Origin of the sequence: Streptomyces sp. NPDC048106 (genome assembly GCF_040706415.1) — a bacterium.
Taxonomy (GTDB): Bacteria; Actinomycetota; Actinomycetes; order Streptomycetales; family Streptomycetaceae; genus Streptomyces.
On record NZ_JBEZND010000002.1, the window covers coordinates 112318 to 227660 of the forward strand.

Sequence of the window (115343 nt, forward strand, 5' to 3'; positions counted from 1 at the left end):
CAGGCCTACACCTACGGCATCCGGCAGCTCTGGATCGTCAACTCCGGTGACCTGAAGAGCAACGAGCTGTCCACCCAGTTCTTCCTCGACTACGCGTGGAGCCCCGAGCGCTGGACGGCCGAGGACGTCCCCGCGTGGCTGGAGGGCTATGCCCGGCAGAACTTCGGCCCGGGGCACGCCACCGACATCGCCGGGATCCTGGACACGTACGGGTTCCTCCAGGCCCGGCGCAAGCCCGAGTTGCTCAACCGCAAGATCACCGTGAACCCGGCCAAGGACCTGGCCACGGACTCCTCCGCCGTCGTCTACGACGACCAGGCGACGCCGTTCAGCATCACCAACTACCGGGAGATGGAACGCGTCACGCAGGAGTGGAAGGAGCTGTCCGCCACGGCCGAGCGCGTCGGCGGCGCCCTGCCGGCGAACAAGCGGGACGCCTACTACGAACTCGTGCTGTATCCGGTGAAGGCGACCGCCAACCTCTACGCCCTGCGCCAGGCCCAGTTCACCAACCTCCTGTACGCCGGCCAGGGCAGGGCCGTCGCCAACTCCCTGGCCACGGCGACGGAGTCGTACTTCGCGAAGGACAAGTCCCTCGCCGACCACTTCAACAACTCGGTGGCGGACGGGAAATGGAAGGGGTTCCAGACCCAGCCGCACATCGACTACGGCGACGTCGCCCGGTACGGCCCGGACGCCCCCTGGCAGCAGCCGCAGATCAACAACGCGGCCATCCCCGACGTCATCTTCCCGGCCGTCAAGCGGATCACCCCGGACGCGTCGTCCCAGATGGGCGTCGCCGTCGACGGCAGCGACCAGGTGTGGCCCGGCTCCACGGCCGACTGCGTGCTGCCCGAGCTGAGCCCGTACGCCAGCGGTCCGGCCCCGTACATCGAGATCTTCAATCGCGGTACGGCGCCCTTCGACTACCAGATCCGCACCGGGGTCCCGTGGCTGTCCGTCGACGCGACGAGGGGGCGCGTCGACGGACAGACACGCGTCACCGTCCACGCGGACTGGTCCCGCGCGCCCAAGGGCAGGACCACGGTGCCCATCACCGTCACCGGTCCCGGCGGCCGGCAGGTGACGGTCAAGGCCCCGGTGGTCAACCCGGACGTGTCCTCGCGGGGGCCGAAGGGGTTCGTCGAGGCGGGCGGCTACGTCTCCATCGAGGCCGACCACTTCACCAGGGCCCAGGGCGGGGGTGGCGTCTCGTGGCGGCGCCTCCCCGGGATCGGCAGGACCGGCGCGGGCATGGAGCCCTTCCCGGTCACCGCGCCCCGGCAGACCCCGGGCGGCGACAGCCCCCGGCTGGAGTACACCGTCACGCTCTTCACGACCGGCCCGGTCACCGTGTCGGCGTACCTGTCGCCCCGTAACGACGTCCTGGCAGGCGGCGGTCTCACCTACGCCGTCTCCTTCGACGACGACGAGCCGCAGTCGGTGAACATCACCAAGTCCACCGGCTCCGACGACGGCACGATGAACGCGCAGTGGCAGCGGAACACCTCCGACAACGTCAACGTCACCACGACCACGCACCGGATCACCGAGGCAGGGGTCCACGTGCTGAAGTTCTGGATGGTCGATCCCACCGTCGTGCTGCAGAACCTCGTCGTGGACACCGGTGGCCTCAAGCCCAGCTACCTCGGCCCGCCCGAGAGCCTCCGGCTCCACTGAGCCCCGCGGCCGGCGGCGGCCGGCCCGGGCAGGACCGTCATCACATCACTCGGGAGGGAACGCAGTTCATGGGCCGAAAATCCGCACTCGTGGTGAGCCTGGCCGCCGCGGCCGTGCTCGCAGCCACCGGTTTCGCCACCTCCTCCGCCGCCGGCGGGGAGAACGGCGCGAGCACGGCCCAGGTGGCCGACGCCCGGCCGGCGGCCGGGCACTGGGTGAACACCTGGACCTCGATGCCGCAGCTGACCGAGCCGGGCAACATGCCACCGGCGCCGTTCACCCAGCCGGGCAAGGTCTTCGCCGACAGCACGGTGCGCCAGACCGTGCACGTCTCGGTCGGGGGGACGCACCTGCGGCTGCGCTTCTCCAACGCGTTCGGCGGCGCGGACCTGCCCATCACGGGCGTCTCGGTGGCGCTCCCGGCCGACGGCCGTGCCGGGGTCGGCGCGGTCCAGGCGGGCACCACCCGCGAGGTGACCTTCGACGGCCGCTCCGCCACCGTGGTCCCGGTCGGCGCGGAGGCCGTCTCCGACCCGCTGGACTTCGACCTGCGGCCGGGCTCGAACCTCACGGTGACGCTCTACCTGGCCGACGGCCAGGCGTCGAACGACATCACGTCGCATCCGGGCTCGCGGACCACGTCGTACATGGTGAGCGGCAACCACCTGGACGACGCCGACCTCGGCGGGGCGGCCACCACCCAGCACTGGTACTTCCTCAGCGGGGTCGAGGTCTACTCGAAGAGCACCACCGCGGCGGCCGTCGTGGTGGGCGACTCGCTGACCGACGGCCGGGGCTCCACGACCGACGCCAACGACCGGTGGCCGGACCAGTTGCTCAGCCGGCTGCGGTCGCGGCCCGAGACCTCCGGTGTGGCGGTCCTCAACCAGGCGGCCGGCGGCAACCGCGTGCTGAACGACGGCCTCGGCCCCAACGCGCTGGCCCGCTTCGACCGTGACGTGCTGGCGCAGAGCGGGGTCAAGTGGCTGATCCTGTTCGAGGGCGTCAACGACATCGGCACCGCCGACGCCACCGAGGCCGCGCAGAAGAAGGTCGCGGCGGATCTGATCGCGGCCTACGACCAGATGATCGTGCGGGCCCACGCACAGGGCATCCCGGTGTACGGGGCCACGCTGACGCCCTTCGGGGGGAACACGGGTTACGACGACCCGAACGGCTACCGCGAGGCGGCCCGGCAGACGGTCAACCGGTGGATCCGCACCAGCGGCCGGTTCGACGCCGTCCTCGACTTCGACCGGGCGGCCCGTGACCCGCAGCAACCCCGGCAGCTCCAGGGGTCGTTGGACGTCGGCGACCATCTGCACCTGAACCCCGCCGGTTACAAGGTGCTGGCCGACGTGGTGCCGGCCAAGCTGTTCCGGCAGCAGCCCGCACCGGACTTCGGCCTGCGCTGACGGGGCCGCCGACCCGCTCGCCGACCGGAGCACGCCGACCCGGAGCCGCCTGGCGCGGCCCGGGTCGGCGTGTTTCGGCGGCGAGGACGCGCCGGGTTACCGGGGCGGGGTGGTGTCGAAGGCCACGAAGCGCAGTTCGGAGGTGTAGCGGTGGCCCCGGTCGTCGGTGAGCCAGCTCTGTTCGGGGGTCGGCAGCATCTCGGTGAGGGTGACGGTGGCTGACGGGTCCTTGCGCGCCAGGCGGCGCAGCGCCTTGGCGAGGATCGTCACGTAGACGGGGCTGTCGAAGTCGACGTAGAACGGGCGGGATTCGGCCGGGGAGACGACGAAGGCGTAGCGGGGCAGGCCCAGTCGGGCGCGCCAGTGGCGGGCGCGGACGAAGCGGCGTGCCTCGTCCTTCTCGTCGGCGAACGCCGCCTGCGCGGCGGGCAGGCGCCAGGTCTCACGGGCGACCACCAGGCGGTCGAAGGTGACGCGGGGGGTGTGGTCGGCCTCGGGCAGGAGCTGGAAGAGGTCCATCGACAGGGTGGTCAGGACGTGGGAGAAGACGTCCAGCGCGGGGAAGGCGGAGCCGTCGGGGAGGCGGACGACGAGGTCGCCGGCCCGGTTCTCCACGGTGGCGTCGGCGCTGCGGACGGTACGCGCGGGGTCGGCGGTGAAGTCGGCGAGGGCCACCTGGTGGTCCTGGGGGCGTACGAGGGTGTGGCGGACGCGGGCCGAGAGGCGGGCGCGGTGTTCCTTGGGGATCAGGGGCATCAGGCGGGGCGTCGGGTGGTCGCGGTCGGTCAGCTCGAAGAGTTCGGCGATGTCCGGGTGCTGGCAGGTGAAGAGGGAGGCGCCCAACGTGTTGGACGCCAGGTGGAGTTCGCCGAGGACCAGGGTGAAGTCGCCGCGCTCGATCGACTCGGCGCCCTCGGCGGCGATCAGGAGGTCGGGGCTCAGGTAGCGGGCCGTCGTCCAGCCGTCGGCGCCGGACGCGAACTGCCCTCGTACCGCCGCCTCGATGTCGGCCGTCGCCAGGGTCACCCGGCGGGCGCCCGCCGGAACGGCGAGGACGTGCTGCCAGCGGGTGGCGAACTCGCGTTGCAGTTCGGTGGCCTTGGCGCGGGCGGCGCCGTGCAGCACCGGCAGGCACGCGAACCAGAAGGAGGCGAGGTCGACCGGGCCCTCGGCGGCCAGGCGGTCGTGGACGCGGCGGATCTCCTCCCTGACGGTGGCGGCGAGTTCGGCGGTGAGCCAGGCGGCGCTGTCCATCAGCAGCCGCAGCGGGCGCAGCGCGTCGAGCATGGCGGGGCCGAGGCGGGCGGTGGCGGAACGGCGGGTGTCGGAGTACACCAGCGAGCGGCAGGGGGCGGTCGACGCGGACTTCTCCCGCACGGCGGCCGTGGCGGTCAGCTCGGTGAAGTCGTGTTCGAGCGCGGTCAGGGCCTGGACCAGGGTGTCCACGTCGGTGGCGGCCGCCACGTCGGCGCGGCCGCGTTCCAGCCGGTCCAGCGCCGCCAGGCCGCGGCGGCGGGGTCCGGGCGCGCCGACGGTCTCCAGCCAGGCGCGCAGGGCGCGGTCGGGGTGGGTGTCGGCGGGGATCTCCAGGCGCCAGACGACCCAGCGGCGGGCGGCCAGGTCGGCGAGGACGGCGGGGACATCGGTGTCCGGGAGTTCGGCGGCGATCGAGCGGGCCGGGCGGACGCCGTCACAGCGGGCGAGGACGGCCGCCGTCTCCTCGGGCACGGTGACCGGGCGCCGGCCGGGGACGCGGACGCGGTCGCCGTCCAGCACGAGGAAGGGCACGCGCCGGGGGGCGATCCACTCGCGCAGGGCGGGGTCGGCGTCCAGGGTCTTCGCGAGGGCGTCGATGCCCCAACTGGCCCAGTAGACGGAGGACTTCGCGATCAGGCCGGTTCCGGGGTCGACGGCGACGGCCGGGGCCGCGGGGTCCCAGCGGCCCCAGCCGACCGGGCCGAAGAAGCCGATGGTGTCGTTCTTCACGCAGAACCGCTGCCAGTAGTGCGCGACCAGTTCCTCGCGCTGGCGGGGCATGCTGCTGCGGCCCTCCGCGGTGGGAGTCCAGCGCAGGAACGGGGCGATCCCGGAGGCGAGCACCGGCCGGTTCTGCCAGGCCACCGCCTCCCGGAAGGCCGGCGTACGGGCGATGTCCTGGAGGGCGTGCGCCGTCTGAACGGCGGCGTCCGTGAAGAGGCGGGCGAAGCCGGTCCACTCGGGGCCGTCGAGTGGCTCGCCGGCCCCGAACTTGTCGGCCGCCTCGGCCAGTCCGGGCGGGGCGAGGCGCAGCACGCCGTCGGCGGGGAAACCCGCCCCGCGCAGGGCGAACTGCTCCCACAGCCGCCAGCGGCCGAGGTACGGCACGAGATCTTCGGTCATGGCACGGCTCTCCTTGGCGAGCGCGGGTGGACGGGGCGCGACGGGTGAACGGGTCAGGCGGCGCCGTAGTCGGCCTCGACGACCTCGGCCAGCTCCAGGGGCGTCGGGTAGGCGAAGACCAGGGAGACCGGGACGTCGGCGCCGAGGACCTCCTGGAGGCGGCCGGTGATCTGGAAGGCGGTGAGCGAGTCGCCGCCGGCCTCGTAGAAGTCGGTCTCCGCGGTGAGGTCGGGCAGGCGCAGCACGTCCCGGAAGATGCCGACGAGCAGGTCGACGGTGACGACGGGGGTGGCGGCGGTGGCGGTGTTCGGGGTCATGGCGTGGGCTCCTTCGTGTCCGTACGGGTGAGGGTGCGCGGGTGCGCGGGGTGTGCGGTGTGCAGCCGGGCGGGGGTGTTGCCGCCCGAGACGATGGCCACGGCGCGTTCGCGGCGGCCGGCGCGCAGGGCGCCGGCCAGGGCGACGGCTCCGCTGGGTTCGGCGTCGACGCCGAGGCGGTGCAGCAGGGCGGTGGCGGCGAGGATCTCCGCGTCGCCGACGGCGATCAGGTCGTCGACGCGGTCCCGGATGATGGGGTAGGGCACGGCTCCGGGGCACTGGCCGCGCAGTCCGTCCGCGACGGTGGCGCAGGCCGGGAGGCGGACCGGGTGGCCGGCGGCCAGGGAGCGGGCGTAGCGCGGGGTGAGGGCGGGTTCGACGCCGACCACGCGGGCCGGGTGGCCGGCGGCGGCGAGGCACAGGCCGGCGAGGAGTCCGCCGCCGCCGGTGGGGACGTAGACCGTGTCCGTGTCGGGCGCGGCGGCCAGCAGTTCGAGGCCGACCGTGCCCTGTCCGGCGACGACCAGGGGGTGGTCGGAGGACGGTACGAGCACGGCGTCCTGCTCGGCCGCGAGGGCGCGGGCGCGTTCCTCCCGCTCCGCCACTCCCCCGCCCACCCGGACGGTCTCGGCGCCGAGCGCCCGGATGGCGGCGGCCTTCGCCGGCATGGCGCCCGCCGCGAGGACGACGGTCAGCCGGATGCCGAGTGCGCGGGCGATCCTGGCGAGGGCGATGCCGTGGTTGCCGGAGGAGCCGGTGACGACCCGGTCGGCGCCCAGCGCGAGGACGGCGTTGGCGGCCCCGCGCATCTTGAACGAGCCGCCGAGCTGGAGGTGTTCGGCCTTCAGCAGCAGCCGCGTCCCGTGCGCCTGGGTCACCGGACCGGCCAGGAGGGGGGTGCGGACGGTGTACGGCGCGATGCGGGAGGCGGCGGCCAGGAGATCGGCCCTGCCCAGCCCGCCGGCGACCGCCGGCCGCGCCCTGCCCGTACCCGGCGCCTTGGTGCGTGTACCGGCCCCCAGGCCCGTCGTGCTCATGCCGTCCCCCCGCCCGCCAGCACCCGCCGGTCGGCCTTTCCCCCGCGCGTGGTCGGCAGCGCCTGAAGACGCACGAAGCGGCGCGGCATCAGGTGCGGGGGCAGGGTGCGGGCCAGGTGCCGGCGCAGGGTGGCGTCCGTGGTGTCCGCCAGGGCGCCGGTGACGTGGGCGAGCAGGTGGAGGCGGCCCAGGTCGTCGGTGTGCGGGGTGACCACCGCACCGGTGACGCCCGGGTGGGAGAGCAGGGCGCCCTCGATCTCGGCGGGGTCGACGCGGTAGCCGCGGATCTTGAGCTGGCGGTCGGTGCGGCCGGTGTAGTGGAGGCCGCCGGGGCCCCACCGGCCGAGGTCACCGGTGCGGTAGAGCCGGGTGCCGGGCGGGCCGAGGGGATCGGGGACGAAGCAGGCGGCGGTGCGGGCCGGCCGGCCGCCGTAGCCGCGGCTCACGCCGGTTCCGCCGATGTAGACCTCGCCCACCGTGCCGTCGGGGACCGGGGCGAGGGACGCGTCCAGGATCCGGACGACGGCGCCCGCGCGGGGGGTGCCGACGAGGTCGGTGGTGGGGTCGGCGGTGGCGGGCACGCTGTGCCGGGTGGTGGTCATGGTGCACTCGGTGGGGCCGTACTGGTTGACCAGCCGTCCGGGTACGAGGCCGCGGCCGCCCGCGGCGAGGAAGGGCCGCAGCGACTCGCCGCTGGAGGCGACCAGGGTGACTCCGGCGAGGGGTTCGCCGAGGCCGGTCTGTCCGCCCAGGTGGGTGAGGAAGGAGGGGGTGACGCTGAGCAGGGCGGTCACCCCGTGCTCGCGGACGGTGGCGGCGAACTCCGCGGGACGCAGCAGCCGGGCCCGGTCCGTGATCACCAGCCGGGCTCCCGCGAGCAGCGGTACGAAGGTGTCCCGGATGGAGGCGTCGTAACCGAGCGGTGCCGTCTGGAGGGCGACGGCGTCCGGGCCGAGGCCGAACGCCCGCGCGGTGTCGCGGAGATACGCGTCGAGGCTGCCGTGTTCGACCAGTACGGCGCTGGGTTCCCCGGTGCTGCCGGAGGTGTGGCTGACGTAGGCGAGGGCCTGGGGGTCGGCCACCGCGCTGGGGAGCGGGCCGGCCGCGTGTTCCTGGTCCAGCAGGACGGTGGGTATGCCTGGTTCGAGTGCCGGGGCGAGGGCGGAGTGGGTCAGCAGCAGCCGCGCGCCGGCGTTGCGGGCGAAGGCCGTCAGCCGTTCGCGGGGCTGGCCGACGTCCAGGGTGAGGAAGGCGGCGCCGCAGCGCAGCACGGCGGCCATGGCGGCGACCGCGTCCCTGCCGTGCTCGACGGCCACGGCGCAGACGGTCTCGGGGCGCACGCCGCGGGCGTGCAGCAGACGGGCGATCTCCTCGATACGGGTGGCCAGTTGGGCGTACGACACCTGGGCTGCCGGGGTGCTGAGGGCGATGCGGCCGGGGTGGCGCAGGGCGTGGGCGGCGATGTCGTCGGCGACCGTGCGCATCACTGCTCCCCCGCGTCGGTGACGGTCATGTCGACGGCGACGAACCGGAGTTCGGAGGTGTAGCGGCTGCCCTCGTGGTCGGTGAGCCAGGCCTGCTCGGGGGTGGGCAGCATCTCGCTGACCTTGAGCCGGGCGCCGGGGTCCTTGCGGGCGAGCCGGCGGGCCGCCTTGGCGAGGATGGTGATGTACACGGGGCTGTCGAAGTCGACGTAGAACGGCCGGGGTTCGGTGGGCGAGACCACGAACACGAAGCGGGGGAGCTCGTGCCGGCGCTGCCAGTGCCGGGCCTTCACGAAGCGGGCGGCCTCCGTCTTCTCGTCGGCGAAGTCCACCTCGGCGACGGGCAGTTGCCAGGTCTCGCGGGCCACGGTCATCCGGCCGAGGGTGATGCGCGGGGTGTGCTCGCCCTCGGGGCGCAGGGTGAAGCGGTCCATGACGCGCTGGGTGAGGGTGTTGGCGTAGGCGTCGAGCACGTCGTACGTGGTGCCGTCGGGCAGCACCGCGGTGAGCCGGCCGGCCCGGTCCTCGACCCGGACGTCGGCGCTGAGCACGGTGCGCGGGCGGTGCGGGTCGCCGGTCTGGTCGACCAGGGCGACGTAGTGGTCCTGGGGCCGGTCCAGAGAGGGCCGGCTGCGGGTGGACCACTTCAGGGGCAGCTCCTTGGGCAGCATCGGCAGCAGGCGCGGGCCGGGGAAGTCGCGGGTGGTCTCGGCGAGCAGCTCGTCGCGGTCGGGGTGCTGGTACACGAACAGGGAGGCGCCCATGGTGTTCAGCGCGCAGTGCATCTCACCGAGGACGAGGTCCACGTCGCCGCGGGCGAGGGCGGCCTCGTCGTCGGCGACGACCAGCACGTCGGGGCTGATGTAGCGGGCCAGCGACCAGCCGTCGCCGGGCTCGTCGAACTCGCGGCGCACCCGCTCGGCCAGCTCGGCCGTGGCCAGCCGGACCCGGCGGGCGCCCTCGGGCAGGTCGAGGATCCGGGCCCATCTGGCCCGGAGTTCGGCCTGGATCCCGTCGATCAGATCGCCCGCCTCGGGGTGCGGGGAGGGCAGGGTGTGCAGCCACAGGGTGCCCAGGTCGACCGGCTCGCCGCCGGCGCTCAGCCGGTCGTACACGGTGTGCAGGCGGGTGCGGACGGCCTCCGCGAAGCGGTTCGTCATCCAGCGGGCGGCCGTCAGGCAGAGCTGGAGCGGTTCGAGGTGGTCCAGCAGCCCGGCGCCGGTGGTGGCGGTGGCGGCGCGGCGGGCGTCGGAGTACACCAGCCCCCGGCAGGGCGCGGTGCGCTCGCCCTTGGCGCGCTGGGCCTCGCTGTCGGTCAGCTCGGCGAAGTCGGCCTCCAGCGCGGTGATCGCTGCGGTCAGCGCGGTGGCGTCGGTGCCGGCGGCGCGCACGGCGTCCCGGCCGCGTTCCAGCACGGCGAGGCGTGCCAGCGCGCCCTCCCGTGCCGCCTGGTCGGGGACGCGTTCCAGGATGTCGCGCAGGGCGCGGTCGGGGTGGGTGGCGGCGGGGACCTCCAGTCGCCACTGCACCCAGCGGCGGGAGATCAAGTCCCCCACGATGCGGGTCACTTCGTCCTCGGGCAGGCCCAGTTCGGCGGCGATGGCGGGTACGTGCCGGGTGCCGTCGCAGCGTTCCAGTACGGCGCGCTCGGCTGCGGAGGCCTGCCGGGCCGGGCGGCCCGGGACCTGGACCGTGCCGTCCGCGCAGCGCACGAACGAGACGCGGCGCGGCGGGATCCAGCGCATCAGCGCGCTGTCCGCGGCCAGCACCTTGGCGAGGGCGTCGATCGCCCAGCCGGAGAAGTACACCTCCCGGCCGGCGAGGAAGCCGTCGCCGGGGGTCACGGCGACGCCGCCCCGGTCGGCCAGGTCCCAGTGGCCCCAGCCGACCGGGCCGAAGAAGCCGATGGTGTCGTTCTTCACGCAGAACCGCTGCCAGTAGTGCGCGACCAGCTCCTCGCGCTGGCGGGGCATGCTGCTGCGGCCCTCCGCGCTCGGGGTCCAGCGCAGGAAGGGGGCGATGCCGGTGCGCAGGACGGCGGGGTTCTGCCAGGCGAGCGCGGCCTGGAAGCGGGGCTGGGCGGCGATCCGCTGGAGGTAACGGGCGGTGTCGACGGCGGCCGTCGCGAGGTCCTCGGTGAAGGCCGTCCACTCGGGTCCGGACAGCTCGCTGCCGGGGCCGAACTTGTCGGCGGCCTCGGCGAGTCCGGGCGGCGCGAGGCGCAGCACGCCGTCGGCGGGGAAGCCGGGGCCGCGGAGCGCGAACTGCTCCCACAGCCGCCAGCCTCCGCCCGGCAGCAGGACAGGTGCGTGCTCGTCCGACATCGCGTGCTCCTTCCACAATGGGGTGCGCGGGAAATCGCGTGGCCCGGGGTTTCCGGGGTGCCGGGCGGCCCGCGACCGAAAGCACGGTCCCGCGTCAGGGCCGTAGGTCACCAGGGAAGATCCGGCAGCAACGGGTGCCACCGGTTCGGCGCGTTCGTCCCTGACCCGGCGGGGCGGCGGCCGGGCACGCTTTCGTCGCCGGACCCGGATCCGCGGCCGGCCCATCACCTGCGGGAGGTTCACCGTGACGCAATCCCACTCCGCGAACGGCACCGGCGGCGACGAGACCCGCCCCGGCGCCGAGGACGTGTATCTCGTGGTGCGCAACGACGAGGAGCAGTACTCGATCTGGCGGGCGGACCGCGAGCTGCCGGCCGGCTGGTACCGGGAGGGCCGCAGCGGCAGCCGGCAGGAGTGCCTGGACCACATCGACGTGATCTGGACGGACATGCGCCCGCTGAGCCTGCGCCGCCGGCTTGCCGGGGCCGATGTCTGAGGTCCGGCCGGCCCTGGTGCCGGCCAGGCCGGCCAACGCACCGCCCACCGCGGCACCGCCCTTACTGCCGACGGCCCGCCCGGTCGGTACGCCTCCCCCGGCGCCGCTCCCCGGCCCCCTGTGCCCCGCCCTCCTGGACCTGCCCGGCCTGGGGTACCCCCCGTACGCCATCGGTCCCCGGCCGCTGCGCGGCCCGCTGGAGCTGTACCTGACCGAGGTCGGCGCCCAGGACGACCGGTCGCTGCTGCGCGCACAGGAGTTGCTGGACGCCGAGGAGCGGGCGCGGGCCCGGGCGTTCCGGCGGGCCCGGGACCGCGACGCCTACGTGATCGCGCACGCGACGCTGCGCACCCTGCTCAGCCCGCTGCTGGGCGTCCCGGCGGACGAGCTGCCGCTGATGCGGGAGCCGTGCGCGGGGTGCGGCGGTCCGCACGGGCGGCCGGCGCTGCGCACCTCGGGGGTGCACTTCTCCCTGTCGCACAGCGGGGACCTGGTGCTGGTGGCGCTCGCCGGCGCGCCGGTCGGGGTCGATGTGGAGGGGGTGGCCACCGTGGAGGCGGTGCGCAGCGCCCAGTGCGCGCTGCACGCGGCGGAGGTGGCGGAGCTGGCCCGGCTCCCGGCGCACGAGCGGCAGGCCGCCTTCACCCGGACCTGGGTCCGCAAGGAGGCGTACCTGAAGGGGCTGGGGACGGGACTGGTGCGTGATCCGGCCCTGGACCACGTCGGCACCGGACCACGGCCGGTGCCGCCCTCGCCGAAGTGGCTCCTGCGGGACGTCCTCGTCCCGGCGGGGTACGCGGCGGCCGTGGCGCTGCGGCGGGAGTGACAGCACCAGGAGAGCGGCGCACACGAAGACGGCGGGGACCGGTCCGACGACCGGTCCCCGCCGCGTTGTCCGCCCCCGCTCCCGCCTTCACGACTCCCCCACGTACGGAACACGTCCCCCGCGCTACGATCACCGCGTGACCGCCCCGGAACCCACCATCGTCGCCACCTCCGGAGGACACCGGGCCGCCGCGCGCACCAGGGTGCTCTTCGACTCCCTGGTCCACCACGCGGTCGACCTCTCCGGCGTGCACGGCAGGCGCCCGCGCATCCTGTACGTCGGCACCGCGATCGGGGACGCCGAGCACGTCGCGGCACGGATGGCGGAGGCGGCCCGGGTGGCGGGCTTCGACCTGACGCCCCTGCACCTGTTCCCCATGCCGAACGTCGAGGACGTCGAGGGCACGGTGCTGGACCACGACGTGGTCTGGGTGATGGGCGGTTCGGTGGCCAACCTGCTCGCCGTGTGGCGGGTGCACTCCCTCGACGCGGTGCTGCGGCGCGCCTGGCGGGCGGGCGTGGTGCTCGCCGGGGTGAGCGCGGGTTCCATCTGCTGGTTCGAGGGCGGTGCGACGGACTCCTTCGGGCCCGAACTGCGGCCGGTGACCAACGGGTTGGGGCTGCTGCCGTACGGCAACGGGGTGCACTACGACTCCGACCCGGGCCGGCGACCGCTGATCCACCGGCTGGTCGCCGACGGCACCCTGCCCGCGGCGCACTGCACCGACGACGGGGTGGGCCTGGTCTACCGGGGCACCGAACTGGTCGAGGCCGTGGCGGAGTTGCCGGACAAGGGAGCGTACGTGGTGCGCCGCGAGGACGGGCGGGCCGTGGAGGAGCGGCTCACCCCACGGCTGCTGCCGGCCCCCGGCCGCTGACGTCCGGGGCGACGGCCGCCGCATCTCAGATCAGCGCGTGGCGCACCGCGCGCGCCACCGCGTGGGCTCGGTTGCGGGCGCCGAGCCGGGCCATGATCTCGTAGACCACGTTCTTCACGGTGTGCTCGGAGCAGTGCAGCAACTGTGCGATGCCCGCGTTGCCGTGGCCCTCCGCCATGAGCCGCAGCACGGACATCTGACGACTGGTCAGGGCCGGTGGCCGGTCCTCGTGCGGGGCGGGCGCGGGGCCGGGCCCGGTGGTCAGCAGGTGGGACAGCTCCGGGTAGGGGATGCTCGGGTGCGGCGCCCCGGCGCGGCGCACGGCCGCCGCGAGGCTCTCCTCGGTGAGGTCCGCCCGGCGCAGCACGACGGCCCCGGCGCGCAGGGCCTCCAGCAGCCCGGCGCGGCCCACCGTGTCGCACACGAGCAGCAGCGGGCCGGTCAACCGCGTGGCGCGCAGGGCCCGTTCGGCGTCGTCGGCGACGACGACGGTGACGGTTCCGGGCTGCCCGTGGCCGGGCGCGCAGTCCAGTCCGGCGCGGCGGGCGAGTTCGCGCACCCGGTCCGCGTGCCGGGCCGGCAGGATGCGCAGGGTCGTGGTCACACCGCCCGGTGCGGCGGTCAGGGTGGCGGTCACAGCAGGCCCGCCCGGAGCGCGTAGGCGACCGCGTGGGCACGGTTGCGCAGCCGGAACCGCTGGGTGATGTCGTGGACGACGGTGGTCACGGTGCGGGGCGAGTAGGCGAGGCGCTGGGCGATCTCCGCCGTCTCGTGGCCGTCGGCGACCAGCCGCAGCACGGAGCGTTCGCGGTCGGAGAGCGAGCCGCCGGCCCAGCCGCGCTCGGCCCCCTCGGAGTGGTCGAGGACCTGTTCGAGCAGGTCGGTGGGGACGGTGCAGTCGTCCTGGGCGGCGGCCAGCACCGCGTGGGCCAGCCGGGACGCGTCGGCCTCGCGGCGCAGCAGCAGCCCCCGGGTGCCGGCGGCCAGGGCGTGCAGGGCGTCTCCGGAGGCGAGCGCGCCGGCCACCAGGACGACGGCGGGGCGCTGCCGGTGGGCGCGGGTGGTGCGCACCATGTCGAGTTCGGCCGGGCCGAGCCGGTCCACGGTGAGCACGGCGACCCGGGCGTCGCCGGGCTCGCACACGGTGAGTTCCGGGCAGGCGAGCAGGGTACTGCGGGTGCCGGCCTCCAGGACCGGGTCGAGGGCGACCACACCTACGGGGACGGGAACTCCCATCTTCTGCTCCTTGCAAGGTCGTTCGCCCTGTGGTGAGCACCGCGGGCGGCCTGTGGGGTACGACGCTCACCCTGCCGCCGCCGCCGGGGCGCGGGCATCGGTAGTCGGTCCCCACCTTTCCGGTCCGGGCCCGCCGCCGGGAGGGGGGTCCGGGCCCCGGCGGGCCGGGTGGGAGGCGTCGCCGGGCCGTCGCCGCGCACGTGGGGGCGTGGACGGCGGCCGTGGGGGCGCCCGCCGGGTGCCGGGTGCGGGGGACGGTCGTAGGGGCCCTTGGGGAGCGGTCGTACCCGGGTGGTGGGGATGTCGCGGGTGGTCCTGGGTAGTACGGCACCGACCTGCGGTTTCCCCATGTGCCGGGGTGCCCTTCCCCACCCGTGGGGGAGGGCCGGGAAGAATATGGGGGTCACTTCCCCATGTGGGGGTCGCCCCGGTCTGCGACCTTCGTTGACGTGACTGAGACCGCCAGCCTCCCGACGCCCCGGAGCGCCGGCCTGCCGCTCGCCTGGTGGGCCCCGGCGCTGTCCCTCGCGGAGCGCCTCGCCGCCCCCGGCCGCCCGGCCGCGCCCGCCGACCCCGACGCCGCCCGGCGTGCCCCCTGGGCCGCCGGGGACGCGGAGGGCTTCGCGCTGCGGCTGGCTCACCTGGGGGTGGACGGTGCCACGGCGGCGGCCCTCGCGGCGGAGCCCGCCGAAGCGCTGGCCGCCCGCGCCGACCGGCCCCGCTGGGCGCGGTACGTGGAAGCGGCACTGGACGCCGCCCCCGAGCAGCGCGAGGAGCCGGCTGCGGACGGCACGGGCGCCGAGGTCTTCGCCCATGTCGTACACCCCCTCGTCGCCCCGGCCGCCGGGCGCCTCGCCGGTCTGCTGCCGGGCGTGCCCGCCGCCGAACGGACCGTCTGGCAGGGCGAGTTCGGCGACTGGCTGACGGCCCAGCTGGTGCGGCTCGCGGCCCGTACCCTCGTGCGGGAACTCGCCGGGGCGCGGCGCGCCGGGCGTCTGGCGGGGGCGACGCCGCGCGAGCGGTTCGCGTCCTTCGTCGCCGGTGCGGGCACCCGGCGGGGGCTCGGCGAACTGCTCGCCGCCTACCCGGTGCTGGCCCGGATGCTCGGGCAGACCGCGCTGGACGCGCTGGACGCGGCGGCCGAACTGGTGGCCCGCTTCCAGGCCGACCGGGCCGAGTTGGTCGCCACTCTCCTCGACGGGCGCGACCCGGGTCTGCTCGCCCGCGTGGAACTCGGGCTCGGCGACGCGCACCAGGGCAACCGGTCGGTGGCGGTCCTGCGCTTCGCGGACGGCGCGCGCGTCGTGTACAAGCCGCGGCCGCTCGGCCAGCACGCCCTGCTGGACGAGCTGGCGGCCTGGCTGGACGCCAAGGTGCCGAACCTCGCGCTGCGCACCGCGCGCACGGTGCGCCGGGAGGGTTACGGCTGGCTGGAGTTCGTGGCGCACCGCTGGTGCCGGTCGGTGACCGAGACGGACGCCTTCTACCGCCGCCAGGGCGTGCTGCTCGCGCTGCTGTACGCGGTGGACGGCGCCGACATGCACTACGAGAACGTCATCGCCTGCGGCGACCAGCCGGTCCTGGTGGACGCCGAGACCCTGCTGCACACCGGGCTCGGGCAGCCCATGACGGCCGGCGCCGACCCGGCCGCGGACGCCCTGCACACCTCCGTGCACCGCACCTGCCTCCTGCCCCATCTGCTGATCGGCGAGGACGGCGCGCTGGACATCTCGGCGCTGGGCCGCTCCACCGACGGCACCTTCCCCGGCGAGGGGCTGCACTGGGCGGACAGCGGCCTGGACACCATGCGCGCCGTGCGGGGGCCGCTGCTCAGCCCCGCCGGGCAGAACCAGCCGCTGCCCGGCGGCCGCCCCCTGGACGGCGCCGACCACCGGGCGGCCCTGCTCGACGGTTTCCGCACGGCGTACGCGGCCATCGCGGCGCACGGCGGCGAACTGACCGGCGAGGAAGGCCCGTTGGCGGCAGGGGCGGACAGTCCGGCGCGGCTGATCGCCCGGGCCACCCGGCTGTACGCGACCCTGCTGGAGGAGTCCACGCATCCGGCGCTGCTCGGTGACGCGCTCGCCCGGGACGGTGTGTTCGCCGTGCTGTGGACCGAGTCCGAGCACGACGAGGCGCGCCGGCGGCTCGTCGAGCACGAGACGGCGGACCTGTGGCGCGGGGACATCCCGCTGTTCACCCACCGGCCGTCCGGCACCGCGGTCCGGGCGGCCGACGGGACCTGGCTGGCGGACGTGCTGCCGGAGGCGAGCCTGGCCGCGGTACGCAAGAAGATCGCGCGGATGGACGAGGTCGACTGCCGCGACCAGGAGTGGATCGTCTCGGCGACCCTGGCCGCGCGGGGCGCCTGCGCCCCGGCGGACCGGCCGAGGTCCGCGCTCGCCGTGGCGCCCGTGCCGGCCGTCGTGCCCGACGCCTCACGGCTGCTGGCCGCCGTGTGCGGGATCGCCGACGACATCGCCGCCCGCGCGGTACGGGACGGCGGCCGAGCCAACTGGCTTGGACTGGAGCGGGTTTCGGGGCCGCACTGGGCGGTGCTGCCGATGGGCGCCGGGCTCGCGCAGGGTTACTGCGGGGTCGCGCTCTTCCTGGCCCAGACGGGCGCGCTGACCGGGGCCGACCGGTACACCGCGCTGGCCCGGGAGGCGGTACGGCCGCTGCCCGCCCTGCTCGCGGCCCTGGCCGCCGACCCCGAGCTGGGCGCGGCGGCGGGCCCCGGTGCCTACGACGGTCTCGGCGGGGTCTGTTACGCCCTGGTCCGGCTGTCGGCGTTGCTGGGCGAGGAGTTGGCGGACAGTCTGCCGCACGCGCTCACCGCGCTGGGCCACGCCGCGGCCGGCTGCCCGGACCCGGGGCTGGCCGGCGGCACGGCCGGGGCGCTGGCCGCCGCCGTCGCCGTGCACGAGGCGACCGGGACGCCGGGGGCGCTGGAGCTGGCGGACGCCCTGGCGGACCGACTGTGCCAGGTCGGGCCCGTCGACGACGCCGGCTTCGCGGACGGTGCCGCCGGGATCGGCTGGGCGCTGCTGCGGTACGCCGCCGTACGGCCCGGACGGTCCGCGGCGCACGCGGCCGGGCGGGCCCTGCTCGACGGCGCGGTCCGGCGGGCGCGGGCCACGGACACGGATCCCTCGTGGGCGCGCGGGCTCGCCGGAGTGGCGGCCGCCGCCTCGGCACTCCCCGCGGCGCCCGTCCCGGGTCTCCCCGAACGTCCTTCCCGAGCCGCCGAGTTCTCGCTCCGGCTGCGGGACGCCGAGGTCGGGCCCGATCTCAGCCTCGGCCAGGGCGCCCTCGGGACGCTGGAAGCCCTCGCCGTCCTGGCCGCGCGGGGCGACCTCCCGGCCGCCGAGGCCCTGTCCCTGCGCACCGGCCAGGCCCTCGCGTTCGTCGAGGCGCAGGACCACCGATGCGCCACCCCCGACCACGTGCCCTCCCCCGGGCTGCTGACCGGTCTCTCCGGCATCGGCTACGGACTGCTCCGCCTGGCCCACCCGGGCACCGTGCCCTCCGTCCTGCTCCTCGGACACCCCGCCCGGCTGGGCGACTGACCACCTCGCACCTCCTCCGCCTCCACCCCCGTGCCCACCCGCACGGGACCACTCGAAGGGGACCACCGTCATGGACAAGAACCTCGCCACCACCGCCGCCGTCACCGCCGCCACCGCCGCCGAGGGCGTCACCGAGGTCGCGGCCGAGGAGCAGGACGCCGCGGGCGGCATCACCCTCAAGGGCCGCAACCGCGCCTGCGCCCGTGCCCGGGTGCTGGCCGGGATGGTCCTCACCAGCGGCATCGTCATCACGCTCAGCACCATCGACACCTCGGTCTCCGCCCCCCGGTAGACGGCCGCCGGCTGCGACAGGCGTGATGGCGCGGACCCGCCGGGCGGGTCCGCGCCGCCGTGTGCGCGAGCGGAGGAACACGGTCCGGTCCGGGCGACCTGCCACAGGTCGCGATATTCCGATTATCATCTACGTTCATGCGTTCCCATGCGCCTTCCCTGGTCGGGCGGGGTCCCCAACTCCACCAGCTCGAACGTGCGCTGACCGGCGCTCAGCAGGGACGCGGTGGTGTGGTCTTCCTGGTCGGCGAGGCCGGCGTCGGCAAGTCGCGCCTCGCGGCCGAGGTCGTGGGCGGCGCGCTCGACGCCGGCATGCGGGTGCTGCGCGGCCGCAGCAGCACCACGGGCCCGGCGGTGCCGTTCCGGCCGCTGACCGAGGCGCTGATGTCCCTCTTCCGCGGCGGCGAGTCCATGGACGACCTGGCCCTCGGCCCGTACCGGCCGGTGCTCGGGCGGCTGATTCCCGACTGGGACACCGGTGAGCGCGAGAGCAGCTCCATGGTCATCCTGGGCGAGGCGGTGCTGCGGCTGCTCATCGCGGCCGGGCGCGGACAGGGCCAGCTCCTGCTCCTGGAGGACCTGCACGACGCCGACCCCGAGACGCTCGGCGTTCTCGAATACCTCGTGGACAACCTGGAGTACACGCCCGTCCTGCTGCTCGCCACCATACGCACGGACTTCAGCGACGCCCTGGACCTGGCCCAGTCCGCCCGCCGGCGCGGTGCCGCCGCCCTGCTGGAGATCCCGCCGCTGACCCGGGCGCAGGCGCACGAGATGATCGCGGCCCAACTGGGCGTGGCGGAGCCGCGGGAGGTGCCCGCGCCGGTGCTCCAGCGGCTGTGGGAGGACAGCTCCGGCAGCCCGTACCTGGTCGAGGAACTGCTCCAGACCATGATCGGGTCGGGCACCCTGGTGCAGGGTCCGGACGGCTGGCGGGCGATCGGGGACCTGCGCAGCGACGTCTCCTCGACGCTGGCGCGGGACATCCTGCGCCGCATCGACCGGCTCGGCGCGCAGGGCCTGACCCTGCTGTCGGCGGCCGCCGTGCTCGGCCGGCGCTTCCCGCTGACGGTGCTCCAGCGGATGAGCGGCGTGGACGACCGCGCGCTGCTCAGCCATCTGCACGCGGGCGTGGCGGCGCGGTTGGTGATCCCCGACGAACCGGCCCCCGACTGGTACTCCTTCCGGCACTCCCTGACCGTGGAGGCCCTGTTCACGCAGATGACGCCCGGCCAGCGGGCCGATCTCGCGCGCAAGGGCGCCGAGGCGGTCGAGGAACTACATCCCGAGCTGGGCGGTGACTGGTGCGCGCTGGCGGCGGGACTGCGCAGCGAGGCCGGGGACCTCGGCGCGGCCGGGCTGCTGTTCGCGGACGCGGGCGGCCGGGCCCTCGCGGCCGGTGCGCTCGGCTCGGCGGTGACGCTGCTCGGCCGCGCCGAGAACCTGCTGGCCGAGGCCGGCGACGCGCAGGGGCGGGCCGCGGTCCTGGAGAACCTGCTGCCGGCGCTCGCCGAGGCCGGCGACTTCGCGCGCGCCTTCGAACTGGCCGAGGACCTGCACGTGCTGGGCGGCTCGGGGCTCAGTCCGGTCCGGCTCGCCACGCTGCACGCCCGGCTCGCCAAGGTCGCCCACACGGCGGGGCGGTGGAGCGACGGCAACCGGCAGGTGGCCCGCGCCCGGGAGGTGCTGGCGGCCGCGCCGGACGAGGTGACCGCCGCCACCGTCGACGTGACCGCCGCCTACCTGGCCCTCGACACCCCCGGCCCGGACCGCACCCAGCACGCGGAGAAACTGGCCCGCTCGGCCGCCGACACCGCCGAACGCCACGGGCTGCCCGTGGTCGCCTGCCAGGCACAGGAGTTGCTCGCCACCGTGGCCCGCGAACGGGACCCGGAGGAGTCCGAGGCGATGCTCGGCCAGGCCCTCGCCACGGCCGAACGCCACCGGCTGCCGTTGCAGCGGATGTACGCGGCCACCCGGCTCGGCGGCAACGCCTGGCTCGCCGAGGGCGAGACCGCCGGCCTGCTGGCGGCGCGCGAGGAGGCGCTGCGGCTCGGCTCGGTCAACATCGTGCACACCGTCGACGGCATCCTCGTACTCGACGCGGTGCTGCGCGGGCAGTACGACACCGCCCGCACGACCGCCGACGAGTGCCTGGCCGTCGTACGACGGCTGCGGCTCGCGCCCGCCGTGCGCTACGTCCTGATGGCGCAGGCCGTCCTGGAGGCGCACCGCGCCGACCGTGCCGGGATGGAGGCGGCGCTGGCCGCGTTCGCGGAGTGGGACGGGGCCGGTTCGCAGGAGGAACCGCTGAGTCACGGGCTGGCCCGCGCCTTCTGCGCGCTCCTGGAGGAGGACCGGGAGCTGGCCCGCGCCGACCTGGGCACGGTGCTGGCGCTGGAGGCGGACAACCCCTCGACCTACCACCTCAGCGGCACCCACGGCATGGTGCTGCTGCTGGACGTGCTCGCCGGGCGCGCGGACCGGACCCGGCACGCGGAGATCACCGCCACCGCGATGGCCCGGATGCGCTGGAACCGGCACTTCGTGCTGCTCACCGAGGCCGTGCTGCTGGGCCGGGAGGGTGCGGGGGCGCGGGCGGCGCGGGCGGTCGAGGCGGCGCAGGCGGTGGCGGAGCCGTATCCGCTGGCCCGGCACCTCGGGCTGCGGCTGATCGCGGACGCGGCGCACCAGGACGGCTGGGGCGACCCGGTCGCCTGGCTGCGGCAGGCGGAGCACTACTTCCACGAGCGGGACGTACCGGCCGTCGCGGGCGCCTGCCGGGCGGGCCTGCGCCGGCTGGGCGCCCCCGTGCGCCAGCACCGCACCGGCAGCAGCGGCATCCCGGACCAGCTTCGCGCCCAGGGCGTCACGGTGCGGGAGTTCGAGGTGTTCCGGCTGCTCGCGGAGCGGCTGTCCAACAAGGACATCGCCGACCGGCTGTTCATCTCGCCCCGTACGGCGGAGAAGCACATCGCCAGTCTGATCACGAAGACGGGGGCGGCCAACCGCGCCGATCTGTGCGCGCGTTCGGCCGCCCTGCGTGATTCCTAGGGCCTGTCTGCCAGGGAGGTCCTAGCGCATCTCACGCACCGCCCGCGAGCCGAGTACCGCGAGGCCCGTGAGGGCGAGCACCCCGGCGACCACTCCGAACAGGGCGAGCGTGCTGGTCCGGGCCAGCGCGCCGCACACGATGAGCGACAGCGGGGCGGCGGCGTAGCCGAGGACCATGTCGACCGAGATGACCCGGCTGAGCACCTCCTGGGGGATGTTGCGCTGGATCCAGCTCAGTCCGAACACGCCCTGGAAGCCGATGGCGAAGCCCATGGCCAGCACGGTCGCCACGACCGCCGGGGTGCTGTGCACCAGGCCGAGGACCGCCATCCCCGCGCCCAGCCAGCCGGCCAGTCCGGCGACCAGCAGCCCCACCCGGGGCCTGCCGCCCATCGCGCCGCCCGCCAGGGTGCCGAGCATCGCGCCGCCGGCGAGCGAGCCGTTGAGCACGCCCAGGGTGGCCGAGCCGCCGCGCAGCACCTGGTCGGCGAGCGTGGCGAAACCGACCGTGAAGGGCCCGGCGTAACAGAAGTTGACGGCGGTGTCGAGGACGACGACGGTCCGCAGGCGGGGATCGCGCAGGGTGAAGACGACGCCTTCGCGGATGCGGGCGCCGAGGGACGGGGGGCGCTCAACTCCCCTGTTGTTCTCGGTCTTCGGCGCCTCCTTCCGCACGGCTCCGGTGCGCGGCCGGGTGGCGATACGGGACACGCACCAGCCGCACAGCGCGAAGCACACCGCGTCGACCACGAACGCGACCGGCGCCCGGGTCAGCGCGATGACCACGCCGCCGACCGCCGGGCCGACGACGGCCGCGGTGCGCGAGCCGGCACCCAGCAGCGCGTTGGCCGGGGTGAGCAGGTTCTCGTCCACCACGGAGGGCAGGATCGACACGCGGGCGGGCTGGAAGAAGGCGTCGACCGCGCCGAACGCGGCGGCCGCCGCGCACAGCATCCAGATCGTCAGGTGTCCGGTGAGCCCGGCCAGTCCGACCCCGGCCATCAGGGCGGCGCGGGTCAAGCTGGAGGCGATCATCAGGGTGCGGGTGGACCAGGAGTCGCTGAGGGTGCCGCCGACCAGGGTGAGCAGGGCGCGGGGCACGGCCTGGAAGGCGAGGACGTAGCCGAGGGTGAGGGTGGAGCCGGTCAGGCCGAGGGTGATCCAGGAGAAGGCGACGACGCTGAAGCCGTCGCCGAGCAGGGACAACGACTGTCCCAGCCACAGGAGTCGGAAGGGCCGCTGCCGGGCGGGGGCCCACAGCCGGGGGCCGGCGCCGGCGAGGGTGGTGGCCATGATGTGCCTTTCGGAGTGCGGACGCGCGCGGCGGTCCGGTCAGTAGCGGACGGGCAGCGCGGTGAGGCTGCGGTTGAGGAGGGACGGCTGCCAGGTGAGCGCGTCGGGGCCGGTCAGGGTCAGGCCCGGGTGGTCGCGGACCAGCGTCTCCACGGCGGCGACGGCCACCAGCCGGGCCAGCGCGGCACCGATGCAGAAGTGGGCGCCGAAGCCGAAGCCGAGGTGGGTGGCGCCGGTGCGGCGGACGTCGAACCGGCCGGGGTCGGGGAAGCGGGCCGGGTCGCGGTTGGCGGCGGCGGTCACCAGGAAGATCCGGTCGCCCGCCCGCAGGGTGTGCCCGTCCAGGTCGAGGTCGCGGACGGTGGTGCGGATCGACATCTTGGAGGGGCCGTCCAGCCGCAGCGTCTCCTCCACGGCCCCCTGCGCCAGCCCCGGATCCTCGCGTACGGCGGCGAGTTGGCCGGGCCGGGTGTGCAGGGCGAGGACGGTGTTGGCGATGAGGTTGCTGGTGGTCTCCCCGCCGGCGAACGCCATCTGGGTGAGCATCCCGACGAACTCCTCCTCGGTGACCGACTCCCCCACCCGGCCCTCCCGCAGCACCTGGCTGATCAGGTCGTCTGCGGGTTCGGCACGCCGCCGGGCGACCAGGCCGGCGAGGTAGTCCTCCAGGCTCACCAGCGCCTGGAGGGAGGCCCGGTACTCGCTCTCCTCCTGGGCGGTGCCGAGCACGAGGTCGGCGACGCGGGCGTTCCAGTACCAGAAGGCGGCGGCGTCGGTGCGGGGGATGCCGAGCCAGCGGGCGAACACCAGCGCGGGCAGCGGCTTGGCCACGTCGGCCATGAGGTCGCCGGTGCGGCCCGGGAGGGCCTTGCGGGCGAGGACGGCCCGGGTCGCCTTCTCGGTGAAGGCGCGGTAGCGGGCCACCGCCCGCGCGGCGAACGCCTCCTGGAAGACCTGGCGCAGTCTGCGGTGCTGCGGCGGGTCGTTGAACACCATCCAGCGGGACAGGATCCCGAAGGCCCGCTCGGCGTCCTCGCGGGCGCCCTGCGGCACGGCGTCCATCAGGGGCCGTACCCGGTCGGCCGAGACGGCCGGGTCGCGCAGGCAGCGCATCACCTGGTCGTAGCCGGTGACCAGCCAGGCGTGGTGCATCGGGCTCCAGAAGACCGGGGCGTGCGCGCGCAGGGCGTCCAGGTGGCCGTAGGGGCCGGCGATCATGTCCGGGGACAGGAGGTAGCGCTCGGTGAAGGAGGCTACGGGGGCGGTACGGGTCAGCGGGGTCGCCGTGGTCACCGGTTCTCCCCCTCCTGGATCGCGGCGAGGATCCCGGCGATGCCGGTCACCCTCGGCTCGGCCATCATCGACATGTGGTCGCCCTCGCTGATGTGCACGGTGAGCCCGCCGCCGGCCAGTTCGCGCCAGCGGGCGAGGTAGGTGTCGTAGTCCACGTCCAGGCCCGGCATGGTGCGTCCGCGCGGCAGGCCCGCGGCCTCGCTGCCGACCACGAGGTGGATGTGGCCGGGGTAGGGGCGGACCTCGTAGCCGGCGAGGGCGGCGAGCAGCGAGTGCCACACCTCGATGGGCGCGTTCTCCACGAGGGCCGCCTCCGCGGGGCTCATGCCGGCGCCCAGCAGGGTGGCGGTGAGTTCGGCGGTGGCCCGGTCGCGCTCCGGGGAGGACGGCAGCCGCCGGATCAGGTCGCGCTGGCGCCAGGCGGTGCGCAGGTCGTCGGTGACGCCGTTCAGCCGGGCGCGGGCGGCGGGGTTGGGCAGGTACGGCTCGATCAGGACCAGCGGGGCCACGGGGTGGCCGGCCCGGTGGAGCTGGGTGGCCATCTCCAGGGCGATGTTGGCGCCCATGGACCAGCCGAGCAGGGCGTGCGGTCCGGGGGCGGCCGCCTCGCCCCGGTCGGTGATCTCGGCGACGTAGTTGGCCGCGATCCCGGTGACGGTGCTCGGGTCCACCCCGCCGAGCAGCCCCCGCGCCTGGAAGGCGTGCACGGGGCGGCCGGGCGGCAGGGCGCGGGCGAGCGGCACGAACCAGGCGGCGCTGCCGCCCGTGGGGTGCACGCACCACAGCGGCTCCCCGGTGCCCTCGCGCAGCCGTACCTCGGAGGTGACGGCCGTGGGCAGACCGTCGCCCGCCGCGCGGGTGGCGTGCTCGGCGAGCTGGGCGATGGTCGGGTGCTCGATCAGGTCGCCGACGGAGACCGCGAGGCCGCGTCCGGCGGACATCAGGGAGACGCGCACGGTGGACAGGGAGCTGCCGCCGATGCGGAAGAAGTCGTCGTGGACGCCGATGCGGGCGAGGCCGAGGACCTCGCGCCAGATCTCGGCGAGGATCTTCTCCGCCGCGGTGGCCGGGGCGACGTACTCGGTGTCGGGCTGGTCGAGTTCGGCGGGCGGCAGCGGCAGCGCCCGCTTGTCGATCTTGCCGCTGCGGTTGACGGGCAGTTCGCCGAGGATCACGAACCGGGCGGGGATCATGTAGGCGGACAGCGAGGCGCGCAGGGCGCGGCGCAGCTCCTCGGGCGTGGGCCGCGCGGAGCCGCTCGCGACGAGGTAGGCGACGAGGGCCGGTTCACCGCCGGGCAGGTCGGTGCGGTGCAGGACCACGGCCTGGCTGACCTCGGGCAGCTTGCGCAACGCGTGCTCTATTTCGCCGAGTTCGATGCGGAAGCCACGCAGCTTGACCTGGGAGTCGCGGCGGCCGAGCCACTCCACCGAGCCGTCGGGCCGGTGGGTGCCGAGGTCGCCGGTGCGGCACAGCCGCTCGCCGGGCAGGCCGTAGGGGTCGGGGACGTAGGTGGCGGCGGTGAGCCCGGGGCGGCCGAGGTAGCCGCGCCCCACGGCCTGTCCGCCGAGGCAGATCTCGCCGGGGACGCCGGCCGGGACGGGCTGGAGGTCGTCGTCCAGGACGTGGACGCGGGTGTTGCGGATCGGGTTGCCGATGGGCGGTCGGCCCTGGCCCGGGCTCACTTCGGCGGCGACGGACCACACGGAGGTCTCGGTGAGGCCGTAGACGTTCTGGAAGCGCCGGCCGCGTGACCAGACGTCGGCGAGTTCGGCTGGGCATGCCTCGCCGGCGACCTGGAGCACCCGCAGCTCCGGGAAGTCGTCCTCGCCGAGCACGGCGAGGGCGCTGGGCGGCAGCATGGCGCAGGTGACGTGGGCCGTGCGCAGGGTGCGGGCGAGGTCGGGGCCGGGGCGCAGGTCCTCCTTGGGCGCGGTGACCAGCCGGCCGCCGTTGGCGAGGGACCAGGTGATCTCCAGGATCGAGGCGTCGAACCCGAAGGACGCGAACTGGAGTACCCGGTCCCCGGGGGTGGGGCGCACCAGGTCGCGCTGGCCTTCGAGCATGTTGGACAGGCCGCGGTGCGGGAGGGCCACACCCTTGGGGGTGCCGGTGGAGCCGGAGGTGTAGATGATGTAGGCGAGGGTGTCGGCGTCGGGCTCCCGGCCGGGGACGGGCTCCACGGGTGCGGCGGGGGCGTCGAGATGGAGCACGGGGCCGTCGAAGGGCACCGTGCCGTCCAGCGGGCGCTGGGTCAGCAGCACCTTCATGCCGCTGTCCGCCGCCATGAACGCCAGCCGCTCGGTGGGGTGTTGCGGGTCGAGCGGCAGGAAGGCGCCGCCGGAGCGCAGGACGCCGAGGGCGGCGCGCACCAGGTCGGGGCCGCGTTCGGCGCAGATGCCCACCACGGTCTCCGGACCGACGCCCAGCAGGCGCAGCCGCCGGGCCAGCTGCTCGGCCTGCGCGTGGAGTTCGCCGTACGACAGCGGCTGTCCGCGGTGTTCCACGGCGACGGCGTCCGGGGTGCGGGCCGCGTGGGCGGCGATGTGCTCGTGGAGCATCAGCGGCGAGGACGGGATCTCGGGTCCGCGCGCCCAGACGTCGAGGGCGGTGGCACGGGCCACGCCGGTGAGCGCGGGCGGGGTGACCCGGGCGTCCGGGCCGGCGACCATGGCCTCCAGCTGGGCGCAGTACACGTCGGCCAGTTGTTCGGCCGTGGCGGGGGCGACGAACTCCGGGTCCACGTCGAGGGTGAAGGCGTTGACGCTCGCGTTGACCAGCAGCGGGAACATGGTCCGGGCGATCTCCAGGGAGTCGTCCCAGGAGTCGTGCGACAGCCGGTGGAAGTTGACGTAGTTGAAGACGGTGTCCGTCAGGTTCGGTTCGGTGGGCCGCAGTTGGGCGATGCGGACGAGGGGGACCCTGCGGTGCGGCAGCATGTCCTGCTCGGCCTGGAACACGTCCCGCAGGTAGCCGCGCCAGCTACCGCGCGGCCGGGCGACGCCGAACGGCACGGTGTTCAGGAACAGTCCGCGCATCCGGTCCGCGCCGGGCACCTCGGGCCGGCCGTTGGTGACCAGGCCGATGCTGTGTCCGAGGACGCTCTCGTCGCGGTCGGCGAACAGGCTCATGGTGTGGTGGAAGGCGGTGAGCAGCACGGTGCGCCGGGGCACCCCCGCGTCCTTGGCCAGCTTGCCTATGCGCGCGGCGAGATGGGCGTAGGAGCGCCGTACCTCGTGCACCGGCGGCCGGTCCGCGTCCGTGCCGCCCCGCACCCGCCGCCGGAGGGTCACGGGGCGCAGGTCGGCGAGGCTCTCCCGCCAGTAGGTCAGCGACTCCTCGTTGTCGAGGGCGGCCCGCTCCAGGGCCACGTACTCGGCGAACGCGGGGGCCTGCGGGGGCCGGGGCGCGGCGGAGTGGGCGACGGCCTCCCGGTGCAGGGCGAGCAGGTCGGCGACGAGCGAGGTCAGGCTCCAGCCGTCCAGGACGACATGGCAGTCGGTGAGCACCAGCCGCAGGTCGTGGTCGGTGATGTGGTGCAGATGGATGCGGACCAGGGGCGCGGCGGCCAGGTCGAAGCGCCGCTCGAACTCCTCCTCCACGAACTGCCGTAGCCGCGCCCGCTGTTCGTCGCGGGGCAGGCCGCGCAGATCGCTGTAGCCGACCCGGAGCCGGGCGGCGCGGTGGACCAGTTGGAGGGGCTCGCGGTAGGTGACGAGGTCGACGGAGCTGCGCAGGATGGGGTGTCCGGCGACCACCGCGTCCACGGCCGCCTGGAACGCGCCGAGGTCGAAGCCCTCGGGCACGCTGATCTTCAGGTCGGTGACGTTGTGGTAGGCGCCGCGCCGGGAGTCGGCGAGCATCTCGTGCAGCATGCCGGCCTGGAGCATGGTCAGCGGGTAGGCGTCTTCGAGGCCGTCGGGCAGCCGGCTCGCGTCGGCGGGGTCGAGCTGGGAGAACGGGGCGACGGGGGCCGGTGCGTCGACGGCGTCGGTGACGAGGGCGGCGAGGTCGGCGAGGGTGCGGGTGCGGAAGACGTCGGCGACGGAGAAGCCGAGCCCGGCGAGCCGGCCGAGACCGACCAGGCGCAGCGCCAGGATGGAGTCGCCGCCGAGGTCGAAGAAGTTGTCACCGCGGCCGACGTGTTCGACGCCGAGCACCTGGCTCCACACCCCGGCCAGCGCCTGTTCCACGGGGCCGTCGGGCGGCACGTGGGTGCCGGGTCCGGCGGCGGGGGCGACGGCGGTCAGCGCGGCGCGGTCCACCTTGCCGTTGGCGGTCAGCGGCAGCCGTTCGTGCCGCACGAACAGCGCGGGGACCATGTAGTCGGGCAGGGTCAGCCGCAGCCCCTCGCGCAGCGCGGGCGGATCGAGCGGGCGGGCCTCCGGGGTGACGACGTGGGCGACCAGGCGGGCCGTGTCCCCGTCGCGGCGGGCCACCACCGCGACGTCGGCGACGCCGGGCAGGGCGCGCAGCGCGGTCTCGATCTCACCGGGCTCGATGCGGTAGCCGCGGATCTTCACCTGGTGGTCGGCGCGGCCGACGTAGGCCAACTCGCCGTCGGGCAGCACCCGTACGAGGTCGCCGGTGCGGTACATCCGGGCGCCGGGCGCGCCGAAGGGGTCGTCCAGGAAGCGCTCGGCGGTCAGCTCGGGCCGGTTGCGGTAGCCGCGGGCCACGCCGCCGCCGGAGACGTACAGTTCGCCGACGCTGCCGGGCGGCACGAGCCGGCCCCAGGAGTCGAGGACGTACCCGTGCTGCCCGGTGAGCGGGCGGCCGATGGGGGAACGGACGCAGCCCGTCACGTCCCGCGCGGTGATGGTGCGGAAGGTGACGTGCACCGTGGTCTCGGTGATGCCGTACATGTTCACCAGGGCGGGCCGGTCGCCGGGGGCGGCGAACCAGTCGGCGTAGTCGCGGACGTCGAAGGCGTCGCCGCCGAACACCACGGTGCGCAGCGGGAGTTCGTGGAAGTCGTCGCCGGTGTCCGCCAGGTGGGCGCGCAGACCCTTGAAGGCGGCCGGGGTCTGGTTGAGGACGGTGACGCCCTCCTCGCGCAGCACCCGGTGCACCGCGGCCGGGTCGCGCACCTCGTCCGCGCCGAGCACGACCACGCGTCCGCCGCTCGTCAGCGGCGCCCACAGCTCCCAGACGGAGAAGTCGAACGCGGGCGAGTGCATCAGCGTCCACACGTCGTCCGGGCCGAAGTCGAAGTGCCGGTCGGCGGCGGCCAGCAGCCAGGCCAGGTTGGCGTGGGTGATCTCGACGCCCTTGGGGCGGCCGGTGGAGCCGGAGGTGTAGATGACGTAGGCCAGGTCGCCGGGTGCCGGGCGGACGTCCTCGGCCGCCGCGGGCTCCCGCTGGTCGTCCTCCTCCAGCAGCAGGAGCCGGGCGGGCAGTTGGGCGACGGCGTCGCGGGTGGCGCCGGAGGTGACGATCCACTCGATGCCGGAGTCGGTGACGGTGAACTCGCGGCGCGCCTTCGGGTGGGAGGGATCGAGCGGGAGGTAGGCGGCGCCGGCGCGCCAGACGGCCAGCAGGGCCACGGCCAGGTCGGGGGTGCGGTCGAGGCAGACGCCGACCAGGGAGCCGGGGGTGACCCCGGCCGCGCGCAGCCGTCGGGCCAGGTGCGAGGCACGGGCGTCGAGCTGGGCGTAGGTCAGGCTGTGGGTCCCGCGCACCGCGATCGCGTCCGGGGCGCGGCGGATGTGCTCGACGAGGCGGTCGGGGGCGGTGCGCGGGGTGGTCCGGGGCTCGTCGCCGGCGTTCGCGGGGCCGTCGGGGCCGAGCAGGTGGGCGCGTTCGGCGGGGGTGAGCGGGTCGATGGCGCTGAGCGGAGTGTCGGGGGTGGCGCAGAACGCCTCCAGCAGGTTCACGGTGTGCCGGGCGAGGGCCTCGACGGTCGCGCGGTCGAACAGGTCGGGCCGGTGGATGAACGCCAGCTGGGTGCGGCCGTCGCCGTCGCGCAGGTCGAGGGTGAGGTCGAACTTGGCGGTGGTGAGGTCGATGCGGTACGGCGTCCCGGCGGTGCCGTCGAGGTCGAACCCGGCGGCGGTGGTGTCGGTGTGCGTGTACAGGACCTGCACGAGCGGGTTGCGGGCCAGGTCGCGCTCGGGGCTCAGCGCGTCCACGACCTGCTCGAACGGCAGCGACTGGTACGAGAACGCCTCCAGGACCCGCTCCCGGGTGCGGGCGAGCAGCGCGGCCGGTGTCGGGTCGTCGGAGAAGTCGCCGCGCAGCACGAGGGTGTTGACGAAGAACCCGACGAGCTGCTCGGTCTCGGCCCGCTCCCGGTTGGCCACGACGGTGCCGACGGCGATGTCCCGCTGCCCGCTGTGGAAGGCCAGCGCGGCCTGGAAGGCGGCCAGCACGGTCATGTACGGCGTCGTACCCGCGCGTCGGCCGATCCCGGCGAGCGCGTCGGTCAGCGCGGGCGGCAGGGTGACGGTGTGGGCCTCGCCGCGGCTGCCGGGGGTCTCGGGGCGGGGGTGGTCGGTGGGCAGCTCCAGCGGGGTGAGGCCGGCCAGCCGGGTGCGCCAGTGGGCGAGGGCGGCGGCCTGGTCGCTGCCCCGCTGCCAGAGGGCGTAGTCCGTGTACTCCAGGGGGAGTTCGGGCAGCCGGGCGGCGTGGCCGCGGGTCCTGGCCCGGTACAGCTCGGTCAGGTCGCGGACGATCAGGCCGAGGGACCAGCCGTCGGAGACGATGTGGTGCATGCCGAGGACCAGCACGTGGTCGTCGGCGCCCGCGCGGACCAGGGTGGCGCGGAAGGCGGGTTCCCCGGCGAGGTCGAAGGGGCGCAGCGCGGCCGCGTGCACGGTGGCGGACAGCCCTGCCTCCTGGTCCGCGCCGGGCGGGGCGGAGGCGTCCACCAGTTCCAGGCAGCCGGGGTCGGGCGGCAGGATCCGCTGGTACGGGATGCCCTCGTGCTCGGGGAAGACGGCCCGCAACTGCTCGTGCCGGGCCGTGAGGTCGGCCACGGCGGCGCGCAGGGCGGCCAGGTCCAGCGGTCCGGTGAACCGCCAGGCGGCGGGCAGCAGATAGGTGGGGGCGCCGGGGTCGAGGCGGTCGAGGAAGTACAGGCGCTGCTGGGCGGGCGACAGCGGGATCCGGTCCGGGCGCTCGCCGGCGCGGACCGGGCCGTCCTCGCGTGCGGCGGTCCGGCCGCGCAGCCGTTGCTCCAGCAGGCGCCGGGCGGCCGGGGACAGGCCGCCGGCGGGGGACTCGGCCGGAGCGGCGGGGCCGGGACGCACGTCGGATGTGGTCATGAGGGCACTCCGATCTGAACTCTGTGGGAAGAAGCCGGTGTCGGGGCGGGGCGCCCTCAGAAGTCGGCGGTGAGGGAGAGGTCGATCTCGTCGTCGCTCATCTGCGAGATCAGTTCCAGCAGCCGGCGCTCCACCTCGGCGGCGAGGCGTTCCACCGTGGGGTGCTCGAACAGGTCCCGGACCTGGAGCGGGCAGTCGAACGCGGTGCGCAGCCGGGAGGCGACCGCGACGGCGCGCAGGGAGTGGCCGCCGAGGGCGAAGAAGTCGTCGTGGACGCCGACCCGGGGCAGGTCGAGCACCTCGCACCAGATCTGCGCGACGACCGTCTCGGCCGGGCCGCGCGGTGCTACGAAGGCGCCCGGCTCCGCCGCCTCGGGTTCGGGCAGGGCGGCGGTGTCCAGCTTGCCCTGCACGGTCAGCGGCAGCGCGTCGAGCAGGACGAACGCCGACGGCACCAGGTAGTGCGGCAGTTGGGCCCGGCAGTGGGTGCGCAAAAGTTCCTGCGACAGCCCGTCGCCGACGACGTAGCCCACCAGGGCGGCCTCGCCGCGCAGGGTGCGCACGACGACGGCCGCGCCCCGCACCCCGGGGTGCCCGCGCAACACCGCCTCGGCCTCCCCGGGTTCGACGCGGAACCCGCGGATCTTCACCTGGTCGTCGTTGCGGCCGAGGAACTCCAGTTCGCCCGAGGGCAGTCGGCGTACGACGTCCCCGGTGCGGTAGAGCCGGCCGCCGAGCGTCCCGAAGGGGTCGGGCTCGAACCGCTCGGCGGTCAGCCCCGGACGGCCCAGGTATCCGCGCGCCAGCTCCCGGCCGCCGACGAGGAGTTCGCCGGGCACGCCTTCGGGGACGAGTTCGCCCAGGGTGTCGACCACGTAGGTGTGACGACCGCCCAGGGGCCGGCCGATGGGCACCCGTCCGGTCCTGGCACCGTCGACGGTGTGCGCGGTGGCCGAGATCACCGACTCGGTGGGCCCGTAGGTGTTGAGCACGGGCACCTGGGGCAGGTGGGCGAACCAGCGCTCCAGCGGATCGGCGGGCAGGGCCTCTCCCCCGGTCACCAGCAGCCGCAGCGAGGCGAGCCGAGGGGCCAGCCGGTCCAGCCGGGACACCAGTTCCGCCCAGTAGGAGGGGGTGAGTTCCATGACGGTGACCCCTTCGGCCGCGACCCGGGTGGCCAGCTCCTGGGGCGCCCAGATCTCGTCCGGGCGCACGATCACCGTGGCGCCGGTGCTCAGCGCGGGCAGGATCTGCTCCAGCGAGGCGTCGAACGACGTGGACGCGAAGGTGAGCACCCGGTCGTCGGCAGTGAGCCCGAACCGCTCGCGGGCGGCGGCCACATGGGCGTCCAGGGCATGGTGCGCCACCCCGACGGCCTTGGGGCGGCCGGTGGATCCCGAGGTGAAGATGACGTACGCCAGCTCGTCCGGGTCGGCCGTGTGCCGGGGCCCGTCGGGCAGCGGCCGTACGTCCTCGACGGCGACGGCACTCGCCCCGAGCGCGGTGGCCTTCCGGGCGGTGTGCGCGTCGGCCACGACGTGCCGTACCCCCGCCTCCTGGAGCATGTAGCGGAGCCGGTCCTCGGGCAGCAGGGCGTCGAGCGGGACGTAGACACCGCCCGCCCGCCACACGGCGAGCATCGCGGCCACGGACCACACGCCCCGCCCGACGCACACCCCGACGGGGTCGCCGGGGGCGACTCCCCGGTCGGCGAGGACGGCCGCCAATCCCCCGGTCAGCGCGTCGAGTCGGGCGTAGTCCAGGCTCGTCCCCTCGCACACGACGGCGGTGGCGCCGGGCGGTCCGGCGACCTGGAACCGCGGCGCGGCCGGCATCTCCCGGCCCGCCGTCGCCAGCAGGAGGTCGCGTTCCCGCGCGGACAGCAGCGGTGCCGCGTCGACGCGGGCGGCGGGGTCGGTGAGGAAGGCCTCCAGCAGCCGGCCGACGTGGCGGGCGAAGCGGGTGGCGGTGGCCGGCTCGAACAGGTCGGCGGCGTACTCGACGTTGAGGGCGAACCCTTCGGGCCGCACCACGAAGGTGGCCGTGAGGTCGAACTTGGCGGACTCCCAGGGAAGCGGGAAGTCGCGGGTGTCGAGTCCCGGCAGTCCGGAGCCGCCGGTGGACGCGTCCTGGACGTCCACCATCACCTGGAACAGGGGGTTGCGGGACAGGTCGCGGGCGGGGCGCAGCCGCTCCACGACCCGTTCGAAGGGCACCTCCTGGTGGTCGAAGGCGCCCAGCACGACGTCGCGTACCCGGTCCACCAGTGCGGTGAAGGCGGGCCGCCCGGACAGGTCCGTGCGCAGCACCACGGTGTTGACGAAGAAGCCGACCAGCGGCTCCAGTTCGAGCCGGCCGCGCCCGGCGACGGGCGTGCCCACCGCGATGTCGGTCTGCCCTGACCAGCGGGCCAGCACGGCCTGGGCGGCGGCCAGCAGCACCATGAACCGGGTCGCGCCGCGCTCCCGGGCGAAGGCGTCCACGCGGTGCACCAGCCCGGCGGGCAGGTCGATCTCGACGGCGCCGCCCCGCCCGGTGAACGCGGCCGGCCGGGGCCGGTCGGTGGGCAGCTCCAGGGCGGGCGTGTCCGCCAGCACGGTCTCCCAGTAGGCGAGTTGGGGCTCCAGGGCGCCGCTGTCGGCGCGTTCGCGCTGCCATACGGCGAAGTCGCCGTACTGGACGGGCAGCGCCGGGAGCCGGCCTTCCCGGCCCGCCCGCCGGGCCGCGTAGTGGTGGGCCAGCTCGTCCAGCAGGACGCCCTTGGACCAGCCGTCGGTGACGGCGTGGTGCAGGGCGAGCAGGACCACGTGGTCGTCGTCGGCCAGTTCCCACACCCCGGCCCGCAGCAGCGGCGGCCGGGCGAGGTCGAAGCGGCGCGTGGCGAGGGCCACGGCCCGGCGCCGCACGGCGGCCAGGCGGGCCTCCTCGTCCGGGCCCGCGGGCGCCGCCTCCCAGTGCAGCGGCACGCCCACCGGGTCGCACACCTGCTGCACGGGCCGGCCGTCGGACTCGATCAGCGCCGTGCGCAGCACCTCGTGCCGGGTGACCAGATCGTCCAACGCCTGCTGCCAGGCCGCCCGTTCGAGTCCGCCGCGCACCCGCCAGCAGTACCACAGCAGATAGGAGTCGCCGCGGTCGGACGTACGGTCCAGGAACCAGAGCCGCTCCTGCGCGAAGGACAGCGGCAGCGGCCGGGTGCGGTCGACGGGTTCCACCTCGGTGGTGCCGGAGGCGCGGGCGCCGGCCACGCGGGGGGCGAAGCCGCGCACGGTCGGGTGCTCGAAGACGGTGCGCAGCTCGATGTCCCGGCCCAGCCGCCCGGCGATCCTGGAGACCGCCATGGTGGCGAGCAGGGAGTGCCCGCCCAGGTCGAAGAAGCTGTCGTCGATGCCGATCCGGTCCAGGCCGAGGACGTCGGCCCACACCTCGGCGACGATCCGCTCGGTCTCGTCGCGGGGCGCGGTCCAGGCGGCGAGGTCGGCCGGGCGGCCGCGGTCGGGATCGGGCAGGGCGTTGCGGTCGAGCTTGCCGGAGACGCCGACCGGCAGGGCGTCCAGGAGCACGAAGTCGGAGGGGACGGCGTAGTGCGGCAGGAAGCGGGCGCACCAGGCCCGCAGCTCCGCCCGGTCGGGCACCGAGGTCGCGTCCGGGGCGGGTACGACGTATCCGACGAGGGCGCGGCCGGTGGCGCGGTCGGGCCGGGCGGCGGCCGCGCCGACCAGCGGGCAGGCCCGCAACACGGCCTCCACCTCGCCGAGTTCGACGCGGAAGCCCCGGATCTTGACCTGGTCGTCACGGCGGCCGGCGAACTCCAGGTCTCCCCCGGGCGTCCAGCGCACGAGGTCGCCGGTGCGGTACAGGCGCCCGCCGGGAGGGCCGTACGGGTCGGGCACGAAGCGTTCGGCGGTCAGCGCCGGACGGTTGAGGTAGCCGCGGGCCAACTCGGTTCCGCCGATGAGGAGTTCGCCCGACACCCCGACCGGCACCTGCTTGTCGTCCGCGTCCACCACGTAGACCCGCCGGTCGCCGAGCGGACGGCCGATGGGCACGCTGTCGGCGGCCGGTTCCCCGGCGTCGTAGGTGGTGGCGGTGACGGTGGTCTCGGTGGGGCCGTAGGCGTTGCAGACCCGCACCCAGGGCACGGCGGCCCGCCACACGGCCAGGGTGTCGGCCGGGACCGCCTCGCCGCCGAGCACCAGCAGCCGCAGCGGGGCGAGGGCGGCGGCCAGCCGCCGGTCGAGGGAGAGGGCCAGCTCGGACCAGTAGGTGGGCGGCACGTTGACCACGGTCAGCTCGTGCCGCTGGACGATCTCCGGCACCTGGGTCGGCAGCCAGGGCTCCTCGGGGCGCATGACGACGGTGGCGCCCGAGGTGAGCGCGGGCAGCACCTGGTCGAGGGAGGCGTCGAAGGAGAAGGAGGCGAAGGCCAGCACCCGGTCGGCGGCGGTGATGCCGAGGCGCCGGCGGGCGGCGGTCACGTGCGAGGCGAGCGCGGCGTGTTCGACGCCGACCGCCTTGGGGCGTCCCGTGGACCCGGAGGTGAAGATGACGTGGGCGAGCTGGCGGGGGTCGGGCCGGTGGCGGGGCCCGTCCGCGTCCGGGGCGACGGTCGTGACGTCGACGGCGACGGGTGCGAGCGGACCGGCGGTGGCGGCCGTCGCCGGTGCGGTGACGACACAGGCGAGGCCGGCCTCCCGCGCCATGAACTCAAGCCGCTCGGCGGGCAGTTCGGGGTCGAGTGGCACGTATACCCCACCGGCCCGCCAGATCCCCTCGATGGCGGCGACCGACCACAGGCCGCGGCGCAGCACGACGCCCACCGGGCTGCTCGTGGTGACTCCGGCGGCCCGCAGCGCGGCGGCGAGTCCGCCGGACATGGCGTCGAGTTCCGCGTAGGTGGCGCTGTCGTCGCCGCACCGCAGCGCGGTCGCCCCGGGCCGCCCGGAGAACGCGACCGGGTCCGCGGGTGCCGCGGGCCGGTCGGGGGCGTGGTGCCAGGCGGCCCTGGGCCGGGCGGGCGCGCCGGGCCCGGTGGGCAGGGCACGCGCCAACTCGTGGACGGGGGTGCCCGGTTCGGCGAGAACGGCGCGCAGCAGCGCGACGTACGCCTGGGCGAACGCGCTCATGGTGGCGGTGTCGAACAGCGCGGTGGCGTACTGGAGGACGGCGGCGATGCTGCCGTCCGTGCGCAGTGTCAGGTCGAGGAAGACGTCCAGCGGTGTCTCGGTCAGCGGCGGTTCGACGAGCGTCACCTCCAGGTCCGCCATCCGCACCGGCCGGATCGGGGAGTTGAGCAGGGTGAACGAGGCCTGGGCGAGGGGGTGCCGGGACAGGTCGCGGGAGCCGCCGAGCGCGCCGACGACCAGGTCGAAGGGCGCCTCGGCGTGCGAGAGATCGGCCGGGACCCGGTCGCGCACCCGGGCGAGCAGCGTGTCGAAGCCGGGCCGCCCGGACAGGTCCGTCCGCAGCACGACGGTGTTCACCAGCGGGCCGATCAGCGCGGCGGCGCCCCGCTGGGCCCGGTCGGCGAGCGTGCTGCACACGGCGACGTCGGTGCGGCCCGCCCAGTGGCCGAGCAGCGCCTGGTAGGCGGCCAGCAGCACCATGTACCGGGTGGCGCGCCGGGTGCGGGCCAGGCCGTCCACGGCGGTGACGAGGTCGGCCGGCAGGTCGAAGCGGACGACGTCACCGGAGCCGTCCCAGACCCGGGGCCGCGGCCGGTCGGTGGGCAGGTCCAGCGGGGTCAGCCCGGTCAGGCGCTCCCGCCAGTGTCCGAGCAGCCGCTCCAGCCGCTCCCCGGAGAGCCGTCCGGCCTGCGCGCGGGCGAGTTCGGAGTACGGCACGGCGGGCGCGGCCACGCTCTCGCCGCGGTAGCCGGCGGCCAGTTCCTCCAGCAGTACGCCCCAGGACCATCCGTCCACGGCGATGTGGTGGACCTCGACCAGCAGCAGGTGCTCGTCGGCGGCGACGCGGGCCAGCGTGGCGCGGACCGGGTGCTCGGCGGCGAGGTCGACGGGACGGCCCAGGCAGCGGGCGTACAGGTCGGCCGGCCCGTCCGCCGTGATCCGGCTCAGGGTGAATCCGGCGGGGGCGTCCACGACCGGCACCGGCTCCCCGTCGACGGCGGTGAACCGTGTCCGCAGCACCTCGTGCCGGGCCACGATCCCGCCCAGCGACCGCTCCAGTCGGTCGGCGTCGAGCCGACCGCGCAGCCGCAGCACCAGCGGGAGCATCGATCCCGTGGAGGAGCCCGCGAGCTGGTCCAGGAACCACAGCCGGCGCTGTGCGAAGGATGCCGTGCGGGTGTCCACGTCGTTCGGTGCCCCCGCGGGGGCCGGGCCTGTTGTCACTGTCGCCTCCCAGCCGTCTTTTCCCAGCAGCCTGCCGCCGGGCGCCTGCGCTCCCCAGGGAAGAAGAAGCAGCGCTGCGAGCAGAGTCGGCTGCGGTTCTGGCGGGTGGGGGTCAGTCCTGCGGCCGCCGCTCTCCCGAGGAAGCTCCGGAGGAGGCTCCCGAGGAGGCCGGGACCTCGCCGTACGACAGCGGCACCGGGTGCCGCCGGTAGTCGCCGGGAGACACTCCGAGGACCCGCTTGAAGGCGACGCTGAGGGCGCTTTCGGAGCCGTATCCCACCTCGCGGGCGATGGCGGCGAGTGTTCCGCCTCCGCCCCGCAGTCGCCGGGCGGCCGGTTCGATGCGCCGGCGCGTTCGGCGTGATGGACGGCGACGGGAACGTGAAGCCGCCGCCGACGGCGTCACCGGCCGCTACTTCGAGGACAACCAGGAGGCCCGGGTCGTCCGGGGCGACGAGGACCGGCCGGGAGGCGTGGCCGCCCACGCCCTCAGCCCGGAGTCCGCCGACCGGCTCTGGGAGTACGCGAGCGCGGCCCTCGCCAAAGGCTCGCCGCGCCCTTGAGTCCGCACCTTCATCCGCCCCTTCATCCGCCCCTTCATCCGTACCTGGCGATGATCTGACCGACGACGGAGAGGCGCCGCTCGCATTCCGGGCAGGTCGCCTCGCCGAAGGCATAGGTCAGGGAACGCGCGACGTCCTCGTGGCCGTCGGCGAGGGCAAGGTCGTGGAGGCGCCGGCCGAGACCGTCCAGGGCGCGGGGATCGGCCGGGTGCAGCGGGAAGGTCCCGGCGTCGTCGGTGAGGGCGTGGTCCTCCGCCGCGCTGAAGAAGCCGCGCTCTCCGAGAACCACCCACAGCGACGCGCACCCGTCGGGATCGGGACACTCCAGCTCGTACTCCTCGTCGAGGATGCCGTGGAACAGGTCCTCCGCCCAGTGGACATCGCCTTCCAGGTTCAGGACCGCCTCGATCAGCCAGCAGTAGTCGCTCCGGTCGGCAAAGACCCGCCGCCACCGGTTCGCGGCGTCCAGCAGGCGTGCGACCTCCGGCGCGTACCGGTGCCGCAGGTCCCGTGTCTCGTACCGCTGGTCGGCCTGCACGAGGAGGGCGCCGGCGAGGTGGAGTGCCGAGGCCGCCGTCTCCGCTTCGCCGGACTGCGCCAGGTCGGCCAGCGTGCGCAGGACCAGGGGGTGGGCGGCGTCCAGGGTGCCGTTGTGGTACAGCTCCGTCCACAGGTCGCTCCACGCCTGGCCGTCCCGGCCCGTGGCGGCACGTGCCAGCAGGCCACCGAGGCGGCCGGAACCGGCGTCGTCCGCACGCGGGGCGGGGGAACTCGTCGTCATCCGCGGTATTCAAGCAGACGCCGCGTGACGGACCCGCCCGGCCTCAGGACGCCCTACGGCCCAGGCTCCGCACGAAGAGCGGCACCGACAGCAGGAGCAGGACTCCTTCGACCGCCAGGCTGGCCAATCCGAGCGGTTCCGTCCAGTTGCCGATGTCGTCGCTGTAGCCGGGCAGGCCCGGGCCTCTCGAAAGGACGTAGCCGAGCAGGGGTCCCACGGCGACCACGGCGGCCAGCAGCCATCCGGGGCGGACGAGGCCGGCGAGGAGCAGCACGGCGGCGACCACGGCCGCGATCTCCAGGACGTGGTAGGCGACGCCGACATAGCGGGGGTCCCTCGTCGTCGTGATACCGCCCTGGTCCACGACGTGGATGGCGGCCACCGCCAGGCACAGCAGGGCTCCCACGCCTCTGACCGCCCAGGCGGCCCCCGGCGTCCTCGCGGTGCGGTGTGACATGCGCAGACCCCTTCTCCCGCGGCCGGTCGCGCGGGTCCGCCGCGCCTCTGTCAGGCCCCAGCCTCGGTGGACGGCCGCTCGCCGTCGCCCTCGGCGGGGCAGACGAGTGACGCGGGGCTACCGGAGTCCGGCGCCCGAGCCCGGCGTGGCGAGGAATTCACGGGCTCCGCGCACTCTGGTGCGCAGGCCGCGCCGGGTGCGGTCGCTGTCCAGCCGGACGTCCAGCGCCCCGGGAATCCCCGTCCCGGCCCGCCGGCCCGCGGGCAGCGTGGCGGGATCGAGGCCGTCCCGGCGGGCGATCAGAAGGCCGAGTTCGTACCGGCTGACGGCGTCGGTCCCGGCGACGTGGCGGACACCGGCGTGGTCCGAGAAGGCGAGCTCCAGCAGGGCGGACGCGAGGTCCGCGACATGGACGGGACACCGGACGTCGTCGGTGAACAGCGTCCCGGCACGGCGGCCGGCGGACAGCTCGTGGACGAAGGCCTCGTGCGCCGAGCCGCCGTCGCCGATGATCAGCGACGTGCGCGCGATGACGGCCGCGGGGACCAGCACGCGGATCGCGGCCTCGGCGGCGGCCTTCGCGGCGCCGTAGGGGGTGATCGGGTCGGGGGCGGCGGATTCGTCGTAGTGGACCCGGGCGCCGGAGAACACCGCGTCGCTCGACACGTGGACGAGACGCGCCCCCTGCCGGTCCGCGGCCACCGCGACCCGGACGGCACCCTCGGCCGTCGTCGCCCAGTCGGACGTCCGAGCGGCCGTGTTGATCACCACGGTGGGCCGCAACCGGCCGATGACGGACGCGACTTCGTCGGGGCGCCGGACGTCCAGCGGCAGCCATTCGACGCCCTGGAGCGTGCCGGGACGGGTGCCGAAGGAGGCCGCCACGGCATGCCCCGCCGCTGTCGCCCGCCGGACCAGTTCCCCGCCGAGGAATCCGCTGCCGCCGATGATGAGAAGGCCCATGGTGCGACAGGCTATGCCTCGCCGACGTCCGAAAGCCCGGCAGCCGGGCAGCCGGGCAGCCCGAGCACCCGACAGTCCGAGAGGCAGGCCGATGACCACCATGCCGCACGGCGAGCACGAGGAGACGGCCCCGGAGACGGCCCCGGAGACGGCCCCGGCGGCGGGCCCGGCGGCGGAGCCGGTGATCCGGCTGCACCGCTGGGACGCCATGTGGCCGGATGACGATCCGGACGCCAACTTCAAGTCGGACGTGGTCCTTTACGGCAGGCTCGATCCACTCGTCACCCTGCGGGGCATGTCGGAGAACCTGGGCATCCCGGTGGGTGCCCTCGCCCGCTATGTGCTGGCGCGGTGGGCGACCGGTGGCAGTGGCGGGCTGCTGGAGGTGGGTCCGGTGATGGTGCACCGGTTGTGGGAGCCGATCGCCGAGGCGGAGCGGCAGGACAGCGACGGTGAACGGCTGCGGGCGTACCACCAGTTGCGGGAGATGATCGCCTGGCTGAAGCTGCCGCTGGACGACCCGTCCGTCTATCCGGCCGGGTCCGGGGAGGTCCCGGACGACGCGGCCGAGTGAGCCCGGCGCGGGCCACCGGCACAATTGGACCGCCATGACCATGGTGACGGCCTCCCGGTTCCGGTCGGCCGCACCTTCCGCACCCGGCCCTCCAGGAGCCCCCGTGTCCGCACCGGACGTCCCCGTCATCACCAGCCGCAACCGCTCGGCCAGGCCGCCCGTCCCCCACGCCGCCATCGGCGTGGGCGCGATCATCCTGGGTGAGCAGGGCATCCTCCTCGGCCGCCACCACCGGGGCACCCTCGAACTGCCGGGCGGCACCGTGGAGGCCGGGGAGTCCCTGGAGCGGACCGTGGTGCGGGAGGTCGCCGAGGAGACCGGGCTGAGCGTACGGACCGAGGACGTCAGGCTCCTGGGCACGCTGGTCGACCACGTCGAGGACGTCGTACGCGTCACCGTCGGCGCCCTCGTCACCACCTGGCAGGGCCGGCCGGCCACCCAGCCGGACGAGCGCGTCGGCGACTGGGCCTGGTACCCCCTGGACCGGCTGCCCGACGGCCTGTTCGTGTGCAGCGCGCAGATCCTCACCGCGTGGCGCCCCGAACTGCCCATCGATCACACGCCGGCACACTTCACCCCGTACGCCTAGAGGGAACTCGCCCTGGGCCACGAAGCGGTGCTGGTCGCGGCCGTCGGCGAACGGCCGCGACCAGCACCCTCGAAACGCCCTCGGCCGTACGTGCCGTTACAGCGCCCGCTCCAGACGCTCCGCCATCAGCTTCACGAAGCGGGCCGGTTCCTTCGGCTGGCCGCCCTCCGCGAGGATGGCGAGGCCGTGCAGCAGCTCGGCGGTCTCGGCGAGCGCGGTGCCGTCGCCGCGCTCGGTGTAGGCCTGGTTGAGGCCCTTGACCAGGGCGTGATCGGGGTTGAGTTCGAGGATGCGCTTGGCGCGGGGGACCTCCTGGCCCATGGCGCGGTACATGTTCTCCAGGGCCGGGGTGAGGTCGTGCGCGTCGGAGACGACACAGGCCGGCGAGACGGTGAGCCGGGAGGACAGCCGTACCTCCTTGATGTCGTCCTCCAACTGCTTGCCCATCCACTCCAGCAGGCCGGCGTACGCCTCGTTCCGCTTCTCCCGCTCGTCTTCGGCGGCGGCGTCCTCGCCCTGCGCGTCGAGGTCGAACTCGCCCTTGGCGACGGAGCGCAGCTTCTTGCCCTCGTACTCGCCGACCGCGTCGACCCACACCTCGTCCACGGCGTCGGTGAGCAGCAGCACCTCGATGCCCCGGTCGCGGAACGCCTCCATGTGCGGGGAGTTCTCGATGGCCTGGCGGGAGTCGCCGGTCAGGTAGTAGATATCGTCCTGGCCGTCCTTCATCCGCTCGATGTACTGCTTCAGCGTGGTCGGCTCGCTGTCGTGGTGCGTGCTCGCGAACGACGAGACGGCGAGGAGGGCGTCGCGGTTCTCCGCGTCGGTGACCAGGCCCTCCTTGAGGACGGTGCCGAACTCCCGCCAGAACGTGGCGTACCGGTCCGACTCCTCGCCCATCAGGTCCTTGACCGTGGACAGGACCTTCTTCGTGAGCCGGCGCCGCATCATCTCGATGTGGCGGTCCTGCTGGAGGATCTCGCGGGAGACGTTGAGCGAGAGGTCCGCCGCGTCGACCACGCCCTTGACGAAGCGCAGGTACGGCGGCAGCAGCGCCTCGCAGTCGTCCATGATGAACACGCGCTTGACGTAGAGCTGCACGCCCCGCCGGAAGTCCCGGGTGAACAGGTCGTGGGGCGCGTGCGCGGGCAGGAAGAGCAGCGCCTGGTACTCGAAGGTGCCCTCCGCCTGGAGCCGGATGGTCTCCAGCGGGTCGCGCCAGTCGTGGCCGATGTGCTTGTACAGCTCGTGGTACTCGTCGTCGGACACCTGGTCGCGCGGCCGCGCCCACAGCGCCTTCATGGAGTTGAGGGTCTCCGGCGCCGGCTCGCCGCCGTCGGCCGCGCCCTCGGACGTCATCCTGATCGGCCAGGTGATGAAGTCCGAGTACCGCTTGACGATCTCCCTGATCTTCCAGGGGGAGGCGTAGTCGTGGAGCTGGTTCTCCGGGTCGGCCGGCTTGAGGTGGAGGGTGACGGAGGTGCCCTGCGGCGCGTCGTCGACCGCCGTGAGGGTGTACGTCCCCTCGCCGCGCGAGGTCCAGCGGGTGCCCTGGCTCTCGCCGGCCCGCCGGGTCACCAGGGTGACCTCGTCGGCCACCATGAAGCCGGAGTAGAAGCCGACGCCGAACTGGCCGATGAGGCCCTCCTCGCCGGCCTCGTCCTTGGACTCGCGCAGCTCGCGCAGGAATTCGGCGGTGCCGGAGTTGGCGATGGTGCCGATGAGCTGCCCGACCTCGTCGTAGGACATCCCGATGCCGTTGTCCCGCACGGTGAGGGTGCGGGCGTCGGCGTCGACCTCCAACTCGATGTGCAGGTCGGACACATCTGCGTCGAGCGCGTCGTCCCGCAGCTTCTCCAGGCGCAGCTTGTCCAGCGCGTCGGACGCGTTGGAGACGAGCTCGCGCAGAAAGACATCCTTGTTCGAGTACACGGAGTGGATCATCAGCTGGAGCAGCTGACGGGCCTCCACCTGAAACTCAAACGTCTGCGTCGACATGTTCGCGGATACCTCACAGGTCCTGTCGTCGAAACTGGCGGCAGCCACTGTAAAACACCATGTCGGAGCGGGGGGTCACATCAGGCCCAGAGGGACTGGGCGAGCGCGGCGCCCATGAAGGCGGCGCCGAGACCGGCGACGACGCTCGCGACCACGTTGGCGGCGGCGAAGAAGCGCGCGCCGTCCTCGGCGAGCCGCAGCGTCTCGTAGGAGAACGTGGAGTACGTGGTCAGCGCCCCGCACAGCCCGGTGCCGATCAGCAGCTGGAGGTCGGAGGACATCCCGCCGGCGACGACCGCCCCGGTGACCAGGCCGAGGACGAGGCTGCCCAGTACGTTGACGGTGAGGGTGCCCCAGGGGAAGACGGTGTCGTGCCTGGACTGCACGGTGCGGTCGGTCAGATAACGCAGCGGTGCGCCGACGGCGGCTCCGGCGATGACCAGCAGCCAGTTCACGAACTCTCCATCTCCTCGGTGCGGTGTCCCATGTCGTTCTCTCCGGCGCGTTCCGTGAGCCGGGTGCCGGGCACGGCCGGTGGCCTCATGACGTCCTCCACCCGATGACGCGCCGGGTGAGGTGTGCGGTGGTCCAGACGGCCGCCAGGGCGCCGAGCGCGGTGACGACGAGGTCCAGCAGGCCGGTGGTGGGCCGGCCGGTGCCGGTCAGGCGCTCGATGTCCACGGTGTAGGCGGAGAAGGTGGTGAACCCGCCGAGCACCCCGGTGCCGAAGAAGGGCCGGACCAGCCGGTGTCCGGTCCGGACCTCGGTGGTGACGACCATGAGGACGCCGATGACGGCGCAGCCGGCGACGTTCACCCAGAACGTGGTCCACGGGAAGGCACCGGACGCGGTCGGCCACAGCAGCGCGGCGGCGTAGCGGGCGCAGGCCCCGAGGGCGCCGCCTGCGGCCACGGCCGCGAGGACCGGCCACTGGGCGCGCCGGCGCGCGTGCCGGTGGTCCGGCGGTCGCCGCTCGATGCCGGGCCCGGTGGATTCGTTCAGCGCGGCCGGCTTTGCCACATGGGCCTCCTGATGCGGGGCGCCCAGGGCATGCCGGGGCGCGCTTCGTCGTAAGGAGGGACCATTGGCGGCGACATTGCCGCGGTTGGGTACGGCGGGACCCACCGCCGTGCGGGGACCGGGGTCGCGCCGCGGCCTCCAGGATAGCGCGTGGCGGGTACGGCCTGGTGACGGGCCCGCGTTCCGGGACGACCGCCCCGCCGGGCGGCCCGGCCCGCGGCCGGTGGCGATTGCCGGGAAGCGGTGGGCTGATCATCATGTCCGGATGCGCTTCTCCGTGAACGTACCCAACTTCGGTGACTTCGCCGACCCCCGTGCCGTCGCGACGGTGGCCGTCGCCGCCGAACAGGCGGGCTGGGACGGACTGTTCGTCTGGGACCACGTGCTGCACCGGCGGCACCAGGGGCGTCCCTTCGGCGATCCCTGGATGCTGCTGACGGCGGCCGCGCTGGCGACCTCCCGTATCCGCCTGGGCACGCTGCTGACGCCGGTGCCCCGGTACCGTCCGCAGCAACTGGCCCGGCAGGTCGCCACGTTGGACCGGTCGAGCGGCGGCCGGGTGGTCTTCGCGGCGGGCCTGGGCGGTCCGGTCGAGGACGAGTACGAGAGCTTCGGGGACACCGCCGGGCCGCGCGAGCTGGCCGGGCGGCTGGACGAGGGCCTGGAGCTGCTGGCCCGCTTCTGGTCCGGCGAGCCGGTGGACCACCAGGGTCTCCACTACACGGCCCGGGACGTGACCCTGCTGCCGGCCACCGCGCAGCGGCCCCGCCCGCCCGTCTGGATCGGCGGGTTCTGGCCGCGCCGCGCGCCCATGCGCCGCGCGGCGCGCTGGGACGGCGCCGTGCCGCTCTTCGAGACCGCCCGCCACGGGCAGATCCCGGACGTGGCCCAGGTGCGCGAACTGATCGGCTATGTGCGCGGGCAGCGTACGGCCGACGGCGACCGCCCCTTCGAGTTCGTCCTCGGCGGCGCCACCCCGGCGGACCCGGCCCGGGCCAGAGACCTGATCGGTCCGCTGCGCGACGCCGGTGCCACCTGGTGGGACGAGCGGCAGCTCCAGGGCGGGCCCGATCTGGACCGGCTGGAGCCGGTGCTGCGACGCGTGGAGGCGGGACCGCCGACGCTCTGACGGGACCGGCACGGGACAGCACGGGACCGGCACGGGACCGACCGCAGGACCGACCGCAGGACCGGCGAATTCGACATCTCGGCATGTATTGGGACATACCGAATAGCAGAATTGCGAAACTTCGCAATTGCTTAGATGCTATGTTCATTGAGTCCGCGGTGAGGAAAGTCGAGGGAACGTGCCGGTTCCGCTGTGCCAGGCGAAGGACGAGGTCTCCGTCCGATGAACGCCGTCCTCGGCCGGGGTGTACGGACCGTACGCACCCGGATCACCGCCCTGCTGCCCGGCCGCCCCGATCTCGCCGCGGTGCGGCGCGATCCGCGCCGGGACCTCCTCTCAGGACTCACCGTCGCGATCGTCGCGCTGCCCCTCGCCCTCGGTTTCGGAGTTTCCTCCGGGCTCGGTGCCAAGGCGGGCCTGGCCACCGCGGTGATCGCGGGCGCGGTCGCGGCGGTGTTCGGCGGCTCGAACCTCCAGGTCTCGGGGCCGACCGGCGCCATGACCGTCGTACTCGTGCCGATCGTGGGCCGGTACGGGCCCACCGGTGTGCTCACCGTCGGGCTGCTGGCCGGTGTCCTGCTGATCGGGCTGGCCGCGCTGCGGGCCGGGAAGTACATGCGGTACGTGCCCGCCCCGGTGGTGGAGGGCTTCACCCTCGGCATCGCCTGTGTGATCGGGCTCCAGCAGGTGCCGAACGCGCTCGGCGTGCCCACGCCCGAGGGCGACAAGGTGCTGGTCGTGGCCTGGCGGGCCGTCGAGGAGTTCGCGAAGGCGCCGAACCGGACCGCCGTGGGACTCGCGCTCGCCGTGGCCGCGGTGATGCTGCTCGGCGCCCGGTGGCGGCCCGAGGTCCCCTTCTCCATCCTCGCCGTGATCGCCGCGACCGTCGTCGCCCAGCTCGCCGGTCTCGACGCGGCCAGGCCGATCGGCGACCTGCCGTCCGGACTGCCCGCGCCCTCCCTCTCCTTCCTCCACCTCGGCGACCTGGGCTCCCTGGCGGCGCCCGCCGTGGCCGTGGCGGCGCTGGCCGCCCTGGAGTCCCTGCTGTCGGCGTCGGTCGCGGACGGCATGACCGTCGGACAGCGGCACGACCCGGACCGCGAGCTGTTCGGCCAGGGCCTGGCCAACATCGCCGCCCCGCTGTTCGGCGGCGTGCCGGCCACCGGGGCGATCGCGCGCACGGCGGTCAACGTCCGGACCGGGGCCGGTTCCCGGACCGCCGCGTTCACCCACGCCGTGGTCCTCGCGGTGATCGTCTTCGCCGCCGCGCCCCTGGTCTCCAAGATCCCGCTGGCCGCGCTCGCGGGTGTGCTGCTGGCCACCGCGGTCCGCATGGTCGAGGTGGGCTCGCTGAAGGCCATGGCCAGGGCCACCCGGTCTGATGCCGCGATCCTCGTCCTGACCGCGGTCTGCACCCTCGCCCTGGACCTCGTCCACGCCGTCATCATCGGTCTGGCCGTGGCCGGCGCCCTCGCCCTGCGCGCCGTGGCCCGGCAGGCCCGCCTGGACCGGGTGCCGCTGAACCGGGGCGACCACAGCGCGGAGGAGCACGCGCTGCTCGCCGAGCACATCGTGGCCTACCGGCTCGACGGACCGCTGTTCTTCGCCGGCGCGCACCGCTTCCTGCTGGAGCTGACCGAGGTCGCCGACGTCCGGGTGGTGATCCTGCGCATGTCGCGGGTGTCGACCATCGACGCCACCGGCGCCCTGGTGCTGAAGGACGCGGTGGAGAAGCTGCGCCGGCGCGGCATCGTCGTCCTGGCCTCGGGCATCCGGCCCGGTCAGCGACGCGTCCTCGACTCGGTCGGCGCGCTGGAACCGCTGCGGCCCGACGGCCGGGACTACGCCACCACCCCGGAGGCGATCCAGGCGGCGCGCGGCCACCTCGTGGGCGTCGTGCCCATCCCGGCCGCGCGGCGAAACGCTTCGGCGCCCAGCGAGGAAGCCGTCCGATGAGCGAGCCGGCCATGACGGGCGTCCGTACCGGCCCGGCGGGGCGATGATGCCCCAGTCCCTCCCCCACCGCCATGTGCTCACCCTGCCCACCGTCCCCACGGCGGTGCGCGTCGCCCGGGAGACCGCCGAGCAGACCCTCGTGGAGTGGGGCATCGGGCTGCGCCACCGTGTCGCGGACCCGGCGCTGCTGATCCTCAGCGAGCTGGTCACCAACAGCGTCCGGCACGCCGCCGACGTCTCCCCGCAGGTCACCGTCATCTACGCGGCCGCCCGCGACTGCTTCGCCTTCGCCGTGCACGACCGCCACCCCTACCAGCCGCTCCTGCGCACCGCGCTCACCGGACCGGGGGGCCTGGCCACCGTGATGGAGCTGGTCCTCGGCCTGGGCGGCACCGCGGTGGTCCGCGCGGACGCCGACGGCGAGGGCAAGAGCATCTGGATCACCCTGCCCCTGTAGAACCGCCGGGCCCCTCCCCTCGTCCCTCCCCAAGGAAGCCGCCCCCGTATGACCATCGACTGGCGCTACACCATCGAGCAGGACCTCGGCGTTCTCTCCGTCGCCGGCTACCTCGGCCCGGACGCCGTACGCCGCTTCAACGGCGCCATCGGCTGGGTCGTGGCGCGCGGCACCGGGCCCGTCGTCCTCGACCTGACCGAACTGCGCAACTGGTCCGCGGAGGGCCAGGTGGCCATCACCGAGGCCGCCCGGGTGCTCGCCGCCGCCGGCCGCGCGCTGGAGCTGGCCGCCATACCCGCCGACGGCTCGCTGGTGCCGGCCGGCGACTGCCCGAACATCCCGGTCCACTGCGACCTGGCCGCCGCCCTCGCCGCCCACGGCCGGGACGGGGCCGCGCCGGACGACGGCCGCCAGGAGTGGCGGACCGACGGCTGGCCCACCTCCTGACCCTCGTACGACCCCTCTCCACGACAGCCGGAAAGAGTTCCATGAGCGACAACCTCCCCGCCTGCCCCGCCTGTTCGGGCACGTACCCCTACGAGATGGGCGCGCTGCTCGTCTGCCCCGAGTGCGGCCACGAGTGGCCGGCGTCCCCGGACGCGGCCGCCGAGGAGGGCCGGGTGATCCGGGACTCGGTCGGCAACGTACTCGCCGACGGCGACACCGTGACCGTGGTCAAGTCGCTCAAGGTCAAGGGCGGCCCGTCCGGTATCAAGGCGGGCACCAAGGTGCGCGGCATCCGGCTCGTGGACGGGGTGGACGGCCATGACATCGACTGCCGGATCGACGGGTTCGGTGCCATGCGGCTGAAGTCCGGCGTGGTCAAGAAGGCCTGAACCGGCGGGCGCGGCGGGCGTGAGGACGGGCGCGTGTTCTCGACCAGTACGAAGGGGTGAGCGCGGTGAGTGCGCCGCTGTACCAGCTGAAGGCCGAGTTCTTCAAGACGCTCGGGCATCCGGCGCGCATCCGCGTCCTGGAGCTGCTCAGCGAACGTGAGCACGCGGTCGCCGAGCTGCTGCCCGAGGTGGGCATCGAACCCGCCCATCTGTCCCAGCAGTTGGCGGTGCTGCGCCGCGCCAACCTGGTCCGGAGCCGCAAGGAGGGTTCGACCGTCCACTACTCCCTGACCAGCCCGCACGTGAGCGAGCTGCTGCGGGTGGCACGCACGATCCTGTCCGGCGTGCTGGCGGGACAGGCGGTCCTGCTCGCCGACCTGCAAGCGGCACAGCAGGGGGCCGGGCCCGCCTAGCCGACCCCTCCGGCTACTCGGCGCCGGTGGCGGCGCAGGCCAGGGCCGCCTCGGCCCACGTCCATGCCACCGCCCATGCGTGGGCACGGCGTGCCGCCTCGGCCGCTTCCAGGGAAAAGTCCATGCCGGCCTTCCTGAACCCGGTTCCGCCGTCCCGCGGGACACCGGCCCGCACATCACGCGTCCAACGCCCCCGAGTGCGGCTGGAGTTGATGCCGGGGGCAGCCTGCGTGCTCAGCGGAGGGAAGACCGTGGCCGGCGGTGCGGTGGGCCGGCGCGGTGTTCGGCGCCGCGTGGCCACAGGACCTCGACGTCGACGCCGTGGCTGCGGGCGTAGGCGACCAGGTGGGCGGTCGCGTCGCGGCCGTTGAAGGGTGAGCCGTCCCAGATGGCCAGCACCCGGGCGCAGGAGCGGACCAGGGCCTCGTCGGCGCCGATGCAGGAGGCGCGCTCGCCGGGGTCGTACTCGACCAGGCGCACCATCTGGGACAGCAGCAGCTCGCCGGCCGCCTTGCGGTCCGGCTCGGCGACGGAGCCGGGCACGCCCCTGCGGGACGGCAGTACCGTCACCAGCGCCAGCCCCGCCTTGCGCGCGGCCCGCCCGAACACCACGGGCAGGCCCTTGCCCGCCCGGACCAGTCCGGCGCGTCCGGTGCGGGCGCGGTCGGCCAGCCGGGGGCGCAGCTCCTCCTCCAGGAGGGCCAGCGTGGGCACGGTGAGATCCGGATGTCCGACGACGGCGATCACTCCTGGATCTCCCTTCTCCCCATGCGTTGATCATCGCCATGCGCGGACGGCGGGCACAGGGCCTGTCGGCCGGGATTTCGGAGCCGGACGGCCCCTGGACAGGTGAGGACTTAAGCTGCGGTTGACACGCGGCACCCGGCACGTCGCCGAAGGAGGCACACGGATGCGGGACATCGCGGAGGGCCTCTCCTCCTGGAGTACGTCGGGCAAGCGGTTCGCGGTGGCGACGGTCGTGCGGACCTGGAAGTCGGCGCCGCGCCAGGCGGGCTCCTCGCTGGCGGTCGCCGAGGACGGCGAGGTGATCGGGAGCGTCTCGGGCGGCTGTGTCGAGGGCGCGGTGTACGAGCTGGCGACCGAGGTCCTGGAGAGCGGCGAGCCCGCCCTCGTGACGTACGGGGTCAGCGACGACGACGCGCTGGCGGTGGGCCTGACCTGCGGCGGGATCATCGAGATCCTGGTCCGGCCGGCGGGCGCGGGCCGCTTCCCCGGACTGCCGGGGGTACTGGAGGCGATCGGCGCGGGGCGGCCGGTGGCGGTGGTGTCGCCGCTGCCGGCCGAGGGCGGCGGCACGGAACCGGAGCCCGCGGCCGCGCCCACCGGGCAGCTCATCGTGAGCCCGTCCGGAGCGGAGGGCACGCTCGGTGACGCCCGTCTCGACGCCGTCGTCACCGAGCGGGCGCAGGGGCTGCTGGCGGGGGGCAGTACCGATGTGGTGCGGGTCGGACGCGCGGGCGAGGAGCGGCGGGACGACGTCGCCGTGTTCGTGGAGTCGTTCGCGCCGCCGCCGCGGCTGCTGGTGTTCGGCGCCATCGACTTCGCGTCCGCCGTGGCCCGGATCGGGAAGTTCCTCGGCTACCACGTCACCGTCTGCGACGCCCGCCCGGTCTTCGCCACCCGCCGCCGCTTCCCGGACGCGGACGAGCTGGTGGTCGACTGGCCGCACCGGTATCTGGACTCCGCCGAGGTGGACGAGAACACGGTGATCTGTGTCCTCACCCACGACCCGAAGTTCGATGTGCCGCTGCTCCGGCGGGCGCTGCGCACCCCCGCCCGCTACATCGGGGCGATGGGCAGCCGTCGTACCCATGAGGACCGGCTGCGGCGGCTGCGCGAGGAGGGCGTGAGCGAGGCGGAGCTGTCCCGGCTGTCCTCGCCGATCGGGCTCGACCTCGGGGCCCGTACGCCGGAGGAGACGGCGGTGGCCGTCATGGCGGAGGTCATCGCGTTGAGGTGGGGCGGGACGGGGCGGCGGCTGGTGGAGACCACGCCGCTGCCGATCCATCGCTGACGCCTGTTCCCCGCGGGGGCCTCCGGAGCCCGGGCGGGCCCCGGAGGACGCGTGCGGCTCAGGCGGGGAAGGCCATCTCGTCCCGCTCGTCGCGTCCGAGGCCCGCGAAGACGCCAGAGACGCGGCGGGCGATGTCCGCGGCCGTGAGGCCGACGCGGGCGAGCACCCGGCCGCGTTCGGCGTGGTCGAGGAACTCGACGGGGATGCCGAAGTCCCGTACGGGGATGTCCACTTCGGCGTCGCGCAGGGCCTGGGCGACGGCGGCGCCGACACCGCCGGCCCGCACTCCGTCCTCGACGGTGACGACGAGCCGGTGCCGGGCGGCGATACCGGGCAGGGCCGCGTTCACCGGCTTGATCCAGCGCGGGTCGAGGACGGTGGCGCCGATGCCCTGTTCGGCGAGGCGGTCGGCGACCTCCAGACACATCGGGGCGAGCGCGCCGACCGAGACCACGAGGACGTCGGCGCCCTCCTCGGCGGAGCCGCGGAGCACGTCCATGCCGGCGACGCTGCCGACGGCGGGGACCTCGCACCCCACGGTGCCCTTGGAGTAGCGCACCACCGTGGGCCCGTCCGCCACCTCGACGGCCTCGCGCATCTGGGCGCGCAACTGGCCGGCGTCGCGCGGTGCGGCGATGCGCAGGCCCGGGACGACCTGGAGGACGGCCATGTCCCACATGCCGTTGTGCGCGGCGCCGTCGTCGCCGGTGATGCCCGCGCGGTCGAGCATGAAGGTCACGGGGCAGTGGTGCAGGGCCACGTCCATCAGGAGCTGGTCGAAGCAGCGGTTCAGGAAGGTGGCGTAGACGGCGACGACCGGGTGCAGTCCGGCGGTGGCCAGGCCGGCCGCGGAGGTGGCCGCGTGCTGTTCGGCGATGCCGACGTCGAAGAAGCGGTCGGGGAAGCGGGCGGCGAAGGGCGCGAGGCCGGTGGAGCTCTGCATCGCCGCGGTGATCGCCACGATGTCGTCGCGCTCGCCGCCGAGCCGGACCAGTTCCTCGCCGAAGACGGTGGTCCAGTCCTTGCCGGCGACGGAGACCGGCTTGCCGGTGTCCGGGTCGATCACCTTGACCTGGTGGAAGCGCTCGTCGGACTCCTCGGCGAAGCTGTAGCCGCGGCCCTTCTCGGTGATGCAGTGCACGATGACCGGGCCGCCGAAGCGCTTGGCGCGGGTCAGCGCCGACTCCAGGGCCTCGGTGTCGTGGCCGTCGACCGGGCCTACGTACTTCAGGCCCAGGTCCTCGAACATGCCCTGGGGGGCGATGAAGTCCTTGAGGCCCTTCTTCGCGCCGTGCAGGGCGTCGTAGACCGAGCGCCCCACGATCGGGGTGCGGTCGAGGACGGCCTTGGTGCGCTGGAGGAACTGCTCGTAGCCGTCCGTCGTGCGCAGGGCGGCCAGGTGGGTGGCGAGGCCGCCGATGGTGGGGTTGTACGAGTGGCCGTTGTCGTTGACCACGATGACCAGCGGGAGGGTCTTGTCGGCGGCGATGTTGTTCAGCGCCTCCCAGGTCATGCCGCCGGTGAGCGCGCCGTCCCCGACCACCGCGACGACCGACCGGTCGCGCCGGCCGGCCAGGCGGTCGGCCTTGGCGATGCCGTCGGCCCAGCTCAGGGCGGCGGAGGCGTGCTGGTTCTCGACGATGTCGTGCGGCGACTCGGCGCGGCTGGGGTATCCCGACAGGCCGCCCTCCTTGCGGAGCCCGGAGAAGTCCTGGCGGCCGGTCAGCAGCTTGTGGACGTAGGTCTGGTGGCCGACGTCGAAGACGATCCGGTCCTTGGGGGACTCGAAGACCCGGTGCAGCGCGATGGTCAGCTCGACGACGCCCAGGTTCGGTCCCAGGTGCCCGCCCGTGCGGGAGACGGCGCTGACGAGAAAGGCGCGGATCTCCCCGGCCAGCGTCCCCAGGTCATCGGCGTCGAGCTTCTTCAGGTCCTGCGGGCCGTGGATCGTCTCCAGAATGCCCATGCGTCATTCTCCTTCGGCGCTGCTGACAGGGAATGCGAAGGTGACAGGCTATCAATTCCTCCGGATTTGGGGGCCTGACGGCGAAGGGAAGGCGGGTGCCGCCGTCCGGTCGGCCGAACGCCCGGCGGCGCCGCCCGGGCAGCGCCCCGCGCGGGCCGGGCCCCCGGAAACCGTTAGTGGAATATTGAACTAACCGGGGCGGTTGTGCCCGGCGAAGGAGGTCACAAGTGGACATCACGTACTACGACCACGGCACCCCCGCCGAGCGCTGGGAGCGCGCGCAGGCGTTCTTCGCGGCCAAGGACTACGCGGGGGCGGCGCGCGTGCTGACCGGGCTGGTGGCGGAGGTGCCGGAGCAGACCGGGCCCCGGCTGCTGCTGGCCCGTGCCTACTACCACTCCGCGCAGCTGCGGCGTGCGGAGGACGAGCTCCGGGTGATCGTCGAGCGTGACCCGGTGGAGCACTACGCCCGCCTGATGCTGGGGCGCACGCTCGAACGGCAGTCGCGGCACGAGGAGGCGGAGCGGCATCTGCGGATCGCCTCCGCGCTCGCGGGCGACTTCCCGCAGCTCTGAGCGGTCGGTCTCGTGCCAGGAGTGCCCCCGTGGCATCCTGGCGCGATGGCACCCGACCGTGATCACGCGCCCCTCGCCGAACGCGTCGAGGAACTCCTCGCCGCCGGCGGCCCGCTGCCCCTCGTCGCCGCCGGCCGGCCGGTACTGCGCCGCCCCACCCAGCCGTACGACGGCCAGCTCGGCCCCGCCCTGCTGGCCCGCTTCGTCGAGGCCCTGCGCCTGACCATGCACGCCGCCCCCGGAGTGGGCCTCGCCGCGCCGCAGGTCGGCATCGGGCTGCGGATCGCGGTCCTGGAGGACCCCGCGCCCGTGCCGGAGGAGATCGCCGTCGCCCGGGGCCGCCGCCCGCAGCCCTTCCGGGTGCTGGTCAACCCCTCGTACGAGCCCGTCGGCACCGCGCGCGCCGCGTTCTTCGAGGGCTGCCTCAGCGTGCCCGGCTGGCAGGCCGTGGTGGCCCGGCACGCCGAGGTGCGGCTGCGCGCCGAGGACGAGCGGGGCCGCCCGGTGGACGAGGTGTTCACCGGGTGGCCCGCCCGCATCGTGCAGCACGAGACGGACCACCTCGACGGCACGCTCTACATCGACCGCGCCGAGCCGCGCTCGCTGTCCACCGACCAGGCGGTCGCGGCCCTGTGGTCCCAGCCGACCCCGGCCACCGCGGCCGACGCGCTCGGCTTCGAACTGCCCTGACACTTCCGCCCGTCAGCGGTCCGGGGCCTCGCGCGTCGCCCGTGACGGGCCCGCGCGGGCCCCTCAGTTGTCGCGGTACGCCTCCAGCAGCCGCAGCCACACCTCGCTCAGCGTCGGGTACGACGGGACGACGTGCCACAGGCGGCTGACCGGGACGCGGCCCGCGACGGCGACCGTGGCCGAGTGGATGAGTTCGCCGACGCCTGGGCCGACGAAGGTGACGCCCCGGAGGATCTCCTCCTCCAGGTCCACGACCATGCGGGCGCGGCCCTTGTAGCCGTCGCCGTACAGGGCCGCCCCGGCGACGGAGGAGAACTCGACGTCGACCGCGCGGACGCGGTGGCCGGCCTGTTCCGCCTCGGCGAGGGAGAGGCCGACCGCGGCGGCCTCGGGGTCGGTGAACACCACCTGGGGTACGGCCTCGTGGTCGGCGGTGGCCGCGTGGGCGCCCCACGGGCCGTCCAGCAGCGGGGTGCCTGCCGCGCGGGCACCGATGGCGGCGCCCGCGATGCGGGCCTGGTACTTGCCCTGGTGGGTGAGGAGCGCACGGTGGTTGACGTCGCCTGCGGCGTACAGCCAGTCGGTCCCGGTGACCCGCAGGGTGTCGTCGACCTCCAGCCAGGTGCCGGGCTCCAGGCCGACGCTGTCGAGGCCGATGTCGTCGGTCTGCGGGACGCGGCCGGTGGCGAAGAGGATCTCGTCGGCCTCGAACCGCTCCCCCGTGCGGGTGAGGGCCACGACGGAGCCGTTCTCCCGGGCGACGGACGTGACGGAGGCGCCGGTGCGCACGTCCACGCCGGCCTCGGCGAGCGCCTCGGCGACCAGTTCACCGGCGAACGGCTCCATCCGGCTGAGCAGGCCCTTGCCGCGCACCAGCAGGGTGACCCGGGAGCCGAGCGCCGCCCAGGCGGTGGCCATCTCGGTGGCGACGACGCCGCCGCCCACGACGAGCAGCCGGCCCGGGGCCGCCTCCGCGCTGGTGGCCTCGCGGCTGGTCCACGGCCGTACCTCGGCGAGGCCGGGCAGATCGGGCAGCAGGGCGCGGGTGCCGGTGCAGACGGCGACGGCGTGCCGGGCGGTCAGGGTGGTGACGCTGCCGTCGGACACGGTGACGGTGACCGTGCGGGGGCCCGCGAGGCGGCCGTGGCCGCGGTAGAGGTCGGCGCCGATGCCCTCCACCCAGTCCACCTGGCCGTCGTCCTGCCAGTGCGAGGTGAAGTTGTCGCGGCGCTCCAGCACGGCCGGGGTGTCGAGGGGGCCCTGGACCGCCGCGGCGAGGCCGGGCAGCCGGCGGGCGTCGGCCTGGGCGATGACCGGCCTGAGCAGCGCCTTGCTGGGCATGCACGCCCAGTAGGAGCACTCTCCGCCGACCAGTTCGCTCTCCACGATCGCGGTGGTGAGACCGGCCGCGCGGGTGCGGTCGGCGACGTTCTCCCCCACGGGCCCGGCCCCGAGCACCACGACGTCGTACGCGATGGTTTCCGATTCCGTCGTATCCGTCATGGGGTCAGTCTGGTGGGTGGTGTGCGCGGCGGCCACATGGGTACGAGCGCGGGCGTGGGTGTCCGGGTGCGCGAGAGGCGTCCGGACACCCGTGAGAGTGCCCGGAATAGGCGGGCCACCGGCCGTGTTTCCGCCGTCGGTACATCCCCGGACCAGGAAGAGGGAACCAGGCCATGAGCGGCACCGTGGAGCTGACCAAGGACAACTTCGACCAGACGGTCACGGACAACGAGTTCGTGCTCATCGACTTCTGGGCATCCTGGTGCGGACCGTGCCGGCAGTTCGCGCCGGTGTACGAGAAGGCCGCCGAGGACAATCCGGACCTGGTGTTCGGCAAGGTGGACACCGAGGCCCAGCCGGAGCTGGCGCAGGCCTTCGGCATCCAGTCGATCCCGACCCTGATGATCGTGCGGGACCGGGTGGCCGTGTTCGCCCAGCCGGGCGCGCTGCCCGAGGCGGCCCTCACGGACGTCATCGGCCAGGCCCGCAAGCTGGACATGGACGAGGTGCGCAAGAGCATCGCCGCCCAGCAGGGCCAGGAGCAGTAACCCGGGGGTGGCGGGCCGGGTTCAGGTGGACTCGCGTCGTACGACCGAGGCGCCCAGGACCCGGTGCACCTCCGGCTCGCCGCCCGGGTCGCGTACCACGCGGTCGACCAGGGCGGCGAGGTCGCGGCCCGAGGGCAGTTCGATGCGGACGCTGCTCAGCCGGGGCCGCAGCAGCCGTCCGAGCATGAGGTCGTCGGCGCCGATCACCGCCACGTCCTCGGGGATGCGCAGTCCCTCGTCCTGCAAGGCGCGCATCAGCAGCATGGCGTACTCGTCGTTGTAGGCGAACACCGCGTCCAGCCCCGGCCAGTCGGCCGCCACGCGCGCGGCGGCCCGCTCCGTGTAGGCGAGCGGCACCGCGGTGACGCTCGCGCCGGTGCCGTGCAGCGCCTGCCGGACACCGGCGAGCCGGGGCCCCGAATAGACCTCCAGACCGGGTTCCTCGGGTACGACGACCCCGATCCGACGCCTGCCGCGCTCGTACAGGTGGGCGGCCGCGCACCGGCCCACGGCGTCGTGGTCCATCAGCAGGGCGTGCGCGCCCTCGACGCGCTCGGGACCGAGGGTGACGACCGCGCGGGCGCCGGAGCGCTTGAGGATCGCCACGCCCCGCGGTCCCGTCCCGGTGCCGGGCACCAGGACGGCCACGGGCCTCAACTCGGCCCAGGCGCGGGCGGCTTCGTCGCCCTCCAGGCCGACGGAGCCGTACTGCACGACGGTGTAGTCGAGCCGGCCCAGGGCCCCCTGCACCTCGTTGAGGAACGTGCCGTAGAGCGGCCCGACCGGGATCGAGGGGGCGGGCATGAGGACCGTACGGCTGTGTCCGGCGCGCAGGCTGCGGGCGGCCGCGTGCGGGACGTACCCCAGTTCCCGCGCGGCCTCGTGGACGCGCCGCCGCGTGGGTTCGCTGATCCGCACGGCGTTGGTGTTGTTGAGGACGTAGGACACGGTCGCGCGCGAGACGCCGGCCAGCCGGGCCACATCGGCACTCGTGGGAGTGTTCGGTATCTGCACCATGACAGACCGCATCTTGGCAGAGCGTTCCGGCGGCGCGGCGGGCAGGGGAGAGTGGTTCGCTTTTGGACGAACTCCCGTGTGCCGCAAGGCCGTTCGGAGACCGGCGCAGGGCCGTTGGGCCCCTGGTCAGGCGGGTGGCTGAGTGCGCGTCACCCGCGCGACCAGGTCCAGCCAGGCCGCCTCCAGACGCGCCATGGGCATCCCGCGCTGCCGGGTCAGATGGTGGATCAGCGCCGGGTCGAGCGAGGCCAGCAGGGTCTGGGTCAGCAGCTCGCAGTCCCCGTCCGGCACGATCTGGCGCAGCAGCATGGCGACGTGGGTGCGCAGCGCCTGGACCGCGGGATGGGAGAAGCGGCGGCAGGCCTCGGGCTGGGCGGCGAGTTGCAGCTCCAGGTGCTCGGCCGAGCGGTAGAGCACCGCGATGCCGAACGCCCGCAGCCGCTCCAGGGGCGGCGCCCCGGGGCCGAGCGGCGGGGGTCCGCCGAGGAAATCGGCCTGGAGCTGCCGGCCGGAGTGGTCGAGCAGGGCCATCAGCAGCCCCGTACGGTCGCCGAAGCGGCGGAAGACCGTACCCTTGCCCACTTGTGCGGCCGCGGCGACGGCCTCCATGGTGACTCCGGCCACGCCGTGCTCCGCGATGAGGCGGGCGGCGGCCTCCAGCAGCCGGGCCCGGTTGCGGGCCGCGTCGGCGCGCAGACAGGGCTCCTCGGAGGCCGTGCCGAGCTCCAGGAAGGTGGGCGCGTCGGAGGGCTCCTGCGGCATCGGGAAGGGCTGCGGCGCGCTGGACATGAAGACAGCGTAAAGCACGGGGAACAGAACTGGACCCCGGTCCGGTTTGAGTGGTAGAAATTTAAACGGACCTTGGTCCGGATCGTTTCTACGATGTTTCAGCCCCCTGGAGTTTCCCCATGTCTGTTCGTATCCTCGCGCTCGTCGGCAGCCTGCGTGCCGGTTCGCACAACCGTCAGCTGGCCGAGGCGGCCGCCAAGCTCGCCCCCGAGGGCGCCGAGGTCGTGCTCTTCGAGGGCCTGGCCGACGTGCCCTTCTACAACGAGGACGTCGACGTCGAGGGCAGCGTCCCGGCCGCCGCCGCGGCCCTGCGCGAGGCCGCCCAGGGCGCCGACGCGTTCCTGCTGTTCTCGCCCGAGTACAACGGCACCATGCCGGCCGTCCTCAAGAACGCCATCGACTGGCTGTCCCGCCCCTTCGGCGCCGGCGCCTTCGGCGGCAAGCCCGTCGCCGTGATCGGCACCGCGTTCGGCCAGTACGGCGGCGTGTGGGCGCAGGACGACACCCGCAAGTCGGTCGGCATCGCCGGCGGCAAGGTGATCGAGGACATCAAGCTGTCGATCCCCGGCTCCATGACCCGCTTCGCCGAGACGCACCCGGTCGACGACGCCGAGGTCGCCGCCCAGCTCTCCGAGGTCGTCGCGCGCCTGCACGGCACCACGGCCGCCTGAGCCTCACCCCGTACCGCCCGTGGGGGCCGGAGCCGAACGCGCTCCGGCCCCCACGGGTTTTCCGGCATCCGGGGCAGGGCCGCGCGCCGTGCCCGACTTCCGGGGCCGGTCGGGGGTATGCGGACGATGGCCGTACGGCCGTGCCCCGTGAGCCCCGAGGAGGAAGCAGTGCCCCTGGTCCCGCCCCCGTTCGACCCCGAGCTGGCCGCGTGCCTGGAGTCGCTCGGGGACGCGGCCGCGCCCGGCTTCCGCCTGACGGACCTCGCCGCGGTCCGGCGGGGCACCTGCGCGGGATCGCCGGACCTCACCCTGGACGGCGCCTTCGAGGTGAGCGAGCACGCGGTGCCGGGGCCGCCGGGCGCCCCCGGGGTCCCGCTGCTGGTCTGCCGCCCGGCGGATACGGCGGTCCCACTGCCGGTGCTCTACCACGTGCACGGCGGCGGCATGATGGCCGGCACAGACCGGGCCGGGGTGGAGGTGCCGCTGGACTGGGCGAGGGAGCTGGGCGCGGTGGTGGTGTCGGTCGACTACCGGCTCGCCCCCGAACACCCGCACCCGGCGCCGGTCGAGGACGTGTACGCGGGCCTCGTCTGGACCGCCGGGCACGCGCCGGATATCGGCGGCGTCCCGGAGCGGATCGTGGTCGTGGGCGCCAGCGCGGGCGGCGGGCTCGCGGCGGCCGCCGCCCTGCTCGCCCGGGACCGGCGAGGACCGCGCCCGCTCGGGCAGTTGCTGATGAGCCCGATGCTGGACGACCGCAACGACACCGTCTCCAGCCGTCAGATGGCCGGCACCGGACTGTGGGACCGCACCGCCAACGAGACCGCGTGGACGGCCCTGCTGGGTGCGCGCCGGGGCGGCCCGGACGTCTCCCCCTACGCGGCCCCGGCCCGCGCCGCCGACCTGTCGGGCCTGCCGCCGGCCTACCTCGACACCGGCTCGGCGGAGACCTTCCGGGACGAGACGGTCGCCTACGCGTCCCGCCTCTGGGCAGCCGGTGGCGCGGCCGAACTCCACGTCTGGCCGGGCGCGTTCCACGGTTTCGACGCGCTGGCCCCCGAGGCGGCCCTGTCCCGCGCGGCACGGGCGGCCCGGCTCGGCTGGCTGCGGCGGCTGTTGACCCGGTGAGACGCGGGCCCGCCGGGCCGGCCGGGTGACGGGTCAGACCGTGAGCAGGCCGATGCCCAGGACGAGCAGGGCGGCCACCTTGAGGAGCTCCAGGGCCACGTACCAGAGGTGGCTGCGGGAGCGGGGCAGGTCCTCTCCCGCGAGGACACGGTCGGAGCGGCGGTTCAGGTAGGGGCGGACGGCGGCCAGCTGGGCCAGGAGGAGTACCGCCGCGGCCACCGTCGGGCCGATGATCCGGGCGGGGGCGCCGTGCACCGCGACGGCGACGATCACCACGACCGCGAACACCGCCTCGACGGTGTTCAGCGCCCGGAACACCAGCCGGCCGATGCCGAGCCCGACGGGGATGGTCACCCCCGGGGCGCGGAACTTCAGCGGCGCCTCCAGGAAGGAGATCGCCAGCACCATCCCGAGCCAGACGAAGGTGATGGCGGTGGCGACGGCCGCGGACGCGGTGTTCATCGGTGAGTTCCCTTTCTCGTGTCCCGTGGTGCGGGGCCCGCAGCGCTCAAGTGGGCGTGGCAGGAGTCGGGTTCGGCGAACGGCTCCAGACGGGTGGCCGTCAGCGGCGCGTCGAGCCGGTCCAGGGCGCCCTGGATCAGGCCGAGATGGAGGGGGCAGATCAACTCGCCGTGTTCTTCGGCGAGTTCGAGGAAGGGGCAGTGCCGCAGCCGGATCCGTTCCGGGATGTCCGGCTCTTCCCTCCCCGGTGCGGGCTCCGGCTCGAAGCCCAGGTCGGCGAGGAGCGTGAGGAGCCGGGCGACCGACCGCTCGGCCGTCGCCCGCTCGAACGGGGGCGGCGGCTCCACCAGGAAGCGGCCCCATTCACGGCCCGTCTCCATGGCCTCCCCGCGCGCCTCGGCCGGATCCGCGGACGCCCAGCGGCTGAGCAGCATCCGCGCCAGCAGCAGGTACCCGCGCGCACCGCCGCGGTCCATGCCGGGGCGGGGGGTGTAGACGGTGCGCGGCCGGCCAGGGCCCGCGGGCGCCTCGGCCCGGCGCTCGACCAGGCCGTCGGCCACCAGGGCGTCCAGGTGGAAGCGGACCGTGTTGGGGTGCACGCCGAGCCGCTCGGCCGTCTCGGTCACCCCGAGCGGTGTGGGCGCGGCCCGCAGCGCGTCCAGCACGGCACGCCGGCGCGGGCTCTCCCGCGGGGTCGTCCGCGCCGGGTCGGTCCCGTCCGCCGTCACTCGGGCACCCCTCTCACCTGCGCGTATTTTTCACGAATCCTACGTGTGGAAATTGTACGCTGGAGCCCGGAAACCACGACTGCGAGGGGTGCAGATGACGTCAGAGTCCGCGGCCGACAGTGGATCGGCGAAGCAGGCGGAGCCGGTTCCGCGGCTCCTGTGCGATGCGCGGGAGCTGGCCGCGGAGCCGCCGGTGCCATCCGGCGTGCTGTGGAAACTCGCCGAGAGCGGGCGCCAGCTGGACGCCAACGTCGTGCGGATCGCGCCGGGCGGGCGGATCGCGGCGCACGCGGAGGCGCGACTCGATGTGCTGCTGCTGGTCGTGGCGGGGGACGGGGTGCTCGGCGCGGGCGCTCAGGAGGAGGCGCGGCCGGTCGCCGAGGGTGCCCTGGTGTGGCTGCCGCGCGGATCCACCCGCAGCATCAGCGCCGGGGAGCGGGGCCTGACCTATCTCACCGTGCACGGCCGACGGCCCGGCCTGGGCATCACCGCCCGGCCCGCCGACGGACCGGCCTGACCCGCATCCCGCCGACGGACCAGCCTGACCCGCATCCCGCCGACGGACCGGCCTGACGCACATCCCGCCGACGGCCGGCCCCGGCCATATGCGGACCGATCCGGACATGAGCCAACCCCGGTCCGGCAGGCGCCCGTTGCACCCTCAGGAGGGGCCACTAGGGTGCCCCCGTGAGCACGTTTACCGACACCGATGAGAACACCCCCGGCCGCCATGGCCCGCACGCCACCACCGAGGCCGACCCGCGCGAGGTCGGCCGGGTGCGCACCGAGTACTCCCCGGCCCACGACGGCGACCCGGACCCCGGGGAGATCGTCTGGACCTGGGTGCCGTTCGAGGAGAACGACGGCCGGGGCAAGGACCGTCCGGTGCTGGTCGTCGCCCGCGAGGCGGCGGGCACCCTGCTGGCCGTGCAGCTTTCCAGCAAGCGGCACGACGGCGACCGGGAGTGGGTGGCCATCGGCAGCGGCCCCTGGGACCGCTCGGGCCGGGACTCCTGGGTGGACGTGGACCGGGTGCTGCGGCTGTTCGAGGACGGCATGCGCCGGGAGGCGTGCGCGCTGGACCGGATGCGGTTCAACCTGGTCCGGCAGCGGCTGCACGAACGCTACGGCTGGACCTGACGGACGGCGCCGCGGGACTCAGACGCCGGCCCGCGCGAACGCTCGCAGGAACGCCTCCCGCACCGTCGCCCCCGGCGTCCGGTCCAGTACGCCGAACACCACCTGCTCGAAAGTACGCTCGAACCGGCCCCCGGGACCGAGCAGGCCCCGGAACGCCCCCGCGACCCGCGCCGGTTCGTTCTGGAAGACACCGCAGCCCCAGGCGCCCAGCACCAGCCGCCCATACCCATGGGCCACGGCCGTCTCCAGGACCCGCTCGGCCCGGCTCGCGAGGGCGGCCGGGACCTCGGCGGCGCGCTCCGGCGCCGTACGCCGCAGCACGCCCGCGTTCGGGGCGGCGGCGGTGAGGAAGCCCGCGCGGTAGGGCTCGGTGAGCAGCCGCCCGCGGTCGTCACGGAAGACGGGGACGCCCGGGGCGTGGATCACCCGGTCGGAGTAGAGCGGGTCCCGGTCGGCGCGGTGGTGGTCGTAGAACTCCCGGGCCCGCAGCAGGCACGTGTACAGCGCGGAGGCGCGGCACAGGGCCTCTTCCTGGGCCTGCGCGCCGTTCAGATAGCCGCCGCCGGGGTTTCTGGCCGAGGCGAAGTTCAGGACGGCGACCGGGGCGCCGGCCAGCCGGCGGGCCGCTTCCAGGCTGCTCTCGCCGGTCACCTCGACGACCGTGTCCACGCCGGGCGCCGGTGGCACCGGGACCGGCCCGGGTCCGTACATCCGGGTGCCGGCCCGGGCTGCGGCCGTCGCGTCCGCGAGGGACACCTCCCGGCCGTCCGGGGCCCGGTAGCGGCCCGCGGCCACGATCCGTTCCGTCTCGGCGGCGATCCCGCGCAGGCGTGCGCTCATGGCGCCACCCCCGTGGGCGCCACGACCGCGGCCCACGCGGTCTCCCCCGTTGTGCTCATACGGTCATCCTGAGTGATGCTGGTGAGGCGGTGCAACGGAGTTTCCCGGCCCCGGAGCCCGCCGGAAAGGCACACGGTCACCCCGACGACCCGTCCGGAACGCCTGAAAGGGCGCTCTTGTGCGATCCGGCACAAGGGTCTTGGGTGGGACGAGTGCCGGCCCGGCTGACCGAACGCCGGACCGGAGACATGGTGGAATCTCAGGAGGATCCCGACATGTCCGATGCGATAAACGGCGGTGGCGACTGTACGGGGCACCGCACAGCCGTCACCGAGGCCGAGGTGGACGCCCTGATCCAGGGCATCTGCTTCAAGACCGGCCCGCCCCGCACCCTCGGTGTGGAGCTGGAGTGGCTGGTGCGGGAGCGGGGCCGGCCGCAGCACCCCGTGCCACCCGAACGACTTCGCGCGGCCTACGCGGCCGTACGCGCCGTACCCCTCGGGTCGGCGCTCACCGTGGAACCCGGCGGCCAGCTGGAGCTGAGCTCGCCGCCCGCCGCCTCCCTGATGGAGTGCGTCGGCACCGTCTCCGCCGACCTCGCGGCCGTACGCGCCGTCCTCGCCGAGGACGGGCTCGCCCTCGTCGGCATCGGCCACGATCCCTTCCACCTGCCGGACAGGTTCCTGCACGAGCCGCGCTACGACGCGATGGAGACCTGTCTGGACCGCACCGGCCCGGCCGGCCGGCACATGATGCGTGCCTCCGCCTCCGTGCAGGTCTGCGTGGACGCGGGCCACGAGGAGCCCGGTCCGCTGGGCCACGGGCGGCGCTGGTGGCTGGCACACCAGTTGGGCGCGGTCCTGGTGGCCGCCTTCGCCAACTCCCCGCTGATCGGGCGGCTGCCCACGGGCTGGCTGTCCACCCGGCAGCTGATGTGGATGGAGATCGGCACCGACCGGGCCGGCGCGCCCCCGCTGCACGAGGAGCCGCGGTCCGCGTGGGCCCGGCACGTCCTGGACTCCCCGGTGATGTGCGTGCGCCGGGACGACGGGCCCTGGGCGGTGCCCGAGCGGCTGACCTTCCGCGAGTGGACGCTGCGGCACCAGCCCCGGCCGCCCACCCGGGCGGACCTCGACTACCACCTGACCACCCTCTTCCCGCCGGTCAGACCGCGCGGCCACCTGGAACTGCGGATGATCGACGCGCAGCCGGGCGAGGACGGGTGGATCGTGCCGCTCGCGGTGACGGCGGCGCTGTTCGACGATCCCCAGGCCGCCGAGACCGCCTACCGGTGCGTGAAACCCCTGGCCGAGCGGACGCTGAACCTGCCGGCCCCGCACAACCCGCTGTGGACCGAAGCGGCCCGGCGCGGGCTCGCCGACCCGGAGCTGCGGGAGGCGGCCGCCGTGTGTTTCGCCGCGGCGCTGGACGCCCTGCCCCGGCTCGGGGCCACCACCGAGGTGACGGACGCCGTCGCGGGGTACCTGGAGCGCTATGTCGCCCGGGGCCGCTGCCCGGCCGACGACCTGCTGGACGCGCTGCCCGGCACCCGCCCCGCCCCGGCCGGGAGCGGCCCCGCCGCCCACGGCAGGAAGGACATCCCCTCATGACCGTCCCCAAGGCCGACACCACGACCACGGAGCCGGACACCGAGGCCCTGCGCGAACGCGCGCTGGCCTCGCTCACCACCGCCCGGGACCGCACCACCTTGCTGACGACATGCGTGGACGAACCCGATCTCACCGCGCAGCACTCGCCGTTGATGTCCCCGCTGGTGTGGGACCTCGCCCACATCGGCAACCAGGAGGAGCTGTGGCTGCTGCGCGCGGTCGGCGGCCGGGAGGCGATGCGCCCGGAGATCGACGGCCTGTACGACGCCTTCGAGCACCCGCGGGCGGAGCGGCCCTCGCTGCCGCTGCTGCCGCCCGCGGAGGCCCGGCACTACGCGGCCGAGGTGCGCGGCCGGGTGATCGACGTCCTGGCGTCCGCCGATTTCCGGGGCACCCGGCTGACCGAGGCCGGATTCGCCTTCGGCATGATCGCGCAGCACGAACAGCAGCACGACGAGACGATGCTGATCACCCATCAGCTCCGCACGGGCCCGCCGGTCCTGACCGCGCCGGACCCGGAGCCGGGAGCGCCGTTCACGGGTCCGGCCGAGGTGCTCGTCCCCGGCGGCCCGTTCACCATGGGCACCTCCGCTGAGCCGTGGGCGCTGGACAACGAACGCCCCGCGCACCCCCGGGAGGTGGCGCCGTTCTGGATCGACACCACCCCGGTGACGAACGCGGCGTACCAGGCGTTCATCGAGGACGGCGGCTACGACACCGAGCGCTGGTGGGCGCCGGAGGGCTGGGCGCACATCCGGCGGCACGGCATCGCCGCGCCGCTGTTCTGGCACCGGGACGGCGACCGCTGGCTGCGCCGCCGCTTCGGCACCACCGAGGCGGTCGCGCCTGACGAGCCGGTGCTGCACGTGTGCTGGTACGAGGCCGACGCCTACGCCCGCTGGGCCGGGCGCCGGCTGCCCACGGAGGCGGAGTGGGAGAAGGCCGCCCGGCACGACCCGGCCACCGGCCGCTCCCGGCGCTACCCCTGGGGCGACGCCGATCCGGCGCCGGAGCACGCCAACCTCGGCCAGCGGCACCTGGGTCCCGCCCCGGCCGGCAGCTACCCGGCGGGTGAATCACCCCTCGGGGTGCGGCAGTTGATCGGCGACGTATGGGAGTGGACGGCGAGCGACTTCCTGCCGTACCCGGGGTTCCAGGCGTTCCCGTACAAGGAGTACTCGCAGGTGTTCTTCGGCTCCGACCACAAGGTGCTGCGCGGCGGTTCGTTCGCCGTGGACCCGGTGGCCTGCCGGGGCACGTTCCGCAACTGGGACTACCCGATCCGGCGGCAGATCTTCTCCGGGTTCCGCACCGCCCGCTCGGAGGACGACTGATGTGTCGTCATCTCGCTTATGTAGGGCCGCAGTTGCCGCTGGGCCGGCTGCTGGTGGAGCCCCCGCACAGCCTGTTCCGGCAGTCGTGGGCGCCGCGGCGCCAGCGGTACGGCACGGTCAACGCCGACGGATTCGGGGTGGGCTGGTACGCGCCCGGCGACCCCGCGCCCGCCCGCTACCGGCGGGCCGGGCCGATCTGGGCGGACCTGTCCTTCGCGGACCTGGCCCGGGTGGTGCGCTCCGGCGCGGTGCTCGCCGCCGTGCGGGACGCGACCCTCGCGGGGGCGGACGCGGAGGCCGCGGCGGCGCCGTTCGCCGCGGGGCGCTGGCTGTTCAGCCACAACGGGGCGGTCGCGGGCTGGCCGGACGCGGCGGCGCCCCTGGTGGCCACGCTGCCCCCGGTCGACCTGCTGTCGCTGCCCGCGCGAAACGACTCGGCATTCGTCTGGGCCCTGGTACTGCACCGGCTGCGCGCCGGGGCCGGCCCGGACCGGGCCCTGGCCGAGACCGTGCGCGAGGTCGCGCGGGCGGCCCCCGCCTCCCGGCTGAACCTGCTGCTGACGGACGGCACCACCATCGCCGCCACCGCCTGGGGCGACAGCCTCTGGTACCGCACGGAGCCCGGCCTGGGCACGGTCGTCGCCTCCGAGCCGTACGACGACGACCCGCTGTGGCGGGAGGTCCCCGACCGGACCGTGCTCACCGCGGACAGCACCGGAGTGCTGCTCGCCCCGGCGGCGGAACCGGCCGTCGCGACACCTAAGGAGCCCTGCACGTGAGCCCTCTGCACGTCACCCGCACCCTCCCCGAGGACGCGACGGATGCCGCGCTGCGCGCCGATGTCGAGCGCGGCCTGACCGACGACCCCAAGTGGCTGCCGCCGAAGTGGTTCTACGACGCCCGGGGCAGCGAACTCTTCGACAGGATCACCGAGTTGCCCGAGTACTACCCGACCCGCGCCGAGCGGGAGATCCTCGCCGCCCGGTCCGGCGAGATCGCCGCCGCGAGCGGCGCCCGGACGCTGGTCGAGCTGGGCTCCGGCTCCTCGGAGAAGACCCGCTATCTGCTCGACGCGCTCACCTCGCTCACGGCGTACGTCCCGGTCGACGTCAGCGAGAGCGCGCTCACCCAGGCCGGGCGGGCGCTCGTCGCGGAGCGTCCGGGCCTCGAAGTGCACGCCCTGATCGCCGACTTCACCGCGCCGCTCGACCTGCCCGCGACCCGGGGCCCCCGGCTGCTGGCCTTCCTCGGCGGCACCATCGGCAATCTGCTGCCCGCCGAGCGTGCCGCGTTCCTCGCCTCGGTGCGCGCCCTGCTCGACCCCGGCGACGGGCTGCTGCTCGGCACCGACCTGGTCAAGGACGAGCGGGTGCTGGTCCGGGCGTACGACGACGCGGCCGGGGTGACGGCCGCGTTCGACAAGAACGTGCTCAACGTCGTCAACCGCGAACTGGGCGCCGACTTCGACCCGGACGCCTTCGAGCACGTGGCGCTGTGGGACGCCCGCCACGAGTGGGTCGAGATGCGGCTGCGCTCGCGCACCGCGCAGACCGTGAAGGTGCCCGCGCTGGACCTCGCGGTCGAGTTCGCGGCGGGCGAGGAGCTGCGCACCGAGGTGTCGGCGAAGTTCCGCCGGGAAGGGGTGAGCCGGGAACTGGCCGCCGCCGGGATGGAGCTGACCCACTGGTGGACGGACGCACAGGACCGGTTCGCGCTGTCGCTGAGCGTGGCGCGGTGAGCCGGGGGCGTCGGAGGTGAGCCGGGGCGTCAGAGGTCCGGGGTGAGTTCCCCGGTGATCCGGCGGGACGCCCGGCGGGCCTCCGTCGCCGGGTCGGCCCCGTTCAGCACCCTGGTCATGTACTGCTTGATCGGGTTGTCGGCCTCGACGTCCGCCCACTGAGGGGTGTTGGGGGTCGCCCGGCCGTGCGCCGCGCCCACGGCCATGGCGGCGACCCCCTCCTCGCCGGAGACGGCGTCGGCCAGCGTGGTCTTGTTGGGCACGTAGTTCATGGTGCGGGCGAGTTCGGTGTCCCACTTGGTGCCGGTGAGCGCCCCGACCACGGCGGTCGCGGCGAACTGGTCCTTGGTGTGATCCGGGATGACGAGGTCGGAGCCGCCGGTGAACACGGCACCGGGCCGGGCCGCGGTCGGTCCGGGCACCGGGAAGAAGCCGAGTTCGTCCTTGAGTTCGGGGTTCTGCCGCACGATCGACTGGGCGAGCCCCGGCACGGCGACGATCTGCGCCACCTTGCCGCCGGCGAACACCCCGGCCTGGGGCGGGTGTTCCTCGTCGGCGTCCTTGGGCCCGTCGCCCAGCGACTGAAGCCGCCGGTAGAAGTCCATGCCGCGCAGCGCGGCCGGGGTGTCCAGGGTGCCCTTCCACTGGTAGTCGTCCACCTTCCGGGCGAGGTCGCCGCCCTCGTCCCAGACGAAGCCGGAAAGGGTGTACCAGTCCTGCCCGGCGAGGTAGATCCCCTGGTTGCCGCCGGAGTCGAGCTTCTCGGTGTCCGCGAGCCATTCGGCGCGGGTGCGCGGCGGGCGGGCGATGCCGGCCTGGGCGAACAGGTCCTTGCGGTAGATGACGACGCGGTTGGCCGCGTACCAGGGGACGCCGTACTGCTGGTTGCCGACCTTGCCGGGCTCGGCGAGGCCCGGCAGCCACTTGTCCTTGTCCCAGTCGCGCATCGACTCCAGCGTCAGATCGGCCAGCCCGCCGCCGTCGGCGTACAGCGGTACCTGGGTGTTGCCGACCTCGATCACGTCGGGCCCGTCGCCCGAGGTGCCCGCGAGCGCCTTGCGGACCTTGGCGACGATGCCGGTCCAGTCCTGGATACGGATGTCCAGGCGCAGGTCGGGGTGGGTGTGCTCGAAGTCCGCGGTGAAGCGGTCGAGGAAGTCCGCCGAGGCGCTGTCCTTCATCAGCCACACGGTGACGGTCTCGCGCTGATGGGTGCCGGGCAGCATCCCGCAGCCGCTGACGAGGCAACCGGTGACACAGCTGAGGGCGAGCAGACGTCGTCTCACGAGGGGTCCTGTTCTGTCTGGCATGGCGGATGCGCACAGGGGTGGGGCCCGACGTGGGGGGACGAGCACACGCGCTCGTACGGGTGTGACTGGATTTTGGTCTGGACCAATGCCGAGGTCAAGGGCTGTCGCGGATCACGTGCGGTGACGACCCCTACGCCGTGCGGAGCGGGCCGGGATGCGGCACGGTGGAGTACGGCGTGTCCCCCGGCCATAGGGTCTTTCGTTTGGATCAGGCCGGATCAGGGCCCGCGAGCCCGGCACGATCCAAACGAGAGGCCCTAGGAGCCTTTGATGACGAACCACACCTACCGGGTCACCGAGATCGTCGGCACCTCGCACGAGGGCCTCGACCAGGCCATCCGCAACGGCATCGCGCGGGCCGGCCAGACGCTGCGCAACCTGGACTGGTTCGAGGTGACGCAGGTCCGCGGCCAGCTCGAGAACGGGCAGATCGAGCACTACCAGGTGGGCCTGAAGGTGGGCTTCCGCATCGAGGACGGCGACTGACCGCCCCGCCGCCGCGCCCCTCTCAGGTGCGGCCCTCCTTCTCCTGGGCCTCCCTCAACGCCTCGGACCCCTCGGCCCAGCGGGCCCGCACCACGGTGAATCCGGCGCGCTCGGCGTCGTCGCACACCAGTGCGTCGTCATCCACGAGGAACCGCACCTGGCGGTCCCGGGCGAGCCGGCGCAGCGTCGCGAGCTTGGTGAACCGGGCCGGCCTGCGGTCCGCGTCGCCCCGCATGTGCAGGTCCCCCGCGGGCAGTTCGTGCGCGGCGAGCCAGTCCAGGGTGTCGCGGCGGTAGCGCTCCGGGCGGCCGGTGAGATAGACGATCTCGCACTCCCGCGCGCTCCGACGGGCCAGCCCGACGCCCTCGGCGAGCGGCGGGTCCGCGGGCGCGGCGGCGAAGAACCCGTCCCAGTCCTTGGGCCGGCCGCGCAGAAAGTGCTGCCGGTGGGCGGTGTCCGCCAGGGTGTTGTCGAGGTCGAACACGGCGATCGGCCGTACGCTGCTGTCGCTCACACCAAAACCCTAGTCACATGCGGGAATCCGCGGACCGCAGGTGCGTTGAACCACGAGTGAGCAGTTCATCGATCGCCCGGATACGGTTCTCCGTCCTCGACCGCTCCCGCGTCCGGCAGGGGCGCCCGCCCGCCGAGGCGCTGCGGGAGACCGTGGCGCTGGCGCGGGAGGCGGAGGCGCTCGGCTACCACCGGTTCTGGGTCTCCGAGCACCACGGCGTGCCGGGGGTGGCCGGGTCCGCGCCGACCGTGCTGGCCGCCGCGGTGGCCGCCGCCACCCGGACGATCCGGGTGGGCACCGGCGGGGTGATGCTGCCCAACCACCGGCCGCTGGTCGTCGCCGAGCAGTTCGGGGTGCTGGAGTCGCTGTTCCCGGGGCGCATCGACATGGGCCTCGGACGTTCGGTGGGCTTCACGGACGGGGTGCGCCGGGCGCTCGGCCGGGGCAAGGCGGACGCGGAGGACTTCGGCGCCCAGCTCGGCGAGCTGCTCGACTGGTTCACCGGCGCCTCCCCGACGGGGGTGCGCGCCCGGCCCGCGGACGGCCTGCGGGTGCCGCCGTTCGTGCTGGCCCTGGGCGAGGGCGCGGCGATCGCGGCGCGGGCCGGGCTGCCCCTGGTCATCGGGGATCTGCGCGACCGCGAGCGGCTGCTGCGCGGCGTCGACCGCTACCGCGCCGCCTTCCGCCCCTCCCCCTGGGCGGCGGAGCCGTACGTGGTGATCTCCGGGGCGGTCGCGGTCGCGGACACCGAGGAGGCGGCGCGGCGGCTGCTGGTCCCGGAGGCCTGGTCGATGGCATACGCGCGCACGCACGGCACCTTCCCGCCGCTCGCCCCGGCCGAGGAGACCGAGGCCCGCGCGATGACCGCGCGCGAGCGGGAGGCGTACGAGGGCCAGCTCGCCGGACAGCTCGCGGGCACGCCCCCGCATGTCGCCCACGAGCTGGAGACGGTGCTCAAGGAGACCGGTGCGGACGAGGTCCTGGTCACGACCAGCAGCTACGACCGCACGGCGCTGCTGGACTCCTACCGGGCGCTGGCCGCCCTCTTCGCGCCCGCGCCCTGACGCCGGGGCGGCGCCCCGAGATGCGAGGCGGGCCCGGGACGGTGACCCTGGGAGGGCAAGGACGCCATCGACGAGGAGGACCGCCATGTCCTTCATGGATAAAATCAAGGGCATGCTCAAGGGCCACGAGGACATCGCCGACAAGGGCATCGGCAAGGGCGGCGACTACGTCGACCAGCGCACCGGCAACAAGTACCAGAAGCAGGTCGACACCGCTCAGGACAAGGCGCGGGACGAGTTCGGCACCCGGCAGGACCGGGGCAACCCGCCGCAGCCCTGACAGGTGGGGGCGGATAAGGTGTGCTTTCCATGCACCCCAGCCCCCATGATCCCTATGTCCGCGTCCGCGGCGCCCGTGAGCACAATCTCAGGGGCGTCGACGTGGACGTCCCGCGTGACGTACTGGCCGTGTTCACCGGGGTGTCCGGCTCGGGGAAGTCGTCCCTGGCGTTCGGCACGATCTACGCCGAGGCCCAGCGACGCTACTTCGAGTCGGTCGCGCCGTACGCACGCCGGCTGATCCACCAGGTCGGCGCGCCGAAGGTCGGGGAGATCACCGGGCTGCCGCCCGCGGTCTCGCTCCAGCAGCGCCGCGCGGCACCCACCTCGCGTTCCTCGGTGGGCACGGTCACCAATCTCTCCAACTCCCTGCGCATGCTGTTCTCGCGCGCCGGGGAGTACCCGCCGGGCGCGGAGCGCCTGGACTCGGACGCGTTCTCGCCGAACACGGCGGCGGGCGCGTGTCCGCGCTGCCACGGTCTGGGGCAGGTGCACGACACCAGCGAGGAGCTGCTGGTGCCCGACCCGTCGCTGTCCGTGCGCGAGGGGGCGATCGCCGCGTGGCCGGGCGCCTGGCAGGGCAAGAACCTGCGGGACATCCTGGACGCGCTGGGCTACGACGTGGACCGGCCCTGGCGGGAACTGCCCGCCGACCAGCGGCGCTGGATCCTGTTCACGGACGAGCAGCCGGTCGTCACCGTGCACCCGGTGCGGGACGCGGACCGTATCCAACGCCCCTACCAGGGCACGTACACGAGCGCCCGCCGGTATGTGCTCAAGACGTTCTCCGACACCAAGTCGCCGACCCTGCGCACCAAGGCGGAGCGCTTCCTGACCAGCACGCCCTGCGCGGGGTGCGGGGGCAGCCGGCTGCGGCCCGAGGCGCTGGCGGTGACCTTCGGCGGCCGCACCATCGCCGAGCTGGCCGCGCTGCCGCTGACCGGTCTCGCGGAACTGCTCGACGGCGGCGGCGAGACGGCCCGCGTCCTCACCGAGGATCTGAAGTCCCGGATCGCGCCGGTGGTCGAACTCGGCCTCGGCTACCTGAGTCTGGACCGCTCCACGCCCACCCTCTCGGCGGGCGAGCTGCAACGGCTGCGTCTGGCCACGCAGTTGCGGTCCGGGCTCTTCGGTGTGGTGTACGTGCTGGACGAGCCGTCCGCGGGACTGCACCCGGCGGACACCGAGGCGCTGCTCACCGTGCTGGACCGGCTGAAGGCGGCGGGCAACTCGGTGTTCGTGGTCGAGCACCATCTGGAGGTGGTGCGCGGCGCCGACTGGCTGGTGGACGTGGGGCCCGGCGCGGGCGAGCACGGCGGGCGCGTGCTGTACAGCGGGCCGCCGGCCGAGCTGGCGTCGGTCGAGGAGTCGGCGACGGCCGCCTTCCTGTTCGACGAGGCGCCCGGACCGGCGCGTGAAGTCCGCGAGCCGCGCGGCTGGTTGAAGGTCGGCCCGGTGACCCGGCACAACCTGCGCGAGGTGACGGCCGCGTTCCCGCTGGGCGCGTTCACCGCCGTCACCGGGGTCTCCGGCTCCGGGAAGTCCACGCTGATCGGCGAGTTGACGCAGGAGCTGGAGGGCGTCGACCGTCTGGTGCGCGTCGACCAGAGGCCGATCGGCCGCACCCCGCGCTCCAACCTGGCCACGTACACCGGCCTGTTCGACGTCGTACGCAAGGTGTTCGCGGCGACGGACGGGGCGCGCGAGCGCGGGTACGGCGTCGGGCGGTTCTCCTTCAACGTCGCCGGGGGCCGCTGCGAGACCTGTCAGGGCGAGGGGTTCGTCAGCGTCGAGCTGCTGTTCCTGCCGAGCACGTACGCGCCCTGCCCGGACTGCGGCGGCGCCCGCTACAACCCGCCAACGCTCCAGGTGGCGTACCGGGGGCGGAACATCGCCGAGGTGCTGGACCTGACGGTGGAGGCGGCGGCGGAGTTCTTCGCGGACGTGCCGGCCGCCGCCCGCAGCCTCGGCACGCTGCTCGACGTGGGCCTCGGCTATCTGCGGCTCGGCCAGCCGGCGACCGAGCTGTCCGGCGGGGAGGCCCAGCGGATCAAGCTGGCGAGCGAGCTGCAGCGCGGCCGCCGCGGCCACACCCTGTACCTGCTGGACGAGCCGACCACCGGGCTGCATCCGGCCGACGTCGAGGTCCTGATGGACCGGCTGCACGGACTGGTCGACGCCGGGCACACGGTCGTCGTGGTGGAGCACGACATGACGGTGGTCGCGGGCGCCGACTGGGTGATCGACCTCGGGCCGGGCGGCGGCGACCAGGGCGGCCGCGTCGTCGCCGCGGGGCCGCCGCAGCGGGTGGCCCGGGCGAAGGACAGCGCGACGGCGCCGTACCTGGCGCGCGTCATGCCGTAACCGCGCCGCCGGCGGCGGGGTGGCCGTCGACCAGGGCCGCGTGGGTCCAGGCCGGGCCGGAGGTGATCGGCTGGGCCGCCTCGGCGAGGGCGCGGCGGTCGGTGTGCGTGCCCGGCGCGATCACCGGGCACACCTCCACCTCGGCGACCAGTCCCCTGGTGCGGGCCACCCGCCACAGGGAGGCGAGCAGGGTGTCCGCGCCGACGAAGGCGGCCGCGGTGCCCGTCCCGCCGTCCTGGAGCCGGTACCGCAGGCGGACCGGCTGCACGGGCACCCCCGCGTCCAGCGCCGCCTGGAAGACGGCCCTGCGGAAGCGGCCGTGGGCGCGCCCGCACCAGGTGCTGCCCTCCGGGAAGGCGGCCACGGCGGAGCCCGTGCGCAGGGCGCCGGCGATCGACGCCACCGTGCCGGGCAGGGCGCGCAGCCGGTCCCGCTCGATGAACAGGGTGCCGCCGCGCGCGGCCAGCGTGCCCGCCACCGGCCACCGCCGGATCTCGGTCTTGCCGAGCATCCTGGCCGGCCGTACGGCGGTGAGCAGCGGGACGTCCAGCCAGGAGACGTGGTTGGCGACCAGCAGCAGCCCGCCGCCCGGTGCCGCGGCGCCGGTGACGCGCGCCCGCACCCCGATGGCCCGCACGAGGGCCCGGCACCAGCGCCTGACCCAGTCGGCGGGGATCCTCCCGCCGAGCGGGGACAGGGCGATTCCGGCCAGCAGCAGGGCGGTGACGGCGGTCAGCCGCAGCACGGCACGGGGTACGGCCACGGCGGCGGGCGCCGGTTCCACACAGGCGTCCGGGGTGCAGGGCGCGCTGGGCAGCCAGGCGCTCATCGACCCGGCACGAGGGAGAGGAAGTGCCGCAGATAGCGCGGATCGACCCGGCGCATCGACAGCAGCACGTACAGGTCGGCCACCCCGAACTCCGGGTCGTGCGCGGGCTCCCCGCAGACCCACGCGCCGAGGCGGAGGTAGCCGCGCAGCAGGGCGGGCAGTTCGGTGCGCCCGGCGGGGGCCTGGGCGTCGGGGGTCCAGGGCCGCAGCGGCCGTACCCGGAACTCCTCGGGCGCCAGGTGCCTGTCCCGCACCCGGTCCCAGGCGGCGGTGGCGAGGGCGCCGCCGTCGGCGAGCGGTATCGAACAGCAGCCCGCCAGCCACTCGTGGCCGCCGTCGGTCATGTAGCGGGCCAAGCCGGCCCAGATCAGGCCGATGACCGCGCCGTCACGGTGGTCGGGGTGCACGCAGGAGCGGCCGACCTCGACCAGTCCCGGCCGGATCGCGTGCAGCGCGTCGAGCGCGAACTCGCCCTCGGAGTACAGCCGTCCGGCGGCCGCGGCCCGCTCGGGCGGCAGCAGCCGGTAGGTGCCGACGACCTGCCCGGTCGTGGTGTCGCGGACCAGCAGGTGGTCGCAGTGGGCGTCGAAGGCGTCGATGTCGTGGCCCGGCCGCGGGGTGGCGAGGACGGCACCCAGCTCCCCGGCGAAGACGTCGTGCCGCAGCCGCTGCGCGGCCCGCACGTCCTCCTCGTCGCGGGCGAGCGCGACGGTGTAGCGGGCGGGTGCCGCGGGCTGCGGGGGACGGTCGAGGGTGGGAACGCCGGTCATGGCTCTCTCCTGTCACGGGGCCGGTTCGGCGGCGGCGGGCCGGTGGTTCACGGCCCGCCGCTCCTGTTCTTCCGACGCCGGTCGACCGGCGCGTGACGGAGGCGGGGAGAGCGGATGTGGGGATGCTGAACGGCCGGGTACGGCTGGTCGGCCGACGCCGGACGAGCGGCGCGCGGTGCCGTGGGAGCGCGGGAAACACGAGACGGGGCCGGATGAGCACCAGACTCCCGGCCCCGCCCGCCCGCCTGTCCCGGCGAACGTCTCGGTGTGCGGGCGGCGTTACCGCTTGCCCGCCTTCCGGGTGGCTCGCAGCCACTCCCTGTTCATGCTCGTGATGGACATCAGCGGGATGCCCTTGGGGCAGGCCGTCGCGCACTCCCCCGCCAGCGTGCACCCGCCGAAGCCCTCGTCGTCCATCTGCGCCACCATGTCCAGCACCCGGCTCTCCCGCTCGGGAGCGCCTTGCGGCAGCACGTTCAGATGGTTGATCTTGGCCGAGGTGAACAGCATCGCCGCCCCGTTGGGGCACGCCGCCACACACGCCCCGCAGCCGATGCACTCGGCGTGCTCGAACGCGAAGTCGGCGTCGGCCTTCGGCACCGGCGTGGCATGCGCCTCCGGCGCGGACCCGGTCGGCGCGGTGACGTAGCCGCCGGCCTGGATGATCCGGTCGAACGCGGACCGGTCGACCACGAGGTCCTTGATCACCGGGAACGCGGCGGCCCGCCACGGCTCGATGTCGATCGTGTCGCCGTCCTTGAAGGACCGCATGTGCAACTGGCAGGTGGTGGTCCGCTCGGGCCCGTGCGCGTCGCCGTTGATCACGAGGGAGCAGGCGCCGCAGATGCCCTCGCGGCAGTCGTGGTCGAAGGCGACCGGGTCCTCGCCGGAGAGGATGAGCTGTTCGTTGAGGAGGTCCAGCATCTCCAGGAAGGACATGTCGGACGAGATGCCGTCCACCTGGTAGGTGGACATCGTGCCGTCGGCGTCGGCGTTCTTCTGCCGCCAGACGCGCAGGGTGAGCTTCATGCGTAGCTCCGCTGAGTGGGGTGGACGTACTCGAAGACCAGGTCTTCCTTGTGCAGGACGGGAGCGGAGCCCGTACCGGCGAACTCCCAGGCGGCCGCGTAGGCGAACTCCTCGTCCCTGCGGGCGGCCTCGCCGTCCGGGGTCTGGGACTCCTCGCGGAAGTGGCCGCCGCAGGACTCGGCGCGGTGCAGCGCGTCGAGGCACATGAGTTCGGCGAGTTCGAGGTAGTCGACGATGCGGTTGGCCTTCTCCAGCGACTGGTTGAACTCCTCGCCGGTGCCCGGGACCTTGATGCGGCGCCAGAACTCCTCGCGGATCTGCGGGATACGCTCCAGCGCCTTGCGCAGGCCCTCCTCGGTGCGGGCCATGCCGCAGAACTCCCACATGATCTCGCCGAGTTCGCGGTGGAAGGAGTCCGGGGTGCGGTCGCCGTCGACGGCGAGCAGCAGGTTCAGCCGGTCCTCGGTCTCCGCCAGCACCTCCTGGACGGCGGGGTGTTGCGGGGTGACGGGGTCCTGGTGGGGGTTGCGGGCCAGGTAGTCGTTGATGGTGGCCGGGAGCACGAAGTAGCCGTCGGCGAGGCCCTGCATCAGGGCCGAGGCGCCCAGCCGGTTCGCGCCGTGGTCGGAGAAGTTGGCCTCGCCGACCGCGAACAGGCCGGGGACGGTGGTCTGGAGGTCGTAGTCGACCCACAGTCCGCCCATCGTGTAGTGCACGGCCGGGTAGATGCGCATCGGCACCTCGTACGGATCCTCGTCGGTGATCCGCTGGTACATGTCGAAGAGGTTGCCGTACTTGGCCTCCACCGCCTTGCGGCCCATGCGCTGGATCGCGTCGGCGAAGTCGAGGTAGACGCCCTGCCCGCCGGGGCCGACTCCCCTGCCCTCGTCGCAGACGTTCTTCGCGGCGCGGGAGGCGATGTCGCGCGGGACCAGGTTGCCGAAGGAGGGGTAGATGCGCTCCAGGTAGTAGTCGCGCTCGTCCTCGGGGATCTGGTTCGGCGGGCGGTCGTCGCCCTTGGCCTTGGGCACCCAGATCCGGCCGTCGTTGCGCAGCGACTCGCTCATCAGGGTGAGCTTGGACTGGTGGTCGCCGGTGCGCGGGATGCACGTCGGGTGGATCTGGGTGAAGCAGGGGTTGGCGAAGTAGGCGCCGCGCCGGTGCGCCCGCCAGATCGCGGTCGCGTTGGAGTTCATGGCGTTGGTCGACAGGTAGAAGACGTTGCCGTAGCCGCCGGAGGCCAGCACGACGGCGTCCGCGAAGTACGTGTCGATGCGGCCCGTGATCAGGTCCCGGGCCACGATGCCGCGCGCCCGCCCGTCCACCACGATCAGGTCCAGCATCTCGGTGCGCGGGTGCATCTCCACGTTCCCGGCGGCGATCTGCCTCGACAGCGCCTGGTAGGCGCCGAGGAGGAGCTGCTGGCCCGTCTGGCCGCGGGCGTAGAAGGTGCGGGAGACCTGGACGCCGCCGAAGGAGCGGGTGTCGAGCAGCCCGCCGTACTCGCGGGCGAAGGGCACGCCCTGGGCCACGCACTGGTCGATGATCTCGACCGAGATCTGTGCCAGCCGGGCGACGTTGGACTCGCGGGCGCGGAAGTCGCCGCCCTTGACGGTGTCGTAGAACAGCCGGTGGACCGAGTCGCCGTCGTTGCGGTAGTTCTTCGCCGCGTTGATGCCGCCCTGCGCGGCGATGGAGTGGGCGCGGCGCGGGGAGTCCTGGTAGCAGAACTGGACGACGTGGTAGCCCTGTTCGGCCAGGGTGGCGCCCGCGGAGCCGCCGGCCAGTCCGGTGCCGACCACGATGACCGTGTGCTTGCGCCGGTTGGCCGGGTTGACCAGCTTGGCCTCGAAGCGGCGGGTGTCCCAGCGCTCGTGGATCGGGCCGGCGGGGGCCTTGGTGTCGGCGACGGGTTCGCCGGTCGTGTAGTTCACGTAGTCGGTCATGTCAGCTCACCACTCCGGTCATGACGCCCACGGGTACGGCGATGAAGCCGGCCGTGAGCAGCAGCGCGAGGACGTCGGCAACGGCCTTCAGGGCGCGGTCGCGGGCGCGGCTGCCGACGCCGAGGGTCTGCGCGGCGCTCCAGAAGCCGTGCCGGATGTGCAGGCCGAGCGCGAGCATCGCGACGATGTAGATCACGTCGCCGTACCAGGTGGAGAAGGTGTCCACGACGTTCTGGTACGGGTGGCCGGGCTGGAAGCCGCCGGAGTGCACGGTGCCGGTGGTCAGGTCCAGGATGTGCCAGACGATGAACAGGCCGAGGATGATCCCGCCCCAGCGCATGGTGCGCGTGGCATAGCTCGCCCGGGGCCTGCTGTGCACGTACTTGCTGGGCCGCGCCTTGATGTCACGGCGGCTGAGCTGGTACGCGGACGTGGCGTGGGCGACCACGGCGACGACGAGGACTATCCGGATCAGCCAGAGCGTCCACTCGTAGTGCATGAAGGGTTCGCCGATGGTGCGCAGCCAGTGGGCGTAGTGGTTGAACTCGCCCGCCCCGAAGTAGATCTTCAGGTTTCCGATCATGTGCACCACCAGGTAGAGCAGCATGATCAGACCGCTGACGGCCATCACCGTCTTCTTGCCGACGGAGGAGTCCCACATCGTGCGCGCCATGGACGACCGTCGGTCCGTCCGCGTTGCCAAAGCCATGGAACAGCACGCTAGGGCCGAAGGTCCCGATCGGTCCAAGACATGGAACGGCTTGTTTCCATAGGCACCAGCTATCGTTGCTGTATGCAGTTCCAGCAGCTCCAGTACTTCGTCGCCGTCGCCGAGACCCGGCACTTCACCCGCGCCGCCGAGCTGGTCCATGTGGCACAGCCGTCGCTGTCGCAGCAGATCAAGGCGCTGGAGCGGGAGCTGGGCGCGGATCTGTTCCTGCGCGCGCGGGGCAACATCACGCTCACCGACGCGGGCGAGGCGCTGCTGCCGCTGGCCCGGCGGATCCTCGCGGACACGGACACCGCCCGGCACGAGGTGCAGGAGCTGGTGCAGCTCCGGCGCGGCCGGGTGCGGCTCGGGGCGACGCCGAGCCTGTGCACGGGTCTGCTGCCGGACGTGCTGCGCGCCTTCCACGACCGCTATCCGGGCATCCGGCTCATGATCGAGGAGGGCGGCTCCCACGACCTCGTGCGCGAGCTGGCCCGGGGCGCGCTCGACCTCGCGCTGGTCGTGCTGCCGCTGCCGACGCCGTCGCCCGCGCTGACCACGCGGGAAGTGCTGCGCGAGGATCTGGTCGTGGTCTCCTCCCCGGAGGCGCCGGCGCCCGGCCGGGGCGGGCGGACGGTGCACATCGGGGATCTGGCGCGGGAACGCCTGGTGATGTTCCGGCACGGGTACGACCTGCGGGAGCTGACCGTCGCGGCGTGCCGCTCCGCCGGGTTCGAGCCGGAGTTCGCCGTCGAGGGGGGCGAGATGGACGCGGTGCTGGGCTTCGTGCGGGCGGGCCTGGGGGTGGCGGTCGTACCGAGGATGGTGGCGACCAGGGCGGGGCGGGGGTTGCGGGTCACTCCGCTGGCCCGGCCGGGGCTGCACCGGACCATCGCGCTGGCGCACCGCAGCGACGTCGCGCCGCCGCGAGCCGCGCGGGAGCTCCAGCGGATGCTGCTGGAGCGGTGAGGGCACGCCGCGCCCGCCCCGGCAGCACCGCTGCGGGTGCGCCGTGGCCGGTCGTGCCCCGGCGGCGCAGCCGCACCCCGGTACGGCCCCGCACCCCTGGGCGGGCGGGGCCGCGCCCCGGCCCGCTCAGCCCGTCGCGTCCGCCAGCGCGAGGTCGTGGAGCCTCTCCGGCGGGCCCGGTCTCGCGTAGTACCAGCCCTGGGCCGTGTCGCAGCCCAGAACGCGGAGCTGTTCGGCCTGGGCACCGGTTTCCACGCCTTCCACCGTGACGGCGAGGTCGAGGCTGTGGGCGAGGGTGACGATGCCTTCGACGATCTTCAGGTCGACGGGGTCGGCGGGGAACTGCTGCATGCCCTGGGTGAAGGAGCGGTCCAGTTTGAGGACGCTCACCGGCAGGCGGCGCAGGTTGGCCAGGTTCGAGTAGCCGGTGCCGAAGTCGTCCAGGGCGATGTCCACGCCCATGTCGGCCAGTCTGCGCAGGGGTTTGAGCAGATCGTCGTCGGCGCCGATGAGCGCGGACTCGGTGACCTCCAGGCACAGGGCGTCGGGGGTGACGCCCGCGCGTTCGAGGATCTCCACCGTGTCCTGGACCAGGCCGGGATGGCTCAGCTGGCACGGGGACAGGTTGACGTTGATCCGCAGCGGCCCCGCGTGCCGGCCGCCGTGCCGCTCCCGCCAGGCGCGGGCCTGCCGGATCGACTCCTCCAGGACCCAGCGGCCGAGCGGCACGATCAGCCCGGTGTGCTCGGCGAGCGGGATGAAGCGGTCGGGGCCGAGCACGCCGTGCTGCGGGTGCAGCCAGCGCACCAGGGCCTCGGCGCCGCGCACGCTGCCGTCGCCGAGGTGCACCAGCGGCTGGTACTCGATGAAGAACTCGCCGCGTTCCAGGGCGGTGGGCAGGGCCGTGGTAAGGCCGTGCCGGGTGATGGCGCGGGCGTCCGCCTCCGGGTCGGCCAGCTCGAAGCGGTTGCCGCCCGCCGACTTGGCCCGGTACATGGTGATGTCCGCGCTGCGCAGCACCTCGGCGGCCGTGCGTTCGCCCGCCGGGCCCTCCACGATGCCGAGACTGCCGCGCACCAGCAGGTCCCGGCCGTCGATGCTGATCGGGGTGACCAGCGCGTTCATGATGCGCTCGGCCAGCTCGTCCACGGTGCGCTCGGTGCCGGGTCCGGTGGTCAGCGCCACGAACTCGTCGCCGCCGAGCCGGGCGACCATCTCGCCCGGCGCGGTCGCGCAGGACTCCAGGCGGTCGGCGACCTCCACCAGGAGCCGGTCGCCGGCCGCGTGGCCCAGGCTGTCGTTGATGGTCTTGAAGCCGTCCAGGTCGAGGTAGCACAGCCCGAAGCGCTGGCCGTCCCCGGCGGCGAGGACCTTCTCCAGCCGCTCGAAGAACAGCGTGCGGTTGGGCAGTCCGGTGAGCGCGTCGTGCGTCGCCTCGTACCGCAGCCGGAGGTTGAGCAGCCGGCGCTCGGTGGTGTCCTCCATGAGCGCGAGCTGGTACTGCGGTCTGCCGTCGGCGTCGCGCAGCAGGGAGACCGTCAGGTTGGTCCACAGCACGGTGCCGTCGGGCCGGTTGAAGGCCTTCTCCAGGTGGTAGTGCTCGCGTTCGCCGCGGACCAGTTCGTCGTAGAGCCGCCAGGTCTGCGGGGCGTCGTCGGGGTGCGTCCAGTCCTGCACCCGGCGGCCGCGCAGCGACTGCTGGGTGAGCCCGAACATGCGCATCAGCGCCTCGTTGACCTGGAGGATGTTGCCGTCCAGGTCGGCGATGCTGATCCCTATGGCGGCGCCCTCGAAGACGGCGCGGAACCGGGCCTCGCTCGCGTGCAGCGCCTGCGCGACCACGCCCTGGGCGCGCAACGCCGCCTGGGCGATGGCCTCTTGCTCGGCGAGGGTGCGCCGGCGCAGCGCGTGCGCGTAGCCCGCGGCCATCGCGTGCTGCAACCGCGAGGCGCGCATGCGCAGTTCGTCCTGGGGGCCGTCCCCGCCGCAGTAGAGCACCAGGTAGGCGTCCACGCAGTCCAGGGTCCGCGAGAGCGCCTCTGGGTCGGTGCAGTGCGCCTCGACCAGGGCGGCGCCGACCGCCTTCGCCGCGTCCGCGTCGAAGCTGCGGGCCCGCAGCAGCTCGCTCAACCGGCGTGCGAGCGGAAGGAGTTGTTCCTCGAACTCGGCGCGGGTGAGGGACGTCGAGGTCACCGGGTACAGCGCCCGGCTCCAGATCGTCGTCAGCCGGCGCAGTCTGTCCTCCGGCCCGTCCGGTTCCGCGCTCACGCCGTACGCCCCACGCCGGCGTATCCGGCGAAGGCGAACGGATCCTCGTCCTCCGGCGCCGATTCCGGGCGCCAGAGCGGCAACGGCACCAGTCCGGGTTCCACCATGTCGTACCCCTCGAAGAACCGCGCGATCTCGTCGCGCGAGCGCATGATCAGCGGGTTGCGAATGTCCCTGTATACGTCCACCGCGCCCTCGGCCCGCTCCGCGGACACGGGGATTCCCTCGTACGAGGCATGGGTGAGGATCAGCATGCTGCCGGGCGCGAGCGCCTCGCGCAGCTCGGCCACCGCACTGTAGGGATCGTCCGCGTCTTCCACGAAGTGCAGTATGGCAACGAGAAGGAGGGCGACCGGCCGGTTCAGGTCGATCAGTCGCCGCACTTCGGGGCTGGCGAGGAGGTCCTCCGGCGTGCGCAGGTCCGCGGCGGCCACGCCCGCGGTGTCGTTGCCCGCGAGCACGGCCTGGCTGTGCGCGACGGCGACGGGGTCGTTGTCGACGTAGACGACATGGGCGCCGGGGGCGGCGGACTGGGCGATCTCGTGGACGTTGCCGTACGTCGGGATGCCCGAGCCGATGTCGAGGAACTGGGTGATGCCCTCTCGGGCGGCGAAGCGCACGGCCCGGCGCAGGAAGGCCCGGTTGGCCTGCATGGTCTTGGGCAGCCCCGGCATGAAGTCCATGGCCTTGCGGGCGGCCTCCCGGTCCACCTCGAAGTTGTGCGAACCGCCCAGGTAGTAGTCGTAGATGCGCGAGACGCTCGGCACCGAGATGTCGATGCTGCGTGGGGCCCAGGCGGGACGCTCCATTATCTCTCCAAGGCGGGACGTGGACGTAGGCGATCCGGTGTTCGAGCTGAGGCTACTGATCGCCCGCCAAAGGAGCGACCCGAACCGGAAATTGACCATCCGTTCCCGGTCACTGCCTGCGGCAAGTGCCCAAGTGACCCCGCTCGGTGACGTCCTGGGCCGCGGACGGTGTCGACCGCCGTCCACCGCACACCATCGGGACGGGTGACGCCTTTCGGAGGTCTCTGCTTGACGCCCCGGCACCGTCCTCGCGAGGGCCGAGCGTCACATAGGGACACTTTTCGGCCATGTCGAACTCATCCGATCGTCAAACCACTGATCGGCTTTATCCCTCCTTCGGACCAATCCCGGCGCACTCCGGGTCACGGCCGCACCGCGCGGCCCCATGATCTCCGCGTGCATGGACTCCACGTGACCCGACGCGCGCCCGCTCCGAGGGTGCTGGCCCTGCTGGCGGTGGCCTGCGCCCTGGCGGGCTGCCCGGTCGGCCGCGCGTCGGCCGACGCCTGCGCGTACGCCTCCACGGGCCCGGACGGCACAGTGGCGGTGGCCTCGGCGGGCGGCGCCTCGACGACGGCCTCCACGGGCGACGTCTCGGCCCCGGCCGACGACGCCTGGGCATTCGCGGGAGGCGCCTCGGTCTCGGCGGCGGGGGCCTCGGTCTCCGCAGGTGGCGCCTCGGTGGCCCTCTCCGACGGCCACCATCACCACCGACCGGACCCCCCGCACCACCACCCCGGGCCGCCGCCCCGGCACTGCCCATCGCCGCCACCGCCACCGTGCCCGCCCACGCCGACACCGACACCAACTCCGACGCCCACCCCCTCCCCCACCCCGACTCCGCCGCCCCCGCCGAAGCCGACGCCCACACCCCGGCCCACGCCGAAGCCCGCGCCGCCCGTCCGGGCGCCCAGGCCGACGCCCGCCCCCACTCCCCCGCCGGCCCCGAAGCCCGTACCGGCCCCGAAGCCGAAACCCGCGCCACGGCCGACGGCGACGCCGGTGAGCTTCCCGGCCTACCACCCGCATCCGGCCGGCCGGCCCGCGCCGGGCCACACCGCGCCCGTCACCTACGTCCTGCTCATCGCCGTACCCGCGATCGTCGCCGTCGCGGCCCTGCGCCCGCGCTGACCCGCCGGGCCGCTCACCTCTGGAGGTATCCGTTGTCGGATTGGCTTGTTCTCGTCCTCGGGATGCTGGGGGCCTGCGCCGTGGTGGTCCTCGTGACCTTCGTACGGCACCGGCGGGCACCCGAGGACGAGGACCCCAGCGAGACCCCCGACGTCATCGAGTACATGACGATGTGGATCGGCGTCGTGTACGCGATCGTCCTGGGTCTGGCCATCGCGGGCGTGTGGGAGGCGCGCGACTCCGCCCAGAGCTACGTGCAGTCGGAGGCGCAGGCGCTGCACGAGATCTCGGAGCGGGTGCGGGTCTATCCGCCGGAGACCCGGGACCTCATCCGGGCCGATGTCAACTCCTATGTGAGCTACGTCGTGCGCACCGAGTGGCCCACGATGGCCCACCAGGAGCGCGTCACCGACCACGGGACCGCGCTGCTCCAGAAGGTCCGCCAGGACGTCACCGACTACCAGCCGAAGAACGACTTCGAGGCGCAGGCCTACCAGCCGCTGCTGGACCAGATGGCCGCCGCCGACCAGGCGCGCAACGCGCGGGCCGACTCCACCGGCGCGACCATGCCGTCGGTGGTGTGGTGGGGGCTGCTCACCGGGGCGGTGGTCACCGTCGGCATGGTGTTCGCGCTCCAGATCCGGCGCACCAGAAGGGAGTTGGTTCTCGCCGGGCTGTTCTCCGCGACCATCGCCTTCATGCTCTTCCTGATCTGGGACCTCGACTCGCCCTACAGCCGGGGCATCGCGGTGACCGCCGAACCGTTCCTCAACCTGTTCCCGGGCATCACGAGCTGACCGGGCCGACGCCCGCGATCCCGGACCGGCCGCCCGCGCACGGTGGCCGCCGGTCCGGGTGCGCCCCGGGGGTCCCGGGGGTCCCGTCAGGCCCGCCGCTCGCCCCTGCGGCGCAGCCAGTAGGCCCCGCCGCCGAGCAGGGCCACGCCGACCAGGCCGCCGCCGATGGCCATGTCCGCCGTCGTCGCACCGCCGGTCCTGCTGCCGCCGAGCCCGCCGTTGACCCCGCCGATCACGGTGAAGGCCCGGGGCCGGGTGATGGTGCGGCCCTCGCAGCGCACGGAGATGTCGTACCGGCCCGGGCGCGCGTCGCGGTCGACGAAGACGACGCCGCGTGCGGTGTCGTCGCGGAACGGCGTCAGCGGCGCGGTGCGGAAGGCCCGCGAGGCCATCTCGCCGCCGCGCCGGCAGCCCTGCACGGTGACGGTCAGCCGACCCCCGGCCGCGACCGCGCTCGGCGTGACGACGATGTTGCGCAGACCGCCGTTCTCGCCTCCGGGCCGGTTGCCGTTGCCGAAGTCGTCGCCGCGCCCGCCGAAGTCACCGCCGGGCCCGTTGTCGCCACGGCCGAAGTCGTCGCCGCGGCCGAAGTCGTCACCCCGGTCGTTGCCGCCTCTGCCGTTGCCGACGTCGTCGCCCCGGCCGTTGCCGCTGATGCGTCCGTTGCCGCTGATGGTGCCGTTGAAGTGGCCTTCGAAGCGGCCGTTGCCGCTGAAGCCGCCGTTTCCGTTGAAATTCCCGTTCTCGTTTCCGTTGCCGAAGTTCCCGTTTCCGTTCCCGTTCCCGAAATTGCCGTTCCCGTTCCCGTTGTTGCCGTTCCCGTGCCCGTTCCCGTTGCCGTTCCCGTTGCCGTTCCCGTTGCCGTTCCCGTTCCCGCGCCCGTTTCCGAAGTTGCCGTTCCCGTTGCCGAAGTTCCCGCCCCCACCCCCGTTCCCGTTCCCGAAGTTCCCGCCCCCACCGCCGCCACCGCCCCCGCCTCCGTTCCCGCCTCCGTTCCCGACGTTCCCGCCCCCGTTGCCGATGCCGATGCCGATGTTGCCGTTCCCGAAGTTGCCGACGCCGGTGCCCGGGCCGACGATGGTCCCCGTGCCCGTGCCCGTGCCTGCCGTGGTGCCGCCCCCGTTGCCCATGCCGTCCGCGACGGCCACGGGGGCGGCGAGCCCGAGCACGGCCACCGCGGTGCACGCGGCCGCCAGTGCGCGTTGGTTTCGCATGTGATCCTCCGCGGAAGGCACCCCGGGGCCCGTACCCGGTCGATCGGCGAGAAAGCACCTCCCAGCAAAGACCCTCGGGCTCGCGGAACACGCCCGCATGTCGAGAATGCTCCGTCCTGGTGATCCGACACCCCTCACGACAACCTGACAATCCGATATAGCCGCAGGTCACGGACCGTCAGAAAATTCCTGGGAACGGCAACTCGGATGGCGCACCACGAGAGTGCGGGGCCACCCGTTCGCCACTCGGCCCGTCGCCGGGCGTGCGCGCGGGACTTAGCTTTTTCCCATGCGCAACGCAGGTGACGACCGACGGTTCGAGACGGGATGGCGCGGGCCCGCGCCCCTGCTGTACCAGCCGGCCCGGTTCGCCGACGAGGAGGAGGCCGACGCCGAACGGCGCCGGCGGCGCGCCCCGTGGGGCGTGATGGCGCTGCTGCTGCTCTCCGGTCTGGCACTCATCCGCAACGGTTCGGGCGAGTTCGACGTCGGCCCGCCCCAGCCCGCCTCGGCGGCGGCACCCGACACCCGCGCTCCGCAAAGCCCGCTGCCCACGGGACCCGTACCACTGGGGTTCTCCGCCGCGGACCGGGTGCGGATCCCGGCGATCCACGTGGACGCGCCCGTCACTCCCGTCGGCCTGGACGCGACCGGCGCGGTGAGCGCGCCGCCGCCCGAGGATCCCGGTCTGGCGGGCTGGTTCACCGGCGCGGTCTCCCCCGGCGAGAAGGGCACCGCGGTCGTCGTCGGCCATGTCGACAACCAGCAGGGCCCCGCCGTGTTCTACGGCCTCGGGGCCCTGAAGAAGGGAAACCGCGTCGAGGTCCTGCGCAAGGACGGCAGGACGGCGGTGTTCGAGATCTACGGCATCGAGGTCTTCTCCAAGGCCGGCTTCCCCGGCGACCGGGTGTACGGCTCGAAGGGCGCCCCGGAGCTGCGCGTCATCACCTGCGGCGGCGGTTTCTCCAAGCAGAACGGCTACGACGGCAATGTCGTCGTCTTCGCCCGCCTGGTCGCGGTCACCTGAACCACCGCGGCCCGGCGGACAGTCGGGGACGATGTCAGGTACGCCGGTGCGGCACCGTGAGGTGGTACCCGCTGTCGAGCAGATAGGGCAGCCACTCGTGAATGGCCTCCACGGTCTGTGAACGGTCGCCCCCGGCATCGTGCGACAGGATGACCACCCCCGGCGCGGCCCCGCTCTCCACCCGGTCGATGATGACGTCGGTGCCCGGCGTGTCCCAGTCGGTCGTGTCGACGGTCCAGGCCATCGGCTCCATGCCCATCTCGGCGCCGAGCTGGAAGGCGGCCCGGTTCCAGGCGCCGTAGGGGGCGCGGAACCACTGGGGGTGCTCGCCGTAGGTGTCCTCGATGATGTCGCTGGTGCGCTCCATCTCGGACCTGATCTCCGCCCGGTCGAGGGTGGTGAGCAGCGGATGCGTCCAGGTGTGGTTGCCGACGACATGGCCCTCGGTGGCCATCCGGGCCACCAGGTGCTTGTTGGCCTCGACGCACTCGCCGCACACGAAGAACATCGCCCGTACGTCGTGCTTGGCGAGGGTGTCCAGGATGTGCGGGGTGTAATCGGGGTGGGGGCCGTCGTCGAAGGTCAGCATCATCTGCCGGCCGCGTTCGGAGATCCGGAAGACGGGTTCCGTGCGCACCTTCAGCCGGCGCGGCGCGGAGCGCGGCGGTCCGCCGCCCCCGGCGAGCGGCTGGAGGCGGAAGGCGGAGGACTTCAGGGGCGCCTGGCGGGCCTGGGGGCCGGGGGCGGGCGCGGGCGCGGCGGTCCGGACGGCCTCCTCGTCGCCCGCCACGACGAGTCCCGCCGTGCCCGCGGCTCCCAGAGCGGCGGCCCCGGCGAGGAGCATGCGGCGGCGTGTGAACAACTGATCCTTCTGCATGACTCATCAGTCGCCCCGCAAGGCGCCGCCGCACCGCAACGGCACGGGTGTACGGGCGGTATTCCACCCGGTCGGACCAGCGGCGGCACCCCCGGTGGAACCCCCGGGACCTCTCCGGTGTCCTTCAGTCGGCACGGACATCGTCACGACAACGGACAGGGAGGCGAGCCGAGTTGGCGTCGTCAGGGGGAACGGGCCGGCTGCGGCGCAGCGGGCCGGCGGTGGTGCTGCTGGGCGTGGCCCAGGTGCTGGTGGTCTTCGACACCACGATGTTCGCCATGGGGCTGCCGTGGATCATGGCGCGGGCGGGGCTGACCGTCTCGGGCCTGACCTGGCTGCTGACCGTGTACAGCGTGTGTTTCGCCGCGCTGCCCGCGCTCGCGGCGGCGCTCGGTGAGGCGTTCGGGCAGCGGCGGGTGCTGACGGGCGGGCTCGTCCTGTCGACGCTGGCCGCCGTGGTGCCCGCGGTGAGTTCCGACGCCTCGCTGCTGCTGTGGTCGCGGGCGGTACAGGGCATCGCGGCGGCGGTGGTCACGGCGGGCGCGCTGGCGCTGATCGACGCCGCGCACCCCGCGGGGCCGGGCCGGGACCGGGCGCTGAGCGTGCATTTCGTGGTCGTGGCCGCCGCGCTGCCCGCGGTGCTGCTGCCGGCCGTACTGCTGCTGGACGCCGCCGACGACGGCGGCACGGCCTTCTGGGTGCAGGCCGTGGCCTCGGCGGTGCTCCTGCTGCTGACCCCCGTGGTGCTCACCGAGACCACGCCGGTGCCGGGCGCGGCGCGCCGGGTCGGGTCGGCCGCGCGGTGGGTGGTGCCCCTGGGGTTCCTGGCGTGGTTCGCCGACTGGCTCGGCAACCACAGCGTGTCCCTGGAGACGGTCGTCCTGATCGCGGTGGCCGGGGCGCTGCTGCCCTCCCTGGTGGCCTGGCTGGGCCGGGGCGAGCGGATGCCGGAGCTGTTCGCGCGGCTGTACCGGCAGCGGGCCGCGGTCGGCGCGTACACGGTGGTGACGCTGGTGGCGACCTGTCTGGCGGGGCTGCTGCTCGTCCTCTCGCTCAGCCTGCAACTGCTCGGCGCCATGTCCCCGCTCCAGGTCGGCTGGGCCATGCTGCCCGCCGTCGCCGGGATCGTCCTCGGGTGGCTGGTGCTGCCCGTGCTCGCGGCCCGGATCGGGGTCGGGTTCGCGGTGGCCGGGGCCTGCGCCGTGGCGGCCGCCGGGTTCCTGGTGCTGAGCCTGCGGGGCGCCGCCGGTTTCGGCGAGGTGGTGCTGCCGCTGCTGCTGGTCGCGTTCGGCTGCGGGGTGCTCGCGCTGCCGGTGGGCTTCGCCCGCTCCGGCAGCGGTGCCCGGCCGCAGGGCCTGAACGCGTCCCGGCAACTGGGCGCGGGGCTGGGCGCGTCGCTGTTCCCCGGCATCCTCACGGTCGTACAGCAGGAGGAGGCCCGGAACGCGACCGGCATGAAGGCGTACCGGTCGTTCGTGGCGCACGGCGCGCACGACTGCTTCCAACTGGGCGTGGCGCTGTCCCTGGCGGCGACGGTGGTGGCGCTGCTGACGCTGACCCGGGTCGCGCCGGCCCCCGAGCCGGAGCCGGAGCCGGAGCCCGGGGTCAGCGGCGGCGCACCAGCGGGAACGGCAGGGTCTCCCGGATCGTGAGGCCGGTGAGGAACATGACGAGCCGGTCGACGCCGAGGCCGAGGCCCCCGGTCGGGGGCATCGCGTAGTCGAGGGCCTGGAGGAAGTCCTCGTCCAGCTCCATGGCCTCCGGGTCCCCGCCGGCCGCCCGCAGCGACTGCTCGGTGAGCCTGCGGCGTTGTTCGACGGGGTCGGTCAACTCCGAGTAGGCGGTGCCGAGTTCGACGCCGAAGGCGACGAGGTCCCAGCGTTCGGCGAGCCGTGGGTCGGCGCGGTGCTGCCGGGTCAGCGGGGAGACGGCGGTCGGGAAGTCCTTGTAGAAGGTGGGCAGCCGGGTGCGCTCCTCGACCAGCCGTTCGTACATCTCCAGCACCACGTCGGCGGGTTGGTCGTCCGCCGTGTACGGCACCCCCGTCCGGTCGCACAGCCGGTGCAGCCGCAGCAGTTCGGTGCCCGGGCCGATCTCCTCGCCCAGCACCTCGGACAGGGCGCCGTGCACGGTCTTCACCGGCCAGCGCCCGGAGATGTCGTACTCCTCGCCGTGTCCGCGGGCCACCGGGGCGCCGTGGGCGGCGGTGGCGGCGCCCTGGATCAGTTCGCGGGCGAGGTCGAGCATGACGTCGTAGTCGGCGTACGCCTGGTAGGCCTCCAGCATGGTGAACTCGGGGTTGTGCCGGGGCGACACGCCCTCGTTGCGGAAGGTGCGGCCGAGTTCGAAGACCCTCTCCAGGCCGCCGACGCACAGCCGCTTGAGGTACAGCTCGGGGGCGATGCGCAGGTACAGGCCGAGGTCGTAGGCGTTGCTGTGGGTGGTGAAGGGGCGGGCGTTGGCGCCGCCGTGGATCTGCTGGAGCACCGGGGTCTCGACCTCGGTGAAGCCGCGGTCCAGCAGCCCCTGGCGCAGGGCCCCGACGGCGGCGGAGCGGGCGCGCAGCGCGGCGCGGGCGGCGGGCCTGGTGATCAGGTCGAGGTGGCGCAGGCGGGCCCGGGCCTCGGGGTCGGTCAGGCCCCGGTGCTTGTCGGGCAGCGGGCGCAGGCACTTGCCGGTGAGCTGCCAGGAGGCGGCGAAGACGGTGGGCTCGCCCCGGTCGCTGAGGCCGCTCGTACCGGTGACGGTGATGTGGTCGCCGATGTCGGCGTCGGCGGTGAAGCGGTCGAGGGCGGCGCCGCAGCGGTCGCGGGTGAGGGCGATCTGGCGGTCGCCGGACCAGTCGCGCAGCACCGCGAAGACGATGCCGCCGAGGTCGCGGACCAGCATGATCCGCCCGGCGACGGTGACGTCCGCGCCGGGCGGGACGTCCGCGAGGGCGTGGGTGGGGGGCCGGACGCCGACGGGGTAGGGGTCGGTGCCGCCGGCGCGCAGCCGGCCGAGCTTGCGGTGGCGGACGCGGACCTGGTCGGGCAGGCCCGCGTCCGGCGCGGCGGCCCCGGCACCCGCATCGAGGGCGGGCGCCGTGGGGAGCGGCGGGGCCGTGGCCGCGGGCCGCTGTCCGGTCGCCCGGCGCCCCTTCCCCCACAGGCTGCGCAAGGACGGTACGGGGACGAAGCCCTCGGCGATGCCGGAGGCCAGGCCGATGCGGGCGAGGGAGGCGGTCTCGCCGTAGCAGAGGAACCGCGGGTACCACTCGGGGTGGTACTTGGCGTTGGAGCGGTACAGGGCCTCCAGCTGCCACCAGCGGGAGAAGAACAGCAGCAGCCGGCGCCAGAGTCTGAGGACGGGCCCGGCGCCGATGCGGGCGCCTTCCTCGAAGACCGAGCGGAACACGGCGAAGTTCAGGGAGATCCTGCGGATGCCCAGCTTCGGCGCCGCGGCGACCAGTTCGCTGACCATGAACTCCATCACGCCGTTGGGCGCGGTGCGGTCGCGGCGCATCAGGTCCAGGGAGACGCCGTCGGTGCCCCAGGGCACGAAGGAGAGCAGCGCGAGGAGCCGGCGGTCCTCGCCGCAGGCCTCCACGAGCAGGCAGGCGCCGTCGGCGGGGTCGCCGAGCCGGTCCAGGGCCATGGAGAAGCCGCGCTCGGTCTCGGTGTCGCGCCAGGCGTCGGCCCGGCCGACGACCTCCTCCATCTCCCGTTCGCCGAGGGTGGCGTGGCGGCGGATGCGGCAGGTGGCGCCGGTGCGGCGGACCCGGTGCACGGCCTGCCGGATGACGCGCATGTCCCGGCCGTCCAGATCGAAGCCGGCGACGTGCAGAATCGCCTCGTCGCCGAGCTGGAGGGCGCCCAGTCCCGCGCGGGCGTAGGCGCGGGCGCCGTCCTCGGAGGCGCCCATCACAGCGGGCGCCCAGGCGTAGCGGCGGGCCAGGTCCAGCCAGGCGGCGATGGCGTGCGGCCATGCCTCCGGGTCGCCGACGGGGTCGCCGCTGGCCAGGCACACGCCGGTCTCGACGCGGTAGGTGACGGCGGCCTTGCCGCTGGGCGAGAAGACGACGGCCTTGTCGCGGCGGGTGGCGAAGTAGCCGAGGGAGTCGCGGTCGCCGTACGCCCTGAGCAGGGCGCGGATGCGGGCCTCCTCGTCGCCGTGCAGGGCGGCCTCCAGGCGCTGTGAACGGAACAGCGTGGCGGCGGCGTTGAGCAGGGCGAGCGCGCCGAGCAGGCCGAGCACGAAAGTGACCTCGCGGGGCGGACGCCCGGCGAAGGAGCTGCTGGAGACGAGGCCGCCGCACACCCGGTCGGCCGCCCACGCCAGGTGCTGGCGGGCCGGGAGGGTGCCGGGGAAGAGCAGGACCAGGCCCCAGCCGAGCAGGATCGCGGCGGCGAGCCCGCCGAGCAGCACGGCGAGGGCCCGCCACACCGCGCCCCGGCGGGAGGCGGCGTAGAACTCCCCGCGGGCCACGAGCAGCAGGACCAGCAGCAGGCCGCAGGGGATCAGGGAGGGCAGCGACTGGGCGTACAGGCCGAGCGCGAGGCCGAACACGTCGGTGAGGACGAGCAGGCCCAGATAGACGACGACCAGCCACCAGGCGACCTTCTTGCGAGCGGCGGTGGCTCCGGCCAGCAGGAACAGGAAGACCGCGTAGGCGAGGTTGGCGCTGATGGGGACCAGCAGCAGATCGATGCCCCGGACGAGCGGGCGCAGCAGCCGCCGCAGCGGCTCCACGAGCGCGATCACCGCGCACAGCAGCCCCAGCCCGGCGAACAGCCCCCCGAAGGCCTCGGGCACCCATGCAAGCCGCCCACCGCCGTCCGAAGGCCCCGTGCCCGTGCCGTTCCCACGCGCGGCGGGCTGCGCGGTGGCGGTCATGGTTCCGACTGTAGGGAGGGGGGAGGGGGACGCGCGCGTCGAGGGGCGGGCGGTACGGGGGGCACGGGGGAACCAGCCGTTCCGATAGCCTCGGGTCGTGACGGAGCAGCACGAAGAGCATGCGCACCAGTTCGAGCGGGGCACGGACGGGCCGAAGGTGATCCTCGTCGGGGTCGACGGCTCCGACTCCTCGATGCGGGCCGCCGCCTACGCGAGCGGTCTGGCCCGGCGGCAGCACGCGCTGCTCGCGGTGGTGTACGTGCGGCCGGTGCTGGCGGCCGGGGCGGCGCTGGGGGCGCCGGTGATGGAGACGACCGACGAGATCGCCGAGGAGCTGGTGGCCCACATCCGGGAGGCGGCCGAGCGCGTCCGCGGGATATTCGAGGTGCGCTGGGAGTTCCACACCTTCCACGGCGACCCTTACGCCGGTCTGGTGACGGCGGCCGCGGAACTGAAGGCGGACGCCGTGGTGGTGGGCGCCTCGGAGCAGGCCGGGCACCGGATCATCGGATCGGTGGCGGTGCGGCTGGTGAAGGCGGGACGCTGGCCGGTGACGGTCGTTCCGTAGCGGCCGGTCGCGGCCAGAGCAGCAGGGGCGTGGCGAGCATCAGCACCCCGGCGAGGCCGAGCGCGGTGCGTGCGCCGGCGAGGGCGGCTATCAGGCCCCACAGGGCGGTGAGCGCGGCCGTGACGGCCTTGCCGGTGACCGACCAGGCGGCCAGCACGCGGGCCACCCGGTCGTTCGGGGTCAGCTCCAGGCGCTCGGTGACGGCGAGCGGGTTGAAGATGCCGCAGCAGGTGATCAGGCCGGCCTCGACGACCATCACCACCAGCAGCCCGGATACGCCGGGCCCGACGAAGGCGAGCCCGATCGGCCAGCAGGCGCGCAGCACGCCCGAGGCGAGCAGCACCCGGCGCCTGCCGTACCGGGTGGCGAGCGGGCGGGCCAGCCGGGAGCCGAGCAGCCCGCCGAGGCAGGGCACGGCGAAGGCGAGGCCGTACTGCCAGGGGGTGAAGCCGAGATGGCCGAGCATGAGGACCGCCAGGACCGGCGAGCCTGCCATGATCAGGGCGTTGTTCAGCAGCACGTTGAAGAAGAGCGGGCGCACGGCGCGGCTGGTGAGCAGGTGGCGCCAGCCGTCGAGCAGTTCTCCGGCGCGGGGTGCGGCGGTGCGCTGGGGGACGGTCTCGCCGTGGCCGATGGCGCGGATGCCGAGCGCGGAGAGCAGATAGCTGACGGCGTCCGCGGCCACGGTGGTCACCGGTCCGAGCAGGCCGACGACGGCGCCGCCGAGCGGGGGTCCGAGCACGCTGGCGGTCCAGTTCGTGGACTCGAACCGGCCGGCGGCGGTGAGCAGGCCGTCGGGCGGCACGAGCGCTTTGAGATGAGCGCCGGAGGCGGCGGTGAAGGTGATGTCGGCGGCCGCGACGACCACGGAGACCACGAGGAGCTGCCCGAAGCCGAGCACACCGAGGGCGTGGGCGGCGGGCAGGGTGAGCAGCGCCACCCCGCGCGCCAGGTCCGCGGTGATCATCACCGGGCGCTTGCGGCGGAACTCGATCCACGGCCCCAGCGGTACGGCGGCCACCGCGCCGACGGCCACTCCGGCGGAGGCGAGCAGCGACACCTGGGCGGCGCCCGCGTGCAGCACGAGAACCGCGATCAGCGCGAAGGCGTCGAACGCGAGCCAGGTACCGAAGGTACTGACCGTGTACGCGGCCCACAGCCATCCGAACCGCCGACCCAGCTTCATCCACAACCTCCCGTTGACCGGGAACATGAAAGCCAGCAGGTGGGGTGCGTATCAAACAACCAGAGCGACGAGTCCCACAACCATTGGTTGTGCGACGGGACGCGGTGGCTACGATGACGGGGTGGATCTCAAGGCCGTACGCACCTTCGTCGCCGTGGCGGACACCGGGCAGTTCCAGGAGGCGTCGGCCGTCCTCGGCATCACCCAGCAGGCCGTCTCCAAGCGGATCGCGGCACTGGAGAAGGAGCTGGGGGTACGGCTGTTCACGCGGACCGCGCGCGGGGCGGAGCCGACCATCGACGGGCAGGCGTTCCTGCCGCACGCCCGCGAGCTGCTGCTGGCCGAGGAGCGCGCCGCCGCCTCGGTGCGGCCGGGCCGGCGGGCGCTGCGCGTCGACGTGGTCGGGGCCCGGCTCGGCCCGGCGGGTCTGCTGCGCGACTTCCACCGGGCGCACCCGGAGACCGCGCTGGACGTGGTGACCCTGTTCGACGCGGACACGGCCGTGGCCGCCGTCCGCTCGGGCACCATCGACGCGACCTTCCGCGCCGTCGGCACCCGGCTGCCCGCCGGACTGCGGGCGGCCCGGGTGTTCGACGAGCCGGTGCAACTGCTGACCGGCCCCCGGCATCCGCTCGCCGGGGCCCGCTCGGTGACCCCGGCGCGACTGGCCGGGCACCGGATCTGGATGCCGGGCCTGGTGGCCGGCACCGAGTGGGCGGCCTACTACACCGCGCTGGCCGCCGAGTTCGGGCTCACCATCGACTCGGTGGGCCCCGACTTCGGCTCGGAGGCGCTGCTCGACACCATCGCGGACTCCTCGTCGCTCGCCACCCTGGTCGCCGAGGGCATCCGGCTCGTCTGGCCGCAAGGGCACGACCTGCGGCGAATCCCGCTCACCGACCCGACGCCGGTCTACCCGCACTCGCTGGTGTGGGACGCGACGAACGCGCATCCGGGGCTCGCCGCGCTGCGCGCCCATCTCGCCGAGCGGCCCGCCGCCCGGCCGTCCTCGCGGGCGTGGACCCCGGCCTGGGCCGTGCGTGGCGCCTTCCCCGCGGGCCGCCCCTGAGCCATCATGAACCGGCGTCAGCCGTTTGCCGTCGGCGAAGAGGTGAGGCGCATGGCAAGACTCCGCGCGGGTGAGGGCATTCTCCGCCGCAAACCCATCGAGCACATCGAGGACACGGAGGTCGGCGAGGGACCCCGCCTGGAGAGGTCGCTCGGGCTGTGGCAGCTCACCGCGATCGGCGTCGGCGGCATCATCGGCGCCGGCATCTTCACGCTCGCCGGCACGGTGGCCAACGGCACGGCCGGCCCCGCGGTGCTGGTGTCCTTCCTGATCGCCGGCGCGGCGAGCGCGTGCGCGGCGCTGTCGTACGCCGAGTTCGCCGGGCTCATCCCGAAGGCGGGATCGGCGTACACCTACGGTTACGCGGTGCTCGGCGAGTTCGCGGGCTGGTTCATCGGCTGGGACCTGCTCCTGGAGTACACGGCGATCGTGGCGGTCGTCGCGATCGGCATCTCGGGCTACTTCGGCTTCCTGGTCGAACAGATGGGCGCGAAGCTGCCGCACTGGATGCTGGGCGCGCCCGGCAGCGGCGCGGGTCACCGGGTGGACCTGTTCGCGATGGTCCTCTGCCTGCTGATCGCCTGGCTGCTCACCCTCGGCATCCGCAGCGCGGCCCGCTTCGAGACGATCGTGGTCGCGGTGAAGGTGCTGGTGGTGCTGCTGGTCATCGGTGTCGGCGTGTTCCACATCGACACCGCGAACTACCACCCGTTCTTCCCCTACGGCATCAGCGGCACCTTCACGGGTGCGGCGACGGTGTTCTTCGCGGTGTTCGGCTACGACGCGATGTCGACCGCGGCCGAGGAGTCCAGGGACGCGCAGCGGCACATGCCGAGGGCGATCATCTACTCGCTGGTGATCGCCATGGTGCTGTACGTCGCGGCCTGTCTCGTGCTGACCGGCATGCAGAACTACAAGGACATCGACAAGGAGAGCGGGTTCAGCACCGCGTTCAAGTCGGTGGGCCTGAACTCGCTCGCCAACGTGATCGCGGTGGGCGCCATCATCGGCATCCTCACCGTCATGTTCACGTTCATGCTGGGCGTGACCCGTGTCTGGTTCTCGATGTCCCGGGACGGCCTGCTGCCCCGCTGGTTCGCCAAGACGCACCCGACGCGGCACGTGCCGACCCGGGTGACGTGGATCGTCGGGGTGGCCTCCGCGCTCATCGCCGGGTTCCTGCCGATCGGGGAGGCGGCCGAGCTGACCAACATCGGCATCCTGCTGGCGTTCGTGGTGGTGTGCGTGGCGGTGATCATGCTGCGCAGGCGGCGCCCGGACCTGCCGCGCGCCTTCCGTACGCCGTGGGTGCCGTTCGTGCCCGCGCTCGGGATCGTGTTCTCGGTCTGGCTGATCACGTTTCTTCAGTGGCAGACCTGGGTGCGGTTCGCGGTGTGGTTCCTGATCGGCTGCGTCGTCTACTTCACGTACTCCTACAAGCGCTCGGCGCTGGCCGGGCCGGACACCGACTGATCACTCCCCCATGACCAGGCCGTCCGCGGCGGCGCCCCGGCTGAGCACCACGTCCCGGATCCGGTCGCGGACCCCGGCGAGGTCGGCCCCGCCGGCGACGGCCCGGCCGACGTCGACCACCCGCCCGGCGTCGAGGTCGTACAGCTGCGGCACGAACTCGGCGCGCGTGACCCGCCAGCGCCCGCCGGCCCGCGCGGGCGGGGCGAAGGTGAAGCGGGCGAGGGTGGACTCGTTGCCGCGCGGGTCCCGCGATCCGTCGGCGCCGTCCAGCTCGTCGGAGATCTGGTCACCGAGGCCGTAGACCACCCAGGTGCCGTTGACCTTCTCGTACGGCTGCGGGACGTGGGTGTGGGCGCCGAGGATCAGGTCGACGTCCGGGCGGTGGCCGTCGGCGGAGGCGGTCAGCCGGTGGGCGAGGGCGGTCTGCTCCTCGGTGGGGGCGTCGTCGCCGCCGGTGCCCCAGTGCAGGCAGAGGACGACCACGTCGGCGCCGGCCTTGCGGGCGGCGCGGGCGTCGGCGGTGATCCGGTCGGCGTCGATCGGACCGAGCGCCCAGGGCTGCCCGGACGGCAGCGGCTGCTCGGTGTCGAAGGTGTACGACAACTGGGCGACCTCGGCGGAACCGGCCCGGTAGAGGGTCGTACGGCGGGACTCCTCCGCGCTGCGGGCGGTGCCGGCGTGCTTGAGGCCCGCCGCGTCCAGCGTGTCGAGGGTCCCCCGGATGCCGTCGGCGCCGCCGTCCAGGGCGTGTTCGGAGGCGGTGGCGCAGCCGTCGTAGCCGGTCATGGCGAGGTCCTGGGCGAGTTGCGGCGGGAACCGCGGGGCCGCGTCGCCCGCGCCGTCCTCCAGGTGACACAGCGCCAGGTCGGCGCCGTGGACGAGGGGTTCGACGCCCGAGAGCATGGGCCGGAAGTCGTAGCCGCCGCCGGCGGTGTCGGAGGAGGCGCGGTCGAGGACGGCGGGGTGCGTCAGGATGTCGCCGGTGGCGACGAGGGTGAAGCCGCGGCCGGCGGGGGGCCCGGGGGCGCCGCCCCGGCCGGCGTCCTGGCGGACCAGGTTGGTGCAGGCGGCGGCCGCCGTGAGGACGGCGGTCAGGGCCAGGGCCACCTGGTGTCTGCGTCCGATCATCGGCTCACCCCTCGGGATCCGCTTCAGCACGTCAGTAGGACTGACGTATTTACCGACCTTGCCTTGACGGGCATATGGGTATGAAGCCGACTCTCCCTCCAAACGGTCCGGGCCACCTCATTGACCCATCCGGTGCCTCCCACCGGACGTGCGGGCGGCTGTGAAGACTCTCACTCCGCGGCACCGTGACGTCTTTGCCCTCGCGTACCTCCGTGGGGCCGGTGAGGCGGAAGCGGCGCGCACCTTCGGCGTTCCGCCCGGTACCGTGAAGTCCTGGGCGTACGACGCGCTCCGCACCCCGCCCCGGGAGCTTCCGGGCTATGCAGCCGACCTGCGCCGAAACCGGGAACCTGGTCAAACCTCGGTAAAGCGCCTTGCTGCGGACCCCGTTGGGGCAATGGGCTGTCCTCATCCGCGTTCCGGGCGAGGGCGGGTCCCCGGGGATCGGGCGACGCGCACGCACCGGAGGAAGGGCAGGAAGGAAATGCCGCACACAGGTCACGAGGGAACCGACGGCGCGGACGGCGCCGACGGCGGTGAACTGGTCGTCCCCATGGCGTGGTTGTACGCCGAGTACATCGCCGACGAGCTGCTGCGTACCGGCGATCTGATGCCGCCGACGTCCTTCGAGTTCCGGGCGGGCCGGGACGCGCTGGCGCTGACCGTCTACCTGTCCGACACCGAGGGGGAGCTGTCCGGTATCCGGGTCGTCTCCCAGCTGGAGAACTGGCTGTCGCTGACCGCCTGCGACCATCCGTGGCAGGAGTGGGTGCGCGCCCGGATGGCCGACCTGACCGCCCGCGCCGCGGGTTCCCCGGCCCCCGATCTGGCCCTCGCCCAGGACGCCTGGCGCTGGCTGGAGGAGACCGAACTGCTGGCCACCGACCTGGACGCGGTGCCGGGCGGGGGCGCGCTGCCCGACGAGGACGACGGGCCGAAGGTGTGGACACCGGCCTGGCAGCTCGGGCTGCCGCTCGGTCACCTGGCGATCCACCTCTTCTGAGCCGGCGGCGCACCCGCCCGGGGCACCTCACTTCAGCAGGCGGGAGAGTCTCCGGTCCGCGAGGGGTCTGCCCCCGGTCTGGCAGGTGGGGCAGTACTGGAGGGAGGAGTCGCTGAAGGAGACCTCGCGGATGGTGTCGCCGCAGACCGGGCAGGGTTCGCCGGTGCGGCCGTGGACGCGCAGGCCGCTCTTCTTCTCCGACTTCAGGCGGCCCGCGGCCACGCCCCGGGAGCGCTCGACCGCCTCGGTCAGCGTGGTGCGCAGTGCCTCGTAGAGGTGGTGGGTCTCCTCGGGGGTGAGGGACGCGGCGAGTCTGAAGGGCGACATCCCCGCCGCGTGCAGGATCTCGTCGCTGTACGCGTTGCCGATGCCGGCGATCAGGGACTGGTCCCGCAGGGCGCCCTTGAGCTGCCGTCTCTCGTCCTTGAGAAGGGCGGCGAAGCGCGCCTCGTCGAAGCCGGCGGCGAGCGGGTCGGGGCCGAGGCGGGCGATGCCCGGCACCTGCGCCGGATCGCGGACCACGTACACCGCGAGGCGTTTCTGCGTGCCGGCCTCGGTGAGGTCGAAGCCCTCGCCGGTCTCCAGCGCCACGCGCAGCGCGAGCGGGCCCTTGCCCGGCTTGGGCGGTCCGTCCGGCAGCCGCTCCTTCCACTGGAGCCAGCCGGCCCGGGCCAGATGGGTCACCAGGTGCAGCCCGCTGTCCGCCGCGAGGTCCAGGAACTTGCCGTGCCGGCGCACCGCGGTGACCGTGCCGCCCTCGAAGGCGGTGACGGGAGGGTCGTACGTCTTCAGCACGCTGACGGCGACCGGCAGCACCCGCGCCACCCTGAGGCCGACCAGGTGCTCGGTGAGGAATTCCGTCAGCGCTTCCACCTCGGGCAGTTCCGGCATACGTCCAGGGTGCCACCCGCCACCGACGACGCCTCCCGCCGCACCCGGTCAGCCCTCGCCCAGCAGGAACTCGCACCACACCGCCTTGCCGCTGCCCCGCGCCTCCACGCCCCAGGCGTCGGCGAGCAGTTCCACCAGCAGCAGCCCCCGGCCGGAGACGCCGTCCTCGCCCGCTTCCCGGCGCCGGGGCAGGGCGCTGGAGGAGTCCTCCACCTCGATCCGCAGCCGGCCGGCGAGGGACCGCAGGGTGACGATCGCCGCGCCCTCGGTGTGCACCAGGACATTGGTCATCAGCTCGTCCGCGGCCAGTTCGATCTCGTCGGCGCGCTCCCCCGCGTCCCAGGCGCGGACCGCCGACCGGATCAGGTGCCGGGCGTGGGCGAGCGCCTCCGGATCACCGGCCGCCACATGCTGCTGGAGCCGGCCGCAGGACCGCCCGGTGTCCGGCATCCGCCGGCACAGCAGGAGCAGGGCCACGTCGTCGTCGCCGCCGCGCTCCTCGGCCGGCTGGATCAGCCGGTCGGCGAGTTCGTCCACGTCGCCGGGTCCCGCGCAGACCTGGTCCGCCAGCGCGCGCATGCCGTCGTCCAGGTCGGCGCCGGGCTCCTCGACCAGCCCGTCGGTGCACAGTACGAGGGTGTCGCCGGAGTCGAGTTCGAGGGTGGTCACGGGATACTCCAGCTCGCCGAACTCGGCCGAGAGCCCGAGCGGCAGCCCGCCCTGCGCCTGGAGGCGCCGGCACCCGCCCGCGCCGCGCACCAGCGGGTCGATGTGCCCGGCGCGCACCACCTGCACCACCCCGGTGGACAGGTCGGCCTCGGCGTACAGGCAGGTGGCGAACCGGTCGGTGTCGAGTTCGTGCAGGAAGACGGAGGCGCGGGCCATCACGGCGGCCGGGGTGTGTCCCTCGGCGGCGTAGGCCCGCAGCACGATCCGCAACTGGCCCATCACGGCCGCCGCGTGGGTGTCATGGCCCTGTACGTCGCCGATGACCGCGCCGACCCGGCCGCCGGGCAGCGGGATCACGTCGTACCAGTCGCCGCCGATGTCCCGGCCCAGCGCGGCCGAGCGGTAGCGCACCGCGATGTCGGCGCCCGGCACGTCCGGGATGGTGCGCGGCAGCATGGCCTGCTGGAGCCCCTGCGCGAGGTCCTTCTGCTGCTCGTAGAACATGGCCCGCTGAAGGCTCTGCGCGATGCTGCCGCCGAGCGCGACGAGGACGCCGCGCTCCTCGTCGGAGAAGCCGCACCGGTCGTTGTAGAGCAGGCCCATCACCCCGATCGGGCGGGCCTGGGCGATCAGCGGCAGGTAGGCGGCGGAGGCGACGCGCAGATGGGTGATCTGCGACCACAGCAGCGGGTACTCCTCGGCGAACTCCTCGGGGGTCTCGACGAACCGCGGGCGCAGCGTGCGCACGACCTCGCTCATGGGGTACGGCTCGTCGATCCGGTTCACCTGGGTGGCGGGCACGAAGCTGCCGGGCGGCGCCTCCGCGACGAGCCGGATCCGGTTGGCCTCCACCAGCGCCATCACGAAGCTGGCCGCGCCCAGCCGACGGATGCCGTGGGTGTCCTTGAGGACGTCGATGACGTCCTGCACGGTGCGGGCGTGGGCGAGGGCCGCGGAGACGACCTGGACGATGTTGGTCTGCTGGCGGAACGCCTGCTCCTGGGCGGCGCGCATGCCGCGGGAGGCGCTGTCGGCCAGTTCCTCGGTGGCGTCGCGCACGATGCCGACGACCCGGCGGGGGCGCCCTGTCTCGTCCCGGCGGATGTAGCCCTGGGTGTGGGTCCAGCGCGGGTTGCCGTCGCGGCACCGGATGCGGAAGTAGGCGCCGTAGTTCTCGCCGCCCTCCTTGATGACCTGGGCCACCAGGGCGTCGAGCCGGGCCGCCTCGTGTTGTGGCACCCGGCCGACCAGGGATTCGGGGCGGCCGTCGAATTCCCCGGGCAGCAGGTCGAACACCTCGTGTGCCTGGGCGTCCATGTGGAACAGGCCCTTGTCCAGGTCCCAGTCGAAGGTGCCCAGGTGGTTGAGCGCCAGGATCGGGTCCGGGTGGGCGGGCCAGTCGTCCGGGAGTGACAGGGCACTCGCTCCCCGATCAGCCATGGGGCCACCTTGCCAGGATTCGCCGGATTCTTCGACCGGTCCCCGGTCCCTCCGGACCACGGCCGCGCCCCGCCGTCAGCCGCCGAGCACGTCGGCGGGGGCGGTTCCCCCGGAGGCACCGGCGGGTTCGGGCGTCTCGGCGGGGGGCGGCCCCCCGTTGGGGCCGGGCATGGCGGGCGTGTCCGTGACGTTGGGCGGACCGATCTCGTCGGGGTCCCGGGGCGTGAGGGGCGCGTCGAAGGGCGGCGGGTCGTAGAGGGAGGTGCCGGGAGGGTAGGCGAGGGGGTCGAGGAACGAGGGCGCGGCGGAGGGGGCGCTGGGCTTGGGGGCGCTGGGGGCGGGGGTGTCGGAGGTGGGGGTGTCGGAGGTGGGGGTGTCGGAGGTGGGGGTGTCGGAGGTGGGGGAGGTGGGTGACGTCGGCGGGGTCGAGGGGGGCGGCGGGGAAGCGGGGGGCGAGGAGGCCGGCGGGAGTGCCGTGGTGGGGAGCGCGGCGCGCGCCTCGGGGGAGGCGGTGGGGGTGGGGTCCGGGGGGCTGGCCGGTACCGGAGCGGTGTCCGGGGAAGTGGTGGGGGCGGGGGCGCGCGCGGGCTTGTCCTGGTCGTCCGCCGTGGGAGTGCCACGCCGGTCGTCCGCCGTGGGCGCGCCGTGTCCGACGGCGGCGGTGGCGCGGTGGGACCCGGTGTCCGACCTGCCCTCGGCACGGCCGTCGCTGTGGCCCGCGCCATGGTCGGCCGCCCCCCGTTTCCCGGCCCGCGTCCCCCGCTCCCGCTCCCCCGCGCCGACGCCGTCCGCACGCGTACGACGGTCGTCCGCGCGTTCGGCGTGCCCCTCGCCGTGCCCCCGGCCCGACGTCAGCCGCCCCGACGTCACCCGTCCCGCCGTCACCCGTCCGGTGCCGATCACCGCTCCCCCGATCTCGCCCGTCGCCGCGTTCGGCCGGCTCTCTTCGGGGCTGGGCCGCCCGGGGTCCGGCCGGGACGGATGGGGGAAGCCGGTGAGCCCGGGGTCGGGGGGCGCGGTGTCGGAGACGGCCGGCGGGGCCACGAGGTGGTCGTTGCGGACGTCGGGTCCGAGCCGGCGCTCTATCCACGTGTTCGTCCCGGCGTCCAGCAGGGTGAGGCTGCCCACGGCCCGGGGCGCCGGGGTCACCACGATGACCTGGTTCGGCCGGTAGCCCGACCACGCGGTGCCGCGCGCGCCGACGCCGCCGCGGGCCTCCTCGGGCGGCCGGAGCGGGTTGCCGCAGGCGCAGCGCACCCGAGGCACGCCCCGGTTGTCGACGAGCACGGCGGTACCGGCCTGGAGCACGGCCTGGTACCCGGCCGTCGCTCCGTCCCGGTAGCCGTGGTTGGTGACGCGGGTGTCGGCGCGCAGCAGCACCGGGGTCAGACCGCGCAGATAGCCGGGCAGGCCCGCACGGGAGACACCGGCCACATGGGCGAACGCGTCACCTCGGGCGGGGTCCGCCGTCAGCCCGCCGATCTGCCGTTCGACGTCGCAGCCGGCGACGCGGACGCTGCCGCTGTAGAGCCCTGGGGTGCCGCCGGACAGGGCGCGGGCCGCCGCCAGGGGGGCGACGGCGAGACCCGCGGGCGGTGCGCTGACGTCGGCGGTGCGGCCGGTCGGCCGGGTCGTGCCGGGGCCGGCGGGGCCGGTCGCCGAGGAGGCGGTGAAGGGGTTGGGCCCCTGCTCGGCGGCGGGCTGGAGGTAGACCTCCTCGCCAAGCTGGGCCTCTTTGACGGCGGCGCCCGCACACCCGGTGAGGAGCAGCGCCACCGACAGCACGCAGGCCATGACCATGGATCCGGTGGGTATGCGCACCGTGCACTCCGCATCACTGTGGGTGAATTGTTCCTATTATTTGCGTTGCACCCGTTTCGCTGGCAACTCGGGGGGATCGGCAGGAGGGAGACGAGGCGGCCGTGGACTGGTTCACCGCACCCGACTACTGGCTGAGCCGGCTGGTCCTCCAGCGGGCGCTGGCCGCCGTGTACCTCGTCGCGTTCCTGACGGCCGCCCTCCAGTTCCGGGCGCTGCTGGGCGAGCGCGGCATGCTGCCGATCCCCCGCTATGTGGCGCGGATCCCCTTCCGGCGGGCACCGAGCCTGTTCCAGCTCCACTACTCGGACCGGTTCTTCGCGGCCACCGCGTGGGCGGGGTGCGCGGTGTCGGCGGCGCTGCTCGCCGGGGCGGACGGCCTGCTGCCGCTGTGGGCGGGCATCGTGCTGTGGCTGGTGCCGTGGGCGCTGTACCTGTCGGTCGTGAACGTGGGCCAGACCTGGTACGCGTTCGGCTGGGAGTCGCTGCTGCTGGAGACCGGTTTCCTGGCCGCGTTCCTCGGCAACGACGAGGTGGCGCCGCCGGTGCTGGTGCTGTTCCTGCTGCGCTGGATCCTGTTCCGGGTGGAGTTCGGCGCCGGGCTGATCAAGCTGCGCGGCGACGCGTGCTGGCGCGAGCTGACCTGCCTCTACTACCACCACGAGACCCAGCCGATGCCGGGCCCGCTGAGCTGGTTCTTCCACCATCTGCCGAAGCCGCTGCACCGGGTGGAGGTCGCCGCCAACCACTTCACCCAACTCGTGGTGCCCTTTTTGTTGTTCACGCCCCAGCCGGTCGCCTCGGCCGCCGCCGCGCTGATGATCGTCACCCAGCTCTGGCTGGTGCTCTCCGGCAACTTCTCCTGGCTGAACTGGATCACCATCGTGCTGGCGGTCTCCGCGCTGCGGCTCCCGGCGACGGTGCCGGCCCTGCCGTCCGCGCCCGTGTGGTACGAGGTCGTGGTCCTCGCGCTCGCCGCGCTGCTGCTGTTCCTCAGCTACCGCCCGGTGGTGAACATGGTCTCCCGGCTCCAGGTGATGAACCGCTCCTTCGACCCGCTGCATCTGGTCAACACCTACGGCGCGTTCGGCAGCGTCAGCCGGGTGCGCTACGAGGTGGTCGTGGAGGGCACGCTGGACGAGGTGGCCCGGCAGGACGCGGAGTGGCGGGAGTACGAGTTCAAGGGCAAGCCGGGACGGCCAGGGCACTGGCCGCGCCAGTTCGCGCCGTACCATCTGCGCCTGGACTGGCTGATGTGGTTCGCCGCGCTGTCGCCCGGGTACGCCGGGGAGTGGTTCGCCGGGCTGGTGGAACGCCTCCTGGAGAACGACCGCGCCACGCTGCGGCTGCTGCGCCGCTCCCCCTTCCCGCCGGACACCCCGCCCCGCTACGTCCGCGCCCGCCTCTTCCGCTACCGCTACACCACCTGGCGGGAGTTGCGGGAGACGGGGGCGTGCTGGGAGCGCAGTTACGTGCGCGAGTACCTGCCGCCGACCCGGCTGGCCGGGGTGGCCGAGCGGCCGTAGCCGCTCACACCCGGACGCGGGGCCCGGTCTCCTCCGGGACGGCGGCGGCCGACCAGGGCCACCCCGGCGAGGGTGAGCAGTCCGCCACCCAGCTCGGCGAGGTGCGGGCGTTCGCCCAGCCACAGGTAGGCGACGGCGAGGGTGGCGGCCGGCACCAGGTACAGGGCGGCGGTCGCGGCGGTGACCGTGAGACGGGCGACGGCGTAGCCCCAGACGACGAATCCGGCTGCCGACGGCAGCGCGCCGAGGTAAGCCGCGGCGAGCAGCGCGCCGGAGGGCGCGTGCAGGGCGGCGCCGATCGCGCCCGGGGCGAGCGGCAGCAGCAGGGCGGTGCCCGCCCACATCACATAGGCAGCCACCTCCAGGCCGGTGTAGCCGTCCAGCAGGGGCTTGATGCCCAGGTGGTAGGCGGCCTGGGCCGCGGCGGCGGCCAGGACCGCCCAGGCGGCGGTGGTATAGCCGGTGTCGCCGCCGGCTGTGGCGATCAGGGCCGCCCCGGCGAGGGCGACGGCGGACCCGAGGACCTTGGCCGGGGTGAGTCGTTCACGGAACAGGAAGGCGGCGAACAGGGCGCTCAGCGCCGGGGCGACGGCCACGATCATGCTGGCGGTGCCGGCCGGGACATGCAATTCACCCCAGTTGAGCAGCAGTTGGTAGGCGCTCACGCCGAGGGCGCCGACCAGGACGATGCGGGGCAGGTCCCGGCGAGCGGGCCGCCGCACCCCCGTCAGGGGCGCCACGGCGGCCAGGACGAGGGAGGCGACGGCCAGGCGCAGGATGCACGCGGTGTACCGGGCGGGGACGGGCGGGCATCCCGGCACCCGCCGCGTCCTCGGCCGGCTGGCCGAACTGGTGCCCGCGGACGGGTGATTCAGGGCCTGCGCAGCCGCAGGGTCATCAGCTCGAACGGGCGCAGCCGGACGGTGATCCGCTCACCCTCGCGGACCGGCCGCGCCGCGTCGGCGAGCGGGCGCTCCAGGAGGTCGGTCACCGCCAGGCCGCTGAACGCGAATCCGGCCGTGAAGGTGGGCCTGGCCCGGCCGCCGTGGGCCTCGTGGAACCGGATCACCACGTCGCCGCTGCCGTCGTCGGCGAGCTTGACCGCCGTGACGACGACCGCCTCCTCGTCCACGGTGACCAGCGGGGCGACGTCGTGGGCGCCGGTCGTACGGCGTTCGGGCAGGTTGGCCCGCCAGCCCTCGCGGACCGCGTCGGCGATCGCGGCACCGGGGACGAGGGCGTGCCGGAAGCGGTGGACGCCCTGGTCGGTCTCGGGGTCGGGGAAGCGCGGGGCGCGCAGCAGGGAGACGCGGACCGTGGTGGTCGTACCCCGGTCGCCGTCGGTGCGCACGGTGCGGGTGACGTCGTGTCCGTACGTCGAGTCGTTGACGACGGTCACGCCCCAGCCGGGTTCCTCCAGGTGGACGAAGCGGTGGTTGCACGCCTCGAACTTGGCCGCCTCCCACGAGGTGTTGGTGTGGGTGGGGCGGAAGACGTGCCCGAACTGGGTCTCCGACGCGTACCGTTCGGCGTGCAGGTCGAGCGGGAAGGCCAGTTTCAGGATCTTCTCCGTCTCGTGCCAGTCGACTTCCGTGTCGATGACCAGCCGCCGCTCCCCCGAGGGCAAAGAAAACACCTGCGTGGCACGGGAGTTCCCGAAGGCGCGGACGACGCGCACCGACGCCCCGTCCTCGCCGACGCCGAGCTCGTCGGTGCCCGTGAGGTCGGTGACGGTGTTGCGGTAGAAGGAGTCGACGTCCCAGGCGTCCCACATGTTCGGGAAGTCCTGGTGGAGTTGGAGCAGGGCCGCAGCCTCGCCGGGGGCGACGGTCTCGCGGTCGGCGGCGAGGTCGCGGGCGGAGACGACGAGGCCGCGCGCGTCGATCTCGACGCGCAGCAGCCCGTTGTCGAGGACGTACCCGCCCGCCGCCCGGGGCTGCGGCGTCGTCGCCGCCCCGGAGGTGCGGGGGGTGGCCGCGCCCGCGGCCGGCACTCCGTCGTGCTCGTACGGCGCCGCGTTGAACACCAGCTCCCGCGACCCCTCCCCCGCCAGCGCCCGCTGCGCCCCGGCGATGAGCGCCTCCAGTTCCCCGGCGACCCGCGCGTAGGTCGCCCGTGCCTCCCGGTGCACCCAGGCGATGGAGGAACCGGGCAGGATGTCGTGGAACTGGTGCAGCAGGACCGTCTTCCAGATGCGGTCCAACTCCTCGTAGGGGTAGGCGGATCCGGTGCGCACGGCGGCGGTCGCCGCCCACAGCTCCGCCTCCCGGAGCAGGTGTTCGCTGCGCCGGTTGCCCCGCTTGGTCCTGGCCTGACTGGTGAGGGTGGCGCGGTGCAGTTCCAGGTACAACTCCCCTACCCAGACGGGGGCGTCGGGGTACTCGGCCGCGGCCTTCTCGAAGAAGGCGGCCGGGGTCTCCCAGACGACGGTGGGCGAACCCTCCAGATCGCGCAGCCGGGCCGCCCTGGCGACCATCTCGCGGGTGGTGCCCCCGCCACCGTCGCCGTAGCCGGTGGGCGCCAGCGAGTGCCGGGCGCGGCCCTTCTCCTTGAAGTTGCGCGCCGCGTGGGCGAGTTCGGCGCCGCGCATGGCACAGGTGTAGGTGTCGACGGGCGGGAAGTGGGTGAGGATCCGGGTGCCGTCGATGCCCTCCCAGTGGAAGGTGTGGTGCGGGAAGCTGTTCGTCCGCGACCAGGAGATCTTCTGCGTCAGCAGCCACTTGGAGCCCGCCGCCCGGATGATCTGCGGCAGCCCGGCGGCGAAGCCGAAGGTGTCGGGCAGCCACGCCTCCTCGTTCTCGATGCCGAACTCCTCCAGGAAGAACCGCTTCCCGTGCACGAACTGACGGGCCATCGCCTCCGAGCCGGGCATGTTGGTGTCCGACTCCACCCACATCCCGCCGGCCGGCACGAACCGTCCCTTCGCCACCGCCTTCCGCACCCGCGCCCACACCTCGGGCCGGTGCTCCTTCACCCAGGCCCACTGCTGCGCCTGGGACATGACGAACACGAACTCCGGCTCGTCCTCGATCAGGGCGGTCATGTTGGCCGCCGTCCGGGCCACCTTGCGTACCGTCTCGCGCAGCGGCCACAGCCACGCCGAGTCGATGTGGGCGTGTCCGACGGCGCTGACGCGGTGGGCGGACGGGACGGCGGGCGCGGCCAGCACGCCGGTGAGCTGTTCGCGGGCGCGGGCCGCCGTGCCGTTCACGTCCTGGAGGTCGACGGCGTCCAGGGCCCGTTCGACGGCACGCAGGAGGTCGTACCGGCGCGCGGAGTCGACCGGCAGCTCGGCCATCAGTTCGCCGAGCACCTCCAGGTCGAGGACCAGGTGCCACACGGTCTCGTCGAAGACGGCGAGGTCCATGCGGGTGAGCGTGTACTGCGGCGCGTTCCCCGCGGTGTCCTTGTCGCCGAGCGGGGTGGGCCCGGAGCCGAGGACGAGCGGGTTGGCGGCGGCCTCGATGTGCAGGCGCACCCGCTCGCCGCCCGCGACGGGGGACCCGACGCGTACCCACTGGTTGCGCGGGTGCAGGCCCTTCACCGGGGTGCCGTCGGGCCGGTAGACCAGGCCCTCGCACTGGAAGCCGGGCAGGTCCTGGTCGAAGCCCAGGTCGAGCAGGGCCTCGACGGTCCGGCCCGCCCAGGCCTCGGGCACGGTCCCGGTCACCCGGAACCAGCTGGTGCCCCAGGGGGCGCCCCACCGGGTGCCCACCTCGATCGGCCGGGGTTCGGCGGCGAGCCCCTCGGCGACCGGCACGGGTTCGCCGGGCGCGTGCCACACCGCGGTCTCCAGCGGCACGGACTCGGGGTGGACGGCGGGGCGGATGCGCTCGGCCAGGACGCGGCGCAGGCGGTCCTCCACCAGACTGCGGTCGTCATGCATGCGGGGTGCTCCCTGCTGGGTTCCGGGCGTTCACGGGTCGGACTCGCTGCGGTCTCGCTTCGGGTTCGCTGCGCTCTCGCTTCGGGTTCGCTGAGGAACGCATTCCCCTGCGGCGGCCGCCGGACCCTCGACGTACCGCGCTCGACGGGGCACAGTTCTCCCTGCGTCCTGATGTGTACCGGCGAGTAGCCGACGAATGAACGAGGAGTGCCGTGGGGAGCTGGGCCGGGCGGAGCGCCGCCGAGATCGCCGCCGCCGTGCGGGAGAAGCGGGTGACGCCACGGGAGGTGGTGGCGGAGCACCTGGCGCGGATCGAGCGGTACGACGGGCGGATCGAGGCGTTCCGCAAGGTGCGCCGGGAGGCGGCGCTCGCCGAGGCGGACGAGGTGGGCTCGCGCGCCGACCTGGCCGAACTGCCACTCGCGGGCGTGCCGGTGGCGGTGAAGGACAACCTGGCGGTGCGCGGCGAGTCCCACCGCGACGGCTCCGCCGCGACCCCGGACGCCCCGGCGGACGAGGACCACGTCACGGTGGCGCGGCTGCGGGCGGCGGGCGCGGTGGTGGTGGGCCTGACGAACGTGCCCGAGCTGTGTGTCTTCGGCACGACCGAGGGCGCGTACGGCACCTCACGCAACCCCTGGGACACCACGCGCACGGCGGGCGGCTCCTCCGGGGGCAGCGCCGCCGCCGTGGCCGCGGGGTTCGTGCCGATCGCGCTCGGCAACGACGGCATGGGGTCCCTGCGCATCCCGGCGGCGAACTGCGGCCTCGTGACGCTGAAGCCGGCGCTCGGGGTGGTGCCGGCGGGGATCGGCAACGGGGACTGGTTCGGCATGTCGGAGAACGGCCCGCTGGCCACCACGGTCGAGGATCTGCGGCTGATGCTGGGCGTCCTGGCCGACGGCGGCTTCCCGCCGGCCGAGGAGCCCGTGCGGCGGACGATCGCCGTGGCCCTGCGCAACCCGCTCCCCGGGGCAGGCGTCAGCGGCCCGTACGCGAGCGCGGTCCGGCAGGCCGCGGTGGCGCTGGCGCGGGCGGGTCACCGGGTGCGCCGGGCGGAGCCGCCGTATCCCGTGACGATGGGCGTGACCGCGCTGCGGCACTGGACGGCGGGCACGGCGGTGGACGCCGAGGGCCTGGATCCGGCGCGGCTGGCCCGGCGCACCCGGGTGCACGCGGCGCTGGGCCGGCGCTTCGTCCGCTCAGTGCGCACGAGCGGCGAACGCGACCGCCTGCGCGCCCGGCTGACCCCCTTCCTCACCGAGCACGACGTGTTGCTCACCCCGGCCCTGGCCCGCCGCTCCCCCGCCGCCGGGCCCTGGCACGAACGCGGCTGGCTGCGCAACATCGTCGTCAACTCCGCCTACTCGCCCTTCACCCCGCCCTGGAACCTGACCGGCTGGCCCGCGATGTCCGTCCCCCTCGGCACCCTCCCCTCGGGCGCGCCCTGCGCCGTGCAACTGGTGGGCCGCCCCGGCACGGAGCCCGTCCTGCTGGACCTGGCGGAGGAACTGGAGCGCTCGCTGCCATGGCGGCGGACGGCGCCGCTGGGCGACTGAGCGCCACGGCGGCGTACGGCACGCAGGCCGGCGCCGCCCTCAGTCCCGCGTCCCGATGAGTTCGCGGGCCCGCTCGACCCACCCCGACACGGTCTTCGCACCGCAGCTTCCGGCGACCGCCCCGGCCTCGTCGAGGTGCCGGAACGCCGTCGCCGGGTCCCCGGTCTCGGCGGCGAGGTAGGCGAGCGCCACCAGCCCGGCCGCCTCCCCGGCCGGGAAGCCGATCTCCCGGCGCAGCGCCACCGATTCGGCCAGCCGCTCCCGGGCCCGGTCGAAGTGCCCCGCGTCCTTGTCGGCGAACCCGAGGTGCCGCACGGCGTACGACATCGTCCTGCGGTCACCGACGCCGAGCGCCAGCGCGTACGACCGCTCGAAGTACGGCACACCGGCCGTGCCGTCCCCCTCCACCACCTGGTACCAGCAACCGATCCAGAACAGCGCGTCCGCCTCGCCGGCCCGGTCGCCGAGCCGCCGGTACAGCTCGGCGGCGCGCTCGAACAGCGCGAGTTCCTCGTTCCGTACCTCCCGGTCGTCCAGGAAGCGGACGTGCAGCACCTTGCCCCGGGCGAGGGCGAGCGGCGCCTCGACCGCGTCCAGCACGTCGTCGGACCGCTCCAGCGCGGCGGCGTCCCCTCGGAACATCGCCGCCTCGAACAGCTCCCCCGCCTGACCGATCCAGTCCCGCTCCCGCATGTCCCGCCCCTCCCCGTCGATGTGAACCGGGCCGAGGCTATCCCTCCGCGCCCGGCGGGTGCCGGGGGTTTCCTAGGGTTTCCGGGGTGTCAGACGAGTGACTTGTGCATGATGTGCAGGCCGACCAGGCCGTGGTGGGGGTGTTCGAAGGCGTCGGGGATGGTGGCCAGGATCGTGAAGCCCAGCGAGGTCCACAGACGGACCGCGGGGTTGGTTTCGACCACGGCGTTGAAGACCATGGCGCGGTAGCCGTGGCGTGCCGCCTCGGTGAGGACGTGGTCGGCCAGGGCGCGGCCGATGCCCTCGCCGGTGCGGGCGGGGTCGACCATGAAGCCGGCGTTGGCGACGCGGGCGGCGGGGCCGCCGTAGTTGGCCGTGAGGTAGGCGGAGCCGGTCACGGTGCCCGTGGGGTCCTCGGCGACGTACACGCGCTTGGCCGGGCTCATCCACAGGGCGCGGGCGGCCGGCTCGTCGGTGCCGGGGTCCCAGGCGTACGTCTCGGCGGCGGCGACGATCCGGTGCCAGAAGGGCCAGATCCGCGGCCAGTCCTCGGGAACGGCGTCTCTGATCAGCATGGGCGTGATTCTCGCAGGTCACGCCCATGCGCGGCGGCGATCGCGAAGGGGGTCAGTCCACGCTGGGCAGGATGTGGGGTTCGGCGAGGTCGTCCTCGTAGCCCGCGAGGCGGATGGGGGCGGACCGGGCCCACACGTCGAGGCTGCCGAGTTCTCCGGGCCGCCGGCCCGGACGCTCGGGGTTCTCTTCGGGGCGTTGCTCGCGTTTCGTCTTCTCCGGTGTCACCGCGCACTCCTTATGTGTCGGGTCACCCTCGGGCGGACCGGACAGCCTGTGCTCCGGCGCTCGCCGCCCGCTCGGGTCTGGATGGAAGCCAGTCGGGCGCGGTGGCGCCGGCACTTCGGGCGGAGCGGGCCGATGATCTCCGGCACGCCCCGGACGGACGAAATGGGTGTGGGTGGGACCCCTTTTCGCTGCCCGTCCACTCCAGATTAACCAAATGAGCGGGCCTCCGCTCGATAGGGAGTGCAAACAAGGGGTAACTATCGCGCTTCGATCAGCAACCCATCACCATCCAATGTGCAGCTATTCACCACAAAGCGCATCGCCGGCACGACGTTCCGTATCACCCGTTCGGCCTACTCGCGGACCAGCGTCCGGTGCCCGTCACCACTTGCCGGGCGCGTAGTCCTTGAGGAAGACGCCGTACACGTCCTCGCCGTCCTCGCCGCGCACGATCGGGTCGTAGACGCGGGCCGCGCCGTCGACCAGGTCGAGGGGCGCGTGGAAGCCGGCCTCGGCGAGGCGCAGCTTGTCGTAGTGCGGGCGCTCGTCGGTGATCCAGCCGGTGTCGACGGAGGTCATGAGGATGCCGTCGGTGTCGAACATCTCCTGCGCGCTGGTCCGCGTCACCATGTTCATGGCCGCCTTCGCGGCGTTGGTGTTCGGGTGCCCGGCGCCCTTGTAGCCGCGGCTGAACACCCCTTCCATCGCCGAGACGTTGACGACGTACGACCGTGCCCGCGCCGCCTTCCGGGCCGCGTCGGCCATCGCCGGGCGGAGCTTGCTGATCAGGATGAACGGCGCCGTGTAGTTGCACAGCTGGGTCTCCAGCAGCTCCACCGGGGAGATCTGCTCGATGCTCTGCACCCAGGTGTTGGTGTCCACCACGTCCGGGACGAGACCGCCCGCGTCGATCGCGGTCCCGTCCAGGTGCCGGGCGACGCTGGCGTTGCCCGCGACCAGCGCGAGGTCGGCCACCTTCTGCGCGTCCAGGCCGGCGACGCCGACCGGCAGCGCGGCGATGCCGTCGACGGCGCCGGAGTTGAAGGCGCCGATCACCTCGTGGGCGGGCAGTTCACCGGCGGGCAGCGGGGCGCTCTCGCCCTCGACCAGCGCCGCGTACGCGGAGGGCAGCCGTCGTACGGTCTGCGTCGCGTTGTTGATCAGGATGTCGAGCGGACCCGCCTCGGCGACCCGCTCGGCCAGGGCCACGGCCTGCGCCGGGTCGCGCAGGTCGATGCCGACGACCTCCAGCCGGTGCAGCCAGTCCGCCGAGTCCTCCATCGCCTTGAAGCGGCGGATGGCGTCCTTGGGGAACCGGGTGGTGATCGTCGTGTGGGCGCCGTCGCGCAGCAGCCGCAGCGCGATGTACATGCCGATCTTGGCGCGGCCGCCGGTGAGCAGGGCGCGCTTGCCGGTGAGGTCGGCGCGGGCGTCCCGCTTGGCGCGGTTGAGGTCGGCGCACCGGGGACAGAGCTGGTGGTAGAAGTAGTCGACCTCGACGTAGCGGCTCTTGCAGGTGTAGCAGGAGCGCGGTCGCTGGAGTATGCCCGCGATCCGGCCGGCCTCGACCTTCGAGGAGGGCAGGATGCCCTCGGTCTCGTCGTCGATGCGCTCGGCGGAGCCGGTGGCCGTGGCCTCGGTGACCGCGCGGTCGTGGGCGCTCTTGGCGGCCCGGCGCTCCTGGCGGCGGCGCTGCTTGACCGTCCGGTAGATGTGCGAGGTGGCCCGGCGCACCAGGATCGCGTCGGGGTGGTCGACGTCGATCCCGTCGAGCTCCTCCAGCACGCTGAGGCAGACGGCCAGGCGCTCGGGATCGATGCCCGGGCCGTGGACGGCCTCCTCCGTGGCCATGGGGTCCGTGGCCATGAAGCCGTCTTCTGTCACCGTCATCGCGCTGCCGTTTCCCTGATCCCGCGCAGCGCTCCGACTCGCGCCCGCTTTCGAACGCGAAATTTTAACGGAGCCGCGGGCCCGTGGGCCAAACCCGAATGGATCACAGCCCGGATCCGGCGATCCGGGCACCCCACGGGCACCGGCAGCCCCTTGAACCACACCCGTCACACGCCGACGGTCAGCAGACGCAGGCCGCCAGCAGCGCCTCCACCTCGGCCGACACCGCGTGCGCGAACCGGTCGAGGTCCGGTACCGCCGCCGCGTCCGCGACCAGCCCGTAGTGCACGCGGCCGCGGTACGTGGAGATCGCGACCGCCAGCGACTGGCCGGGCGCGAGCGGGGCCAGCGGGTAGACCTCGGTCAGCTCGTGCCCGCCGAGCCGCAGCCCGATTCCCGGCAGCGGCACGCTCGTCACCAGGATGTCGAACCACAGCCGCGCGGCCTGCCCGACGAGCGGACCGCCGAGCCGGTGGCCGAGGGCGGGCACGTGGTCGGCGAGCAGCGCCACCGCGCCGGCGCCCCGGTCGGGGCCCGCGTCCTTGTTGCGGACCATCGCGGTGCGGACGGCGGCGAGGCGGCCGAGCGGGTCCGGCTCGTCCACGGGAAGCCGTATCAGGTAGCCGGAGAGCCGGTTGCCGGGTGGCTGGGCGGTGCGCGGGCGGCGCCGGGAGACGGGGATCAGGGCGCGCGGCGCGACGCCCGTGCTGCCGTCGCCGCGTTCGTCGAGCCAGCGGCGCAGCGCACCGGCGACGACCGCGATGAGGACGTCGTTGACGG

Annotated in this window: 92 protein-coding genes and 3 pseudogenes (2 of these 95 only partly in view); 45 read left to right on the top strand and 50 right to left on the bottom strand. The window is 74.1% G+C overall.

Annotated features, from left to right (window positions below; translation table 11 throughout):
* On the top strand, nucleotides 1-1680 hold the 3' portion of the coding sequence (locus AB0927_RS02510) for a glycosyl hydrolase 115 family protein (protein WP_366665773.1). 1479 nt of this gene lie to the left of the window's left edge; 1680 of the gene's 3159 nt are visible here — the last part of the coding sequence; its start codon lies beyond the left edge, outside the window; it ends in the stop codon at nucleotides 1678-1680.
* A 68-nt stretch (nucleotides 1681-1748) separates the two neighbouring features.
* Nucleotides 1749-3095: an SGNH/GDSL hydrolase family protein gene (locus AB0927_RS02515; protein ID WP_366665627.1), complete on the top strand. Its 1347-nt coding sequence runs from the start codon at nucleotides 1749-1751 to the stop codon at nucleotides 3093-3095.
* A 96-nt stretch (nucleotides 3096-3191) separates the two neighbouring features.
* Here AB0927_RS02515 and AB0927_RS02520 read toward each other — a convergent pair whose 3' ends face one another.
* The 5 genes from AB0927_RS02520 to AB0927_RS02540 are packed head-to-tail and all read right to left on the bottom strand — an operon-like array spanning nucleotide 3192 to nucleotide 10636.
* Nucleotides 3192-5474 (bottom strand): lantibiotic dehydratase, encoded by a 2283-nt coding sequence (locus AB0927_RS02520; protein ID WP_366665628.1) that lies wholly within the window; start codon nucleotides 5472-5474, stop codon nucleotides 3192-3194.
* A gap of 53 nt (nucleotides 5475-5527) precedes the next feature.
* Nucleotides 5528-5791, bottom strand: a complete 264-nt coding sequence (locus AB0927_RS02525; protein WP_366665629.1) for an acyl carrier protein — start codon at nucleotides 5789-5791, stop codon at nucleotides 5528-5530.
* Nucleotides 5788-6828, bottom strand: a complete 1041-nt coding sequence (locus AB0927_RS02530) for a pyridoxal-phosphate dependent enzyme (protein WP_366665630.1) — start codon at nucleotides 6826-6828, stop codon at nucleotides 5788-5790. Before AB0927_RS02530 ends, AB0927_RS02525 begins: the two co-directional genes overlap by 4 nt.
* Nucleotides 6825-8312, bottom strand: coding sequence for an amino acid adenylation domain-containing protein (locus AB0927_RS02535; protein WP_366665631.1), 1488 nt, complete (start codon nucleotides 8310-8312; stop codon nucleotides 6825-6827). The genes AB0927_RS02530 and AB0927_RS02535 overlap by 4 nt, the downstream gene beginning before the upstream one ends.
* A complete protein-coding gene (locus AB0927_RS02540) occupies nucleotides 8312-10636 on the bottom strand; it encodes a lantibiotic dehydratase (protein WP_366665632.1) in 2325 nt (774 codons plus the stop codon). The genes AB0927_RS02535 and AB0927_RS02540 overlap by 1 nt, the downstream gene beginning before the upstream one ends.
* A 307-nt stretch (nucleotides 10637-10943) precedes the next feature.
* On the opposite strand from AB0927_RS02540, the gene AB0927_RS02545 reads away from it, so the two are divergent.
* The 3 genes from AB0927_RS02545 to AB0927_RS02555 all read left to right on the top strand — a co-directional run bounded on the left by AB0927_RS02545 (nucleotide 10944) and on the right by AB0927_RS02555 (nucleotide 12835).
* Nucleotides 10944-11132, top strand: a complete 189-nt coding sequence (locus AB0927_RS02545; protein ID WP_239697848.1) for an MbtH family NRPS accessory protein — start codon at nucleotides 10944-10946, stop codon at nucleotides 11130-11132.
* Entirely contained in the window at nucleotides 11125-11958 is an 834-nt protein-coding gene (locus tag AB0927_RS02550; protein ID WP_366665633.1) for a 4'-phosphopantetheinyl transferase superfamily protein, read from the top strand. Before AB0927_RS02545 ends, AB0927_RS02550 begins: the two co-directional genes overlap by 8 nt.
* Nucleotides 11959-12094: 136 nt before the next feature.
* A complete protein-coding gene (locus AB0927_RS02555) occupies nucleotides 12095-12835 on the top strand; it encodes a peptidase E (protein ID WP_366665634.1) in 741 nt (246 codons plus the stop codon).
* A gap of 25 nt (nucleotides 12836-12860) precedes the next feature.
* Here AB0927_RS02555 and AB0927_RS02560 read toward each other — a convergent pair whose 3' ends face one another.
* Nucleotides 12861-13472, bottom strand: coding sequence for a response regulator transcription factor (locus AB0927_RS02560; RefSeq protein WP_366665635.1), 612 nt, complete (start codon nucleotides 13470-13472; stop codon nucleotides 12861-12863).
* Entirely contained in the window at nucleotides 13469-14071 is a 603-nt protein-coding gene (locus AB0927_RS02565; RefSeq protein WP_366665636.1) for a response regulator transcription factor, read from the bottom strand. The genes AB0927_RS02560 and AB0927_RS02565 overlap by 4 nt, the downstream gene beginning before the upstream one ends.
* A 449-nt stretch (nucleotides 14072-14520) precedes the next feature.
* On the opposite strand from AB0927_RS02565, the gene AB0927_RS02570 reads away from it, so the two are divergent.
* The 3 genes from AB0927_RS02570 to AB0927_RS02580 all read left to right on the top strand — a co-directional run bounded on the left by AB0927_RS02570 (nucleotide 14521) and on the right by AB0927_RS02580 (nucleotide 20985).
* On the top strand, nucleotides 14521-17640 hold the full coding sequence (locus tag AB0927_RS02570) for a type 2 lanthipeptide synthetase LanM family protein (protein ID WP_366665637.1): 3120 nt from the start codon (nucleotides 14521-14523) through the stop codon (nucleotides 17638-17640).
* A gap of 70 nt (nucleotides 17641-17710) precedes the next feature.
* The gene (locus AB0927_RS02575) at nucleotides 17711-17932 is read left to right on the top strand and encodes a hypothetical protein (protein WP_366665638.1); all 222 of its coding nucleotides are present in this window, start codon (nucleotides 17711-17713) and stop codon (nucleotides 17930-17932) included.
* 137 nt (nucleotides 17933-18069) lie between these two features.
* The gene (locus tag AB0927_RS02580) at nucleotides 18070-20985 is read left to right on the top strand and encodes an AAA family ATPase (RefSeq protein WP_366665639.1); all 2916 of its coding nucleotides are present in this window, start codon (nucleotides 18070-18072) and stop codon (nucleotides 20983-20985) included.
* A gap of 21 nt (nucleotides 20986-21006) precedes the next feature.
* Here AB0927_RS02580 and AB0927_RS02585 read toward each other — a convergent pair whose 3' ends face one another.
* The 5 genes and pseudogenes from AB0927_RS02585 to AB0927_RS02605 all read right to left on the bottom strand — a co-directional run.
* Nucleotides 21007-22278 (bottom strand): MFS transporter, encoded by a 1272-nt coding sequence (locus AB0927_RS02585; RefSeq protein ID WP_366665640.1) that lies wholly within the window; start codon nucleotides 22276-22278, stop codon nucleotides 21007-21009.
* Between the two features lie 39 nt (nucleotides 22279-22317).
* Entirely contained in the window at nucleotides 22318-23571 is a 1254-nt protein-coding gene (locus tag AB0927_RS02590) for a cytochrome P450 (RefSeq protein ID WP_366665641.1), read from the bottom strand.
* Nucleotides 23568-30836, bottom strand: coding sequence for an amino acid adenylation domain-containing protein (locus AB0927_RS02595; RefSeq protein WP_366665642.1), 7269 nt, complete (start codon nucleotides 30834-30836; stop codon nucleotides 23568-23570). Before AB0927_RS02595 ends, AB0927_RS02590 begins: the two co-directional genes overlap by 4 nt.
* A 56-nt stretch (nucleotides 30837-30892) precedes the next feature.
* A complete protein-coding gene (locus tag AB0927_RS02600) occupies nucleotides 30893-37186 on the bottom strand; it encodes an amino acid adenylation domain-containing protein (RefSeq protein ID WP_366665643.1) in 6294 nt (2097 codons plus the stop codon).
* 112 nt (nucleotides 37187-37298) lie between these two features.
* Nucleotides 37299-37541: pseudogene (locus tag AB0927_RS02605) on the bottom strand (helix-turn-helix domain-containing protein); the annotation flags it as partial.
* On the opposite strand from AB0927_RS02605, the gene AB0927_RS02610 reads away from it, so the two are divergent.
* Nucleotides 37528-37749, top strand: coding sequence for a hypothetical protein (locus AB0927_RS02610; protein ID WP_366665781.1), 222 nt, complete (start codon nucleotides 37528-37530; stop codon nucleotides 37747-37749). The pseudogene AB0927_RS02605 and the gene AB0927_RS02610 overlap by 14 nt on opposite strands.
* A 34-nt stretch (nucleotides 37750-37783) precedes the next feature.
* Here the strand turns inward: AB0927_RS02610 and AB0927_RS02615 are convergent, their stop codons facing one another.
* The 3 genes from AB0927_RS02615 to AB0927_RS02625 form a co-directional block, all read right to left on the bottom strand.
* Nucleotides 37784-38530 (bottom strand): hypothetical protein, encoded by a 747-nt coding sequence (locus tag AB0927_RS02615; protein WP_366665644.1) that lies wholly within the window; start codon nucleotides 38528-38530, stop codon nucleotides 37784-37786.
* Between the two features lie 43 nt (nucleotides 38531-38573).
* Entirely contained in the window at nucleotides 38574-38987 is a 414-nt protein-coding gene (locus AB0927_RS02620) for a hypothetical protein (RefSeq protein WP_366665645.1), read from the bottom strand.
* A gap of 117 nt (nucleotides 38988-39104) precedes the next feature.
* On the bottom strand, nucleotides 39105-39950 hold the full coding sequence (locus AB0927_RS02625) for a sugar nucleotide-binding protein (protein WP_366665646.1): 846 nt from the start codon (nucleotides 39948-39950) through the stop codon (nucleotides 39105-39107).
* A gap of 91 nt (nucleotides 39951-40041) precedes the next feature.
* Here AB0927_RS02625 and AB0927_RS02630 point away from each other — a divergent pair, with 91 nt between their 5' ends.
* On the top strand, nucleotides 40042-40524 hold the full coding sequence (locus tag AB0927_RS02630; protein WP_366665647.1) for a DUF6027 family protein: 483 nt from the start codon (nucleotides 40042-40044) through the stop codon (nucleotides 40522-40524).
* Nucleotides 40525-40651: 127 nt separating this feature from the next.
* Nucleotides 40652-41113: pseudogene (locus tag AB0927_RS02635) on the top strand (NUDIX hydrolase); the annotation flags it as partial.
* Between the two features lie 96 nt (nucleotides 41114-41209).
* Here AB0927_RS02635 and htpG read toward each other — a convergent pair.
* From htpG to AB0927_RS02650, 3 genes are all read right to left on the bottom strand, one after another.
* Entirely contained in the window at nucleotides 41210-43111 is a 1902-nt protein-coding gene (gene htpG, locus AB0927_RS02640) for a molecular chaperone HtpG (protein ID WP_366665648.1), read from the bottom strand.
* Nucleotides 43112-43191: 80 nt separating this feature from the next.
* On the bottom strand, nucleotides 43192-43566 hold the full coding sequence (crcB, locus tag AB0927_RS02645; RefSeq protein WP_366665649.1) for a fluoride efflux transporter CrcB: 375 nt from the start codon (nucleotides 43564-43566) through the stop codon (nucleotides 43192-43194).
* 85 nt (nucleotides 43567-43651) lie between these two features.
* Entirely contained in the window at nucleotides 43652-44089 is a 438-nt protein-coding gene (locus AB0927_RS02650; RefSeq protein ID WP_366665774.1) for a CrcB family protein, read from the bottom strand.
* Nucleotides 44090-44396: 307 nt separating this feature from the next.
* Here AB0927_RS02650 and AB0927_RS02655 point away from each other — a divergent pair, with 307 nt between their 5' ends.
* The 6 genes from AB0927_RS02655 to AB0927_RS02680 all read left to right on the top strand — a co-directional run bounded on the left by AB0927_RS02655 (nucleotide 44397) and on the right by AB0927_RS02680 (nucleotide 48922).
* Nucleotides 44397-45260, top strand: coding sequence for an LLM class flavin-dependent oxidoreductase (locus tag AB0927_RS02655; protein WP_366665650.1), 864 nt, complete (start codon nucleotides 44397-44399; stop codon nucleotides 45258-45260).
* Nucleotides 45261-45482: 222 nt separating this feature from the next.
* A complete protein-coding gene (locus AB0927_RS02660) occupies nucleotides 45483-47216 on the top strand; it encodes a SulP family inorganic anion transporter (RefSeq protein ID WP_366665651.1) in 1734 nt (577 codons plus the stop codon).
* A gap of 43 nt (nucleotides 47217-47259) precedes the next feature.
* Nucleotides 47260-47673, top strand: a complete 414-nt coding sequence (locus AB0927_RS02665; RefSeq protein ID WP_366665652.1) for an ATP-binding protein — start codon at nucleotides 47260-47262, stop codon at nucleotides 47671-47673.
* Between the two features lie 48 nt (nucleotides 47674-47721).
* Complete coding sequence (locus tag AB0927_RS02670; protein WP_366665654.1) at nucleotides 47722-48120, top strand: anti-sigma factor antagonist; 399 nt, start codon at nucleotides 47722-47724, stop codon at nucleotides 48118-48120.
* A 41-nt stretch (nucleotides 48121-48161) separates the two neighbouring features.
* A complete protein-coding gene (locus tag AB0927_RS02675; protein WP_366665655.1) occupies nucleotides 48162-48509 on the top strand; it encodes a zinc ribbon domain-containing protein YjdM in 348 nt (115 codons plus the stop codon).
* A gap of 65 nt (nucleotides 48510-48574) precedes the next feature.
* Complete coding sequence (locus tag AB0927_RS02680) at nucleotides 48575-48922, top strand: metalloregulator ArsR/SmtB family transcription factor (protein WP_366665657.1); 348 nt, start codon at nucleotides 48575-48577, stop codon at nucleotides 48920-48922.
* A gap of 234 nt (nucleotides 48923-49156) precedes the next feature.
* On the opposite strand, the gene AB0927_RS02685 is transcribed toward AB0927_RS02680, so the two are convergent.
* Nucleotides 49157-49669 carry a hypothetical protein gene (locus AB0927_RS02685; RefSeq protein WP_366665658.1) on the bottom strand — a complete coding sequence of 171 codons (513 nt, stop codon included), beginning with the start codon at nucleotides 49667-49669 and terminating at the stop codon, nucleotides 49157-49159.
* 163 nt (nucleotides 49670-49832) lie between these two features.
* Here AB0927_RS02685 and AB0927_RS02690 point away from each other — a divergent pair, with 163 nt between their 5' ends.
* On the top strand, nucleotides 49833-50957 hold the full coding sequence (locus AB0927_RS02690; RefSeq protein ID WP_366665659.1) for an XdhC/CoxI family protein: 1125 nt from the start codon (nucleotides 49833-49835) through the stop codon (nucleotides 50955-50957).
* 58 nt (nucleotides 50958-51015) lie between these two features.
* Here the strand turns inward: AB0927_RS02690 and dxs are convergent, their stop codons facing one another.
* The gene (dxs, locus tag AB0927_RS02695; RefSeq protein WP_366665660.1) at nucleotides 51016-52923 is read right to left on the bottom strand and encodes a 1-deoxy-D-xylulose-5-phosphate synthase; all 1908 of its coding nucleotides are present in this window, start codon (nucleotides 52921-52923) and stop codon (nucleotides 51016-51018) included.
* Between the two features lie 227 nt (nucleotides 52924-53150).
* On the opposite strand from dxs, the gene AB0927_RS02700 reads away from it, so the two are divergent.
* Complete coding sequence (locus AB0927_RS02700) at nucleotides 53151-53498, top strand: tetratricopeptide repeat protein (RefSeq protein WP_366665661.1); 348 nt, start codon at nucleotides 53151-53153, stop codon at nucleotides 53496-53498.
* A gap of 45 nt (nucleotides 53499-53543) precedes the next feature.
* Nucleotides 53544-54188, top strand: coding sequence for a peptide deformylase (locus tag AB0927_RS02705; protein ID WP_366665662.1), 645 nt, complete (start codon nucleotides 53544-53546; stop codon nucleotides 54186-54188).
* A 63-nt stretch (nucleotides 54189-54251) separates the two neighbouring features.
* Here the strand turns inward: AB0927_RS02705 and AB0927_RS02710 are convergent, their stop codons facing one another.
* Entirely contained in the window at nucleotides 54252-55691 is a 1440-nt protein-coding gene (locus AB0927_RS02710) for an NAD(P)/FAD-dependent oxidoreductase (RefSeq protein ID WP_366665663.1), read from the bottom strand.
* A gap of 173 nt (nucleotides 55692-55864) precedes the next feature.
* On the opposite strand from AB0927_RS02710, the gene trxA reads away from it, so the two are divergent.
* Nucleotides 55865-56239 carry a thioredoxin gene (gene trxA, locus AB0927_RS02715; protein WP_366665664.1) on the top strand — a complete coding sequence of 125 codons (375 nt, stop codon included), beginning with the start codon at nucleotides 55865-55867 and terminating at the stop codon, nucleotides 56237-56239.
* Nucleotides 56240-56260: 21 nt separating this feature from the next.
* Here trxA and AB0927_RS02720 read toward each other — a convergent pair whose 3' ends face one another.
* Nucleotides 56261-57256: a LacI family DNA-binding transcriptional regulator gene (locus AB0927_RS02720; protein WP_366665665.1), complete on the bottom strand. Its 996-nt coding sequence runs from the start codon at nucleotides 57254-57256 to the stop codon at nucleotides 56261-56263.
* Between the two features lie 126 nt (nucleotides 57257-57382).
* Nucleotides 57383-58063: a helix-turn-helix domain-containing protein gene (locus AB0927_RS02725; protein ID WP_366665666.1), complete on the bottom strand. Its 681-nt coding sequence runs from the start codon at nucleotides 58061-58063 to the stop codon at nucleotides 57383-57385.
* Nucleotides 58064-58164: 101 nt separating this feature from the next.
* On the opposite strand from AB0927_RS02725, the gene AB0927_RS02730 reads away from it, so the two are divergent.
* Complete coding sequence (locus AB0927_RS02730; protein ID WP_366665667.1) at nucleotides 58165-58716, top strand: NAD(P)H-dependent oxidoreductase; 552 nt, start codon at nucleotides 58165-58167, stop codon at nucleotides 58714-58716.
* 168 nt (nucleotides 58717-58884) lie between these two features.
* Entirely contained in the window at nucleotides 58885-59844 is a 960-nt protein-coding gene (locus AB0927_RS02735; protein WP_366665775.1) for an alpha/beta hydrolase, read from the top strand.
* Nucleotides 59845-59877: 33 nt separating this feature from the next.
* Here the strand turns inward: AB0927_RS02735 and AB0927_RS02740 are convergent, their stop codons facing one another.
* Nucleotides 59878-60306 (bottom strand): hypothetical protein, encoded by a 429-nt coding sequence (locus tag AB0927_RS02740; protein ID WP_366665668.1) that lies wholly within the window; start codon nucleotides 60304-60306, stop codon nucleotides 59878-59880.
* Nucleotides 60303-61034, bottom strand: a complete 732-nt coding sequence (locus AB0927_RS02745; protein WP_366665669.1) for a helix-turn-helix domain-containing protein — start codon at nucleotides 61032-61034, stop codon at nucleotides 60303-60305. Before AB0927_RS02745 ends, AB0927_RS02740 begins: the two co-directional genes overlap by 4 nt.
* Before the next feature lie 94 nt (nucleotides 61035-61128).
* Between AB0927_RS02745 and AB0927_RS02750 the strand changes: the two genes are divergently transcribed.
* Together AB0927_RS02750 and AB0927_RS02755 are read left to right on the top strand one after the other, a co-directional pair.
* Complete coding sequence (locus tag AB0927_RS02750; protein WP_366665670.1) at nucleotides 61129-61551, top strand: hypothetical protein; 423 nt, start codon at nucleotides 61129-61131, stop codon at nucleotides 61549-61551.
* A gap of 170 nt (nucleotides 61552-61721) precedes the next feature.
* A complete protein-coding gene (locus tag AB0927_RS02755; protein ID WP_366665671.1) occupies nucleotides 61722-62174 on the top strand; it encodes a type II toxin-antitoxin system PemK/MazF family toxin in 453 nt (150 codons plus the stop codon).
* 18 nt (nucleotides 62175-62192) lie between these two features.
* Here AB0927_RS02755 and AB0927_RS02760 read toward each other — a convergent pair whose 3' ends face one another.
* Nucleotides 62193-63014: a TIGR02452 family protein gene (locus AB0927_RS02760; protein WP_366665672.1), complete on the bottom strand. Its 822-nt coding sequence runs from the start codon at nucleotides 63012-63014 to the stop codon at nucleotides 62193-62195.
* A gap of 275 nt (nucleotides 63015-63289) precedes the next feature.
* Here AB0927_RS02760 and egtA point away from each other — a divergent pair, with 275 nt between their 5' ends.
* From egtA to egtD, 4 genes are read left to right on the top strand one after another with little or no spacing between them, the layout of a single operon-like run.
* Complete coding sequence (gene egtA, locus AB0927_RS02765; protein ID WP_366665673.1) at nucleotides 63290-64624, top strand: ergothioneine biosynthesis glutamate--cysteine ligase EgtA; 1335 nt, start codon at nucleotides 63290-63292, stop codon at nucleotides 64622-64624.
* Nucleotides 64621-65958: an ergothioneine biosynthesis protein EgtB gene (gene egtB / locus AB0927_RS02770; RefSeq protein WP_366665674.1), complete on the top strand. Its 1338-nt coding sequence runs from the start codon at nucleotides 64621-64623 to the stop codon at nucleotides 65956-65958. Before egtA ends, egtB begins: the two co-directional genes overlap by 4 nt.
* On the top strand, nucleotides 65958-66737 hold the full coding sequence (gene egtC / locus AB0927_RS02775) for an ergothioneine biosynthesis protein EgtC (RefSeq protein ID WP_366665675.1): 780 nt from the start codon (nucleotides 65958-65960) through the stop codon (nucleotides 66735-66737). Before egtB ends, egtC begins: the two co-directional genes overlap by 1 nt.
* Nucleotides 66734-67696, top strand: coding sequence for an L-histidine N(alpha)-methyltransferase (gene egtD / locus AB0927_RS02780; protein WP_366665676.1), 963 nt, complete (start codon nucleotides 66734-66736; stop codon nucleotides 67694-67696). Before egtC ends, egtD begins: the two co-directional genes overlap by 4 nt.
* Before the next feature lie 29 nt (nucleotides 67697-67725).
* Here the strand turns inward: egtD and AB0927_RS02785 are convergent, their stop codons facing one another.
* A complete protein-coding gene (locus AB0927_RS02785) occupies nucleotides 67726-68982 on the bottom strand; it encodes an extracellular solute-binding protein (RefSeq protein ID WP_366665677.1) in 1257 nt (418 codons plus the stop codon).
* Between the two features lie 294 nt (nucleotides 68983-69276).
* Here AB0927_RS02785 and AB0927_RS02790 point away from each other — a divergent pair, with 294 nt between their 5' ends.
* Nucleotides 69277-69492 (top strand): dodecin, encoded by a 216-nt coding sequence (locus AB0927_RS02790; protein ID WP_366665679.1) that lies wholly within the window; start codon nucleotides 69277-69279, stop codon nucleotides 69490-69492.
* A gap of 22 nt (nucleotides 69493-69514) precedes the next feature.
* Here AB0927_RS02790 and AB0927_RS02795 read toward each other — a convergent pair whose 3' ends face one another.
* Complete coding sequence (locus AB0927_RS02795) at nucleotides 69515-70006, bottom strand: hypothetical protein (RefSeq protein ID WP_366665680.1); 492 nt, start codon at nucleotides 70004-70006, stop codon at nucleotides 69515-69517.
* Between the two features lie 56 nt (nucleotides 70007-70062).
* Here AB0927_RS02795 and AB0927_RS02800 point away from each other — a divergent pair, with 56 nt between their 5' ends.
* The 3 genes from AB0927_RS02800 (at nucleotide 70063) to AB0927_RS02810 (ending at nucleotide 73713) form a co-directional block, all read left to right on the top strand.
* Complete coding sequence (locus AB0927_RS02800; RefSeq protein ID WP_366665681.1) at nucleotides 70063-71070, top strand: LLM class flavin-dependent oxidoreductase; 1008 nt, start codon at nucleotides 70063-70065, stop codon at nucleotides 71068-71070.
* Between the two features lie 85 nt (nucleotides 71071-71155).
* Nucleotides 71156-71350 carry an antitoxin gene (locus tag AB0927_RS02805; RefSeq protein WP_366665682.1) on the top strand — a complete coding sequence of 65 codons (195 nt, stop codon included), beginning with the start codon at nucleotides 71156-71158 and terminating at the stop codon, nucleotides 71348-71350.
* A 29-nt stretch (nucleotides 71351-71379) separates the two neighbouring features.
* Nucleotides 71380-73713 carry an excinuclease ABC subunit UvrA gene (locus tag AB0927_RS02810; RefSeq protein ID WP_366665683.1) on the top strand — a complete coding sequence of 778 codons (2334 nt, stop codon included), beginning with the start codon at nucleotides 71380-71382 and terminating at the stop codon, nucleotides 73711-73713.
* Here the strand turns inward: AB0927_RS02810 and AB0927_RS02815 are convergent.
* The 5 genes from AB0927_RS02815 to AB0927_RS02835 form a co-directional block, all read right to left on the bottom strand.
* Complete coding sequence (locus tag AB0927_RS02815; protein ID WP_366665684.1) at nucleotides 73703-74542, bottom strand: lysophospholipid acyltransferase family protein; 840 nt, start codon at nucleotides 74540-74542, stop codon at nucleotides 73703-73705. The two genes, AB0927_RS02810 and AB0927_RS02815, sit on opposite strands and share 11 nt — an antisense overlap.
* A complete protein-coding gene (locus AB0927_RS02820; protein ID WP_366665685.1) occupies nucleotides 74539-75312 on the bottom strand; it encodes a GNAT family N-acyltransferase in 774 nt (257 codons plus the stop codon). The genes AB0927_RS02815 and AB0927_RS02820 overlap by 4 nt, the downstream gene beginning before the upstream one ends.
* A 279-nt stretch (nucleotides 75313-75591) precedes the next feature.
* Complete coding sequence (locus AB0927_RS02825; RefSeq protein WP_366665686.1) at nucleotides 75592-76341, bottom strand: succinate dehydrogenase/fumarate reductase iron-sulfur subunit; 750 nt, start codon at nucleotides 76339-76341, stop codon at nucleotides 75592-75594.
* Nucleotides 76338-78287, bottom strand: coding sequence for a fumarate reductase/succinate dehydrogenase flavoprotein subunit (locus AB0927_RS02830; protein WP_366665687.1), 1950 nt, complete (start codon nucleotides 78285-78287; stop codon nucleotides 76338-76340). The genes AB0927_RS02825 and AB0927_RS02830 overlap by 4 nt, the downstream gene beginning before the upstream one ends.
* Nucleotide 78288: 1 nt before the next feature.
* On the bottom strand, nucleotides 78289-78960 hold the full coding sequence (locus AB0927_RS02835; protein ID WP_366665688.1) for a succinate dehydrogenase: 672 nt from the start codon (nucleotides 78958-78960) through the stop codon (nucleotides 78289-78291).
* A 120-nt stretch (nucleotides 78961-79080) separates the two neighbouring features.
* On the opposite strand from AB0927_RS02835, the gene AB0927_RS02840 reads away from it, so the two are divergent.
* On the top strand, nucleotides 79081-79965 hold the full coding sequence (locus tag AB0927_RS02840) for a LysR substrate-binding domain-containing protein (protein ID WP_366665689.1): 885 nt from the start codon (nucleotides 79081-79083) through the stop codon (nucleotides 79963-79965).
* A gap of 126 nt (nucleotides 79966-80091) precedes the next feature.
* Here AB0927_RS02840 and AB0927_RS02845 read toward each other — a convergent pair whose 3' ends face one another.
* On the bottom strand, nucleotides 80092-82233 hold the full coding sequence (locus AB0927_RS02845; protein ID WP_366665690.1) for an EAL domain-containing protein: 2142 nt from the start codon (nucleotides 82231-82233) through the stop codon (nucleotides 80092-80094).
* Entirely contained in the window at nucleotides 82230-83042 is an 813-nt protein-coding gene (locus AB0927_RS02850; protein WP_366665691.1) for an SAM-dependent methyltransferase, read from the bottom strand. Before AB0927_RS02850 ends, AB0927_RS02845 begins: the two co-directional genes overlap by 4 nt.
* Before the next feature lie 411 nt (nucleotides 83043-83453).
* Between AB0927_RS02850 and AB0927_RS02855 the strand changes: the two genes are divergently transcribed.
* Both AB0927_RS02855 and AB0927_RS02860 read left to right on the top strand, forming a co-directional pair.
* Nucleotides 83454-84173, top strand: a complete 720-nt coding sequence (locus AB0927_RS02855; RefSeq protein WP_366665692.1) for a hypothetical protein — start codon at nucleotides 83454-83456, stop codon at nucleotides 84171-84173.
* A gap of 32 nt (nucleotides 84174-84205) precedes the next feature.
* Nucleotides 84206-84970, top strand: coding sequence for a hypothetical protein (locus AB0927_RS02860; RefSeq protein WP_366665693.1), 765 nt, complete (start codon nucleotides 84206-84208; stop codon nucleotides 84968-84970).
* A gap of 86 nt (nucleotides 84971-85056) precedes the next feature.
* Here AB0927_RS02860 and AB0927_RS02865 read toward each other — a convergent pair whose 3' ends face one another.
* Nucleotides 85057-86184 carry a hypothetical protein gene (locus tag AB0927_RS02865; protein ID WP_366665694.1) on the bottom strand — a complete coding sequence of 376 codons (1128 nt, stop codon included), beginning with the start codon at nucleotides 86182-86184 and terminating at the stop codon, nucleotides 85057-85059.
* Nucleotides 86185-86611: 427 nt separating this feature from the next.
* Between AB0927_RS02865 and AB0927_RS02870 the strand changes: the two genes are divergently transcribed.
* Nucleotides 86612-87211, top strand: coding sequence for a class F sortase (locus AB0927_RS02870; RefSeq protein ID WP_366665776.1), 600 nt, complete (start codon nucleotides 86612-86614; stop codon nucleotides 87209-87211).
* A 34-nt stretch (nucleotides 87212-87245) separates the two neighbouring features.
* On the opposite strand, the gene AB0927_RS02875 is transcribed toward AB0927_RS02870, so the two are convergent.
* Nucleotides 87246-88088 carry a polysaccharide deacetylase family protein gene (locus AB0927_RS02875; RefSeq protein ID WP_366665695.1) on the bottom strand — a complete coding sequence of 281 codons (843 nt, stop codon included), beginning with the start codon at nucleotides 88086-88088 and terminating at the stop codon, nucleotides 87246-87248.
* A gap of 173 nt (nucleotides 88089-88261) precedes the next feature.
* Here AB0927_RS02875 and AB0927_RS02880 point away from each other — a divergent pair, with 173 nt between their 5' ends.
* Nucleotides 88262-89740: an MFS transporter gene (locus AB0927_RS02880; protein WP_366665696.1), complete on the top strand. Its 1479-nt coding sequence runs from the start codon at nucleotides 88262-88264 to the stop codon at nucleotides 89738-89740.
* Here AB0927_RS02880 and lysX read toward each other — a convergent pair.
* Nucleotides 89694-92963 carry a bifunctional lysylphosphatidylglycerol synthetase/lysine--tRNA ligase LysX gene (gene lysX / locus AB0927_RS02885; RefSeq protein WP_366665697.1) on the bottom strand — a complete coding sequence of 1090 codons (3270 nt, stop codon included), beginning with the start codon at nucleotides 92961-92963 and terminating at the stop codon, nucleotides 89694-89696. The two genes, AB0927_RS02880 and lysX, sit on opposite strands and share 47 nt — an antisense overlap.
* A gap of 97 nt (nucleotides 92964-93060) precedes the next feature.
* On the opposite strand from lysX, the gene AB0927_RS02890 reads away from it, so the two are divergent.
* Nucleotides 93061-93531, top strand: coding sequence for a universal stress protein (locus AB0927_RS02890; RefSeq protein WP_366665698.1), 471 nt, complete (start codon nucleotides 93061-93063; stop codon nucleotides 93529-93531).
* Here the strand turns inward: AB0927_RS02890 and AB0927_RS02895 are convergent.
* The gene (locus AB0927_RS02895) at nucleotides 93467-94717 is read right to left on the bottom strand and encodes an MFS transporter (protein ID WP_366665699.1); all 1251 of its coding nucleotides are present in this window, start codon (nucleotides 94715-94717) and stop codon (nucleotides 93467-93469) included. The genes AB0927_RS02890 and AB0927_RS02895 overlap by 65 nt on opposite strands.
* Before the next feature lie 121 nt (nucleotides 94718-94838).
* Here AB0927_RS02895 and AB0927_RS02900 point away from each other — a divergent pair, with 121 nt between their 5' ends.
* On the top strand, nucleotides 94839-95786 hold the full coding sequence (locus AB0927_RS02900; RefSeq protein WP_366665700.1) for a LysR family transcriptional regulator: 948 nt from the start codon (nucleotides 94839-94841) through the stop codon (nucleotides 95784-95786).
* Between the two features lie 51 nt (nucleotides 95787-95837).
* Nucleotides 95838-97259, top strand: a complete 1422-nt coding sequence (locus tag AB0927_RS02905) for an amino acid permease (RefSeq protein WP_366665701.1) — start codon at nucleotides 95838-95840, stop codon at nucleotides 97257-97259.
* On the opposite strand, the gene AB0927_RS02910 is transcribed toward AB0927_RS02905, so the two are convergent.
* The gene (locus tag AB0927_RS02910; protein ID WP_366665703.1) at nucleotides 97260-98387 is read right to left on the bottom strand and encodes a CapA family protein; all 1128 of its coding nucleotides are present in this window, start codon (nucleotides 98385-98387) and stop codon (nucleotides 97260-97262) included.
* Nucleotides 98388-98532: 145 nt separating this feature from the next.
* Here AB0927_RS02910 and AB0927_RS02915 point away from each other — a divergent pair.
* Both AB0927_RS02915 and AB0927_RS02920 read left to right on the top strand, forming a co-directional pair.
* Nucleotides 98533-98724 (top strand): annotated as a pseudogene (locus AB0927_RS02915) (sigma factor-like helix-turn-helix DNA-binding protein); the annotation flags it as partial.
* 147 nt (nucleotides 98725-98871) lie between these two features.
* Nucleotides 98872-99390 carry a hypothetical protein gene (locus AB0927_RS02920; RefSeq protein ID WP_366665704.1) on the top strand — a complete coding sequence of 173 codons (519 nt, stop codon included), beginning with the start codon at nucleotides 98872-98874 and terminating at the stop codon, nucleotides 99388-99390.
* 27 nt (nucleotides 99391-99417) lie between these two features.
* Here AB0927_RS02920 and AB0927_RS02925 read toward each other — a convergent pair whose 3' ends face one another.
* From AB0927_RS02925 to AB0927_RS02935, 3 genes are all read right to left on the bottom strand, one after another.
* Nucleotides 99418-100281 (bottom strand): DNA-formamidopyrimidine glycosylase family protein, encoded by an 864-nt coding sequence (locus AB0927_RS02925; protein ID WP_366665705.1) that lies wholly within the window; start codon nucleotides 100279-100281, stop codon nucleotides 99418-99420.
* 48 nt (nucleotides 100282-100329) lie between these two features.
* Nucleotides 100330-102390, bottom strand: coding sequence for a SpoIIE family protein phosphatase (locus tag AB0927_RS02930; RefSeq protein ID WP_366665706.1), 2061 nt, complete (start codon nucleotides 102388-102390; stop codon nucleotides 100330-100332).
* 75 nt (nucleotides 102391-102465) lie between these two features.
* The gene (locus AB0927_RS02935) at nucleotides 102466-104211 is read right to left on the bottom strand and encodes a DUF6777 domain-containing protein (RefSeq protein WP_366665707.1); all 1746 of its coding nucleotides are present in this window, start codon (nucleotides 104209-104211) and stop codon (nucleotides 102466-102468) included.
* A gap of 101 nt (nucleotides 104212-104312) precedes the next feature.
* On the opposite strand from AB0927_RS02935, the gene AB0927_RS02940 reads away from it, so the two are divergent.
* Nucleotides 104313-105734: a lipase maturation factor family protein gene (locus AB0927_RS02940; protein WP_366665708.1), complete on the top strand. Its 1422-nt coding sequence runs from the start codon at nucleotides 104313-104315 to the stop codon at nucleotides 105732-105734.
* Here AB0927_RS02940 and AB0927_RS02945 read toward each other — a convergent pair.
* Together AB0927_RS02945 and AB0927_RS02950 are read right to left on the bottom strand one after the other, a co-directional pair.
* The gene (locus AB0927_RS02945) at nucleotides 105677-106555 is read right to left on the bottom strand and encodes a DMT family transporter (protein ID WP_366665709.1); all 879 of its coding nucleotides are present in this window, start codon (nucleotides 106553-106555) and stop codon (nucleotides 105677-105679) included. The two genes, AB0927_RS02940 and AB0927_RS02945, sit on opposite strands and share 58 nt — an antisense overlap.
* A 50-nt stretch (nucleotides 106556-106605) precedes the next feature.
* A complete protein-coding gene (locus AB0927_RS02950) occupies nucleotides 106606-109620 on the bottom strand; it encodes a glycoside hydrolase family 38 C-terminal domain-containing protein (protein ID WP_366665710.1) in 3015 nt (1004 codons plus the stop codon).
* 212 nt (nucleotides 109621-109832) lie between these two features.
* On the opposite strand from AB0927_RS02950, the gene AB0927_RS02955 reads away from it, so the two are divergent.
* Nucleotides 109833-111179: an amidase gene (locus AB0927_RS02955; RefSeq protein ID WP_366665711.1), complete on the top strand. Its 1347-nt coding sequence runs from the start codon at nucleotides 109833-109835 to the stop codon at nucleotides 111177-111179.
* Nucleotides 111180-111218: 39 nt separating this feature from the next.
* Here AB0927_RS02955 and AB0927_RS02960 read toward each other — a convergent pair whose 3' ends face one another.
* The 5 genes from AB0927_RS02960 to AB0927_RS02980 form a co-directional block, all read right to left on the bottom strand.
* Nucleotides 111219-111872: a tetratricopeptide repeat protein gene (locus tag AB0927_RS02960; RefSeq protein WP_366665712.1), complete on the bottom strand. Its 654-nt coding sequence runs from the start codon at nucleotides 111870-111872 to the stop codon at nucleotides 111219-111221.
* 89 nt (nucleotides 111873-111961) lie between these two features.
* Nucleotides 111962-112447, bottom strand: coding sequence for a GNAT family N-acetyltransferase (locus AB0927_RS02965; protein WP_366665713.1), 486 nt, complete (start codon nucleotides 112445-112447; stop codon nucleotides 111962-111964).
* 52 nt (nucleotides 112448-112499) lie between these two features.
* On the bottom strand, nucleotides 112500-112673 hold the full coding sequence (locus AB0927_RS02970) for a hypothetical protein (RefSeq protein WP_366665714.1): 174 nt from the start codon (nucleotides 112671-112673) through the stop codon (nucleotides 112500-112502).
* A 381-nt stretch (nucleotides 112674-113054) separates the two neighbouring features.
* Nucleotides 113055-114563, bottom strand: coding sequence for an SDR family NAD(P)-dependent oxidoreductase (locus tag AB0927_RS02975; RefSeq protein WP_366665715.1), 1509 nt, complete (start codon nucleotides 114561-114563; stop codon nucleotides 113055-113057).
* 181 nt (nucleotides 114564-114744) lie between these two features.
* Nucleotides 114745-115343, bottom strand: partial view of a wax ester/triacylglycerol synthase family O-acyltransferase gene (locus AB0927_RS02980; RefSeq protein ID WP_366665716.1) — the 3' end only. It continues 733 nt past the right edge of the window; the window shows 599 of its 1332 coding nt (coding positions 734-1332); its start codon lies beyond the right edge, outside the window; the stop codon is at nucleotides 114745-114747.

Coding starts and splice junctions, on each gene's coding strand:
- AB0927_RS02930 (WP_366665706.1), bottom strand. CDS start 102,390: ATGGCTGATCGGGGAGCGAGTGCCCTGTCACTCCCGGACGACTGGCCC.
- AB0927_RS02520 (WP_366665628.1), bottom strand. CDS start 5,474: ATGACCGAAGATCTCGTGCCGTACCTCGGCCGCTGGCGGCTGTGGGAG.
- trxA (WP_366665664.1), top strand. CDS start 55,865: ATGAGCGGCACCGTGGAGCTGACCAAGGACAACTTCGACCAGACGGTC.
- AB0927_RS02850 (WP_366665691.1), bottom strand. CDS start 83,042: ATGGAGCGTCCCGCCTGGGCCCCACGCAGCATCGACATCTCGGTGCCG.
- AB0927_RS02750 (WP_366665670.1), top strand. CDS start 61,129: ATGACGTCAGAGTCCGCGGCCGACAGTGGATCGGCGAAGCAGGCGGAG.
- AB0927_RS02950 (WP_366665710.1), bottom strand. CDS start 109,620: ATGCATGACGACCGCAGTCTGGTGGAGGACCGCCTGCGCCGCGTCCTG.
- AB0927_RS02730 (WP_366665667.1), top strand. CDS start 58,165: ATGTCTGTTCGTATCCTCGCGCTCGTCGGCAGCCTGCGTGCCGGTTCG.
- AB0927_RS02920 (WP_366665704.1), top strand. CDS start 98,872: ATGCCGCACACAGGTCACGAGGGAACCGACGGCGCGGACGGCGCCGAC.
- AB0927_RS02830 (WP_366665687.1), bottom strand. CDS start 78,287: ATGACCGACTACGTGAACTACACGACCGGCGAACCCGTCGCCGACACC.
- egtA (WP_366665673.1), top strand. CDS start 63,290: ATGTCCGATGCGATAAACGGCGGTGGCGACTGTACGGGGCACCGCACA.
- AB0927_RS02875 (WP_366665695.1), bottom strand. CDS start 88,088: ATGCAGAAGGATCAGTTGTTCACACGCCGCCGCATGCTCCTCGCCGGG.
- AB0927_RS02865 (WP_366665694.1), bottom strand. CDS start 86,184: ATGCGAAACCAACGCGCACTGGCGGCCGCGTGCACCGCGGTGGCCGTG.
- AB0927_RS02540 (WP_366665632.1), bottom strand. CDS start 10,636: ATGTCGGACGAGCACGCACCTGTCCTGCTGCCGGGCGGAGGCTGGCGG.
- AB0927_RS02975 (WP_366665715.1), bottom strand. CDS start 114,563: ATGACGGTGACAGAAGACGGCTTCATGGCCACGGACCCCATGGCCACG.
- AB0927_RS02535 (WP_366665631.1), bottom strand. CDS start 8,312: ATGCGCACGGTCGCCGACGACATCGCCGCCCACGCCCTGCGCCACCCC.
- AB0927_RS02655 (WP_366665650.1), top strand. CDS start 44,397: ATGCGCTTCTCCGTGAACGTACCCAACTTCGGTGACTTCGCCGACCCC.
- AB0927_RS02585 (WP_366665640.1), bottom strand. CDS start 22,278: ATGGCCACCACCCTCGCCGGCGCCGGCCCCCGGCTGTGGGCCCCCGCC.
- AB0927_RS02710 (WP_366665663.1), bottom strand. CDS start 55,691: ATGACGGATACGACGGAATCGGAAACCATCGCGTACGACGTCGTGGTG.
- AB0927_RS02615 (WP_366665644.1), bottom strand. CDS start 38,530: ATGACGACGAGTTCCCCCGCCCCGCGTGCGGACGACGCCGGTTCCGGC.
- AB0927_RS02820 (WP_366665685.1), bottom strand. CDS start 75,312: ATGACCGGCGTTCCCACCCTCGACCGTCCCCCGCAGCCCGCGGCACCC.
- AB0927_RS02835 (WP_366665688.1), bottom strand. CDS start 78,960: ATGGCGCGCACGATGTGGGACTCCTCCGTCGGCAAGAAGACGGTGATG.
- AB0927_RS02670 (WP_366665654.1), top strand. CDS start 47,722: ATGACCATCGACTGGCGCTACACCATCGAGCAGGACCTCGGCGTTCTC.
- AB0927_RS02565 (WP_366665636.1), bottom strand. CDS start 14,071: ATGGGAGTTCCCGTCCCCGTAGGTGTGGTCGCCCTCGACCCGGTCCTG.
- egtB (WP_366665674.1), top strand. CDS start 64,621: ATGACCGTCCCCAAGGCCGACACCACGACCACGGAGCCGGACACCGAG.
- dxs (WP_366665660.1), bottom strand. CDS start 52,923: ATGGGCATTCTGGAGACGATCCACGGCCCGCAGGACCTGAAGAAGCTC.
- AB0927_RS02805 (WP_366665682.1), top strand. CDS start 71,156: ATGTCCTTCATGGATAAAATCAAGGGCATGCTCAAGGGCCACGAGGAC.
- AB0927_RS02870 (WP_366665776.1), top strand. CDS start 86,612: ATGGCGCTGCTGCTGCTCTCCGGTCTGGCACTCATCCGCAACGGTTCG.
- AB0927_RS02665 (WP_366665652.1), top strand. CDS start 47,260: ATGATGCCCCAGTCCCTCCCCCACCGCCATGTGCTCACCCTGCCCACC.
- AB0927_RS02690 (WP_366665659.1), top strand. CDS start 49,833: ATGCGGGACATCGCGGAGGGCCTCTCCTCCTGGAGTACGTCGGGCAAG.
- AB0927_RS02525 (WP_366665629.1), bottom strand. CDS start 5,791: ATGACCCCGAACACCGCCACCGCCGCCACCCCCGTCGTCACCGTCGAC.
- egtC (WP_366665675.1), top strand. CDS start 65,958: ATGTGTCGTCATCTCGCTTATGTAGGGCCGCAGTTGCCGCTGGGCCGG.
- AB0927_RS02905 (WP_366665701.1), top strand. CDS start 95,838: ATGGCAAGACTCCGCGCGGGTGAGGGCATTCTCCGCCGCAAACCCATC.
- AB0927_RS02895 (WP_366665699.1), bottom strand. CDS start 94,717: ATGAAGCTGGGTCGGCGGTTCGGATGGCTGTGGGCCGCGTACACGGTC.
- AB0927_RS02620 (WP_366665645.1), bottom strand. CDS start 38,987: ATGTCACACCGCACCGCGAGGACGCCGGGGGCCGCCTGGGCGGTCAGA.
- AB0927_RS02815 (WP_366665684.1), bottom strand. CDS start 74,542: ATGAGCGCCTGGCTGCCCAGCGCGCCCTGCACCCCGGACGCCTGTGTG.
- AB0927_RS02960 (WP_366665712.1), bottom strand. CDS start 111,872: ATGCGGGAGCGGGACTGGATCGGTCAGGCGGGGGAGCTGTTCGAGGCG.
- AB0927_RS02790 (WP_366665679.1), top strand. CDS start 69,277: ATGACGAACCACACCTACCGGGTCACCGAGATCGTCGGCACCTCGCAC.
- AB0927_RS02580 (WP_366665639.1), top strand. CDS start 18,070: ATGCGTTCCCATGCGCCTTCCCTGGTCGGGCGGGGTCCCCAACTCCAC.
- AB0927_RS02925 (WP_366665705.1), bottom strand. CDS start 100,281: ATGCCGGAACTGCCCGAGGTGGAAGCGCTGACGGAATTCCTCACCGAG.
- AB0927_RS02675 (WP_366665655.1), top strand. CDS start 48,162: ATGAGCGACAACCTCCCCGCCTGCCCCGCCTGTTCGGGCACGTACCCC.
- AB0927_RS02810 (WP_366665683.1), top strand. CDS start 71,380: ATGCACCCCAGCCCCCATGATCCCTATGTCCGCGTCCGCGGCGCCCGT.
- AB0927_RS02660 (WP_366665651.1), top strand. CDS start 45,483: ATGAACGCCGTCCTCGGCCGGGGTGTACGGACCGTACGCACCCGGATC.
- AB0927_RS02595 (WP_366665642.1), bottom strand. CDS start 30,836: ATGACCACATCCGACGTGCGTCCCGGCCCCGCCGCTCCGGCCGAGTCC.
- AB0927_RS02530 (WP_366665630.1), bottom strand. CDS start 6,828: ATGAGCACGACGGGCCTGGGGGCCGGTACACGCACCAAGGCGCCGGGT.
- AB0927_RS02625 (WP_366665646.1), bottom strand. CDS start 39,950: ATGGGCCTTCTCATCATCGGCGGCAGCGGATTCCTCGGCGGGGAACTG.
- AB0927_RS02610 (WP_366665781.1), top strand. CDS start 37,528: ATGCGCCGGCGCGTTCGGCGTGATGGACGGCGACGGGAACGTGAAGCC.
- AB0927_RS02740 (WP_366665668.1), bottom strand. CDS start 60,306: ATGAACACCGCGTCCGCGGCCGTCGCCACCGCCATCACCTTCGTCTGG.
- AB0927_RS02720 (WP_366665665.1), bottom strand. CDS start 57,256: ATGGTGCAGATACCGAACACTCCCACGAGTGCCGATGTGGCCCGGCTG.
- AB0927_RS02515 (WP_366665627.1), top strand. CDS start 1,749: ATGGGCCGAAAATCCGCACTCGTGGTGAGCCTGGCCGCCGCGGCCGTG.
- AB0927_RS02760 (WP_366665672.1), bottom strand. CDS start 63,014: ATGAGCGCACGCCTGCGCGGGATCGCCGCCGAGACGGAACGGATCGTG.
- AB0927_RS02575 (WP_366665638.1), top strand. CDS start 17,711: ATGGACAAGAACCTCGCCACCACCGCCGCCGTCACCGCCGCCACCGCC.
- lysX (WP_366665697.1), bottom strand. CDS start 92,963: ATGACCGCCACCGCGCAGCCCGCCGCGCGTGGGAACGGCACGGGCACG.
- AB0927_RS02965 (WP_366665713.1), bottom strand. CDS start 112,447: ATGCTGATCAGAGACGCCGTTCCCGAGGACTGGCCGCGGATCTGGCCC.
- htpG (WP_366665648.1), bottom strand. CDS start 43,111: ATGTCGACGCAGACGTTTGAGTTTCAGGTGGAGGCCCGTCAGCTGCTC.
- AB0927_RS02840 (WP_366665689.1), top strand. CDS start 79,081: ATGCAGTTCCAGCAGCTCCAGTACTTCGTCGCCGTCGCCGAGACCCGG.
- AB0927_RS02910 (WP_366665703.1), bottom strand. CDS start 98,387: ATGATCGGACGCAGACACCAGGTGGCCCTGGCCCTGACCGCCGTCCTC.
- AB0927_RS02630 (WP_366665647.1), top strand. CDS start 40,042: ATGACCACCATGCCGCACGGCGAGCACGAGGAGACGGCCCCGGAGACG.
- AB0927_RS02825 (WP_366665686.1), bottom strand. CDS start 76,341: ATGAAGCTCACCCTGCGCGTCTGGCGGCAGAAGAACGCCGACGCCGAC.
- AB0927_RS02705 (WP_366665662.1), top strand. CDS start 53,544: ATGGCACCCGACCGTGATCACGCGCCCCTCGCCGAACGCGTCGAGGAA.
- AB0927_RS02550 (WP_366665633.1), top strand. CDS start 11,125: ATGTCTGAGGTCCGGCCGGCCCTGGTGCCGGCCAGGCCGGCCAACGCA.